77 protein-coding genes are annotated in these 87,620 nt (G+C 73.7%); 33 read left to right on the forward strand and 44 right to left on the reverse strand.

Annotated elements, in window-relative coordinates; genetic code table 11:
• The 5 genes from IE321_RS10845 to IE321_RS10865 form a co-directional block, all read left to right on the forward strand.
• The coding region (locus IE321_RS10845; RefSeq protein WP_190222643.1) for a CobD/CbiB family cobalamin biosynthesis protein at window positions 1-777 on the forward strand (777 nt) is incomplete at its 5' end.
• On the forward strand, window positions 774-2,282 hold the full coding sequence (locus IE321_RS10850) for a cobyric acid synthase (RefSeq protein WP_043219482.1): 1,509 nt from the start codon (window positions 774-776) through the stop codon (window positions 2,280-2,282). The genes IE321_RS10845 and IE321_RS10850, both read left to right, overlap by 4 nt.
• A 181-nt stretch (window positions 2,283-2,463) precedes the next feature.
• Complete coding sequence (locus IE321_RS10855; RefSeq protein ID WP_190222644.1) at window positions 2,464-4,503, forward strand: putative cobaltochelatase; 2,040 nt, start codon at window positions 2,464-2,466, stop codon at window positions 4,501-4,503.
• The gene (gene cobO / locus IE321_RS10860) at window positions 4,503-5,111 is read left to right on the forward strand and encodes a cob(I)yrinic acid a,c-diamide adenosyltransferase (RefSeq protein WP_043219477.1); all 609 of its coding nucleotides are present in this window, start codon (window positions 4,503-4,505) and stop codon (window positions 5,109-5,111) included. The genes IE321_RS10855 and cobO overlap by 1 nt, the downstream gene beginning before the upstream one ends.
• The gene (locus IE321_RS10865) at window positions 5,105-6,445 is read left to right on the forward strand and encodes a cobyrinic acid a,c-diamide synthase CobB (protein ID WP_190222645.1); all 1,341 of its coding nucleotides are present in this window, start codon (window positions 5,105-5,107) and stop codon (window positions 6,443-6,445) included. The genes cobO and IE321_RS10865 overlap by 7 nt, the downstream gene beginning before the upstream one ends.
• A gap of 2 nt (window positions 6,446-6,447) precedes the next feature.
• Here the strand turns inward: IE321_RS10865 and IE321_RS10870 are convergent, their stop codons facing one another.
• Window positions 6,448-7,176: a ZIP family metal transporter gene (locus IE321_RS10870; RefSeq protein WP_043219474.1), complete on the reverse strand. Its 729-nt coding sequence runs from the start codon at window positions 7,174-7,176 to the stop codon at window positions 6,448-6,450.
• Window positions 7,177-7,197: 21 nt separating this feature from the next.
• Here IE321_RS10870 and cobC point away from each other — a divergent pair, with 21 nt between their 5' ends.
• A complete protein-coding gene (gene cobC / locus IE321_RS10875; RefSeq protein WP_226651706.1) occupies window positions 7,198-8,850 on the forward strand; it encodes an Rv2231c family histidinol phosphate aminotransferase CobC in 1,653 nt (550 codons plus the stop codon).
• A 91-nt stretch (window positions 8,851-8,941) separates the two neighbouring features.
• Here the strand turns inward: cobC and IE321_RS10880 are convergent, their stop codons facing one another.
• Window positions 8,942-9,952, reverse strand: coding sequence for an SCO1860 family LAETG-anchored protein (locus IE321_RS10880; RefSeq protein ID WP_190222646.1), 1,011 nt, complete (start codon window positions 9,950-9,952; stop codon window positions 8,942-8,944).
• A gap of 319 nt (window positions 9,953-10,271) precedes the next feature.
• Complete coding sequence (locus IE321_RS10885; RefSeq protein WP_190222647.1) at window positions 10,272-10,991, reverse strand: siderophore-interacting protein; 720 nt, start codon at window positions 10,989-10,991, stop codon at window positions 10,272-10,274.
• Between the two features lie 103 nt (window positions 10,992-11,094).
• Between IE321_RS10885 and IE321_RS10890 the strand changes: the two genes are divergently transcribed.
• Together IE321_RS10890 and IE321_RS10895 are read left to right on the forward strand one after the other, a co-directional pair.
• The gene (locus tag IE321_RS10890) at window positions 11,095-13,170 is read left to right on the forward strand and encodes a penicillin acylase family protein (RefSeq protein ID WP_229916370.1); all 2,076 of its coding nucleotides are present in this window, start codon (window positions 11,095-11,097) and stop codon (window positions 13,168-13,170) included.
• Complete coding sequence (locus IE321_RS10895) at window positions 13,167-13,733, forward strand: GNAT family N-acetyltransferase (RefSeq protein WP_190222649.1); 567 nt, start codon at window positions 13,167-13,169, stop codon at window positions 13,731-13,733. Before IE321_RS10890 ends, IE321_RS10895 begins: the two co-directional genes overlap by 4 nt.
• A gap of 8 nt (window positions 13,734-13,741) precedes the next feature.
• On the opposite strand, the gene IE321_RS10900 is transcribed toward IE321_RS10895, so the two are convergent.
• The gene (locus IE321_RS10900) at window positions 13,742-14,827 is read right to left on the reverse strand and encodes an amidohydrolase family protein (protein WP_190222650.1); all 1,086 of its coding nucleotides are present in this window, start codon (window positions 14,825-14,827) and stop codon (window positions 13,742-13,744) included.
• An 86-nt stretch (window positions 14,828-14,913) separates the two neighbouring features.
• Here IE321_RS10900 and IE321_RS10905 point away from each other — a divergent pair, with 86 nt between their 5' ends.
• Window positions 14,914-16,011: a pyridoxal-phosphate-dependent aminotransferase family protein gene (locus tag IE321_RS10905; protein ID WP_043219634.1), complete on the forward strand. Its 1,098-nt coding sequence runs from the start codon at window positions 14,914-14,916 to the stop codon at window positions 16,009-16,011.
• Between the two features lie 87 nt (window positions 16,012-16,098).
• Here the strand turns inward: IE321_RS10905 and IE321_RS10910 are convergent, their stop codons facing one another.
• Complete coding sequence (locus IE321_RS10910; RefSeq protein ID WP_043219463.1) at window positions 16,099-17,166, reverse strand: alkene reductase; 1,068 nt, start codon at window positions 17,164-17,166, stop codon at window positions 16,099-16,101.
• 136 nt (window positions 17,167-17,302) lie between these two features.
• Here IE321_RS10910 and IE321_RS10915 point away from each other — a divergent pair, with 136 nt between their 5' ends.
• Window positions 17,303-17,818, forward strand: coding sequence for a MarR family winged helix-turn-helix transcriptional regulator (locus tag IE321_RS10915; RefSeq protein ID WP_043219461.1), 516 nt, complete (start codon window positions 17,303-17,305; stop codon window positions 17,816-17,818).
• 4 nt (window positions 17,819-17,822) lie between these two features.
• Here the strand turns inward: IE321_RS10915 and IE321_RS10920 are convergent, their stop codons facing one another.
• From IE321_RS10920 to IE321_RS10930, 3 genes are all read right to left on the reverse strand, one after another.
• A complete protein-coding gene (locus tag IE321_RS10920) occupies window positions 17,823-18,881 on the reverse strand; it encodes an aminotransferase class V-fold PLP-dependent enzyme (protein ID WP_190222651.1) in 1,059 nt (352 codons plus the stop codon).
• 93 nt (window positions 18,882-18,974) lie between these two features.
• Window positions 18,975-19,685: a DsbA family oxidoreductase gene (locus tag IE321_RS10925; RefSeq protein WP_190222652.1), complete on the reverse strand. Its 711-nt coding sequence runs from the start codon at window positions 19,683-19,685 to the stop codon at window positions 18,975-18,977.
• A gap of 68 nt (window positions 19,686-19,753) precedes the next feature.
• Window positions 19,754-21,232 carry an aldehyde dehydrogenase (NADP(+)) gene (locus IE321_RS10930; RefSeq protein WP_043219630.1) on the reverse strand — a complete coding sequence of 493 codons (1,479 nt, stop codon included), beginning with the start codon at window positions 21,230-21,232 and terminating at the stop codon, window positions 19,754-19,756.
• Window positions 21,233-21,354: 122 nt separating this feature from the next.
• On the opposite strand from IE321_RS10930, the gene IE321_RS10935 reads away from it, so the two are divergent.
• From IE321_RS10935 to IE321_RS10965, 7 genes are all read left to right on the forward strand, one after another.
• Complete coding sequence (locus tag IE321_RS10935) at window positions 21,355-22,125, forward strand: IclR family transcriptional regulator (protein WP_190222653.1); 771 nt, start codon at window positions 21,355-21,357, stop codon at window positions 22,123-22,125.
• Between the two features lie 98 nt (window positions 22,126-22,223).
• A complete protein-coding gene (locus tag IE321_RS10940; RefSeq protein ID WP_190222654.1) occupies window positions 22,224-23,672 on the forward strand; it encodes a peptidoglycan D,D-transpeptidase FtsI family protein in 1,449 nt (482 codons plus the stop codon).
• Window positions 23,673-23,818: 146 nt separating this feature from the next.
• Window positions 23,819-24,205 carry a hypothetical protein gene (locus IE321_RS10945; RefSeq protein ID WP_190222684.1) on the forward strand — a complete coding sequence of 129 codons (387 nt, stop codon included), beginning with the start codon at window positions 23,819-23,821 and terminating at the stop codon, window positions 24,203-24,205.
• A 50-nt stretch (window positions 24,206-24,255) separates the two neighbouring features.
• Window positions 24,256-25,467, forward strand: a complete 1,212-nt coding sequence (locus tag IE321_RS10950; protein ID WP_190222655.1) for an MFS transporter — start codon at window positions 24,256-24,258, stop codon at window positions 25,465-25,467.
• Window positions 25,468-25,989: 522 nt separating this feature from the next.
• On the forward strand, window positions 25,990-27,993 hold the full coding sequence (locus IE321_RS10955; RefSeq protein WP_226651703.1) for a SpoIIE family protein phosphatase: 2,004 nt from the start codon (window positions 25,990-25,992) through the stop codon (window positions 27,991-27,993).
• Entirely contained in the window at window positions 27,990-30,776 is a 2,787-nt protein-coding gene (locus IE321_RS10960; RefSeq protein ID WP_226651702.1) for a SpoIIE family protein phosphatase, read from the forward strand. Before IE321_RS10955 ends, IE321_RS10960 begins: the two co-directional genes overlap by 4 nt.
• Before the next feature lie 79 nt (window positions 30,777-30,855).
• On the forward strand, window positions 30,856-32,058 hold the full coding sequence (locus IE321_RS10965; protein WP_043219447.1) for an amidohydrolase: 1,203 nt from the start codon (window positions 30,856-30,858) through the stop codon (window positions 32,056-32,058).
• A gap of 65 nt (window positions 32,059-32,123) precedes the next feature.
• On the opposite strand, the gene IE321_RS10970 is transcribed toward IE321_RS10965, so the two are convergent.
• Complete coding sequence (locus IE321_RS10970; RefSeq protein ID WP_190222656.1) at window positions 32,124-33,272, reverse strand: hypothetical protein; 1,149 nt, start codon at window positions 33,270-33,272, stop codon at window positions 32,124-32,126.
• A gap of 211 nt (window positions 33,273-33,483) precedes the next feature.
• Between IE321_RS10970 and IE321_RS10975 the strand changes: the two genes are divergently transcribed.
• Window positions 33,484-34,305, forward strand: coding sequence for an NAD-dependent epimerase/dehydratase family protein (locus IE321_RS10975; protein WP_190222657.1), 822 nt, complete (start codon window positions 33,484-33,486; stop codon window positions 34,303-34,305).
• A 229-nt stretch (window positions 34,306-34,534) separates the two neighbouring features.
• Here IE321_RS10975 and IE321_RS10980 read toward each other — a convergent pair whose 3' ends face one another.
• Window positions 34,535-35,509 (reverse strand): AraC family transcriptional regulator, encoded by a 975-nt coding sequence (locus IE321_RS10980; RefSeq protein WP_226651700.1) that lies wholly within the window; start codon window positions 35,507-35,509, stop codon window positions 34,535-34,537.
• 54 nt (window positions 35,510-35,563) lie between these two features.
• Between IE321_RS10980 and IE321_RS10985 the strand changes: the two genes are divergently transcribed.
• A complete protein-coding gene (locus IE321_RS10985; protein ID WP_043219624.1) occupies window positions 35,564-35,803 on the forward strand; it encodes a hypothetical protein in 240 nt (79 codons plus the stop codon).
• A gap of 45 nt (window positions 35,804-35,848) precedes the next feature.
• Window positions 35,849-37,096, forward strand: coding sequence for a TerD family protein (locus tag IE321_RS10990; RefSeq protein WP_190222689.1), 1,248 nt, complete (start codon window positions 35,849-35,851; stop codon window positions 37,094-37,096).
• A gap of 19 nt (window positions 37,097-37,115) precedes the next feature.
• Here IE321_RS10990 and IE321_RS10995 read toward each other — a convergent pair whose 3' ends face one another.
• From IE321_RS10995 to IE321_RS11010, 4 genes are all read right to left on the reverse strand, one after another.
• A complete protein-coding gene (locus IE321_RS10995; RefSeq protein WP_043219436.1) occupies window positions 37,116-38,132 on the reverse strand; it encodes a 1-aminocyclopropane-1-carboxylate deaminase in 1,017 nt (338 codons plus the stop codon).
• Window positions 38,133-38,213: 81 nt separating this feature from the next.
• Complete coding sequence (locus tag IE321_RS11000) at window positions 38,214-38,909, reverse strand: GntR family transcriptional regulator (RefSeq protein ID WP_043219433.1); 696 nt, start codon at window positions 38,907-38,909, stop codon at window positions 38,214-38,216.
• Window positions 38,910-39,037: 128 nt separating this feature from the next.
• Entirely contained in the window at window positions 39,038-40,483 is a 1,446-nt protein-coding gene (locus IE321_RS11005; protein ID WP_190222658.1) for an alkaline phosphatase PhoX, read from the reverse strand.
• Window positions 40,484-40,631: 148 nt separating this feature from the next.
• Window positions 40,632-42,080 carry a hypothetical protein gene (locus IE321_RS11010; RefSeq protein ID WP_190222659.1) on the reverse strand — a complete coding sequence of 483 codons (1,449 nt, stop codon included), beginning with the start codon at window positions 42,078-42,080 and terminating at the stop codon, window positions 40,632-40,634.
• A 255-nt stretch (window positions 42,081-42,335) separates the two neighbouring features.
• Between IE321_RS11010 and IE321_RS11015 the strand changes: the two genes are divergently transcribed.
• Window positions 42,336-44,174, forward strand: a complete 1,839-nt coding sequence (locus IE321_RS11015) for a DUF8508 domain-containing protein (protein WP_190222660.1) — start codon at window positions 42,336-42,338, stop codon at window positions 44,172-44,174.
• A 12-nt stretch (window positions 44,175-44,186) separates the two neighbouring features.
• Here IE321_RS11015 and IE321_RS11020 read toward each other — a convergent pair whose 3' ends face one another.
• A complete protein-coding gene (locus IE321_RS11020) occupies window positions 44,187-44,906 on the reverse strand; it encodes an antibiotic biosynthesis monooxygenase (protein WP_190222661.1) in 720 nt (239 codons plus the stop codon).
• Window positions 44,907-45,020: 114 nt separating this feature from the next.
• On the opposite strand from IE321_RS11020, the gene IE321_RS11025 reads away from it, so the two are divergent.
• Together IE321_RS11025 and dapA are read left to right on the forward strand one after the other, a co-directional pair.
• A complete protein-coding gene (locus tag IE321_RS11025; protein WP_190222662.1) occupies window positions 45,021-45,464 on the forward strand; it encodes a GNAT family N-acetyltransferase in 444 nt (147 codons plus the stop codon).
• Between the two features lie 83 nt (window positions 45,465-45,547).
• On the forward strand, window positions 45,548-46,432 hold the full coding sequence (gene dapA, locus IE321_RS11030) for a 4-hydroxy-tetrahydrodipicolinate synthase (protein ID WP_190222663.1): 885 nt from the start codon (window positions 45,548-45,550) through the stop codon (window positions 46,430-46,432).
• On the opposite strand, the gene IE321_RS11035 is transcribed toward dapA, so the two are convergent.
• The gene (locus tag IE321_RS11035; RefSeq protein WP_190222664.1) at window positions 46,411-46,629 is read right to left on the reverse strand and encodes a hypothetical protein; all 219 of its coding nucleotides are present in this window, start codon (window positions 46,627-46,629) and stop codon (window positions 46,411-46,413) included. The genes dapA and IE321_RS11035 overlap by 22 nt on opposite strands.
• A 200-nt stretch (window positions 46,630-46,829) precedes the next feature.
• Here IE321_RS11035 and IE321_RS11040 point away from each other — a divergent pair, with 200 nt between their 5' ends.
• A complete protein-coding gene (locus IE321_RS11040; RefSeq protein ID WP_190222665.1) occupies window positions 46,830-48,068 on the forward strand; it encodes a PQQ-like beta-propeller repeat protein in 1,239 nt (412 codons plus the stop codon).
• A 27-nt stretch (window positions 48,069-48,095) separates the two neighbouring features.
• On the opposite strand, the gene dapD is transcribed toward IE321_RS11040, so the two are convergent.
• The 3 genes from dapD to IE321_RS11055 are packed head-to-tail and all read right to left on the reverse strand — an operon-like array spanning window position 48,096 to window position 50,031.
• Complete coding sequence (dapD, locus tag IE321_RS11045) at window positions 48,096-49,082, reverse strand: 2,3,4,5-tetrahydropyridine-2,6-dicarboxylate N-succinyltransferase (RefSeq protein WP_043219417.1); 987 nt, start codon at window positions 49,080-49,082, stop codon at window positions 48,096-48,098.
• A 44-nt stretch (window positions 49,083-49,126) separates the two neighbouring features.
• On the reverse strand, window positions 49,127-49,711 hold the full coding sequence (locus IE321_RS11050; protein ID WP_190222666.1) for a TetR/AcrR family transcriptional regulator: 585 nt from the start codon (window positions 49,709-49,711) through the stop codon (window positions 49,127-49,129).
• Window positions 49,711-50,031, reverse strand: a complete 321-nt coding sequence (locus IE321_RS11055; RefSeq protein ID WP_190222667.1) for a DMT family transporter — start codon at window positions 50,029-50,031, stop codon at window positions 49,711-49,713. The genes IE321_RS11050 and IE321_RS11055 overlap by 1 nt, the downstream gene beginning before the upstream one ends.
• A 62-nt stretch (window positions 50,032-50,093) precedes the next feature.
• Between IE321_RS11055 and IE321_RS11060 the strand changes: the two genes are divergently transcribed.
• Entirely contained in the window at window positions 50,094-51,155 is a 1,062-nt protein-coding gene (locus IE321_RS11060) for a DUF7847 domain-containing protein (RefSeq protein ID WP_190222668.1), read from the forward strand.
• 62 nt (window positions 51,156-51,217) lie between these two features.
• Here IE321_RS11060 and IE321_RS11065 read toward each other — a convergent pair whose 3' ends face one another.
• From IE321_RS11065 to IE321_RS11105, 9 genes are all read right to left on the reverse strand, one after another.
• Window positions 51,218-51,556 (reverse strand): metal-sulfur cluster assembly factor, encoded by a 339-nt coding sequence (locus IE321_RS11065; protein ID WP_043219410.1) that lies wholly within the window; start codon window positions 51,554-51,556, stop codon window positions 51,218-51,220.
• Window positions 51,553-52,026: a Fe-S cluster assembly sulfur transfer protein SufU gene (gene sufU, locus IE321_RS11070; protein ID WP_043219407.1), complete on the reverse strand. Its 474-nt coding sequence runs from the start codon at window positions 52,024-52,026 to the stop codon at window positions 51,553-51,555. The genes IE321_RS11065 and sufU overlap by 4 nt, the downstream gene beginning before the upstream one ends.
• Window positions 52,027-52,038: 12 nt before the next feature.
• Entirely contained in the window at window positions 52,039-53,307 is a 1,269-nt protein-coding gene (locus IE321_RS11075) for a cysteine desulfurase (RefSeq protein ID WP_043219406.1), read from the reverse strand.
• The gene (gene sufC, locus IE321_RS11080; protein ID WP_043219405.1) at window positions 53,304-54,068 is read right to left on the reverse strand and encodes a Fe-S cluster assembly ATPase SufC; all 765 of its coding nucleotides are present in this window, start codon (window positions 54,066-54,068) and stop codon (window positions 53,304-53,306) included. Before sufC ends, IE321_RS11075 begins: the two co-directional genes overlap by 4 nt.
• A 7-nt stretch (window positions 54,069-54,075) precedes the next feature.
• A complete protein-coding gene (locus IE321_RS11085) occupies window positions 54,076-54,393 on the reverse strand; it encodes a bifunctional 3-phenylpropionate/cinnamic acid dioxygenase ferredoxin subunit (protein ID WP_043219404.1) in 318 nt (105 codons plus the stop codon).
• Window positions 54,393-55,574 carry a Fe-S cluster assembly protein SufD gene (sufD, locus tag IE321_RS11090; RefSeq protein ID WP_043219402.1) on the reverse strand — a complete coding sequence of 394 codons (1,182 nt, stop codon included), beginning with the start codon at window positions 55,572-55,574 and terminating at the stop codon, window positions 54,393-54,395. Before sufD ends, IE321_RS11085 begins: the two co-directional genes overlap by 1 nt.
• Before the next feature lie 65 nt (window positions 55,575-55,639).
• Window positions 55,640-57,055, reverse strand: coding sequence for a Fe-S cluster assembly protein SufB (sufB, locus tag IE321_RS11095; protein WP_190222669.1), 1,416 nt, complete (start codon window positions 57,053-57,055; stop codon window positions 55,640-55,642).
• On the reverse strand, window positions 57,052-57,777 hold the full coding sequence (locus IE321_RS11100; RefSeq protein WP_190222670.1) for a helix-turn-helix transcriptional regulator: 726 nt from the start codon (window positions 57,775-57,777) through the stop codon (window positions 57,052-57,054). Before IE321_RS11100 ends, sufB begins: the two co-directional genes overlap by 4 nt.
• Before the next feature lie 103 nt (window positions 57,778-57,880).
• Window positions 57,881-58,690, reverse strand: a complete 810-nt coding sequence (locus IE321_RS11105) for a DUF72 domain-containing protein (RefSeq protein ID WP_190222671.1) — start codon at window positions 58,688-58,690, stop codon at window positions 57,881-57,883.
• A gap of 102 nt (window positions 58,691-58,792) precedes the next feature.
• On the opposite strand from IE321_RS11105, the gene IE321_RS11110 reads away from it, so the two are divergent.
• The 3 genes from IE321_RS11110 to IE321_RS11120 all read left to right on the forward strand — a co-directional run bounded on the left by IE321_RS11110 (window position 58,793) and on the right by IE321_RS11120 (window position 61,531).
• Window positions 58,793-59,728, forward strand: a complete 936-nt coding sequence (locus tag IE321_RS11110; RefSeq protein ID WP_043219397.1) for an ABC transporter ATP-binding protein — start codon at window positions 58,793-58,795, stop codon at window positions 59,726-59,728.
• Window positions 59,725-60,489: an ABC transporter permease gene (locus tag IE321_RS11115; RefSeq protein WP_043219395.1), complete on the forward strand. Its 765-nt coding sequence runs from the start codon at window positions 59,725-59,727 to the stop codon at window positions 60,487-60,489. Before IE321_RS11110 ends, IE321_RS11115 begins: the two co-directional genes overlap by 4 nt.
• A gap of 73 nt (window positions 60,490-60,562) precedes the next feature.
• On the forward strand, window positions 60,563-61,531 hold the full coding sequence (locus IE321_RS11120; RefSeq protein ID WP_226651912.1) for a COX15/CtaA family protein: 969 nt from the start codon (window positions 60,563-60,565) through the stop codon (window positions 61,529-61,531).
• A 37-nt stretch (window positions 61,532-61,568) separates the two neighbouring features.
• Here the strand turns inward: IE321_RS11120 and IE321_RS11125 are convergent, their stop codons facing one another.
• The 3 genes from IE321_RS11125 to IE321_RS11135 form a co-directional block, all read right to left on the reverse strand.
• The gene (locus IE321_RS11125; protein WP_190222673.1) at window positions 61,569-62,648 is read right to left on the reverse strand and encodes an amidohydrolase family protein; all 1,080 of its coding nucleotides are present in this window, start codon (window positions 62,646-62,648) and stop codon (window positions 61,569-61,571) included.
• A 92-nt stretch (window positions 62,649-62,740) separates the two neighbouring features.
• Complete coding sequence (locus IE321_RS11130) at window positions 62,741-63,085, reverse strand: hypothetical protein (protein ID WP_190222674.1); 345 nt, start codon at window positions 63,083-63,085, stop codon at window positions 62,741-62,743.
• Window positions 63,086-63,378: 293 nt separating this feature from the next.
• Window positions 63,379-64,332, reverse strand: coding sequence for a heme o synthase (locus IE321_RS11135; protein ID WP_190222690.1), 954 nt, complete (start codon window positions 64,330-64,332; stop codon window positions 63,379-63,381).
• 366 nt (window positions 64,333-64,698) lie between these two features.
• Here IE321_RS11135 and tkt point away from each other — a divergent pair, with 366 nt between their 5' ends.
• The 5 genes from tkt to pgl are packed head-to-tail and all read left to right on the forward strand — an operon-like array spanning window position 64,699 to window position 71,324.
• Window positions 64,699-66,786, forward strand: a complete 2,088-nt coding sequence (tkt, locus tag IE321_RS11140) for a transketolase (RefSeq protein WP_190222675.1) — start codon at window positions 64,699-64,701, stop codon at window positions 66,784-66,786.
• Window positions 66,787-66,821: 35 nt separating this feature from the next.
• On the forward strand, window positions 66,822-67,940 hold the full coding sequence (tal, locus tag IE321_RS11145; protein WP_190222676.1) for a transaldolase: 1,119 nt from the start codon (window positions 66,822-66,824) through the stop codon (window positions 67,938-67,940).
• A 5-nt stretch (window positions 67,941-67,945) separates the two neighbouring features.
• A complete protein-coding gene (gene zwf / locus IE321_RS11150) occupies window positions 67,946-69,478 on the forward strand; it encodes a glucose-6-phosphate dehydrogenase (protein ID WP_190222677.1) in 1,533 nt (510 codons plus the stop codon).
• Complete coding sequence (gene opcA, locus IE321_RS11155; protein WP_190222678.1) at window positions 69,475-70,545, forward strand: glucose-6-phosphate dehydrogenase assembly protein OpcA; 1,071 nt, start codon at window positions 69,475-69,477, stop codon at window positions 70,543-70,545. Before zwf ends, opcA begins: the two co-directional genes overlap by 4 nt.
• A complete protein-coding gene (gene pgl / locus IE321_RS11160; RefSeq protein ID WP_043219378.1) occupies window positions 70,542-71,324 on the forward strand; it encodes a 6-phosphogluconolactonase in 783 nt (260 codons plus the stop codon). Before opcA ends, pgl begins: the two co-directional genes overlap by 4 nt.
• 22 nt (window positions 71,325-71,346) lie before the next feature.
• Here pgl and IE321_RS11165 read toward each other — a convergent pair whose 3' ends face one another.
• From IE321_RS11165 to uvrC, 13 genes are all read right to left on the reverse strand, one after another.
• Complete coding sequence (locus IE321_RS11165) at window positions 71,347-72,882, reverse strand: PH domain-containing protein (protein ID WP_190222679.1); 1,536 nt, start codon at window positions 72,880-72,882, stop codon at window positions 71,347-71,349.
• Window positions 72,879-73,379, reverse strand: coding sequence for a PH domain-containing protein (locus IE321_RS11170; RefSeq protein WP_190222680.1), 501 nt, complete (start codon window positions 73,377-73,379; stop codon window positions 72,879-72,881). The genes IE321_RS11165 and IE321_RS11170 overlap by 4 nt, the downstream gene beginning before the upstream one ends.
• Window positions 73,380-73,382: 3 nt before the next feature.
• Entirely contained in the window at window positions 73,383-75,047 is a 1,665-nt protein-coding gene (gene pgi, locus IE321_RS11175; RefSeq protein ID WP_372470228.1) for a glucose-6-phosphate isomerase, read from the reverse strand.
• Window positions 75,048-75,201: 154 nt separating this feature from the next.
• Window positions 75,202-75,537, reverse strand: coding sequence for an RNA polymerase-binding protein RbpA (locus IE321_RS11180; RefSeq protein WP_003957010.1), 336 nt, complete (start codon window positions 75,535-75,537; stop codon window positions 75,202-75,204).
• A gap of 77 nt (window positions 75,538-75,614) precedes the next feature.
• Window positions 75,615-75,845: a preprotein translocase subunit SecG gene (gene secG / locus IE321_RS11185; RefSeq protein ID WP_017238647.1), complete on the reverse strand. Its 231-nt coding sequence runs from the start codon at window positions 75,843-75,845 to the stop codon at window positions 75,615-75,617.
• A gap of 106 nt (window positions 75,846-75,951) precedes the next feature.
• On the reverse strand, window positions 75,952-76,728 hold the full coding sequence (gene tpiA, locus IE321_RS11190; RefSeq protein WP_043219371.1) for a triose-phosphate isomerase: 777 nt from the start codon (window positions 76,726-76,728) through the stop codon (window positions 75,952-75,954).
• Between the two features lie 7 nt (window positions 76,729-76,735).
• Window positions 76,736-77,947: a phosphoglycerate kinase gene (locus IE321_RS11195; RefSeq protein ID WP_043219369.1), complete on the reverse strand. Its 1,212-nt coding sequence runs from the start codon at window positions 77,945-77,947 to the stop codon at window positions 76,736-76,738.
• Between the two features lie 116 nt (window positions 77,948-78,063).
• Window positions 78,064-79,074: a type I glyceraldehyde-3-phosphate dehydrogenase gene (gene gap / locus IE321_RS11200; RefSeq protein ID WP_043219368.1), complete on the reverse strand. Its 1,011-nt coding sequence runs from the start codon at window positions 79,072-79,074 to the stop codon at window positions 78,064-78,066.
• Between the two features lie 223 nt (window positions 79,075-79,297).
• Window positions 79,298-82,252 carry a M14 family metallopeptidase gene (locus IE321_RS11205; RefSeq protein ID WP_190222681.1) on the reverse strand — a complete coding sequence of 985 codons (2,955 nt, stop codon included), beginning with the start codon at window positions 82,250-82,252 and terminating at the stop codon, window positions 79,298-79,300.
• Window positions 82,253-82,474: 222 nt separating this feature from the next.
• The gene (whiA, locus tag IE321_RS11210; RefSeq protein ID WP_043219364.1) at window positions 82,475-83,464 is read right to left on the reverse strand and encodes a DNA-binding protein WhiA; all 990 of its coding nucleotides are present in this window, start codon (window positions 83,462-83,464) and stop codon (window positions 82,475-82,477) included.
• The gene (locus IE321_RS11215; RefSeq protein WP_043219362.1) at window positions 83,455-84,495 is read right to left on the reverse strand and encodes a gluconeogenesis factor YvcK family protein; all 1,041 of its coding nucleotides are present in this window, start codon (window positions 84,493-84,495) and stop codon (window positions 83,455-83,457) included. The genes whiA and IE321_RS11215 overlap by 10 nt, the downstream gene beginning before the upstream one ends.
• Window positions 84,492-85,472 (reverse strand): RNase adapter RapZ, encoded by a 981-nt coding sequence (gene rapZ / locus IE321_RS11220; protein ID WP_079021787.1) that lies wholly within the window; start codon window positions 85,470-85,472, stop codon window positions 84,492-84,494. Before rapZ ends, IE321_RS11215 begins: the two co-directional genes overlap by 4 nt.
• Window positions 85,469-87,451, reverse strand: coding sequence for an excinuclease ABC subunit UvrC (gene uvrC, locus IE321_RS11225; protein ID WP_190222682.1), 1,983 nt, complete (start codon window positions 87,449-87,451; stop codon window positions 85,469-85,471). The genes rapZ and uvrC overlap by 4 nt, the downstream gene beginning before the upstream one ends.
• Window positions 87,452-87,620: the final 169 nt, after the last annotated feature.

The following is an 87,620-nucleotide window of genomic DNA, read 5'->3' on the forward strand; positions in this document are numbered from 1 at the left end:
GCCGGCCCCACCGCCGAGGCGCTCGCCGCCCGCGCGGTCCGGGACAGCCGCGCCGCCTCCGCCGCGCTAACCGCCGCCGCCGTGTGGGCCGTCGTCGGCGGTACGACCCTGGGCCGCGAGGCCCGGGCCATCGGCGGGGCGCTCGCCGCCGGCGACCTGGAGGTCGCCCGGGAGCGGATGCCGCACCTCGTGGGGCGCGACCCGGAGGCCCTGGACGGGCCCGCGATGGCCCGCGCGGTCGTCGAGTCCGTCGCCGAGAACACCTCCGACGCCGTCGTCGGCGCCCTCGTCTGGGGCGCCGTCGCGGGCGTGCCGGGGCTGCTCGGCTTCCGCGCCGTCAACACCCTGGACGCCATGGTCGGCCACCGGTCCCCCCGCTACCGGCGCTACGGCTGGGCCTCCGCCCGCCTCGACGACCTGGCCGGCTGGCCGGGCGCCCGGCTCGCCGCCGCCCTCGCCGCCGTGGCCGGCGCCCCGGACGGGGACCCGCGCGGGGCCGTACGGGCCTGGCGGGCGGACGCCGGCAAGCACCCCAGCCCCAATGCCGGACCGGTCGAGGCGGCGTTCGCGGGCGCCCTCGGGGTACGGCTCGGGGGGACGCTCTCGTACGGCGGGCGGGTCGAGCACCGGCCCGTCCTCAACGGCGGCGGGCGGCCCGTCGAGGTCGCCGACATCGACCGGGCCGTCCGGCTCTCCCGCCGGGTGACCTGGCTGACCCTGGCCGCCTGTGTGGGCGGCCGGATCCTGACGGACACGGTGAAGCGGAGGACGAAGTGAGAGGTGGGGGGCTGCTCGTCGCCGGGACGACCTCGGACGCGGGCAAGAGCGTCGTCACGGCGGGCATCTGCCGCTGGCTGGTCCGGCAGGGCGTCAAGGTGGCGCCGTTCAAGGGGCAGAACATGTCCCTCAACTCCTTCGTCACCCGCGAGGGCGCGGAGATCGGCCGCGCGCAGGCCATGCAGGCGCAGGCCGCCCGCGTCGAGCCGACCGCGCTGATGAACCCGGTCCTGCTCAAGCCGGGCGGCGACCGGTCCAGCCAGGTCGTCCTCATGGGCAAGCCGGTCGGCGAGATGAGCGCCCGCGGCTACCACGGCGGGCGCCAGCAGACCCTCTTCGAGCCGGTGCTCGCCTGCCTGGAGGAGCTGCGGGCCACCCACGACGCGGTGATCTGCGAGGGCGCGGGCAGCCCCGCCGAGATCAACCTGCGGCGCACCGACATCGTCAACATGGGCATCGCGCGGGCCGCGCGGCTGCCGGTCGTCGTCGTCGGCGACATCGACCGGGGCGGGGTCTTCGCCCAGTTCTTCGGCACCACCGCGCTGCTCGCGCCCGAGGACCAGGAGCTGATCGCCGGCTATCTGGTGAACAAGTTCCGCGGTGACGTGACGCTGCTCGAACCCGGGCTCGACATGCTGCACGGGCTCACCGGGCGCCGGACCTTCGGCGTGCTGCCGTACGCGCACGGGCTCGGCATCGACGAGGAGGACGGCCTGCGGGTCTCGCTGCGGGGCACCGTGCGCGAGTCCGTCGTCGCGCCGCCGCTCGGCGCCGACGTGCTGCGGGTCGCGGTCTGCGCCGTCCCCCTCATGTCGAACTTCACCGACGTGGACGCGCTGGCCGCCGAGCCGGGCGTGATCGTGCGGTTCGTGGACCGGCCGGAGGAGCTGGCCGACGCGGACCTGGTCGTCGTGCCCGGCACCCGCGGCACGGTCAAGGCCCTGGCGTGGCTGCGCGAGCGCGGCCTCGCCGACGCGCTCGCCCGGCGGGCCGCCGAGGGGCGTCCCGTGCTGGGGATCTGCGGCGGCTTCCAGGTGCTCGGCGAGCACATCGAGGACGAGGTCGAGTCGAGGGCGGGCGCCGTCGAGGCCCTGGGGCTGCTGCCCGTACGGGTCCGGTTCGCGCGCGAGAAGACCCTCGCCCGGCCGGTCGGCGAGGCTCTCGGGGAACGGGTCGAGGGGTACGAGATCCACCACGGCGTCGCGGACGTGCGCGGCGGGGAGCCGTTCCTGGACGGGTGCCGGGTCGGCGCCGTCTGGGGCACCCACTGGCACGGCTCCCTGGAGAGCGACGGCTTCCGGCGGGCCTTCCTCCGGGAGGTCGCGGCGGCCGCCGGACGGGCCTTCGTCCCGGCCCCGGACACGTCCTTCGGCACCTTGCGCGAGGAGCAGCTGGACCGCCTCGGCGACCTCATCGAGGAGCACGCCGACACGGACGCGCTGCTGCGGCTCGTCGAGGAGGGGGCCCCGAAGGGGCTGCCGTTCGTACCGCCGGGCGCGCCGTGAACGGCACGCGGGGCGGGGGCGCGGCGCGGGCGCGCCGCGCGTCGGCGACGCCCGGTCTCCGGCCGGGCCGGGGTTCTCACCCGCACCACCCGTGCGGCTCGGCGACTCCCCCGCGGGTGGCCCCCGCGGGCGGTCGCCCGCCGTCGGCGGCCGTCAGTCAACTTCTGGAGAGGAACACGCGATGAGCACCCGGTATCCGTTCACCGCCGTCGTCGGGATGGACGATCTGCGGCTCGCCCTGCTGCTCAACGCCGTGTCGCCGGCCGTGGGCGGGGTGCTCGTGCGCGGCGAGAAGGGGACCGCCAAGTCCACCGCCGTGCGGGCGCTCGCCGAGCTGCTGCCCCAGGTGGCCGTGGTCGCCGGGTGCAGGTTCAGCTGTGATCCCGTCTCGCCCGATCCCGGGTGCCCGGACGGGCCGCACGGGGACGGGGGCGCGGACGCGCGGCCCGCGCGGATGGTCGAGCTGCCCGTGGGCGCCTCCGAGGACCGGCTGGTCGGGTCGCTCGACATCGAGAAGGCGCTCGCCGACGGCGTGAAGGCCTTCGAGCCCGGGCTGCTGGCCGCCGCCCACCGGGGGATCCTCTACGTCGACGAGGTCAACCTGCTGAGCGACCACCTGATCGACCATCTCCTCGACGCCGCCGCCATGGGCGCCTCGCACGTCGAGCGCGAGGGCGTCTCCGTGCGGCACGCGGCGCGGTTCCTGCTCGTCGGGACGATGAACCCCGAGGAGGGGGAGCTGCGGCCGCAGCTGCTCGACCGCTTCGGGCTGACCGTGGAGGTGGCCGCCTCGCGGGTGCCCGAGGAGCGGGTCGAGGTGGTGCGGCGCAGGCTCGCGTTCGAGGACGATCCGGCCGGGTTCGCCGGGCGGTGGGCCGGCGAGGAGGCCGCGCTGCGGGAGCGGATCGTCGCCGCGCGGGAGCTGCTGCCGAAGGTGGCCCTCGGGGACGCCGTGCTGCTCCAGATCGCCGCCACCTGCGCCGCGTTCGAGGTCGACGGCATGCGCGCCGACATCGTCATGGCCCGGACCGCGACCGCGCTCGCCGCCTGGGCGGGGCGGGAGGAGGTCACGAGCGAGGACGTGCGGCGGGCCGCGCTGCTCGCGCTCCCGCACCGGCGGCGGCGCAACCCCTTCGACGCGCCGGGGATGGACGAGGACAAGCTCGACGAGACCCTGGAGCGGTTCAAGGGGGACGAGCCCGAGGACGACCCGGACCCGGGGCCGGACGGACCGGGGGACGGCGGGCCCGGTGGCGGCGGCGGGGTGCCGCCGCAGGGCGGTGAGGGGCCCGCGCCCGAGACCGACGGCGTACCGGAACAGGCGCCCGCCCAGACGCCCGAGCCCGAGCACGCGCCCCGGGGCGCGGCCGGTGAGCGGGCCGCCGTGAAGGCCGGCGAGCCGTTCCGTACGAAGACGCTCAGCGTGCCCGGGCTCGGCGAGGGCGCCGCCGGGCGGCGTTCGCGGGCCCGGACCCAGAACGGCCGGACCACCGGGGCGACCCGCCCCCGGGGCACGCTGACCAAGCTGCACCTGTCGGCGACCGTACGGGCCGCCGCCCCGCACCAGCGGGCGCGCGGGCGGTCCGGTGCGGGCCTCGTGGTGCGCCGGGACGATCTGCGGCAGGCGGTGCGGGAGGGGCGCGAGGGGAACCTGGTGCTGTTCGTCGTGGACGCCTCCGGGTCGATGGCGGCGCGCAGGCGGATGGGCGCCGTGAAGGGCGCCGTGCTGTCGCTGCTGCTCGACGCCTACCAGCGGCGGGACAAGGTGGGTCTGGTGACCTTCCGGGGGCGGGCCGCCGAGCTGGCGCTGCCGCCGACGTCCTCCGTGGACGCGGCCGCCGCCCGCCTGGAGGAGCTGCCGACCGGAGGGCGCACGCCACTGTCCGCCGGGCTCCTGAAGGCGCGCGACGTGCTGCGGGTGGAGCGGCTGCGGGACCCCTCGCGACGGCCGCTGCTGGTGGTCGTGACCGACGGGCGGGCCACCGGCGGCGGTCCCGACCCGGTGGGGCTGGCCGCGCGGGCCGCGCGGCTGCACGCCGCCGACGGCACGGCGAGCGTCGTCGTGGACTGCGAGGCGGGCCCGGTGCGGCTCGGTCTGGCCGGGGACCTCGCCCGTCATCTGGGCGGCACCGCCGTCACCCTGGACGAACTGCGGGCCGACGCGATCGCCGGGCTCGTACGAGAAGCGCAAGTCAACCGCTCTGTCAGGAGGGCCGCTTAATGCCGCAGGGACAGCCGACCGTCGTGCCCGACGACGGCCTCACGACCCGTCAGCGCCGCAACCGGGCGCTGGTGATGGTGCACACGGGCGTCGGCAAGGGGAAGTCGACGGCCGCCTTCGGGATGGCGCTGCGCGCCTGGAACCAGGGCTGGCCGATCGGGGTGTTCCAGTTCGTGAAGTCCGCCAAGTGGAAGGTCGGCGAGGAGAACGCCCTCAAGGCGCTCGGCGAGACCGGCAAGGGCGGCACGGTCACCTGGAACAAGATGGGCGAGGGCTGGTCCTGGATCCAGCGCGAGGTCGCCGAGGGCGAGCAGTCGCACGAGGACAAGGCGCGCGAGGGCTGGGAGCAGGTCAAGCGGGACCTGGCCGAGGAGCGGTACAAGTTCTACGTCCTCGACGAGTTCGCGTACCTCCTCCACTGGGGCTGGATCGACGTGAAGGAGGTCGTCGAGGTGCTGCGGGACCGTCCCGGCCACCAGCACGTCGTCATCACCGGGCGGAACGCGCCGCAGGAGCTGGTCGACTTCGCCGACCTCGTCACCGACATGTCCAAGGTCAAGCACCCGATGGACGCCGGTCAGAAGGGCCAGCGGGGCATCGAGTGGTAGCACGTCTCGTCATCGCGGCGCCGTCGTCGGGCGCGGGCAAGACCACGGTGGCGACCGGCCTGATGGCCGCGTTCGCCTCCCGCGGCCTGTCCGTCTCCCCGCACAAGGTGGGGCCCGACTACATCGACCCGGGCTACCACGCGCTCGCCACCGGCCGCCCGGGCCGCAACCTCGACGCGTACATGTGCGGGACGGAGCTGGTCGCCCCGCTCTTCGCGCACGGATCGCGCGGCTGCGACCTGGCCGTGGTCGAGGGCGTGATGGGGCTGTACGACGGCGCCGCGGGCCAGGGCGAACTGGCCTCCACCGCGCAGGTCGCCAAGCTGCTGCGGGCGCCGGTGGTGCTGGTCGTCGACGCGTCCTCGCAGTCGCGGTCGGTGGCCGCCCTGGTGCACGGCTTCGCCTCCTGGGACCCCCAGGTGCGGCTCGGCGGGGTGATCCTCAACAAGGTCGCGAGCGACCGGCACGAGGAGCTGCTGCGGGAGGCGCTGGAGGAGTCCGGGGTGCCGGTGCTGGGGGTGCTGCGGCGGGCGCCCGCCGTGGCGACGCCCTCGCGGCACCTGGGGCTGATCCCGGTCGCCGAGCGGCAGGCGCAGGCCGTCGACGCGGTGGCCGCGCAGGCGGAGCAGGTGCGGAACGGCTGCGACCTGGAGGGGCTGCTGGCCCTCGCCCGGTCGGCGCCGCCGCTGGACGCCGAGGCGCGGGCGCCGCCCGCCGCGCCGCCCGCGACGGGGCGGCGGCCGGTGGTCGCGGTCGCCGGCGGGTCCGCGTTCACCTTCTCGTACGCCGAGCACGGGGAGCTGCTGCGGGCCGCCGGGGCCGAGGTCGTCACCTTCGACCCGCTGCGGGACGAGTCGCTGCCCGAGGGCACGTCCGGTCTGGTCATAGGCGGCGGGTTCCCCGAGATGTACGCGGCCGAACTGGCCGCCAACGAGCCGCTGCGGAAGGCGGTGGCCGGGCTCGCGGCGTCCGGGGCGCCGGTCGCCGCCGAGTGCGCCGGGCTGCTGTACCTGGCGCGGTCGCTGGACGGGACCCCGATGTGCGGGGTGCTGGACGCGGACGCGCGGATGTCGGAGCGGCTGACCCTCGGGTACCGGGACGCGGTGGCGGTGAACGACAGCGTCCTCGCGCCCTCCGGGACGCGGATGCGCGGGCACGAGTTCCACCGGACGGTGATCGAGCCGGGCGCCGGTCCGCTCGCCGCCTGGGGGCTGCGACAGCCGGAGCGGAGGGTGGAGGGCTTCGTGCGGGGCGGGGTGCACGCCAGCTACGTGCACACGCACTGGGCGGGCGCCCCCGGCGTCGCCGCGCGGTTCGTCGGGCACTGCGGGTGAGCTCAGCCGCCCGAGAGGCCCACCACGAGCCAGATGAAGCCGACGCCCGCGACCGTGCAGAGCAGGGTGGAGCGGGCGGGGTGTTCGTGGTGGGCCTCGGGGAGGATCTCGGCGGCGGCCAGGTAGAGCAGGGCGCCGCCGAAGAAGCCGAGATAGGCGCCGAGGAGTTCCTCCGGAAGGGTGAGGAACGTGGCGAGGGCGGCGCCGGCGATCGGCGCGAGCGCGTCGGCGAAGAGCATGGCGAGGGCCTTCCGGCGCTCGTTCCCGTACAGGCTGGTGAGCGTGTACGTGTTGAAGCCGTCCGCGAAGTCGTGGGTGACGACGGCGAGCGCGACCGTGGCCCCCATGCCGCCGCCGACCTGGAAGGCGGCGCCGAGCGCGATGCCGTCCATGAGGCTGTGCAGCACCATGGCGCCGGCCGCCACGAGCCCGACCTGAGGGGTGCGCTCCCCCGCCTCGGCGCCGTGTGCCGCGCGGCGGGTGGCGAGGAGCCGCTCCACCACGTGGGCGAAGAGGAAGCCGCCGACGAAGAGCAGCAGGGCCTCGGGGACGCCGAAGACCTCGGTCCCGGCCGCCTCCAGCGCCTCGGGCAGCAGGTCGAGTCCGACGACGCCGAGCATCAGTCCGCCGGCGAGGCCGAGGACGAGGTGCCGGCGGTCGGTGACGCGCTGCGCGACCCAGCCGCCGAAGAGCGTCATCAGGAACGCGCCGAGCGCGACGACTACAGCCATGGCCCCTTGCTATCGGATCGGGTGCCGGGTGTGCACATCGGCGTCGGGGCCCGGTCGGGCACCCCGGCGGAGGAGATCCTGGTCCTGGTCCGGTCGGCGCTGGCCGAGCTGTCGGGGCCGGCGGGACCGGCAGGGGCTGGGCACGCCCGCGGGGGCGGGGCGGACCCGGGGGCGGCCGGGCCGTCGGGGCGCGTGCGGGTGGCCGGGCTCGCCACGCTGGACGCGCGGGTGGCGGAGCCGGGGATCGTGGCGGTGGCGGCGCGGCTCGGGGTGCCGGTGACGGGGTTCCCGGCGGAGGAGCTGGCCGGGGTGGCCGTGCCGCATCCGTCCCGGGTGGCGGAGGCGGCGACGGGGACGGCGTCGGTGGCGGAGGCGGCGGCGCTGCGGGCGGCGGGGCCGGGGGCGGTGCTGCTGGTGCCGAAGCGGAAGGGGCGTCGCGCGACCTGCGCGATAGCCGGTTTCGTACTGATTCATCCGGACAAAGCAGGCTGTTGTCCGGACGAAGTGACGTCCGTCGCACGGTTGTTGCCCTTGACGTGCGGGTACATCGCTGGCGAGCCTGACTCACCCCACATCCCCACCCCCCACACGACGGCGGACATGGACACCCACACGGACGGCCCCCACACGGGCAGCCACGCCCACGACCTGCGTCATCACGGTGACGCCGAGGTCCGGGACGAGAAACTCGTCGACCTCGCGGTCAATGTCCGGACGGCCACCCCGCCGGACTGGCTGCGGGAGCGCATCGCGCATTCCCTCACCTCGCTGGCCGCCTACCCCGACGGACGCTCGGCCCGCGCGGCGGTGGCCGAGCGGCACGACCTGCCGCCGGGGCGGGTGCTGCTGACCTCGGGCGCGGCGGAGGCGTTCGTGCTGCTCGCGCGGGCGCTGCCGGTGCGCCGGCCGGTGGTGGTGCATCCGCAGTTCACCGAGCCGGAGGCGGCGCTGCGGGACGCCGGGCACGAGGTGGGCCGGGTCCTGCTGCGCGAGGAGGACGGCTTCCGGCTGGATCCGGCGGCGGTGCCCGAGGACGCGGACCTGGTGGTGATCGGGAACCCGACCAACCCGACCTCGGTGCTGCATCCGGCGGAGACGATCGCGGCGCTGGCGCGGCCGGGGCGGTACCTGGTCGTGGACGAGGCGTTCATGGACGCGGTGCCGGGCGAGCGGGAGGCGCTGGCCGGGCGGACGGACGTGCCGGGTCTGGTGGTGCTGCGGAGCCTGACGAAGACCTGGGGCCTGGCGGGGCTGCGCATCGGCTATGTGCTCGCGGAGCCGGAGACGGTGGCCCTGCTGGAGCGGGCGCAGCCGCTGTGGCCGGTGTCGACGCCGGCACTGGTGGCGGCGGAGGCGTGCATGACGCGGGCCGCGCTGGCGGAGGCGGAGCACGCCGCGCACCGGATCGGGACGGAGCGGGCGCACCTGCTGGCGGGGCTGGCGGAGTTCGACGAGGTGCGGACGGTGGAGGCGGCCGAGGGGCCGTTCGTGCTGATCCGGATCGAGGGGGCGGACGGGGTCCGGGAGCGGCTGCGGCTGCTGGGGTTCGCGGCGCGGCGCGGGGACACCTTCCCGGGTCTCGACCGGCATTGGCTGCGGCTCGCGGTCCGGGACCGGGCGACGACGAATCGTTTCCTCCAGGCGTTGGACCAGGCACTGCTGCTGGGCGGCTGAGCGGGGCGGCGCGGGCCGGGCGGTGTCGTCACACCGTCCGGCCCGGGCCGGTTCCCCCTGCGTCCCCCGACGCGGTGTCCCCCTCGGGCGGTCAGCCCCGGGCGCGGGAGCGGGTCAGGGCGACGGCGCCGCCGCCGGCCAGGACGAGGGCGAGGGCGCCGCCCGCGATGTACGGGGTGGCGGAGCTGCCGCCGGTCTCGGCGAGGTTCTGCGTCGGGGTGGATCCGCCGTTGTTGGTCTTGATCCCGCCGTCGCCCTTGGGCTCGGTGGGCTGCGGCGAGGGCTGCTCGGACGGCTGCTCGGTGGGCTCCTGGGTGGGCTGCTCGGTGGGCTTCTCGGTGGGCTTCTCCGTCGGCTTCTCGGTCGGGGCCGGGCCGTCGGGCGTCTCGCAGGTGGCCTGGGCGAGGGTGACGGTGCCCTTGACCTTGGCGACGCCGAGGTTGAGCGGGTTGACCTCCACGTTCAGCTCCAGGGCCGTGGCGGCGGCGGTGCGGCTGGTGGTGTTGGTGCGGGAGAGGTCCAGCGTGACGCGGCCGACGGCGGGCACGTCGAGTTCGGTGCGGCCGCCGGCGGTGAGCGTGACCTTCTTGCCGAGGGCGCGGACGTACCCGAGGACGTTGGAGTCGGCGACCGGCTTCTTCCCGGCCTCGCAGACGGCCTTGGAGGTGACCTTCTCGACCTCGACGATGGCGAGGGAGGGCAGGCCGGGCACGTGGACGCGGGCCTTGGCGAGGTTGACGTACCCCTCGGCCCTGCGCTCGTCGACGGTGGCGGTCGAGGTGGCGACGTCGGCGGTGAGGATGTCGATGGGCTTGCCGCCCTCCGCGCCCTGCACCTTCACGCTGAGCGCGGTCTCGCTCTCGCTCTCGGGCGCCGTGACCTCGTTGAGGCTCGCGCGGACCGGGATCTTCACGGTCTCGCCGAGGAGGGAGACGTCGAGTCCGGCGCGCAGCACGACGGCGCCGGCGCGGCCTTCGCGGTGCTCTCCGTCGGTCGCCTGCGCGGCGGGGGCCGCGAGGAGCACGGGGCCGACGACCAGGGCGGCGACGGCCGCGGCGGCGGCGGTGCGGCGGACGGGCGCGCGGAAGGTGTTGCTGTTCAAGATGGTGGAACCCCCACAGAAGACATGGCGTCGCCGGCCGCTCACCACGGGGACGGTGGGTCTGCGCGGCGGCGGCGACTTGAGACACCGGAATCTTTACGCACGGAGAGTGAACCGACAGTCGCCTGACGTGAGTTCACTCCAAAGGGGGGTTTCCGTGTTCATATTCGATTTAATTCGACACAACCGTTCCCCGTCGCCCCGCGTGTTACCTCCGTAGGGGTGCGTCAGGGTCGCGCGCGGGCCCGCACGGACGAAGAAAACGATCCGCGCCCCCGAGGGGTCACGGATCGTCAACGTCACGCCGGGGCGGAACGGTTCAGCTCGGGCGCCAGTAACCGAGCGCGTGCACGCGCTCCTTGGGCAGCCCCAGCTCCTTGCGGGCGTAGGAGGCGAGCGCACGGGTGGTCGCGGTGTCGCAGGCGATCCACACGTACGCCTCCGGACCGGCGAGCGCGGGGAGTTCGTCCCGCACCCGCTGGACGAGGGCGGCGCCGGCCCGCTGCCGGGGCACCCGGCGCAGCTCGTGGCGGTCCGGGTCGGTGCGGAAGGGCAGTTCCTCGTCGGAGGCGTGCTGGGTCTCGAACCAGATGGTGGCCGGGAGGTCCGGGTGGGCGTCGAGCAGCGAGTTCACGGCCGGCAGCGAGGCCGGGTCGCCGATGACCAGCAGCCGCTCGGGCCGGGGTTCGGGGGTCTCGAAGCCGGTGCCCTGGAGGGTGGCGTCGACGGTGTCGCCGGGGGCGCAGTCGCGGGCCCAGTGGCTGGCGGGGCCGTCGTGGAGGGCGAACTCCAGGCTGAAGGTGCCGGCCTCCGGGTCGGGGTCGACCAGGGTGTAGCCGCGCTGGTGCGGCTTGCCCGCGTTCTCGAACCAGATCCGGACCCACATCGTCGGGTGGACCCCGGCGGCGGCGAGCAGCCCGCCGTCCGTGAAGTGGACCCTCCGGTAGTCCTCGGTGACCCGCTCGGCCCCCGTGACGGTGAACGTGAAGTCCTTGGCGCCCATCAGCTTGAGAACGGCACCCTGCCATCCGTGCCCCACCGCGTGCTCCTCCCCCGGACCCATGGGTTACTTTGGGTCGGCGATTAATTTAGGCCAGCCTAACCTAACGACATCTGGAAGCACACGGACGGGATCGGATCGGGTGAGCATCGAGGTCTACCGGGACGCGTACGGCGTCCCCCATCTGCGCGCCGCCGACCCGGCGGAACTGGCCTTCGCGCAGGGCCGGGTCACCGCGCGGGACCGCGCCTGGCAGCTGGAGGTCGAGCGCCACCGGGCTCAGGGCACCACCGCCGCCTTCCTCGGCGCGGCCGAGGCCGGCTGGGACGTCTTCGTCCGCCGGGCCCGGCTCGCCGACACCGCGCGCCGCTGCCTGGCCCGCCTGGAGGAGCACGACCCGGAGACCGCCGACTGGGTGCGGGCCTACGTGGACGGGGTGAACGACGGCCTGGCCGAAGGCGCCCGCCGCGCCCCCGAGTTCGCCGCCACCGGGCTCGCCGCCGGCCGCTGGGAGGCGTGGACGCCGCTGGCCGTCTGGCTCTCCACCCACATCCTCTTCGCCGGGTTCCCGACCAAGCTGTGGCGCGAGCGGGTGGCGACCGGGCTGGGCGAGGAGTGGACCGAGCTGTTCGCCGCCGACGGGCCCGCCACGGCCGGCTCCAACGGCTGGCTGGTGACCGGCGAGCGGACCGCGAGCGGCTCCGCCCTGGTGGCCGGCGACCCGCACCGGTTCATCGAGGCGCCGGGCGTCTACCAGCAGATCCGGCTCTCCTGCCCGCGGTACGACGTCGTCGGCCTCGCCGTGCCGGGCGTGCCCGGGCTCGCCCACTTCGGGCACACCGGGCACGTCGCGTGGGCCATCACCAACGCGATGGCCGACTACCAGGACCTCTACCGCGAGCGGCTGCGGCGCGCCGCGGACGGCGGCGTGGAGGCGTACGGCCCCGACGGCTGGCGCCCGGCCGCCGCGCACACCGAGACGGTCGAGGTCTCCGGCGGCGAGCCGGTGACGGTCGAGGTGGTCGAGACCGCCCGCGGCCCGGTCGTCACGGGCGACGGACCGGAGGGGACCGGCGCCGAGTGGGAGGGGCTGAGCCTGCGGTACGTGCCCCGGGTCACCGGCCTGCTGGGCTTCGAGGTCCTGCCGCGGCTGCTCGCCGCCCGCACCGTCGACGAGGTCGACACGGCCCTCGACGGCTGGGTGGAGCCGGTGAACGTGGTGCTGGCCGCCGACACGGACGGCGGGCTGCTGCACCGGGTCGCCGGCCACGTGCCCGTCCGCGACCGGGCCAACTCCCTGCGGCCCGTGCCGGCCTGGGAGCCGGTCCACGCCTGGGCGGCGGAGCCGGCGCCGCTGCCCCGCGCCGCCGTGACCGACGGATACGCGGTGATGGCCAACGCCCGGGGCCTCGCCGCCCCGCTCGGCGTCGAGTTCGCGCCCCCGCACCGCGCCGACCGGATCGCCGCGCTGCTGGACGGCTCCGCCGCCTGGACGCCCGAGGCGACCGCCGCCGTCCACCGCGACACCGACAACCGCGCGGCGGCCCGGCTGCTCGCCGCCGGCGAGGCCGCCGGGGACCTCTCCCCCGCCGCCGCGGACGTCCGGGAGCGGCTGCTCGCCTGGGACCGGCGGATGGCGGCCGACAGCCTCGACGCCGGGCTCTTCGCCGCCGTGCGGGGCGCGGTGGTGCGCGGCCTCGCCGGGCACGAGGCCTTCGCCGGGCTGCGCGGGCCCGCCCCGTACCCCGAGGTGTTCCAGCCCTGGCTGTACCTCGGCCCGCGGGTCGGCCTCGCCCTGGAGACGCTGCTGGTCACCGGCCCGGTGCCGGCCGCCGACGTGCGCCGGATCGTCGCCGGGGCGCTGGAGGAGACCGGCGCGGGCGATCCGCCCGCCGCCTGGGGCGCCACCCACCGGCTCGCGCCCTGGCAGGCGCTCCCCGACCCCGACGACGACCGCTGGCCGGAACTCGGCGGCGACCACGACTGCGTGCTCTCCACCTCCAGCGCCCCCGGCTACACCGACCGCGGCGCCCGGGCCTCCGCCGCCCGGTACGTGTGGGATCTCGCAGACCGCGAACGCAGCGGCTGGATCGTGCCGTTCGGCGCCTCCGGGGTGGCCGGGGACCCGCACCACGAAGACCAACTCCCCCTGTGGCTGCGGGGCGACCTCGCCCCCGTCACCACCGACTGGAACCGCCTCACCAAGGAGCAGGGATGACCACCCCCGTACACGTCCAGACCGTCGAGGGCCTCGGCACCGTCGTCGTCCGGCCCATCGCCCCGGACGCGGACGCCCCGCTCATCCACGCCTGGGTCAACGAGGAGCGGGCGCGCTTCTGGGGCATGAACGGCACCACCGTCGAGCAGGTCCGGGACGTCTACGCGCACCTGGACTCGCTCACCACCCACCACGGCTTCATGGTGGAGCTCGACGGCGAGCCGGTCGCGATCTTCCAGACGTACGAGCCCGAGGCCGACCGGGTCGGCGAGTGCTACGAGGTGGAGGAGGGCGACATCGGCTGCCACCTCTTCGTCGCCCCCAGCACCGCCCCGTCCCACGGCTTCACCGCCGGGCTGCTCACCTCGCTCGTCGCCTACTGCCACCGCGACCACACCCGGATCGTGGTGGAGCCGGACGCGGCGAACGAGAAGGCCGTCGCCCGCATGGCGCGGGCCGGCTTCGAGCTCGGCCCGGAGGTCGTCCTCCCCGAGGTCGACCTGCCGGAGGTCTTCATCCCGGAGAAGAAGGCCCGGCTGGCCTTCCTGCGCCGGGCCGTCTGACCTCGGCCTCAGGCGCGGATCCGGCCGCCGACCACGACCCGCCGCGGCGCCGCGAGAACGCGGACGTCCGCGCGCGGGTCCTCGTCGTAGACCACCAGGTCGGCGGGGGCGCCCTCCTCCAGGGCGGGGCGGCCCAGCCAGGCCCTCGCCCCCCAGGTGGTGGCCGAGAGGGCGTCGAGCGCAGGGATGCCGGCCTTCGTCAGCTCCTCGACCTCCTCGGCGACCAGGCCGTGGGCGAGGGAGCCGCCCGCGTCGGTGCCGACGAAGACCGGCACCCCGGCGTCGTAGGCGGCGCGGACGGTGTCGTACCGGCGCGCGTGCAGCCGGCGCATGTGGGCCGACCAGCGCGGGAACTTCGCCTCGCCGCCGTCCGCGAGGTGCGGGAAGGTCGCGATGTTGACCAGTGTCGGCACGATGGCCACTCCGCGCTCCGCGAAGAGCGGGATGGTCTCCTCGGTCAGGCCCGTCGCGTGCTCGATACAGTCGATGCCCGCCTCGACGAGGTCGCGCAGCGAGTCCTCGGCGAAGCAGTGCGCGGTGACCCGGGCGCCCAGCCGGTGCGCCTCGGCGATCGCCGCCTCCACCTCGGGGCGCGGCCAGGACGGGGTGAGGTCGCCGACCTCGCGGTCGATCCAGTCGCCGACCAGCTTGACCCAGCCGTCGCCGCGCCGGGCCTCCCGGCCCACGTACTCCACCAGGTCGGCGGGCTCGATCTCGTGGGCGTAGTTGCGGATGTAGCGGCGGGTGCGGGCGATGTGCCGGCCGGCCCGGATGATCGTCGGCAGGTCGTCGCGGTCGTCGATCCAGCGGGTGTCGGAGGGCGAGCCGGCGTCCCGGATCAGCAGGGTGCCGGCGTCCCGGTCGGTGAGGGCCTGCTTCTCGGCGGTGGCCTCGTCCACCGGCCCGTGCCGGTCCAGGCCGACGTGGCAGTGCGCGTCGACCAGGCCGGGCAGCGCCCACCCCGACACCGTCACGGCCTCGCCGGCGGGCCGCCGGAAGGTGATCCGCCCGTCCACGCACCAGAGTTCGTCCCGCACGTCCTCGGGGCCGACGAGCACCCGCCCCTTCACGTGCACCACCTCGTGATCGCTCATGGCTGCACTGTACGAGGGCCCGCCGGAGCGGGGGGCGTACGCTGGCCGGGCCCGTACCACCGACCCGAGAAGGCACCACCGTGACCGTGACACACCCGCTGCTGGACCTGGCCCCGATGACCGCCGCGCACTTCGCGTCCATCGAGCGGCGGGTCGCCGCGCTGCTCTCCACCGAGCAGGACGTGGTGATCACCCAGGGCGAGGCGCTGCTGCCGCTCGAAGGGTGCATCCGCAGCGGGGCGCGGGCCGGTTCGACCGCGCTGAACGTCGTCACCGGTCCGTACGGGCAGACCTTCGGCAACTGGCTGCGCGACTGCGGGGCCACCGTGATCGACCTCGCCGTCCCCTTCCACACGGCGGTCACCGCCGGGCAGGTGGAGCGGGCGCTGGCCGAGCACCCGGAGATCGACTTCGTCTCGCTGGTGCACGCCGAGGCGGCCACCGGCAACACCAACCCGGTCGCGGAGATCGGCGAGGTCGTCCGCGCCCACGGCGCGCTCTTCTACCTGGACGCGGTTGCCTCGATCGGCGCCGAGCCGGTGCTGCCGGACGCCTGGGGCGTCGACATGTGCATCATCGGCGCGCAGAAGGCGATGGGCGGCCCGGCGGGCGTCTCGGCGGTGTCGGTGAGCGAGCGGGCCTGGGAGCGGTTCGCCGCCAACCCGGCCGCGCCGCGCCGTTCCTACCTCTCCCTCCTCGACTGGAAGGAGCGCTGGATCGACGGCGGCCGCAAGGCGCTCCTGCACGCCCCGGCGCAGCTGGAGATGCTGGCCCTGGAGGCGTGCGTGGAGCGGATCGAGGCCGAGGGCCTGGACGCGCTGATGGGCCGGCACGCCTCGGCGGCGGCGGCGACCCGGGCGGGCGCGCTGGCGCTGGGCGGCGGTCTGGAGCCGTACGTGCGGGAGGCCGGGGACGCGGCGCCGGTGGCGACGACGCTGCGGGTCCCGGCGGAGCTGGACGCCTCCGACCTGGTGTCGAAGGCGCTCGCCGCCGACCCGTCGCTGCCGCTGATCGCGGGCGGCGGGGCGCTGGCGAAGGAGATGATCCGGGTGAACCACTACGGGGCGGACGCGACCCCGAACGCCGTGCAGTCGTCGCTGGCCGCGCTGGGCGCGGTGCTCGGCGAGACGGGCCGGACGGTGGACCTGGAGGGCGCGCGCCGGGCGGTCACCGCGGCCTGGTAGGCGGTACGCGACGGAGGGGCGGGATCCGGTGGACCGGGTTCCGCCCCTCCGCCGCGTCCGGGGCCGGCGGGAAGGGGCCGGCGGGTCCTAGAGCGACGGGTAGTCGACGTAGCCGCGGTGGTCGCCGCCGTACATGGTGGCGGCGTCGAGCGGGTTGTAGGGGCCGTCGGCGCGCAGCCGGGCGGGCAGGTCGGGGTTGGCGATGAAGAGCCGACCGAAGGCGAGGAGGTCGGTGGTGCCGTCCTCGATCAGGGCGAGGTCGGCGGCGCCGGTGGGGCCCTCGCCGGACGGGTTGAGGATGAAGGTGCCGGCGAAGCGCTTGCGCAGCTCGTGGACGAGGGGGCGGCGCTCGGGGGCGGTCTCCAGGACGTGGAGGTAGGCGATGCCGACGGGCTCGATCGCGGCGAGGAGGGCGGTGTAGAGCTCCTCGGTGTCGGTCTCGGCGATGTCGTTGAGGGTGTTGGCCGGGGAGATGCGCAGGCCGGTGCGGTCGGGGCCGATCTCGGCGGCGACGGCGCGGACGACCTCGACGGCGAAGCGGACGCGGTTCTCGACGGAGCCGCCCCACTCGTCGGTGCGGTGGTTGGAGCCGGAGGCGAGGAACTGCTGGATCAGGTAGCCGTTGGCGCCGTGGATCTCGACGCCGTCGAAGCCGGCCTCGACGGCGTTGCGGGCGGCGGCGGCGAAGCCGGCGACCGCCTCGCGCACCTGGTCGCCGGTGAGGGCGCGCGGGGTGACGAAGTCCTTGGGGCCCTCGTGGGTGTAGACCTGCCCGGCGGCGGCCACGGCGGAGGGGCCGACGGGGTGGAGGCCGTCGTCGAGGAGGTCGGGGTGGCCGATCCGGCCGGAGTGCATGAGCTGGGCGAAGATCCGGCCGCCGCGCTCGTGGACGGCGTCGGTGACCTTGCGCCAGGCGGCGATCTGCTCGCGGCTGTGCAGGCCGGGGGTGTCGGGGTAGCCCTGGCCCTCGGGGACGGGCTGGACGCCCTCGGTGATGATCAGGCCGGCGGAGGCGCGCTGGGCGTAGTACTCGACGACGGCGTCGGTGGGGGTGCGGTCGGCGCCGTGGGCCCGGCTGCGGGTCATGGGGGCCATGGCGATGCGGTTGGCGAGCCGGGTGCCGGCGAGGTCGACGGGGTCGAAGGCGGTGGTCATGGCGGTTCCCTCACAGAATTTATGTGGTCGGCCAAGTATGTGGTCGGGTCGCCACTGTAACCCATTCCTTGGCCAGCCAAGCAATATTCGGGGTCACGGTAACCTGGAGGGTGAAGCGCCGCCCCGAGGAGCCCCGATGACCGCAGCCGATCCCGCCTGTGCCGACCCCGCGCTGCCGTCCGCCGCGCGCGGGGGCCCGGTCGGCCACACCCTGGCCCGGGTCTCCCGGGCCCATCGCTTCGCCATGGGGCGGCGGCTGCGGGCGCTCGGCCTCTACCCGGGCCAGGAGCTGATGATGATGCGGCTCTGGGACTGCGGGGCGGCCCGCCAGTCGGAGCTGATCCGGTTCCTCGGCCTGGACCCGTCGACGGTGACGAAGATGCTCCAGCGGCTCGAACAGTGCGGCTGGGTGCGCCGCCGCCCGGACCCCGCCGACCGGCGGGCGGTGCTCGTCGAGGCGACGGAGCGGGGGCAGGCGCTGCGGGCCGGCGTCGAGGACGCCTGGTCCGACCTGGAGGAGAGCTCGCTCGCCGGCCTGGACCCGGCCGAGCGGACGGAACTCGCCCGCCTCCTCGGGGTCCTGGCGGAGAACCTGCGCGCGGAGGCGGACGAGGCGGGCGAGGAGGGCGACTGCCCGGCGCCGGGCTGCTGACGCCTCAGCCGGCCAGCACGTCCAGCGCGCGGTCGACGTCCGCCGCCGTGTTGTACAGGTGGAAGGAGGCCCGCAGGTTCCCGGCGCGGTCCGACAGCAGCACGTCCGCGGCGCGCAGGGCGTCCGCCCGGTGGCCGAGCCCCGGCACGGCGACGACCGTGGAGTCGTCCATGACCGGCTCGTGCCCGAGGGAGAGCAGCCCGGACCGGAAGCGGGCGGCGAGCCCCTTGTCGTGGGCCTCGATCCGCTCGATGCCGATCTCCTCCAGGAGGGCGAGCGAGCGGGCCGCGCCGTGGTACGACAGGAAGGCGGCCGGCTCGTCGAACCGACGGGCGGAGCGGGCGAGTTCGCGCACCGGGCCGTAGCTGTTGGCCCACAGCTCCTCGCCGGTGACCCAGCCCGCGTGGATCGGCAGCAGGCTGTCCTGGGCCTCCTCGGTGACCGTGAGGAAGGACGCGCCGCGCGGGCAGAGCAGGTACTTGTAGGCACCGGCGACGGTGTAGTCCCACTCCCCCGCCGACAGCGGCAGCCAGCCCGCGGACTGGGTGGCGTCGAGCAGGGTGCGGGCCCCGTGGGCCGCGGCGGCGGCCCGCACGGCGGCGAGGTCGGCGGTGCGGCCGTCCGCCGACTGCACGGCGGAGAAGGCGACCAGCGCGGTCTCCGGGCCGACGGAGTCGGCGAGCCGCTCCAGCGGCACGAACCGGGTCTTGAGGTCGCCGCGGACCGTGAAGGGCGTGAGGACGGAGGAGAAGTCGCCCTCGGGGAAGAGGATCTCGGCGCCGGAGGGCATCGACTGGGCGATCATCCCGCAGTGCACGGCGACCGAGCTGCCGACCGCGACTCGCTCGGGCGCGACCGAGGCGAGCCGGGCGAAGGCGGCCCGGGCCTCGGCCACGACGTCGAAGCTGCCCGCGCCGTCCGCGCGCCCGTCCGCGGTCTCCTCGGCGAGGAGGGTGACCGCCTCGACGGTGCGGCGCGGCAGCAGACCGCAGGCGGAGGTGTTCAGGTAGGTCCGCCGGGGGGCGAACTCGGCGCCGCCGAGCGGCTGATCGAGGGAGTCCATGCCCCCAGCCTGGGCTCCCCCCGACCACCCGTCAATGGCGGCCGATCATGGGGGAGCCCCCAAGTGGCGCTTATCCGCGCAGCTCAGGAGGGGTCAGCCGCGCGGCGGGACCTCGCAGCCGTCCGGGCCGCACGCCTCGGCGTCGGCGGCGCCGACGGGCTGGAGGGCGCGGCCCTGCCACGCCTGCTCCAGGGCCTGGGTGAAGACCTCGGCGGGCTGTCCGCCGGAGACGCCGTAGCGGCGGTCGAGGACGAAGAACGGCACGCCGTTGGCGCCGAGTTCGGACGCCTCGCGCTCGTCGGCCCGCACCGCGTCGGCGTAGGCGGTCTCGTCGGCGAGGACGCCGCGGACCTCGGCCTCGTCGAGCCCGGCCTCCACGGCGAGGGCCACCAGGGTCTCGGCGTCGAAGACGGACCGCTCCTCGGCGAAGTTCGCCCGGTAGGCGAGGTCGAGCAGCTCGTTCTGCCGGCCGCGCTCCTTGGCCAGGTGCAGCAGCCGGTGGATGTCGAAGGTGTTGCCGTGGTCGCGGCCGTCGGCGAGGTACTCCAGGCCCTCGGCGTGCGCGTTGGACGCCACGTGCGCCTCCATGGCCCGGGCCTCGTCCAGCGTCCGCCCGTACTTCTTCGCCAGCATCTCCAGGACGGGCCCGGTGTCGCCCTTGGCACGGTGCGGGTCGAGCTCGAAGGACCGGTGCACGACCTCGACGTCGTCGCGGTGCGCGAAGGCGGCCAGTCCCTTCTCGAAGCGGGCCTTGCCGATGTAGCACCAGGGGCAGGCGATGTCCGACCAGATCTCGACGCGCATGGGTTTCCTTCACTCCGGGGGGCGGGCTGTCCTGGGTGCAACACCGCCCCCGGCGGATTTCATTCCGTTTACGCCCGCGGGGCGTCGCGCAGCTCCGGCGGGAGGAGGTGCTGGGGCGTGGACTGGTAGGTGACCGGGCGGAGCCAGCGCTCGATGGCGGTGGCGCCGACCGAGGTGGAGGTGGAGGTGGTGGCCGGGTAGGGGCCGCCGTGGTGCTGGGCGGCGGCGACGGCGACGCCGGTGGGCCAGCCGCCGACGAGGACGCGGCCCGCGAGCGGGGTGAGCGCGGCCAGCAGGCCGGGGGCGGCCGGGTCGTCGTCGGCGCAGTGCAGGGTGGCGGTGAGGTTGCCGGGCAGCCGGCCCAGGACGGCGCCGACCTGCGCCTCGTCGGTGTAGCGGGCGACGACGGTGACGGGGCCGAAGCATTCCTCCAGGAGGAGCTCGTGGCCGCCGTCGGCGAGCCGGGCCGCGTCGACGGTGAGGACGCCGGCGGTGACGGTGTGCTCGTCGGCCGCGCCGGGGACGACGGGCGCCTCGACGCCGTCGAGGGCGGCCCGCGCGGTGACGCCCTCGACGAAGGCGGCCCGCATCCGGTGGTCGAGCAGGACGGCGGGGCCGGCCTGGGCGACGCCCTCGGTGAGGGCGGCGAGGAAGCGGTCGCCGTCGGCCCCGGCCGGGGCGAGGACGAAGCCCGGCTTGGTGCAGAACTGTCCCGCGCCCAGGGTCATGGAGCCGGCCAGGCCCGCGCCGGTCTCCTCGGCCCGCTCGGCGACCGCGCCGGGGGTGATCACGACCGGGTTGAGGGAGCCGAGCTCGCCGTGGAAGGGGATCGGTACGGGGCGGGCGGCGGCGGCGTCGAAGAGCGCCCGGCCGCCGCGCACGGAGCCGGTGAAGCCGGCCGCGGCGACCAGCGGGTGGCGGACCAGCTCGACGCCCGCGTCGAAGCCGTGCACCAGCACCACGACGTCCTCGGGCAGCCCGGCCTTGGCGGCGGCGCGGCGCAGCAGGCCGGCGGCCAGCTCGGAGGTGGCCGGGTGGTCGGGGTGGGCCTTGACGACGACGGGGCAGCCGGCCGCCAGCGCGCTGGCGGTGTCGCCGCCGGGCACGGAGAAGGCGAGCGGGAAGTTGCTGGCCGCGTAGACGGCGACGACGCCGAGCGGGATCTTCCAGCGGCGCAGGTCCGGGCGGGGCGGCACGGCCGTCGGGTCGGGCAGGTCGACGCGCACGTCGAGGTAGCCGCCGTCCTCGACGACCTCGGCGAAGGCGCGCAGCTGGGCGCTGGTGCGGGCGAGCTCGCCGGTGAGCCGGGGGGCGCCGAGGGCGGTCTCGGCGTCGGCGGTGGCGACGACCTCTTCTGCGGAGGCGTCGAGGAGGTCGGCGGCGGCCCTGAGGAAGGCGGCCCGGACCGCGCGGTCGGCGAGGGACTCCCGGGTGGCGTGGGCGGCCCGGACCGCGCGGTCGACGTCGGCGGCCGTGGCCTCTGTCGCGACCTGCTCGCGCCGCTTCCCCGACCGGGGGTCCACACTCCACACTGCTGCTGCCGACACCGCCACACCCCTGTTCACTATGATGAACGCCGTTCTTGTGCATGAACGCTTCGGGGTGGACTCTATTGACGCCACGGGCGTTCCCACAAGGTCGTCCGGAAGTCAGGGAGAAGGGCGGGGTCATGGCGGGTGCCGACGCGAACGGTGCGCAGGTGAAGTCCGCGGTGCGGACGGTGGAGCTGCTGGAGTTCTTCGCCGGACGGCCGGGGATGCACACCCTGGCGGCCGTCCAGGAGGCCGTGGGCTACCCCAAGTCGAGCCTGTACATGCTGCTGCGCACCCTGGTCGAGCTGGGCTGGGTGGAGACCGACGCCACCGGCACGCGCTACGGCATCGGGGTGCGGGCCCTGCTGGTGGGGACCTCGTACATCGACGGCGACGAGGTCGTGGCGGCCTCCCGGGTCACCCTGGACCGGCTCTCGGACGACACCACCGAGACCGTCCACCTCGCGCGCCTCGACGGCACCAGCGTGGTCTACCTCGCGACCCGGCAGTCCCAGCACCACCTGCGGCCCTTCACCCGGGTCGGGCGACGCCTCCCGGCGCACTCGACCGCGCTGGGGAAGGCCCTGCTCGCCACCCACGACGACGAGCAGGTGCGGGAGCTGCTGCCGAAGGTGCTGCCGTCGGTGACCGAGCACACGATCACCGACCGGGAGCGGCTGATCGAGGAGCTGGCGGGGGTCCGCGAGGCGGGCTACGCGGTGGACCGCGAGGAGAACACCCTGGGGCTGCGCTGCTTCGCGGTGGCGATCCCCTACCGGACCCCGGCCCGGGACGCGCTGAGCTGCTCGGTGCCGGCCGCCCGGCTGACCCCGGGCCACGAGCAGCTGATCAAGGACGCCCTCTTCGACGCGCGCGACCGGCTGACGCTGGCGACCCGGCGGCTGTGAGGCGGGTCACGGACCGGATGCGTGCCGGATGAACGTTTCCTGAGAATCCGGCCACAAGCGGAACGCCTCCCGCCGCCCCGTTCGTCCCTCCAGGTGCCATGAACAAGACCATCAGGCGCACCTCGGTCTTCGTGCTGCTCCTCGTGCTGGCCCTGCTGGGCCGGGCCACCTGGGTGCAGGCGTACGAGAGCAAGGCGCTCGCGAACGACAGCAAGAACCGGCGGAAGACCATCGCGCAGTACGCGCAGCCGCTCGGGAACATCGTCGTGGCCGGTTCGCCGGTCACCGGCTCGAAGCGCACCGAGAGCGGTGATCTCGACTACGCGCGCACCTACACGGAGGGCGAGCTGTACGCGGCGGTCACCGGCTACAGCTCGCAGGCGTACGGCGCCACCCAGCTGGAGGGCATCTACTCCGGGATCCTGGACGGCACCGACGACCGGCTCAAGAACCCGGTGGACGCGGTCACCCGCGCGCAGCAGGAACCGGGCACGGTCGTCACCACCATCGACCCGGCCGTGCAGAAGGCCGGCTTCGAGGCGCTCGGCGACACGAAGGGCGCGGCGGTCGCGATCGACCCGGTGTCCGGCCGGATCCTCGGCATGGTCTCCACGCCCTCCTACGACCCGTCGGCGATCGCCGGGACCACGGACGGCGACGCCTGGAAGCGGCTCACGGAGGACCCGGACAAGCCGCTGGTCAACCGGGCGCTGCGGCAGCCGCTGCCGCCCGGCTCCACCTTCAAGCTGGTCGTCGCGGCCGCCGCCCTGGAGGACGGGCTGTACCCCTCGGTGGACGCCCGGACCCAGAGCCCCGACCCGTACACCCTGCCGGGCACCCGGACCGTGCTGCCGAACGAGAACGCCTCGGCGCCCTGCGAGAACGCCACGATCCGCACCGCGCTGCGCTACTCCTGCAACAACGTCTTCGGCAAGATGGCCGCCGACCTGGGGCAGGACAAGGTGCGGGCGATGGCGGAGAAGTTCGGCTTCAACGACGACGAGCTGGACGTGCCCGTCCGGGCCTACCCGAGCGTCTACCCGTCCGGGATGGACCGGGCGCAGACCGCGCTGACCGGCATCGGGCAGTTCGACGTCACCGCCACCCCGCTCCAGATGGCGATGGTCTCGGCGGTGATCGCCAACGACGGACAGCTCGCCGCCCCGCACATGGTCTCCGAGGTGGTCGACGCCGACGGCGACGCCCTGGAGACCCACGACGACGGCGACACCACCCGGGTCGTCTCCGCCGCCACCGCCGAGCAGCTGCGCAGCGCGATGGTGACGGTGGTGGAGGAGGGCACGGGCACCAACGCGGCGGTCCCCGGGGCCGAGGTCGGCGGCAAGACGGGCACCGCGCAGCACGGCGAGAACAACAGCAAGACGCCGTACGCCTGGTTCACCTCCTACGCGAAGGACGCGTCGACCGGGAAGCAGGTGGCGGTGGCCGTGCTGATCGAGGACTCGGGGGCGGCCCGCTCCGAGGTCAGCGGCAACGGGCTGGCCGCGCCGGTGGCGCAGAAGATGATGGCGGCCGCCCTGAAGTGACGTCCGTGGGGGCCGGATTGGCCCCCACGGGCTTCCGCGCGATATGCAGGATCACGCTCGAACACCAGAGCGCCCCCTGAAGTGTCGATCTTGCTCCGCGGAGGACCGTCGTGCGTCGCCTGCCCCGTTCGCTGTCCGGCTGGACCATGGCGGTCTTCGGCCTCCTCGCCGCCGCCCTCGGGGTGGTGGGCCTGGTCGCCCCCGACGCCCTCCTCACGGTGATGGGCTTCGAGCCGGTGCCCGACGGAGGGCGCGCGGAGGGCGACCACACCCTGGTCTTCCTCACCGCCTCCTCGATGGCCGCGCTCAACATGGGCGTCTACTACGTCCTCGCCGCGCTCGCCGACTGGCGGGCCTTCTTCCGCTGGACGGTCCCCTTCCGCCTCCTCACCTTCGCGGTCTTCACCCTCGCGGTCCTTACCGGCCGGGCCCCCTCCGGCTTCCTCGGAGTCGGCCTGTGGGAGGGGCTCGGTGCCCTGGTCACGGGGGCGGCGCTGTGGTACGAGCGGAAGCGGTCCGCCGCGCACGCCTAGGGCAGGTGCCCGATCCGCCGGGGCCGCCTCAGACGTCAGAGTCTCCCTCCATGCGCTGGTATCTGACAGGTGTGGTCGTGTCCGGGTTCGGGACGACGGCGATGTGGCTGGTCTCCGGGATCTGGGTCAAGTCGCTGACGGGTTCGGACGGTCTCGCGGCCCTCACCGCCTTCGCCCTCTGGGCCCCCGCCCTCCTCGGGCCGCTCCTCGGCACGCTCGCCGACCGGGTGCGCCGCCGCCCGCTGCTGATCGTCCTCGACCTCGCGGCGGCCGCCGTGCTGCCGGCCCTGCTCTGGGTGACCTCGGCCGACCGGGTGTGGCTGCTCTTCGCCGTCCTCGTGCTGTACGGCGCGCAGGGCGCCGTCCACGACGCGGCCGAGCAGGCCCTGCTCGCGACCGGCTTCGCCAAGGAGCGGCTGGGCTCGGTCAACGGCTGGCGGATGACGGCCGGCGAGTCGATGAAACTGATCGCCCCGCTGGTCGCGGCGGGCCTCTTCGCCCGCTACGGCGGCGGCCCGGTGGCCCTCCTGGACGCGGCGACCTTCGCGCTGGCCGCGGCGGCGTTCGCCGCCATGCGGGTGCGGGAGGAGCGGCCCGCGCCGGCCGCGCGCGAGCGGGGCGCGTGGCGGCGCGAGACCGACGAGGGCGTCCGGCTGATCGCCGCCTCGCCGGTGCTGCGGCCGCTGGTCGCCGCCGGGGCCTTCACCATGTTGCTCGCCGGGGTGAACGGCGCGGCGGTGTACGCGGTGGTGGACCAGGGGCTGGGCCGGCCGCCCGCGTACGCCGGGGTGCTCTACGCGGTGCAGGGCGCCGGTTCGGTGCTCGCCGGCCTGACCACCGGGCCGCTGCTGCGCCGGATCCCCGAGCGGCTGCTCGCCGCCGCCGGACTGGCCCTCTTCGCCGCGGCGGCCGGGGTACGGGCGCTGCCGTACGAGGCGACGGCGCTGGCGGCGAGCGCGGTGATCGGCCTCGGCATGCCGTGGGTGCTGGTGGCGGCGATGACCGCGGTCCAGCGGGAGGCCCCGGCGGAGGCGGTCGGCCGGATCGCGGCGACCGCGAACACCGCGCTGTTCGTGCCGAACGCGGTGGCCCTGGCGGCGGGCGCGGCCCTGGTCACGACCGTGGACGTGACGGTGCTGCTTCCGGGGCTCGCGGTGGCGGGCCGGGCCTGGGCGGCGGGCACGGCCTCGGCCCCGCCGGCCGCGCGGGCCGGGAACGCGCCGGAGGAGGCCCCGGCGGAGCCGGGACGGACGCGCTCGTAGTGCGTCCCCGGGGGCGGCCGGGGAGCATGGAAGGGGCGGCGGGCTCGGCGGGAGGAGGGCAGGGTGACGGCCGGTTCCTTCCCGGAGACGGGCACGGGGACGGAGGAGGGCCACACCGGCATGCCCGGCGACCCTCCGACGGCACCGGTCGGCCCGGAGCGGACGGGCGGCCCGGAGCGGACGCACGGTACGGACCCGGCACGCGGTACGGAGCGGGCTGACGGTACGGACCCGGCGCACGGTACGGAGCGGACGGGCGGCCCGGAGCGGGCACACGGTACGGACCCGGCGCACGGTACGGACGGGGCGGACGTACCCGGTGGACCGGGTGGACCGGAGCGGGCGGGCGGTACGGGCCCGGCGCGCGGGTCTGACGCGCCGGCCGGGCCGGACGCGCCGGGTGCTCCCGGCGGTGGCTCCCCCGCGCACTCCCCTCCCCCTTCGTCCTCGCCCTCCCCCTCTCCTCACGGCTCCGGTTCCCGGCTCCCGGGGAGCGCGTTCGACGGGGAGGGGCTGCTCGACGTGATCGGCGTGGCCGCCGTCGTGGTGGACGCGGCCGGGCGGATCGTGCTGTGGAGCCCGCAGGCCGAGACGCTCTTCGGGTACCGGGCCGACGAGGCCCTCGGCGAGTACGTGGCCCGGCTGATCGTCGGCGAGGAGCACCGGGCCGAGGCGATGCGGCTCTTCGGCGAGGTGCTCGGACGCGGCACCACCTGGGCCGGCACCTTCCCCGTACGGCACAAGGACGGGTCGACCCGCGAGGTGGAGTTCCGCAACATGCGGCTCACCGACGACCTGGGCGACCTGTACGCGCTGGGCATCGCCGCCGACCGGACCACCGTGGCCCGGGTGGAGACCGAGCTGGCGCTCTCCGACCGGCTGGTCGACCAGTCCCCCATCGGCATCGCGGTCCTCGACACCGAGCTGCGCTACACCCTGGTCAACCCGGCCCTCGAACGGTTCAACGGGCTGCCGGCCGCCCGGCACCTGGGGCGCCGCCCCTCCGAGGTGCTGCCGGGCGTGGACGCGAGCGCCCTGGAGGCGGCGGCGCTGCGGGTCCTGGAGACCGGGGCCCCGCTGCTCGGCCTCCTGGCGATGGGCACCACGCCGGCCGATCCGGGCGGCGGCGAGCACGCCTGGTCGGTGTCCTTCTACCGCCTGGAGGCGACCGGCGGCCGGGTCCTCGGGGTGGCGGCCTGGGTGGTCGACGTGACCGAGCGGTACCGGGCGGACGCGGAGGCCGACCGGTCCCGGCGCCGGCTGGCCCTGATCGCCGACGCCTCCGCCCGGGTCGGCACCACCCTGGAGGTGGAGCGGACGGCGGACGAGCTGGCGTCGGTGGTGGTGCCGGCCCTCGCCGACGTGGCCGCCGTCGACGTCCTCGACTCGGTCCTCGCGCTGCGCCGGCCGGGCGCCCCCGAGCAGGGCCCGGCGCTCTTCCGGGCGCTGGCGGTCAAGGCCGGGCACGAGACGGAGGCGCTGCCCGCCGCCGACCCGCCCGGCTCGGTGGCGCTCTACGGCGCGGACCGGCTGGTCACCCGCTGCGTGCACACCGGCCGGCCGGTCCTGGTGTCCCGGGTCGGCCCCGACGACCTGCCGCGGATCGCGCGCGGCCCCGAGGCGGCCCGGCAGCTGGCGCGGGCCGGGGTGCACTCGTACCTGGCGGTGCCGCTGATCGCGCGCGGCGAGGTGCTCGGTGCGCTCGACCTGAAACGGGACCGGCACAACCCGCTGCCGTTCGACCGGGACGACATGCTGCTCGCCGTGGAGCTGGCGGCGCGGGCCGCGGTGAGCATCGACAACGCACGCTGGTACCAGAGCGTGCGGAACTCGGCCGTCACCCTCCAGCGCAGTCTGCTGCCGGGCGATCCGCCCGCCCGCCCCGGCCTGGACGCGGCGGCCCGCTACCAGCCGGCCCAGGCGTCCAGCGAGGTCGGCGGCGACTGGTACGACGTGATCGCGCTGCCCGACGACAAGACGGCCCTGGTGGTGGGGGACGTGATGGGCAGCGGCATCGAGGCGGCGGCGACCATGGGCCGACTGCGGACCGCCACCCGCGCCTTCGCCGACCTGGACCTCTCCCCCGGCCAGGTGCTGCGCCACCTGGACCGGATCACGGTCGGCCTGGAGCAGTCCATCGCCACCTGCCTCTTCGCCGTGCACGACCCGCAGCGGCACCGCTGCCGGATCTCGAACGCCGGCCACCTGCCGCCGGTCCGGCTCCCGGTCGACGGCCCGGCCGCCCTGGTCGACGTCTCCACGGGGGTGCCGCTCGGCGTCGGCGGGGGCACCTTCCGCACCGCGCGGGTGCCCTTCCTGCCCGGCGACCGGCTGGTGCTGTACACCGACGGACTGATCGAGACCCGCGACGCCCCCATCGACGAACGGCTCGCGCTGCTCGTCGCCCTCGTCGAGGAGACCCGCGAGCTGTCCCTGGAGGAGAGCTGCGACCGGCTGCTGCGGCAGCTGCGCCGCCCCGGCGCCCCGGACGACGTGGCGCTGCTCATCGCCCGGAGCACGGCGTGACGTCCCGCCGGGACACCCCGCGGGACGGGCACGGCTCCGGGCTGCGCAGCCTCGCCGGGCAGGTGTTCGCGCTGGAGGCGCTGGTCGCGCTGCTGGTGATCGTGGCGGCCGTCCTGGTCACCTTCCAGCAGGCCCGGCAGGACGTGCTGCGGGACGCCGAGGTGCGGTCGCTGGCGGTCGCGGAGGCCTTCGCGAAGGCGCCCGGCGTGGACACGGCGCTGACCTCGCCGGACCCGACGGCGGCGCTCCAGAAACGGGCGGAGCAGACCCGGGTGGCGACCGGGGTGGACTTCGTCGCGGTGCTCGGCACGGACGGGGTGCGGTACACCGACTCGGAGTCCGGGCTGATCGGCGAGAAGGCGACCGGCGACCTGTCCCGGGCTGCGGTGGACGGCGAGTCGTACACGGAGACCTTCCGGGGCGCGCCGAACGACGCGGTGCGGGCCGTGGTGCCGGTGGTGGACGACGGGGGACGGATCGTCGGCATGGTGTCGAGCGGCATCGAGGTGCAGTCGCTGAGCGACGCGGTCCAGGGCCGGCTGGCGGTGCTGCTGGCCGCGGGCGGCGGCGCCCTGCTGCTCGCGGTGGGCGGCGCGGCGCTGGTGGCGCGGCGGCTGCGGCGGCAGACGCACGGCCTGGGGCCGACCGAGATGACCCGGATGAAGGAGCACCACGAGGCGGTGCTGCACGCGGTCCGCGAGGGCGTGCTGATCATCGGCGCGGACAAGCGGCTGCTGCTCGCCAACGACGAGGCGCGGCGGCTGCTGGGCCTGTCGGCGGACGCCGAGCGGCGGCCGGTCTCCGAGCTCGGACTCGATCCCCGCACCGTGGAGCTCCTGGAGTCCGGGCGGACCGCCACGGACGAGGTGCACCGGGCCGGGGACCGGCTGCTCGCGGTCAGCGTGCGGCCGACCACCCCGGACGGTTCGGGCACGGGCAGCGTGATGACGATGCGGGACACCACGGAGCTGGCCGCGCTGTCCGGGCGGGCGGCGGTGGCGCGGGGCCGGCTCCAGCTGCTGTACGAGGCGGGGGTGCGGATCGGGACGACCCTGGAGGTGGTCCGGACGGCGGAGGAGCTGGCCGAAGTGGCGGTGCCGGGCTTCGCGGACTTCGCGACGGTGGAGTTGCTGGAGCCGGTGCTGCGGGGCGAGGAGCCGCCGCAGGACGCGACGCTGTCGGAGATGCTCCGGACGGCGCTGAGCGGGGTGCGGGCGGAGCAGCCGCTCCAGTCGGTCGGCGAGGTGATCCGCTTCCACGTGCCGAGCACGCCGATGGCGACGGCGCTGGCCGAGGGGCACGCGGTGGTGCAGGCGGAGCTGGCGGCGGCGGACGGGTGGCGGGCGCAGGATCCGGAGGGCGCGGCCGGGGCGCTGGCGTACGGGATGCACTCGCTGGTGACGGTGCCGCTGCTGGCCCGGGACGTGGTGCTCGGGATGGCGAACTTCTGGCGGTCGGACACGGCGGAGCCGTTCGGGGAGGAGGACCGGGAGTTCGCGGAGGAGCTGGCGGCGCGGGCGGCGGTGGCGATCGACAACGCCCGGCGGTTCACCCGGGAGCACGCGATGGCGGTGACGCTCCAGCGGAGCCTGCTGCCCCGGGTGCTGCCCGAGCAGAACGCGGTGGAGGTGTCGTACCGCTATCTGCCGGCGAAGGCGGGGGTCGGCGGCGACTGGTTCGACGTGATCCCGCTGCCGGGGGCGCGGGTGGCGCTGGTGGTGGGGGACGTGGTGGGGCACGGTCTGCACGCGGCGGCGACGATGGGGCGGCTGCGGACGGCGGTGCACAACTTCTCGACGCTCGACGTGCCGCCCGACGAGATCCTGGGCCATCTCGACGAGCTGACCGGGCGGATCGACGAGGAGGGGGAGCCGGCGGCGGGCGGCGAGGGCGGCCAGGGGCGGCGGGAGGAGAGCATCACGGGCGCGACCTGCCTGTACGCGATCTACGACCCGGCGTCCGGGGTGTGCACGGTGGCGAGCGCCGGGCATCCGGGGCCCGCGGTGGTGGACGCGGAGGGGCGGGTGGAGTTCCCGCCGCTGGCGCCGGGGCTGCCGCTGGGTCTCGGGCTGGGGGACGTGCCCTTCGAGTCGACGGAGCTGCGGCTGGCGGAGGGCAGCAAGCTGGTGCTCTTCACGGACGGTCTGCTGGAGGACCACGGGCGGGACCTGGGGACGGGGCTGCGGCTGCTGCGCGGTGCGCTGGAGCGCCCGGACCGGAGCCCCGAGCAGATCTGCGCGGACGTGCTCGCCAGCCTGTTGTCGCCGGCGCCCCGGGACGACATCGCGCTGCTGGTGGCGCGGACCCGGCGGCTGCCGGCGGACCGGATCGCCGAGTGGGAGGTGGCGAGGGACCCGGCGGCGGTGTCGCCGGTGCGGAACGCGGCGGCGGCCAAGCTCACCGAGTGGGGTCTGGAGGAGGCCGCGTTCGCGGTGGAGCTGATCCTCAGCGAGCTGGTCACCAACGCGGTGCGGTACGGGGCGGATCCGGTGCGGGTGCGGCTGCTCCACGACCGGACGCTGGTGTGCGAGGTGTCGGACGGCAGCAGCACCTCGCCGCACCTGCGGCACGCGGCGGAGACGGACGAGGGCGGCCGGGGGCTGTATCTGGTGGCGCGGTTCGCGGAGCGCTGGGGCACCCGGTACGGGCGGCGGGGGAAGACGATCTGGGCGGAGCTGCGGGTGGGGCCGAACGGCGGGGACGGCGGCCCCGGTGTCGCCGGTCCGGGGCCCGCGCCGACGGCGGCGCTCGATCTGGACGCGCTGGAGAAGCTGGCCTGGTGAGGGGCGGGGCACCGTCGGGCCCAGCGGACGACCCACATGGTATACCAAAAGGGTTCCGTCAGAGTCCGAAGGAGACCCCGTGAGCCCCACGCCCCGCACCGCGACCCTCTTCCACGACGTACGGCCGCTCGGCGGCCCCGCGGGCGACCTGATCGCCGTCGACGGGGTGCTCGTCGCCGAGGTCCCCGAGGGCGCGTCCGTCGAGCGGGTCGACGGCGGCGGGCGGCTCGCCCTGCCGACCCTGGTCGACGCCCACATCCATCCGGACAAGACCTCCTGGGGCGAGCCCTGGTACCGCCGCCGCCCGGCCGGCGGCATCGCCGAGTACGTCGCCGGGGACGTGGACCTGGCCCGCTCGCTGCCCACCCCGGTGGGCGAGCGGGCGCTGCGCCTGATGTCGCACGCGGCGGCGCTGGGCACCCGCGCGATGCGGGCCCACGCGGACGTGGCCCCGGCCTACGGCCTGGCCGGCGTCGAGGCCGTCGCGCGGGCCGCCGCGAAGCTGGCCGGGATCGTCGACGTCGAGCTCGTGGCCTTCCCGCAGCACGGCGTGGTCCGCGAGCCGGGCGCGGCGGAGCTGCTCGCCGAGGCCGCGGCGAGCGGTCTGGTCAGCCACATCGGCGGCATCGACCCGACCGGCTTCGACGCCACCGGCGGCCGGGACGGCGACCAGCTGGGCCTGGTCTTCGGCCTCGCCGAGAAGCACGGCCTGGGGCTCGACATCCACCTCCACGACCGGGGCGAGCCGGGCCTCGCGGTGATCCGGGACATCGCCGCCCGCACCCGCGCGGCCGGCCTGCGCGGCCGGGTGGCGGTGGCGCACGCCTTCGCCGTGGCCGGGCTGGCCGGCCGGGAGCTGGACGAACTGGCCGACCTGCTCGCGGAGTCCGGGGTCGCGCTGACCACGGTCGCCCTGGGCGAGACGACGATCCTGCCGTTCCGCCGGCTCGCCGAGCGCGGGGTGACGGTCGGCCTCGGCTCGGACGGCGTCCGGGACAGCTGGAGCCCGTACGGCGACGCCGACATGCTGCACCGCGCCTGGCTGGCCGGCTGGGCCCTCGACGCCCGGCTCGACGAGGAGCTGGAGGCGTGCTTCGCGATCGCCGCCGACGGCGGCGCCGCGCTGATGGGCCTGCCCGCGGCCGACCTGCGCCCGGGCTCCCCGGCCGACTTCATGCTGGTCGAGGGCGAGTGCCTGCCGCAGGTCGTGGTGGACCTGCCGCGCCGGGACCTGGTGGTCCGGGCGGGCCGGGTGGTCGCCCGGGACGGCCGTCTGGTCTGAGCCGTACGGGGCCCGCGGAAGGCCCCGCCCCGCCCGCGCGTCCGAGCTCCCCGGGCCCGGCCCCGTCAGAGCGCGGACAGGGCGGTGCGGACCGCCGCCAGGTCGGCGTCGGAGGCCAGGCCCGCGTGGTAGAGCCGGAGTTCGGTGGCGCCGTCGGCGAGGGCGCGGCGGGCGACCTCGGCGAGCCGGCCGGCGGCGCCGCCCATGCCGCCGACGACGGAGAGGTTGGCCGCGAGGGCGGCGCCGGACGGCGGGGTGTCGGCGAAGGCGGCGAGCCGGTCGGGCCGGGCCACCAGGCCGTCGGCCCGGCCGAGGACGTGCGCGGGATCGGTGCCCGCGTCGGCGCCGCAGCGGTACGGGTCCGGGTCGGCGTGCAGCAGGATCCGGAAGCCGGGCGGGGCGGCGGCCCGCACGGCCCCGACCGCGGCCTCCTGGAAGGAGCGGGCGGTCCGGGCGCGCCAGGCGAGCGCGGGCGCCTCCAGCGCGCCGAGGTCCCCGGCGGGGCCGGTGCCGGCCCAGACCGGCGCGAGGACAGCGCGGACGGCGGCGGCGAGCGCGGCCTGGTCGCCGCCCCCGTCCGCGTACCCCTGCCGGCAGTGCGGGCAGAAGCAGAGCGACAGCAGCAGCCGGTCGCGCTCACCGAGCGGGACGCCGCCGGTCTTGTCGTGGGCGTGCAGGTGGGCGTAGCCGTACCAGCCGCAGGACTCCAGCTCGGTGCCGGCGGCGCCGGGGCGGACGGCGGCCTCGGCGGCGAGGTCCACCAGGAGGGCGCGGACCTCGGGGTGGGCGATGCAGGGGGCCCACGGGTAGCGGTCGCCGTGGGCGTTGACGACGGAGGTGTCCGGATGCTCGGCGCCGAGCCGGGAGTTGTGGGCGAGGACGACCCAGCTGTGCACGTCGAGGCCGGCGCCGTCGAGCGCCTCGGCGGCCCGCGCCCAGGCGTCGCCGGGGGCCCAGTCGCCCGCCGGGTACTGGGCGAGCCGGCGGCCCGCCCAGCGGCCCGGGTCCGGCGGGTAGAGCACGGCGGCGTGCTCGGCGGTGACGACCCGTCGGCCGGGGTGGCGGGGGCTGAGCGCGCGGGTGGAGTGGTAGGCGGCGGCGAGGGTGACCTGCCGGACGCCGAGCCCGGCGAGGAGCGCGGGGGCGGCGGGGTCGCCGTCGACGTCCCAGGGGTAGAGGAAGGCTCCCGTACGGGGGCGGGCGGGGGTGGTCACGGGCGCTCCCGGGAGTACGCGTCGCACAGGTCCTGGCCGTTCACATCCATGAACGACGCCCGAACGCTAGCCCTCCCCCACGGCCCCGGTCAAGACCGAAGCACCCGGTGGAACCGCGCCTTGACGGCCTCTCCGACCCCTCCCTAGCGTGTCCACGTCCGTGAATGGCCGCCGACCGGCGGCGCGCGCCCCAGCCGAGGAGTACCCCCCGATGCCCGCACCCCGCACCCTCCTGCTCACCGGTGCCGCCGGCGGCGTCGGCACCCTCATGCGGGAGCTGCTCCCCGCCCACGGCTACGCGCTCCGCCCGCTCGACGTCGTCCCCGTGCCCGGCGCGCCGGACGCGGTCGTCGCCGACCTCGCCGACCGCGCGGCGCTGCGCGAGGCGGTCCGCGGCGTGGACGCGATCGTGCACCTCGCCGGCATATCCCTGGAGGCCGACTTCGACGCGATCGTCACGGCCAACGTCACCGGCCTGCACCACCTCTACGAGGCGGCCCGCGAGGAGGGCGTCCGCCGGGTCGTCTTCGCCTCCAGCAACCACGCCGTCGGCTTCACCCCCCGCCCGCGCGCCGGAGAACCGCCGGTGCCGGTCACCACCCCGCACCGCCCCGACACCTTCTACGGCCTCTCCAAGTGCTTCGGCGAGGACCTGGCGCAGCTCTACTGGGACCGGCACGGCATCGAGACCGTCTCGGTCCGCATCGGCTCCTGCTTCCCGGAGCCCACCTCGGTCCGGATGCTCTCCCTCTGGCTGAGCCCCGCCGACTGCGCCCGGCTGCTGCACGCGGCGCTCACCGCGGAGTCCGTCGGCCACACCGTGGTGTACGGCTCCTCCGCCAACACCCGTGAGTGGTGGGACCTGTCGACCGCGCGCGCCCTCGGCTACGACCCGCGCGACGACTCGGAGGCGTTCGCGGAGAAGCTGCTCGCCGAGCAGGGGGTCCCGGCCGAGGGCGCCCCCGACGACCTCTACCTGGGCGGCGGTTTCACCACTCCCACCCCGCCCCGCTGGCCGCACCCTGCCGCGTGAGCCGGGGCCGCGAGGGCCGGCGCTGCCGGGGCCGGTCGGGGACGGAGCGGACGTCCGCGGGCCCGGCCGGTGATACGGGGGAGCCGGCCGGGCCCGGTTCGACGGCGCGCGCTGGCAGCGCCGGACGCCCCCACCGTAGGCCGCCACCAAGATCACCGCGAGCCGCGTAACGCGGCGTCTGTCCGGAATGCGCGGTCGACGGGGGCACGGCGGGGCGCACCGGCCCGCCTCAGGGCGAGGTCCGCAGCGTCCGGGACGGGGACTCGCCGAACTTCTCGCGGTAGTGCGCGGCGAAACGCCCCTGGTGCGCGAAGCCCCACCGCCAGGCGACCTCGCTCACGCTCACCTCGTCCGGCTCCGCCGCCCGCAGCTCCTCGCGGACCCGTTCGAGCCGGACCTCCCGGACGTACGCCATCGGCGACATCCCGACGTACTCCCGGAAGGACTCCTGGAGCCGGCGGACGCTCACGCGCGCGTGGGCCGCGAGTTCGGAGGTGGTGAAGGGGTGCTCGGGGCGCTCCCGGACCGCGTCCATGGCCCGCTTGACCGGCGCCGGGCGGCGCGGCCCGCCGGGGTGGGCCAGCTCGTCCCGCCAGGGGTGCTCGGCGGCCAGCAGCAGCCCGTTGAGCAGCGCCTCCTGGAGCGGACGGGCGACCAGTTCGTGGTGGGCGAGGCCCTCCCCGGCGAGCGCCTCGGCGGCGACCCGGCGGGCGAACCGCACCCAGCTGAGCCCGGGCCCCCGCGAGATGTCCAGGCGGGGCCGGAAGGCGAGGCCGCCCTGCGGCGGGCGGCCGAGCAGGCTCTCCAGCCGGTCGCGCAGCTCGGCCGCGCCGACCTTGACGGAGAGGATCCGCCCGTCGCCGCTCCACCGGTCGAGGAAGGTGTCCCCCGCGGGGTCGAGGAGCAGCGCCTCGCGGGCGGAGGCGTACGCGGCGGGGCCGCGGCCCTGGCGCATCTCCATGGTGCCGCTGAGCGGCGCGTTGACGTGGTAGGCGCCGAGTTCGCCGAAGCTCATCCGGACGTCGGCCCCGCAGCTCAGGTCGCCGATGACGAGCGGCCCGAACTCGACGATGTCGAAGCGGGCCGCGAAGGATCGGTGCGCGTCCACGACGTCCATCCGGCTCGCGTAGTAGCGCGCGTCGAGTTCCTGACGCGCCTCGTCGACGTCCCCGGTCGTAAAAGAGCTCCCACCCACAGCACCCACGATGCGAAAGATAATTCATATGACGGACCCGTCCGGAAACGGAAGGATGCGGGCATGCCACGACCTCAGGGATTCGCGTATCTGGAGCTTCGCGACGGCTCCGTCGTCCTCACCCACCACGGACGGCCCGCCGGGGTGCTGCGCGGCGACCGGGCGGCGAAGTTCCTGGCCGAGGTGGTGACCGGCGACGCCCAGCTGGTGATGGCCCGCTGGACCGGGGCGTACCGTTTCGGCAACGAGCGGCAGGCCCGGAACCACCCGCGTAATCAAGGTGGCCGAACCCGTCGCGGGTAAGGGAACGGCAAAGGGACCCGGATCGTTGAGCCTGGCATGACCGCAATGACCCCCGGCTCGAACCTTCCTCTCACCGCCCCCCGCGTGGCGGTGGACGTCGCCGCCCCCGTGCGGCTCGACGTCTCGGGCCTGCTGCTCGGCGCCGACGGCAAGGTGCGCTCGGACGACGACTTCATCTTCTACAACCAGCCCGCGGGCCCCGGTGTCACCTACCGCTCCGGCGGCGGCACCGCGCCGGACGCGATCCTGGTGGACACCGGCGCCCTGCCCGCCGGCATCGAGAGGATCGTGGTCACGGCCAGCCCCGACGCCGCCGGCCAGACCTTCCAGGGCATCGAGCCCACCGCGACCGTCCGCGAAGCCGACAGCGGCGCGGTCATCGCGACCTTCACCCCGCCGCAGCTGGCCACCGAGACGGCCCTGGTCGTCGTCGAGATCTACCAGCGCAACGGCGCCTGGAAGGTCCGCGCCGTCGGCCAGGGGTACGCGAACGGCCTGGCCGGCATCGCGACCGACTTCGGCGTGAGCGTGGAGGAGGAGCCCGCCGCCCCGGCCGCCGTCGCTCCCCCGGCCCCCGCCGCCCCGCCGGCGCCGCCCGCGCAGCCCCCGCTGGTGACGCCCCCGGGTGCGGACGACCCGCGCTTCGCCTTCGGCGCCCCGGCCGCCCCCGCGCCCGTCCCGCCGGCCCCCGCCGCGGCCCCTGCCCCGGGCACCGGAAAGATCAACCTCGACAAGGGCCGGGTCAGCCTCCAGAAGAACCAGACGGTCTCGCTGGTCAAGGGCGGCCGGCCGCTGCTCTCCCAGGTGAAGATGGGCCTCGGCTGGGAGCCCGCGTACCGGGGCAAGGACATCGACCTGGACGCCTCGGTCATCGCCTTCGGCCCCCAGCGCAACCACCTGGACAGCTGCTACTTCGGCAAGCTGAACATCCTCGGCGGATCGATCCGGCACTCGGGCGACAACCTGACGGGCGAGGGCGGGGGCGACGACGAGGTCATCACCGTGGACCTCGGCCGGCTGCCGGCCGACGCCACCGGCCTGGTCTTCACCGTGAACTCCTTCTCGGGACAGAAGTTCACCGAGGTCGCCAAGGCGTACTGCCGGCTGCTCGACGCGGCGACCGGCGAGGAGCTGGTGCGCTTCGACCTGACCTCCGCCGAGCCGCAGACCGGCGTGATGATGGCCAAGCTCATCAAGCAGTTCTCCGGCGAGTGGGAGATGACCGCGATGGGCGAGTTCGTGAAGTCCCGGACCGTCCGGGGCATGGTGAAGCCGGCCGCCCAGGGGCTCTGAGCGGGCCGGCCTCCCCCGGTCAGAACAGCGCGCTGTAGGCGTTGAGGGCGGGCTGGCCGCCGAGGTGGGCGTAGAGCACGGTGGCGTCGCCGCCGATCTCCCCCCGGTCCACCAGGTCGATCAGCCCGGCCATCGACTTCCCCTCGTAGACGGGGTCGGTGACCATGCCCTCGGTGCGGGCGGCCAGCCGCATCGCGTCGAGGGTGGCCTCGTCCGGGATGCCGTAGACGCCGGCGTGGTAGCGCTCGTCCAGCTCCACGTCGGCGCCGGTCAGCTCCCGCTCGACGCCGATGAGGGCGGCGGTGTTCCGGGCGATCCGGGTGATCTGCTCGTGCGTCGGCCCCGGCTTCGCGGAGGCGTCGATCCCGATGATCCGGCGCGGCCGGCCGCCCTCCTCGGCGAGCGCGGCGAAGCCGGCGACCATACCGGCCTGGGTGGAGCCGGTCACCGAGCAGACCACCACCGTGTCGAAGAAGACGCCCAGCTCCCGCTCCTGCTCGGCCACCTCGTAGGCCCAGTTCGCGAAGCCGAGGCCGCCCAGCGGATGGTCGGAGGCCCCGGCCGGGATCGCGTACGGCTTCCCGCCGCCCTCCTCGACCTCGCGCAGCGCCTGCTCCCAGCTCTCCTTGAAGCCGATCCCGAAGCCCGCGCGCACCAGCCGCACGTCGGCGCCGGCGAGCCGGCTGATCAGGATGTTGCCGACCTTGTCGTAGACGGAGTCGGGCCACTCGACCCAGCTCTCCTGCACCAGCACGCACTTCAGCCCGGCGCGGGCGGCGACGGCGGCCACCTGCCGGGTGTGGTTGGACTGCACGCCGCCGATGGAGACGAGGGTGTCGCAGCCCTGCGCGAGGGCGTCCGCGACCAGGTACTCCAGCTTCCGGGTCTTGTTCCCGCCGTACGCGACACCGGAGTTGCAGTCCTCGCGCTTGGCCCAGAGGGCCGGGCCGCCGAGGTGGTGGGCGAGCCGTTCGAGGGGATGGACCGGGGAGGGTCCGAAGAGGAGCGGATAGCGGTCGAAGTCGGTGATCGGCACGGGCGGCTCTCCCTGGGTGGCGGACGGGACGGCGGGGCGGGTGGTACGGCTCCGAGGGCGGCGGCGCGCCGGCGGCGCGGGTCACGCCTCCGCGGGCGCGGGGATGCCGGTGACCTCGGCGACCTCGGTGGCGTCGTCGGCCAGCTGCTCCAGGGCGGCCCAGATCTCGCTGGTGATCCGCACGGCCTCCTCCGCGTCCCCCGCGGCGCAGGCGTCGATGAGGCGGGCGTGCAGCTCGGCGGAGCCGCAGCTGCCGGAGTCCCCGAAGAGCCGGCGCTCGACGCGGCGGATCAGCGGGGTGTAGCGGTCGATGGTGGCGGCGGCCGCGTGGTTGCCGCTGGCGCCGACGAGGACCTGGTGCAGCTCGTCGTCGGCGGCGAGGGCGGCCTCGACGTCGGAGGCGCGGACGGCGGCGGCGAACCGCTCGTTGGCCTCGCGCATGGCGCGGATGGCCTCGGGGCCGAGCAGCGGCACGGCGGTGCGAGCGGCGAGCTCGTGCATCACCCGCACCACGGAGGCGGCGTCCCGGACGATCCGGGTGACCGGCCGGGTGACCCGGGTGTAGCTCTGCGGTTTGGTCTCGACGAGCCCCTCGACGGTGAGCCGGGCGAGGGCGTCGCGGACCGGCGCGCGGGAGAGGCCGAGCCGGTCGGCGAGGTCGGCGTCCTTCAGGAGGGCGCCGGGGGCGAGGTCGCCGCGCACGATCGCCTCGCGCAGCGACTCGTAGGCCCGGTCGCGCAACAGGGTCCGGCCCACGGGCCGCAGAGCGTCGTCCATGGACTGACAGGTTAGATGTCAGTCCATGGAGCCGACAGGGGATGCGGGAACCTGGCGGGAACCCGACGTGAACCCGACGCGAATCCTCACCGTTCCCCCGCGGGAGGAGGCCGGTCGGGTCCGGGGCGTCAGCGGCGGGGCTGGCGGCGCCAGGGCCCGGTGATCGCCACCATGATGCCCGGCGTCTGGATGCTGGCGTACAGGGTGTCGCCGTCGGGCGAGAAGACGACGCCGGTGAACTCGCTGTCGTTGAGGTCGTTGCGCGCGATCGGGTAGGTGCGGCCCGAGTCGGTGGCGCCGAAGAGGTGCGAGACTCCCTCGCCGTCCTCGGCGATGACGAGCCCGCCGTAGGGCGACACGGTGATGTTGTCCGGGCCGTCGAAGGCGCCGTCCTGCTCGGGCGCGGGGTTCACGCCGAGCAGCACCTTGAGGGTGAGGGTGCGGCGCTTGGGGTCGTAGAACCAGACCTGGCCGTCGTGGGCCGCGCCGGGGCTCTCCTCACGGGCGTACGAGGAGACGACGTAGGTGCCGCCGTCGGCCCACCACATGCCCTCCAGCTTCCGGGCGCGGGTGACCTGGCCGTCGGCGAACTGCTTGCGCACCGGGGTGGTGCGGCCGTCGCGGTCGGGGACGTCGGTCCAGTCCACGCCGAAGACGGTGCCGACGCGGGTGGCGCGGGAGAGGTCGTCGACGAACCGCCCGGCGGAGTCGACGCACTTGGCGGCCTGGAGGACGCCGGCGTCGTCGGCGAGCGGGCGGTACCGGCCGCGGCCGTGCTCGAAGCCCTGCGGCGGGACCCAGCGGAAGAACAGCCCGTTGGGGTTGGAGGCGTCCTCGGTGAGGTAGGCGTGGCCGCGCTTGGGGTCGACGACGACGGCCTCGTGGTCGTAGCGGCCGAAGAACTTGAGGGGCTTCGGGGCGAGGTTGGCCCGGTGGTCGCGGGGGTCGACCTCGAAGACGTACCCGTGGTCCTTGGTCATGCCGTTCTTGCCGGCGAGGTCGGAGTTCTCCTCGCAGGTCAGCCAGGTGCCCCAGGCGGTGCGGCCGCCCGCGCAGTTGGTGGAGGTGCCGGCGATGCCGACCCACTCGGCGACGGTGCCGTCGCGCCGCACCTCGACGACCGTGCAGCCGCCGGCCGCGGCCGGGTCGTAGACGAGGCCCTCGGCGAGCGGGACGGGGTGCTCCCACTTGGAGCGGTCGCCCTTGAGCTCGTGGTTGTACACGATGTACGTCGCGCCGCGCGGGCCGGCGAAGGTGGCGGCGCCGTCGTGGTTGGAGGGGGTGAACTCGCCGCTCTCCAGGCGGGTGACGCCGGTGCGGGTGATCACCCGGTAGGAGAAGCCCTCGGGCAGGGCGAGTATGCCGTCGGGGTCGGCGACGAGCGGGCCGTAGCCGAGGCGGTCGTGGCCGTGCCCGTGACCGTCGTGGCCGTGACCGTCGTGGCCGGGACCGCCATGGGCGCGCTCGTCGCTCGCGAGGGCCTCGGGAGCGGTGGCGAGGACACCGACGGCGCCGGTGAGGGCGAAGCCGGCGACGGCGGACTTCTGGGTGAACTCTCTGCGGTTGAGCGCCATGGTGAGCGGTTTCTCCCCTGCTGGTGGCCGAATGTCGCCCCACCCTCGCGCGCCCGCGGGAACGGCGGCTGAACACCGACGGAACGGCCGCGGAGCGCCTGCCCCCGGTCCGGGGGTGGCGCGCCGCGGCCGCCGGGGAGGAGGGGGGTCAGGCCGAGCCGACGCGCGAGCGGGCCTTGAAGGCGGCCTTGCGGGCCTCCTTGGCGGACGTCTTGTCCGGGTGGAGCCGTCCCATCGCGTCGAGGACGTCGGCGGTGGCCGGGTGCTCGACCCGCCAGGCGGTCTCCAGGAAGCCGGTGTGGCGGCTCGTCAGCCCCTCGATGAGCTCCTGGAGTTCCGTCAGGTCGCCGGCGGTGTCGAGCTGGGCGGCGATGGTGTCCACGGCGAGCCAGAAGATCATGGACTCCGGCGGGGCGGGCACGTCCGCGGCGCCGCGCTCGGCGAGCCAGACGCGGGCGAGGCCGCCGAGCTCGGGGTGGTCGAGGACCGCGCGGACCACCGGCTCGGCCTCGGGCCCGACGAGGGCGAGGGCCTGCTGGCAGTGGAGGCGGCGGAGCGGGGACTCGGGGTCGGAGCCGCGGGCGGCGGCGAGGAGTTCGGCGGCGGCGGGCACCGTCTCGCGGCCGGCCAGCCACGCCTCCGTCTCGGCGCGGGCGGCGGCCTCGGGGTAGCCGGTGAGCCCGGCGAGGAGGGCGTCGGCGTCCTTCTCGGCGAGGTCGCCGACGGCGGGCGCGTCGACGCCCGCCTCGACCATGCGGGTGCGGACGCCGAAGAGGCCGAGCGGGGTGAGCCGGACCATGCCGTAACGGCTGACGTCCTCGTCGTCGACGGGCTCCGCGGGCTCCTCGCCCTCCTCGGCCATCAGGGCCTCGTCGACGGGCTGGTACGCGACCAGGCCGATGGGCTCCAGGAGCCGGAACTGCTCGTCGAGCCGCATCATCGCGTCGGAGACCTGCTCCAGGACGTCGTCGGTGGGCTCGCCCATGTCGTCGGGGACGACCATGGAGGCGGCGAGCGCGGGCAGCGGCACGGGGCCGTCGCCGGGGCCGCCCTCGCTGACGGTCAGCAGGTAGAGGTTGCCGAGGACGCCCTCCAGGAACTCGGCCTCCGCCTCGGGGTCCCAGTCGAGGGTGTCGAGGTCGAGGCCGCCGTCCTCGTCGAGGAGCGGCTCCAGGTCGTCGAGGACCGGGGCGACGGCGTCGGCGAAGACCGCCTCGAAGGCGTCGAGCCAGAGGGCGAGCACCTCCCGGGGCGCGCCGCCGGTGACGACGGCGAGGTTCTCGCCGGGGGCGGCGGTGCCGGGGCTGTCGTCGTCGGCGCCGTCCTCGACGTCGACGAGGCCGGTGTCGACGGCGAGCCGCCAGGCGTCGCCCGCCCAGTACTCGGCGTCCTCGTCGTCGCCGAGGCCGAGGACGGCGGCGGCGTCGGGCAGCTGCTCGTCGACGAGTTCGCCGCCCGCGCCGACCCGGGTGTCGGGTCCGGCCCAGCGGGCGAGGCGCACGGCGTGGGCGAGGAGCGGGGCGGCCAGGGCTTCCCGAGCCAGCTCCGCGTCCGAGGGGAGCCGGACGGGGGGAAGGGTGGGGTGCTCCGCAGCCATGTGGGGGATCTCCTCGACGCGTGCGTGGATCGGCGTGGATCGCGGTGTGGATGTCGGACGTCCGGCCGGTGGGGACCGGCGGCGGCCGGCGGGACCGGCGCACTCAGCGTAGACGCATCCGGGGCGCCGCCCGCCGGTTCACGGGCCCGTCAGCCTTCGTACACCCGTCGACCCTTGACAAGTGGTGGGCTCTCACAAGAGATTGACGCGCGTAGATGTCTCTGCCCTTCCTCCAAGCACCCTCGGAGCCTCCTGATGTCTTCCTCCATACCGAGAACCGCCGCCGTCTCCGCGGTGGTCGCGGCCGCCCTCGCGGCCGGACTGCTCGCCGGCTCGCAGAGCGCCGCGGCCGAGGACAGCGCCGCGGTCCGCATCCACGACGTCCAGGGCACGACGCGGGTCTCGCCGCTGGCCGGCAAGCAGGTCACCGGGGTGACGGGCGTCGTCACCGGCGTCCGGACCTACGGCTCCTCGCGCGGCTTCTGGATGCAGGACCCGCAGGGCGACGAGAACCCGGCGACCAGCGAGGGCCTGTTCGTCTTCACCAGCTCCAACCCGACGGTCGCGGTCGGCGACGCGGTCAGCGTCGACGGCACGGTCACCGAGTACGTCCCCGGCGGCCTGAACTCCGGCAACCAGTCGCTGACCCAGCTGTCCCGGCCCAAGGTCACCGTGGTCTCGCAGGGCAACGCGCTGCCCGCCCCGGTCACCATCGCCCCCTGGTCGGTGCCGGACGCGTACGCCCCCGCGGGCGACCCGGCGAACGGCGGCTCGATCAACGGGCTGACCCTGGAGCCCGGCACGTACGCCCTGGACTACTACGAGTCGCTGGAGGGCACCAACGTCCGCGTGGGCTCCTCGCGGGTGGTCGGCGCCACCGACCCATACTCCGAGCTGTGGGTCACGGTGAAGCCGTGGGAGAACGACAACGAGCGCGGCGGCACGGTCTACGGCTCGTACGACTCCCAGAACACCGGCCGGCTCCAGATCCAGTCGCTGATCCCGCTCGCCCAGCAGCCCTTCCCGAAGGCGAACGTGGGCGACTGGCTGACCGGCACCACCGAGGGGCCGCTCGACTTCAACCAGTTCGGCGGCTACACGCTGACCGCCCGCACCCTCGGCACCCTCCGGGACCGGGGTCTGGAGCGCGAGGTCACCGACAAGCAGCACAAGAACGAGCTGGCCGTGGCCACGTACAACGTGGAGAACCTCGACCCGACCGACCCGCAGGAGAAGTTCGACGCGCTCGCGAAGGCGGTCGTCGAGAACCTCGCCTCGCCGGACGTCCTCGCCCTGGAGGAGATCCAGGACGACAACGGCGCCAAGAACGACGGCACGGTCTCGGCCGGCCAGACGGTGAAGAAGTTCACGGACGCGATCGTGGCGGCCGGCGGCCCGGCGTACGAGTGGCGCTCGGTCGACCCGGAGAACAACAAGGACGGCGGCGAGCCCGGCGGCAACATCCGTCAGGTCTTCCTCTTCAACCCCGAGCGGGTCTCCTTCGTGGACCGCCCGGGCGGCGACGCGACCACCGCGACCGGTGTCACGGGCACCAAGGGCCGCGCCGCGCTCACCCTCTCCCCCGGCCGGATCGACCCGGCGAACGCCGCCTGGGAGGCCAGCCGCAAGCCGCTCGCGGGCGAGTTCACCTTCCGCGGCCGCACGGTCTTCGTCATCGCCAACCACTTCGGCTCGAAGGGCGGCGACGAGTCGATCGTCTCCCACCACCAGCCGCCGAACCGTTCCTCCGAGGCCAAGCGCCTCCTCCAGGCGCAGGCCGTCAACGCCTTCGTGAAGGAGATCATCGCGGTCGACAAGCAGGCGGACGTCCTCGTCGTCGGCGACATCAACGACTTCGAGTTCTCCGGCACGACCGAGGCGCTGACCGACGGCGGCGCCCTCCACCCGGCCGTGACGTCGCTGCCCCGCTCGGAGCGCTACTCGTACGTCTACCAGGGCAACAGCCAGGTCCTCGACCAGATCCTGACCAGCCCCGGCGTGCACCACTTCGAGTACGACAGCGTGCACATCAACGCCGAGTTCGCCGACCAGGACAGCGACCACGACCCGCAGGTCCTGCGCTTCCGCCCGTGACCCGGTAGCCCCCTACACGCCCGCGCTCAGGCTGAGCGCGGGCGTGTAGCGCTTCACCCGGCCGCCCACGAGCCTCGGGTCGTGCTGGACCCGCCGCCACGCCTCGCTCAGCGGGGCGTCGTCCGCGAGCCAGTCCGCGTGGGCCCGCTCGCTCTCCCACTCTGCGTAGTTCAGGACCCGGTCGCCCTCGACGGACAGGTGGAACCGGCCGCTGATCCCACCGGACGCCGGCCGGGTCGCCGCGTCCTCCTCCAGGGCGGCGAAAACGTGGTCCACCCACTCCTCCCGCTGCCCCGCCCCGCCCGCGGCCGCGTCGAAGTCCGCCTCGACGATCACGACGACCCCGGGCAGCTCCCCCGTGGCCGTCGCACGGCGGGCGGTGGAGCGGTGGACCGCCCCGTAGCGGCGGAGCTCCACCCGCTCGATGCCGGGCACGGCGGCGTCGATCTCGGCGTTCCGGTCGTCGCGGTAGGTCCGGACGAAGGCGTCGTAGGCGTCCTGCTCGGTCCACTGCGAGTAGTGCAGCAGGGTGTCCCCGTCGGTCCCCGCGAGCACGCTGTACGACAGCAGGCCGAGGTCGGGCCACTCCCTGCTCTCCCAGGCCTTCCGGATGGCCTCGACGGCGGCGCGCTGGCGCTCGGGGGTGCCGACCCGCCAGGTGCTGACGAGGACGGCGCCGACGCCGGGGCGGTCGAGGTCGGGACGGGCATCGGGGTGCGCGACGGCGTTCATGGGAGCTCTCCTCGGATCGGTTCGGACGACTCGACTGATCGGTTCGGACGGCTCGACCCTCCTCCCTCAACCTTGCTTGAGGTCAAGGACCTTCCCCGTGGGAGACTTCGCGCCATGATCCTTCGCCCCGCCACCCGCGCCGAACTCCCCGCCGTCCTCGCCCTGCTCGCCGACGAGGACCGGGTGGTGGACCCCGCCCCGGCCCTCGTCACGGAGGCGTACGAGCGGGCCTTCGCGGACATCGAGGCCGACCCGCGCAACGAGATGCTGGTCCTGGTGGACGACGACCTCGTCCTGGGCTGTCTCCAGGCCACCTACATCCCGGGGCTCGGCAAGGGCGGCGCCGAGCGGGCGCTGATCGAGGCGGTCCGGATCCGGGCCGACCGGCGCGGCGGCGGACTCGGCCGGGAGCTGATGGAGCGGGCCGCCGCCCGGGCGAAGGAGCGCGGCTGCGCCCTCGTCCAGCTGACCAGCGACAAGGAGCGCGCCGACGCCCACCGCTTCTACGCCTCGCTCGGCTACGCCCGCAGCCACGAGGGCTTCAAGCTCCCCCTGTGACCGCCTCTTCTCAGCCGAACTGAACGTTCCGGCCAAGCAGATCTAAGTGGACCTTCACGGTCCGCCGCGCCCAGACTTCCCGTATGACCACTCACCGCCCTTTCGGCCGCGCGCTCTGCGCGATGATCACCCCCTTCACCGACTCCGGCGCGCTCGACCTCGACGCCGCCGGGAAGCTGGCCGCCCGGCTGGTCGGGGAGGGCTGTGACGGCCTGGTCCTCAACGGCACCACCGGGGAGTCCCCGACCACCTCGGACGCCGAGAAGGCGGCGCTGGTCCGGGCGGTCCGGGAGGCGGTCGGCCCGGCCCCGTCGCTCGTCGCGGGCGTGGGCACCGCCGACACCCGGCACACCGCGGAGCTGGCGCGCCAGGCGGAGGAGGCCGGGGCCGACGGCCTGCTCGTGGTCACCCCGTACTACAGCCGCCCGCCGCAGGACGCGGTCGCCGCGCACTTCCTCAAGGTCGCGGACGCCACCGGGCTCCCCGTGATGGTCTACGACATCCCCGGCCGCACCGGCACCCGCGTCGAGCCCGACACCATGCGCCGGCTCGCCGAACACCCGCGGATCACGGCCGTGAAGGACTGCTCGTACGACCTGCTGACGGCGGCCCGGCTGATCGCCGAGACCCCGCTCGCCTACTACTCCGGCAGCGAGGAGCTGAACCTGCCGCTGTACGCGGTCGGCGGTGCCGGCTACGTCAGCACGGTGGCGAACGTGGCCCCCCGTGCGCTGCGCGCGGTCCTCGACGCCTTCGACGCGGGCGACACCGCGCGGGCGGCCCGCCTCCACGCCCGGCTGCTGCCGCTCACCGAGGCGATGATGGCCGCCGGCCTGCCCGGCACGGTGACGGTCAAGGCGCTGCTCGGCGGCCCGGTGCGCGAACCGCTGCGGCCCGCCGGCCGGGAGGCGGCCGACGGGCTGCGCGGGCTGTACGAGGCGCTGCCTCAGGCGGAGTCGGTGGTGTAGGTCCTGCCGAGGATGGCGGCGTGCTCCAGGACGTCCTCCAGTGGATCGTCGATCTGACCGGTGTGCAGGGTGAGACTGGGCCCGTTGGTGACCGTGGGGCCGTTGTGGGTGTGTGTCTCGTCCGCCCGGGCGGCCCCCGCCGGCAGCAGCACCGCCGCCGCGGTGAGCACCCCGGCGACCATCGGCTTCGTCCTCATGTCGACTCCTCGCCTCTTCTCTCGCGGGAGCACCGCGCTCCCCCCTGACAACGCTCCGTGACCGGAAGGGTTGCCGTGTCGTCACGAGCTTCACGGTCCTGTCCCCGTCGTGTCCCGGAACCGGATGGACCCCGGCCGGGTCGCTAGGCTCCCCGCCGTCGAACGGACACACGGATCACACGAGAGATGGGGGCGGACGGATGACGCTGCACGAGGGGCGCGCGGTCTCCCGGAGAACGGTGCTGCGCCGGACCGGCGCGGGACTCGGACTCGCGGCGCTCGGGGCGGGCGCCTGGGGTTGCGGACCGGTCGAGGACCCCGGCGCGGCCGGCCCGTCCGCCTCCTCAGCGCCCTCCGCGCCGGAGGGCACGCCGTCGGGAGGCGCCTTCACCACCCCGCCGCCCGGCACCGCCCCGGGCCCGCTGTGGCAGCGGCCGACCGCCAAGGGCACCCTCGGCATGGACGCGCTCGCGGTCGCGGGCGACGTCGTGCTCGTCTCCGGCGACCCGCTGGTCGGCCGGGACGTGGCCACCGGCGAGGAGCGCTGGCGGCGCGAGGAGGCCGCCGTGCCGGGCGCGAAGATGCTGGTGCGCGGCGGCACCCTCTACCTGGCGAGCGCGCAGTACGACGGGGACGTCGTCGGGCTCGACCCGGCGACGGGCCGGGAGACCTGGCGCAGCCGGCTCGGCCGGCGCTTCTCCCAGCCGCGGACGATCGCCGCCGACGAGCGGCGGGTCTACGTCCTCGCGGGCATCCTGGAGAAGGACTTCAGCGTCAAGAGGAACGTCATCGCCGCGATCGACACCTCGACGGGCAAGGTGGCGTGGCAGGAGCTGCGCGACGCGGGCACCGAGGAGTACGGCATCACCGCCGAGGCCACCGGGCGGTACCTCGCCTACACCGACTTCCGCGAGAACGTGACGGTCCGCGACACGGCGACCGGCCGTCAGCTGTGGACGAAGAAGATCGGCCGCTCCAACAGCGGGCGCCTCGCGGTCCACGAGGAGCTGGTGATCGTCGCCGACGCGGGGCGGCTGCGCGCCTTCGCGCTGGCCGACGGGGCGGAGCGCTGGTCGCTGGCGTCCGAGGAGTACACCCGCTTCCACGGGGTCGGCGTCCTCGACGGGGTGCTCTACGCTTCCGACTCCGGGCACGTGCTGCGGGCGGTCGACGCGGCGACGGGCAAGGAGGGTTGGCGCACGGAGTCGCTGCTGGACGTGGCCTACGCCGGGCAGTTCGCCAAGGTGGGCGGCACCCTGTACGCCGCGACCGAGCTGGACGACAAGGGCGGGATCCTCGCCTTCGACGCGCGCAACGGAAAGCTGCGCTGGCGGTACAACGACGGCACCAAGGCGCTGGCCCAGTGGTACGTCGCGGCGGCGGGCACGCGCCTGATGGCGCTCCACGGGGAGCGGCTCACCGCCCTCCCGGCCGTCTGAGCCGGGCCGGGAGAGCGGGACGCACGGTCAGTTGTGGCTGTGCAGGATGTCGTTGAGGCCGTTCCAGACCGCGTTGTTCGGGCGGGCCTCGACGGCGCCGGTGACCGAGTTGCGGCGGAAGAGGATGTTCGAGTTGCCGGAGAGGTCGCGCGCCTTGACGACCTGGCCGTCGGGCAGGGTGACCCGGGTGCCGGCGGTGACGTACAGGCCGGCCTCGACGACGCACTCGTCGCCGAGCGCGATGCCGACGCCCGCCTCGGCGCCGACGAGGCAGCGCTCGCCGATGGAGATGACGACGTTGCCGCCGCCGGAGAGGGTGCCCATGGTGGAGGCGCCGCCGCCGATGTCGGAGCCGTCGCCGACGACGACGCCGGCGGAGATGCGGCCCTCGACCATGGAGGTGCCCAGCGTGCCGGCGTTGAAGTTGACGAAGCCCTCGTGCATGACGGTGGTGCCGGCGGCGAGGTGGGCGCCGAGGCGGACCCGGTCGGCGTCGGCGATGCGGACGCCGGTGGGCACGACGTAGTCGGTCATGCGGGGGAACTTGTCGATCGAGGTCACCTGGAGGTGCAGGCCCTCGGCGCGGGCGTTGAGGCGGACCCGCTCGATGTCGTCGACGGCGACCGGGCCGAGCGAGGTCCAGGCGACGTTGGCGAGCAGGCCGAAGACGCCGTCCAGGCTCTGGCCGTGCGGCTTCACCAGCCGGTGGCTGAGCAGGTGGAGGCGGAGGTAGGCGTCGTGGGCGTCGGCCGGCTTCTCGTCGAGGGAGGAGATGACGGTGCGGACGGCGACCACCTCGACGCCGCGGCGGGCGTCCACGCCGAGGGCCTTGGCGGCGCCCTCGCCGAGGGCGTTCACCGCCTCGTCCGGGGAGAGCCGCGTGGTGCCGGCCGGGCCGGGCTCTTCGGTGAGCTCGGGGGCGGGGAACCAGGTGTCGAGGACGGTGCCGTCACCGGCGATGGTGGCGAGGCCGGCGGCGACGGCGCCGGTGGTGCGAGGAGCAGTGGTGGTCATGACGGAAAACCTAACGGGCGAGGCGGCGCCCGGGCCAACCGGTCTCAGGGGCCGGTCGGACCGGCCGGAGCATCCGACGAGCCCCCGGCCTGCTCTTTCGGGCCTTCGTTCAGGATCCGGGCGAGCATCTCGCGCGCGTACGCCTCGTCGTACGGCGCGCCGGTGAGCAGCACCTGGAGGCCGATCCCGTCCATCAGGGCGACCAGGGCGCGGGCGGTGCTCCGGCCGGTGTGCGGGGCGAGGGCGGTGACGACCTCCTCGGTCCACGCGGCGGCGACCGGCCGGAGCGCGGGCCGGCGCAGGGCGGCGAGGTAGAGCTCGTACTCCAGCTCCACCTGGCTGCGCTCGCCGCCGAGCCACTCCCCCAGGAGCCGGGCGAGCGCGTCGGCGCCGGGCAGGGGGCGGTTCCGCAGCTCCTCGGCGAAGCCCGCGTTCACCCGGTGCAGGGCGGCGACGAGCAGCTCGTCGAGGGAGGAGAAGTGGTATGTGGTGGAGCCGAGCGGCACGTCGGCCTCGGCGGCGACCGTGCGGTGGCTGAGCCCGCCGATCCCGTCCCGCCGCACCACCCGCAGGGCGGCGTCGACCAGCCGCTCGCGCCGCTCGGGGTCGTACCGCCGGGCCCGCGCCATCAGTGCGCCCCGCCCAGGTTGAGCACGGCGACGCCGAGGACGATGAGGAGGATGCCGGCGATCTTGGCGAGGCTCAGCGTCTCCCCGAGGAAGAGGATCCCGATGCCGGCGACGGCCGCCGTGCCGACCCCGGACCAGATCGCGTAGGCGGTGCCGACCTGGAGGGTCTTGAGGGCCTGGGCGAGCAGGGCGAAGGCGACGAGGTAGCCGGCGCCGGTGATCAGCGAGGGCCAGAGCCTGCTGAAGCCCTCGCTGTACTTCATCGAGGTGGTGGCGATGATCTCGGCCGCGATGGCCCCGGCGAGCAGTCCGTAACCCATGCGCCGAGGGTACCCGGCGATGCGTACGGGTGTACACAACGGCTGCCGTTACCGTATCGCCCATGACTTATGCCCCTGGGCCGTACGGGTACGGCTACGCTCCGGTGCCGCCCCCGCCCAAGCCCGGCGTGATACCCCTGGCGCCCCTCGACCTGAACCACGTCCTGGGGGGCGCCTTCGCCGCGTACCGCCGCAACTGGAAGGTGCTGCTCGGCATCACCCTGGTCTCCTACGCGCTGGCCGCCCTGCTGATCGCCGGGGTCGGCACGGCCGCCTGGACCGGTCTCTCCGACCGGTGGGAGCACACCTCCACCGCCGAGGACGTCGCCCTCTCGGACCTCACGCCGCTCTTCACCGCCCTCGGCATCATCTGGCTGGCCTGCTCGGTGGGGCTGCTGCTGGCGACCGGCCTGCTGCACGCCGCCGTCGCGGTCGTGGTCCAGGAGGCGGTGCTCGGCCGCCGGCCGGGCTTCGGGACGGTGTGGCGCCGGGCGTGGTCCCGGCTCGGCGCGGTGCTCGGCTCGGTCCTGCTGTCGGCCGTGGCCGCCGTCGTGCCCGCCCTGCTCTTCATGATCGGCCTCTTCCTCATGCTGGCCGCGATGCTCGCGAGCATCGGGTCCGACGACGGTGCCGACGGCGCCGGATGGGCCCTCACCGGCCTGCTCTTCTTCCTCCTCGCCCTCGCGGCGTCACCGCTGGCCCTCTGGCTCTGGGTGAAGTTCAGCCTCGCCCCGACGGCCGCCGTCGTCGAGTCGGCCGGCACCCTGACCGCCCTGCGCCGGTCCGCGCAGCTGGTCCGCGGCGCCTGGTGGCGGATCTTCGGCTACACGCTGGTGATGATGCTGATCGTCGGCGGCGTCACCTTCGTGATGCAGATGGTCGTCTCCCTGACGACACAGGCGTCCCTCTTCGCCGCCCCGCTCGCCCAGCACGCCACCCCCGGCACGGTCTTCTTCTCGATGGGCACCGCCGCGGTGGTCTCCACGCTGCTCATGCTGGGGACCCAGGCCGTCCTGGGCCCCCTCCAGCCCCTGACCTCCGGGCTGCTCTACGTGGACCAGCGCATCCGCCGGGAGAACCTGGCCCCGGTCCTGGCCGAGGCCGCGGCCGCCCCGCACGCCTGACCTGACATACGAGGAGAGGCCCCCGGCGCGATGCCGGGGGCCTCTCCTCGTACGGTGACGGCTCAGACGTTGAAGCCGAGCGCGCGCAGCTGCTCGCGGCCGTCGTCGGTGATCTTGTCCGGGCCCCACGGGGGCATCCAGACCCAGTTGATCCGCAGCTCGTTGACGATGCCGTCGGTGGCCGAGCGGGCCTGGTCCTCGATGACGTCCGTCAGCGGACAGGCCGCCGAGGTCAGCGTCATGTCCAGCGTCGCGACGTTGGAGTCGTCGATGTGGATCCCGTAGATCAGGCCGAGGTTGACGACGTCGATGCCCAGCTCGGGGTCGACGACGTCGTACAGCGCCTCGCGGACTTCTTCCTCGGAGGCCGGCTTCATGGTGGCCTCGATGTTCTCGGTCATGCCGACTTCCTCACAGACTTCTGGTCGTCTCCGCCCAGGGCCTGGGCGGTCGCGTCCTTCCACGCCATCCAGCTGAGCAGCGCGCACTTCACCCGGGCCGGGTACTTGGAGACGCCGGCGAACGCGACCGCGTCCTCCAGGATCTCCTCCATGGCGTCATCCGGTTCGAGCTGGCCCTTGGACTGCATCAGCTCCAGGAAGGTGCCCTGGATCTTCTGCGCCTCGGCCAGCTCCTTGCCGACGAGCAGCTCGTTGAGGACGGAGGCCGACGCCTGGCTGATGGAGCAGCCCTGGCCCTCGTACGAGACGTCCTCGATGCGGTCGCCGTCGTACTTCACGCGCAGCGTGATCTCGTCGCCGCACGTCGGGTTGACGTGGTGCACCTCGGCGTCGCCGTCCCGCAAGCCCCGCCCGTGCGGGTGCTTGTAGTGGTCCAGGATGACGTCCTGGTACATCGAATCCAGCTTCACAGCTCTGCCGCCCTATCCGAAGAAGTTACGGACGTGCTCCAGCCCCTCGACGAGGGCGTCGACCTCGGCCGGAGTGGAGTACAGGTAGAACGACGCCCGCGTGGTCGCAGGAATTCCGTACCGCAGGCAGACCGGCCGCGCGCAGTGGTGGCCGACCCGGACCGCGATGCCCTGCTCGTCGAGGACCTGGCCCACGTCGTGCGGGTGGATGTCGCCGAGCGTGAAGGAGATCGCCGCGCCGCGGTCCTCGGCCGTGGTGGGGCCGATGATCCGCAGGTCCGGCACCTCCTGGAGGCGACGGACGGCGTACTCGGTGATCGCGTGCTCGTGGCGCGCGATGTTCTCCATGCCGATCGCCGACAGGTAGTCCACGGCCGCGCCGAGGCCGACGGCCTGGGCGATCGGGGGCGTACCCGCCTCGAACTTGTGCGGGGCCGGCGCGTAGGTGGAGGAGTGCATCGAGACGGTCTCGATCATCTCGCCGCCGCCGAGGAAGGGCGGCAGGTCCTCCAGGAGCTCCTGCCGTCCCCACAGCACGCCGATGCCGGTCGGGCCGCACATCTTGTGGCCGGTGAAGGCCACGAAGTCGGCCTGGAGCGCCTGCACGTCCAGGACCTGGTGCGGGGCCGCCTGCGAGGCGTCGATGCAGACGAGCGCACCGACCTCCTGGGCGCGCCGGACGATGGTCTCGACCGGGTTCTGGGTGCCGAGCAGGTTGGAGACCAGCGTGAAGGAGACGATCTTCGTCTTCTCCGTGATGACCTCTTCGATGTTCGACAGGTCGAGACGGCCGTCGTCGGTGAGGCCGAACCACTTCAGCTTCGCGCCGGTGCGCTGCGAGAGCAGCTGCCACGGGACGATGTTGGAGTGGTGCTCCATCTCCGTGATGGCGATCTCGGTCTCGTGGTCCACCCGGTAGGGGTCCTCGGCCCAGCCCAGCATGTTGGCCACGAGGTTGAGCGACTCGGAGGCGTTCTTGGTGAAGATCACCTCATTGCGGCTCGGCGCGTTGATGAAGGCGGCGACCTTGTCGCGGGCGCCCTCGTACAGCGCGGTGGCCTCCTCGGCGACCGTGTAGACGCCGCGGTGGACGTTGGCGTTGTGACGCTCGTAGTAGGCGTTGAGCGCGTCGAGGACCTGCCGCGGCTTCTGCGAGGTGGCCGCGGAGTCCAGGTACACGATCTTCTTGCCGTCGTGGACCGTGCGATCCAGGAGCGGGAAGTCCTTGCGGATCGCCTCGGTGTCGAGGAGGCCGGTCAGCCCCTGATGGGCGGAAGTCACGCGGATGCGCCACCCTTCACGTACTTGTCGTAGCCCTCGTTCTCCAGCTGGTCGGCGAGCTCGGCGCCGCCGGACTCGACGATGCGGCCGTTCGCGAACACGTGCACGAAGTCGGGCTTGATGTAGCGCAGGATGCGCGTGTAGTGGGTGATGAGGAGGGTGCCGACCTCGCCCGTCTCGCGGACGCGGTTGACGCCCTCGGAGACGATGCGCAGGGCGTCGACGTCGAGGCCGGAGTCGGTCTCGTCGAGGATCGCGATCCTCGGCTTGAGGAGCTCCAGCTGGAGGATCTCGTGGCGCTTCTTCTCGCCGCCGGAGAAGCCCTCGTTCACGTTGCGCTCGGCGAAGGCCGGGTCCATGGAGAGCTTCTCCATGGCCTCGCGGACCTCCTTGACCCAGGTGCGCAGCTTGGGGGCCTCGCCGCGGATGGCGGTGGCGGAGGTGCGCAGGAAGTTGGAGACCGAGACGCCGGGAACCTCGACCGGGTACTGCATGGCGAGGAAGACGCCGGCGCGGGCGCGCTCGTCGACGGACATCTCCAGGACGTCCTCGCCGTCGAGGGTGACGGTGCCGCCGGTGACCGTGTACTTGGGGTGGCCCGCCAGGGAGTACGCCAGGGTCGACTTGCCGGAGCCGTTGGGGCCCATGACCGCGTGGGTCTCACCCTGCTTGATGGTCAGGTCGACGCCCTTGAGGATCTCGCGGGGGCCGTTCTCCGCATCGACGGAGACGTGCAGGTCGTGGATTTCGAGCGTTGCCATGGGTGACTCAGGACTCCTGGGTGACGGAGACGAGCACATCGTCCCCTTCGATCTTTACGGGGTACACGGGGACGGGGCGCGTCGCGGGAAGGCCGGACGGCTTGCCGGTGCGGAGGTCGAAGCTGGAGCCGTGCAGCCAGCACTCGATGGCGCAGTCCTCGACCTCGCCCTCCGAGAGGGAGACGTTCGCGTGCGAGCAGATGTCGTTGATCGCGAACACCTCGCCCTCGGTGTGGACGACCGACACCGGCGTGCCGTCGACCTCGACCCGCTTCGGGGTGTCGGCCTCCAGCTCGCTCAGCGAGCAGACACGGACGAAGGCCATCAGACGGAAGCCTCCAGCTCGGCCTCGACCTTGGCGATGAGGCGCTCCTCGACGTCCGGCAGACCGATCTGCTGGACCAGCTCGGCGAAGAAGCCGCGGACGACGAGGCGGCGGGCCTCGGTCTCCGGGATGCCGCGGGCCATCAGGTAGAAGAGCTGCTCGTCGTCGAAGCGGCCGGTGGCGGAGGCGTGGCCGGCGCCGGCGATCTCGCCGGTCTCGATCTCCAGGTTCGGCACCGAGTCGACCCGGGCGCCGTCGGTGAGGACGAGGTTCCGGTTGAGCTCGTAGGTGTCGGTGCCCTCGGCGGCGGCCTGGATGAGGACGTCGCCGATCCAGACCGCGTGCGCGTCCTGGCCCTGCAGCGCGCCCTTGTAGGCCACGTTGGAGGTGCAGTGCGGGGTGTTGTGGTCGACCAGGAGGCGGTGCTCCTGGTGCTGGCCCGCGTCGGTGAAGTACAGGCCGAAGAGCTCGGCCGAGCCGCCGGGGGCGGAGTAGCTCACGCGCGGGTGGAGGCGGACGACGTCGCCGCCGAAGGTGACGACGACCGACTTGAAGGAGGCGTCCCGGCCGAGCAGCGCGTTGTGCTGCGCGACGTGGACGGCGTCCTTGTCCCAGTCCTGGACGGAGACGACGGTGAGCTTGGCGCCGTCGCCGAGCACGAAGTCGACGTTGGCGGCGAGCACCGCGTCACCGGTGTGGTCGATGACGACGACGGCCTCGGCGAAGGCTCCGAGCTCGATCACCTGGTGGCCGAAGGCGACGCCGCCCTGGCCGTGCACGGCGACGCGGATCGGCTCGGCGAGGACGGCCTCCTTGGCGACGGTGACGACCGACGCCTTCTCGAAGGAGGAGTACGCCTGGGCGGCGACGCGGTCGACGGGCTTGCCGGCCTTGCGCAGGCGCTCGTCGTCGCGGCCGACGGTCTCCACGGTGACGCCCTCGGGGGCCTCGATCTCGACCCGGACGCCCTCGCCGGTCGCGACGGCGGTGCCGTCGTGCAGACCGCGCAGACGGGCGAGCGGGGTGAAGCGCCACTCCTCCTCGCGGCCGTGCGGGACGGGGAAGTCCGCGACGTCGAAGGACGGCGGGGCGCTCATGCGGGTGGCGACGGTGGACTCGGCGGCCACCGCGATCGAGCCCGCGGTGGTGGAGCCCGCGGGGATGTTCTGAGCCTCAGCCATGGCTGTCGTGTTGCTCTCTTCCTGCGTAAGAAATCAGTCGCTGCGGTACGGAGGGGCGGGAGGCGTCAGCCGACCGCGCCTTCCATCTGCAGCTCGATCAGCCGGTTCAGCTCCAGCGCGTACTCCATCGGCAGCTCCTTGGCGATCGGCTCGACGAAGCCGCGGACGATCATCGCCATGGCCTCCTGCTCGGTCAGGCCGCGCTGCATCAGGTAGAAGAGCTGGTCCTCGGAGACCTTGGAGACGGTGGCCTCGTGGCCCATGGTCACGTCGTCCTCGCGCACGTCCACGTAGGGGTACGTGTCGGAGCGGGAGATCGTGTCGACGAGCAGGGCGTCGCAGAGCACGTTGGACTTGGCGCCGGGGGCGCCCTCGCCGATCTCGATGAGGCCGCGGTAGGAGGTGCGGCCGCCGCCGCGCGCCACCGACTTGGAGACGATGGACGACGAGGTGTTCGGGGCCATGTGGACCATCTTGGCGCCGGCGTCCTGGTGCTGGCCCTCGCCCGCGAAGGCGATGGAGAGCGTCTCGCCCTTGGCGTGCTCGCCCATCAGGTAGACGGCCGGGTACTTCATGGTGACCTTGGAGCCGATGTTGCCGTCGACCCACTCCATGGTGGCGCCCTCGTAGGCGACGGCGCGCTTGGTCACCAGGTTGTAGACGTTGTTCGACCAGTTCTGGATCGTCGTGTAGCGGCAGCGGCCGCCCTTCTTCACGATGATCTCGACGACCGCGGAGTGCAGCGAGTCGGAGGAGTAGATCGGGGCGGTGCAGCCCTCGACGTAGTGGACGTAGGCGTCCTCGTCGACGATGATCAGCGTCCGCTCGAACTGGCCCATGTTCTCCGTGTTGATACGGAAGTAGGCCTGGAGCGGGATCTCGACGTGCACGCCCTTCGGCACGTAGATGAACGATCCGCCGGACCACACGGCCGTGTTCAGCGAGGCGAACTTGTTGTCGCCGACCGGGATGACGGTGCCGAAGTACTCCTTGAAGAGCTCCTCGTGCTCCTTCAGCGCGGTGTCGGTGTCGACGAAGATGACGCCCTGCTCCTCCAGGTCCTCGCGGATCTGGTGGTAGACGACCTCGGACTCGTACTGGGCCGCGACACCGGCGACGAGGCGCTGCTTCTCCGCCTCCGGGATGCCGAGCTTGTCGTACGTGTTCTTGATGTCCTCCGGCAGGTCCTCCCAGGACTCGGCCTGCTTCTCGGTGGACCGCACGAAGTACTTGATGTTGTCGAAGTCGATCCCGCCGAGGTCGGAGCCCCAGGTCGGCATGGGCTTCTTGCCGAAGAGCTTCAGGCCCTTGAGCCGGAGCTTCAGCATCCACTCGGGCTCGTTCTTCTTCGAGGAGATGTCGCGGACGACGTCCTCGTTCAGACCGCGCTTGGCGGTGGCGCCGGCGGTGTCGGAGTCGGCCCAGCCGTACTCGTACCGACCCAGGCCCTCAAGCTCGGGGTGGCTGATCTCGGTGGTCATTCGGGCTTCCTCCCGGCCGTACTTGCGGATGCTGTCTCAGTGGTCTGCGGGGTGCTGTGCGGGATGAACGTGGTGCAGACGCCGTCGCCGTGGGCGATGGTGGCCAGGCGCTGGACGTGCGTTCCCAGGAGGCGGGAGAAGAATTCCGTCTCCGCCTCGCACAGCTGGGGGTACTGCTCGGCGACGTGGGCGACCGGGCAGTGGTGCTGGCAGAGCTGCTCGCCGACCGGCGCGTTGCGCGCAGTCGCAGCGTACCCGTCCGCCGTCAGGGCCTTGGCCAGCGCCTCGGCCCGCCGTTCGGGCTCGACCGATTCGACGGCCTCCCGGTAGGGCTCGGCCTGGGCCTCGATCCGGTCGCGGGCGAAGGCGGCCACGGCCGCCTCCCCTCCGGCGTTGCGCTCGATCCAGCGGAGCGCCTCGACGGCGAGGGAGTCGTACGACTGGTCGAAGGCGTCCCGGCCGCAGTCGGTGAGGGCGAACACCTTGGCGGGGCGGCCGCGGGTGCGGGCGCCGTAGACGCGCTTCTCGCGTGCCTCCACGACCTGCTCGGCGACGAGCGCGTCGAGGTGCCGGCGGACGGCGGCCTGAGTGAGGCCCAGCCGCTCGGCGAGGTCGGCGACGGTGGACGGCCCGTGATCCAGGATGGAGCGCGCGACCCGGTTGCGGGTGGACCGCTCACCGGTCGCGAGTTCCTCCGAGGGAGCCGCGCCAAGGTTTTTCACAACGCCATTGTTGCGTAATTAATCAGGCAGTGACAAGCCGCGTCCGAAGAGGTGACGATGGCGTGCATCACTCAGGTAAGGCTTACCTGACCTGCGGAAACGATCATTCGTGGGATGAATCGAAGCCGTCCTGACCAGCCGGTTCCCCCTCCTCGGGGATCGCGGCGGGCACGGCCACCGGCCGCCCGGCCTCGCTCATCAGGTCCCGGAGAACGGCCGCGTCACGGGGTGCCTCGACCCCCGGGTCGTTGTTGAAGTAGACGTACGCGTCCGCCCCCGCCGGACGGCCCTCGACCAGCCGCCCCACCCAGCTCTCCAGCGCCTGCCGGCCGTACGCCGGCCACGGCCGGGCCCGGCCCTCGTGCAGCCGCAGATAGCCCCAGTCCGCCGTCCGCCACAGCGGGGTCACCGGCCTGGACCCCCGGTCCGCCCAGCACAGCGCGGCCCCCCGCTCCGCGAGCACCGCCTCGGTCCGGTCCGTCCACCAGGAGGCGTGCCGCGGCTCGACGGCCACCCGCACCCCCGCCGGGAAACAGGCGAGGACCGCGTCGAGCAGCCCCGTGTCGGCCCGCAGCGACGGCGGGAACTGGAGCAGCACCGGCCCCAGCCGGTCCCCCAGCTCCCCCGCCCTCCCCATCAGCTCCGCCACCAGCTCCTCCGGCTCCCGCAGCCGCTTGTCGTGCGTCAGCCGGCGGGGCGCCTTGACCGCCATGACGAAGCCCCCGGGCGTCCGCCTCCGCCAGGCGGCGAAGGTCGACCGTTCCGGCAGCCGGTAGAACGAGCCGTTGTTCTCCACGGTGGCGAACCGGCGCGCGTACTCCTCCAGCCAGAGCCGCTGCGGCACGCCCTCCGGGTAGAAGGTGCCCCGCCAGTCCCGGTACTGCCACCCCGAGGTGCCCACGAAGACCGTCATGGGGGGCGCCTGCCCCGTCCGCGGCCGCCCATCCGGCGCCGCCCGGCCCCTCCCCCGGGGCCGCGGCCCGACCCGTCCCGGCGGGTCCTTAGACTTCCGGGCATGGAAAACGAGTCCGTCGACACCGCCGTCCGCGTCCGCGGCCTGGTCAAGCGGTACGGCACGAAAACCGCCGTCGACGGCCTCGACCTCGACGTGCGGACCGGCACCGTCACCGCCGTCCTCGGCCCCAACGGCGCCGGCAAGACCACCACGATCGAGACCTGCGAGGGCTACCGGAAGCCGGACGCCGGCACCGTCCGCGTCCTCGGCCTCGACCCGCGCGCCGACGCCGCCGCCCTGCGCCCCCGCGTCGGCGTGATGCTCCAGTCCGGCGGCGTCTACTCCGGCGCCCGCGCCGACGAGATGCTCCGCCACATGGCGAAGCTGCACGCCCACCCGCTCGACGTCGACGCCCTGATCGAGCGCCTCGGCCTCGGCTCCTGCGGCCGTACGACCTACCGGCGGCTCTCCGGCGGCCAGCAGCAGCGGCTCGCCCTCGCCATGGCCGTCGTCGGCCGCCCCGAACTCGTCTTCCTCGACGAACCCACCGCCGGCCTCGACCCGCAGGCCCGCCGCGCCACCTGGGACCTCGTCCGCGAGCTGCGCGCCGACGGCGTCACCGTCGTCCTCACCACCCACTTCATGCAGGAGGCCGAGGAGCTCGCCGACGACGTCGCCATCGTCGACGGCGGCCGGGTCGCCGCCCAGGGCAGCCCCGAACGGCTCTGCCGCGGCGGCGCCGAGAACACCCTCCGCTTCACCGGCCGCGCCGGCCTCGACCTCGGCTCGCTGCTCAAGGCGCTCCCGGACGGCACCCAGGCCGCCGAGCCGCTCCCCGGCACGTACCGCATCACCGGCACCGTCGACCCCCAGCTGCTCGCCACCGTCACCACCTGGTGCGCCCAGCACGGCGTGATGCCCGACCGCATCTCGGTCGAACGCCACACCCTCGAAGACGTCTTCCTCGAACTGACCGGCAAGGAGCTGCGCGCATGAGCGCCGGTACGTACGCGCCGAAGCCGGGGGCCGCCCCCGTCGGACGGATGATCGCGGCGCAGACCGCCCTGGAGACCCGGATGCTGCTCCGCAACGGCGAGCAGCTCCTCCTCACGGTGATCATCCCCTCCCTCCTGCTGGTGCTGTTCTCGACCGTCGACGTCGTCGACACGGGCGAGGGGAAGGCCGTGGACTTCCTCGCCCCCGGCGTCCTCGCGCTCGCCGTGATGTCCACCGCCTTCACCGGCCAGGCCATCGCCACCGGCTTCGAGCGCCGCTACGGCGTCCTCAAGCGGCTGGGCGCCTCCCCGCTGCCCCGCCGGGCCCTGATGACCGCCAAGACGCTCGCCGTCCTGGTCACCGAGGTCCTCCAGATCGTCCTGCTGACCGCCATCGCGTTCGGCCTGGGCTGGTCCCCGCACGGCAACCCGCTCGCCGTACTGCTCCTCCTGGTCCTCGGCACCGCGGCCTTCTCCGGGCTCGGGCTCCTCATGGCCGGCACGCTCAAGGCCGAGGCCACCCTCGCCGCCGCCAACCTGGTCTTCCTGCTGCTCCTGGTCGGCGGCGGGGTGATCGTCCCGCTGGAGAAGTTCGGCGCGGCCGGGGACGTCCTCGCGCTGCTGCCGATCTCGGCCCTCTCCGACGGCCTCAGGGACGTCCTGCGGGACGGCGCGGGCATGCCGTGGGCGGACGCCGGGATCCTCGCCGTCTGGGCCGTCCTGGGCCTCGGCGCGGCCGCGAAGCTCTTCCGCTGGGAGTAGCGGAGGGGACTCAGAGGGTGACGTTTCCCGACAAGCCACCCCTCGTGAAAGCGTGCACAAGCCCGCGCCTACGATAGGGCCCGTGCAGACCCCCCTCGCCTTCATCGCCCAGCGCTGGACGCCGTCCCCCCGGATCCTCCGGCGCGCCGCGCTCTCCGCCGTCGTGATGAGCGTGCTCATCATCGTCACGGGTGGCGCGGTCCGGCTGACCGGTTCCGGTCTCGGCTGCGACACCTGGCCCAAGTGCACGGACGACAGCCTGATCGTGACGCCCGAGCAGGGCTACCGCGGGCTGATCGAGTTCGGCAACCGGATGCTGACCTACGTCCTGTCGGCCGCCGTCGGCTGGGCGATCGTCGCCGCCCGCTCGACCAAGCCGTGGCGCCGCGGCCTCACCCGCTGGGGCTGGGCGCAGTTCTGGATCGTGATGAGCAACGCCGTCATCGGCGGCATCACCGTCTGGATGGGCCTCAACCCGTGGACCGTGGCCGGTCACTTCCTGGCCGCCAACGCGCTGCTGACCGTCGCCGTGATCACCTGGCACCGGACCGGCGAGGGCGACACCGCCCCGCGTCCGCGCGTGCCGGGGCCGGTACGGAAGCTGTCCTGGGCGATCACGATCGTCTCGGGCCTGCTGATCGTGCTGGGCACCACGGTGACCGGCGCCGGCAAGCACGCGGGCGACAGCAGCGACGTGCCCCGCATGCCGTGGGACTGGACGAACGCCGCCCACCTCCACGCCGTCGCCGCCTGGGCCGTCTGCGCCCTCGCCGTCGCCATGTGGCTGGTCCTGCGCGTCGTCGACGCCCCGGACGACACCCGCGCCCGCGCCCGCGACCTGCTGGTCGTGGTCCTCGCACAGGGCGCCATCGGTTACGTCCAGTACTTCACCGGCGTCCCCGAGCTCCTCGTCGCCGCCCACATGCTCGGCTCCTCGCTGATGTGGATCGCGGTGCTCCGCCTGGCCCTGAGCCTGCGCGAGCGACCGCTGCCGACGGCGGAGATCCCGGCCCAGGCGGACCCGGAGCTGGCCTCGGCCTGACGCTTCCCCGCACCCCCGACGCGGGTCCACCGGCCGCTCACCCCAGCCGGTAGACCCGCGTCGCGTTGTCCGCGGCGATCATCGAGGCGACCCGCTGGGCGTCGGTGCGCGACCAGGCGCCGTCCAGGACCCAGGCGCCCAGCACCCGGCCGAGGGCGGCCCGGAAGGCGCTGGCGGCGACCACGTGCAGTTCGGGCAGGCCGCAGGCGCCGCTGGAGTAGAGCAGCTTGCCGAAGGGGGCCAGCTCCAGGACCTCGGCGAGGACGTCCGCCGCCCGTGCCCCGGTGTGCGCCAGGGCGGCGCCCAGGTCCGCGTAGACGTGCGGGAAGACCCCGGCCATCCGGGCCGCCGTCCGGTGGTGCGGCGAGCCGTGCAGCAGGACGAGGTCGGCGCCGAGCCCTGCGGTGGCGGCGGCGAAGCCGCGCAGGGCGGCCGGGTCGCGGTCCCCGGTGTGCAGCTGGAGCGGGCGGCCCGCGCCCACCGCGATCCGCAGCAGGCGGCGCAGCAGCACCGGCGAGTCGAGGGGCCCGCCGACGGGCCGGCCGGCGAGCCAGCGGCCGGCGGCGCGGCGGGTCTCGGCGCGCCCGGGGGCCTCCGGGTCGGCGCCGAGGACGCAGCGCGGGGCGGAGACCGAGGAGAAGGCCACGGAGCGCACGGCGGCGTCCTGGACGGCCTCGGTGAGGTTGGCGAGGAAGCCGTCGACGGTGCCGGAGGTGTCGGCGACCTGCTCGGCTAGGGGTTCCAGGCGGACGATCTCGTGGGCGCGGGCGGCGCCGGCGGCGGCCAGTTCGGCGGGCCCGGTGAGGTCGCCGGGAAGGCCGGTGTCGACGAGGTAGGTGGCGATGCCGGCGGCCCGCAGCAGCCGGCGGCCGGTCTCGGCGACGCCGAGCTCGCGGCGCCGGGCGAGGTAGCGGGCGGGCGGGCAGTGCGCTTCGAGACCGAGCAGCGGCGGGCACCAGCGCCGTACGGCGAAGCCCGTCTGGGTGTCGAAGAAGGTCGTGCCGGAGGCCGGCAGGACGGCGGCCGGGCCGAGGTGGGCCTCGAAGGTGCCGAGGCCCAGCTCCGTCCGGAGCACCCCGTGGCAGTACTGGTCCACCAGGCGCGGCGTGTCGATCATCTCGGGGGGCTCCCTGCGTGGGCGTGTCTCCACACGTCCTAACGGGTGAGCCCCTCGCGAGGTTGTTGCCTGCGGCCGGGCCGTCGGCGGGTTCAGGCGTTGGCGGCCCCGCCGAGCTGGATGCCGGCCATCCGGGTCCACTCGTACGGGCCGGTGACGACCTTGGCGGCGAACTCGCCGTCGAACTCGTCGTGCAGGGTCAGCTCGGCCTTCTCGGCGGCCTGCCGCGCGATCGCGTGGGTGGGGGCCACCAGGTCGCCCCAGCCGCCGTCCTCGCCGACGAGGACGATCCGGGTGCCGGCCTGGCCGATGTGGGCGAGCTGGCCCTCGACGCCGCCGTGCTCCTTGCCGAAGGCGCGGATCTCCTTGGCCAGCTTGGCCGCCTTGCGCTCGGCGCGCGGGGAGACGGCCGTGGTGTCTTCCGTGGTGTCTGCCATGGCAAGGATGCTACCGAGCGGTAGATCGACTGGCGACGGCCGGGCCGCGTGGGACAGCCCACACGACCCGGCCGTCGGAGCCGGTGCGCCTAGGGCCTGTCTGACCATTGGCGTCGGATCAGGCCGGGGCGTCCGGTGCGTGCGATCGGCGTGCGGCCGGGGCGCCCTCGGATGGGGTCTCCCCTGCTCGAGCGAAGCCGAGAGCTCGGGGAAGGAGCTACTTGGGCGTTTCGGCCGTGCGGCGAGCGTGCGTGCCGGACGGGCCGGACCCGACGGGAATGGTCAGACAAGCCCTAGCGGAGGAAGGGGTCCACCGCGACCGCCACGAAGAGCAGCGAGACGTAGGTGATGGACCAGTGGAAGAGGCGCATCTCCTTGAGCTTGGCGCCGGTGACCTCGGCCTTGGCGCGGTTCAGCAGGCCGTGCGCCTCCCACAGCCACCAGCCGCCGGTGGCGAGGGCGACGGAGGTGTAGAACCAGCCGGTGTAGCCCAGCGGGGTGAGCAGCAGCGAGACCGCCACCATGACCCAGCTGTAGAGGACGATCTGCTTGGCGACGACCTTGTTGGAGGCGACCACGGGCAGCATCGGCACGCCCACGCGCGCGTAGTCCTCCTTCACCTTCATCGACAGCGGCCAGTAGTGCGGCGGCGTCCAGAAGAAGATGACCATGAAGAGGACGACGGCGGCCCAGGACATCGAGTTCGTGACCGCGGACCAGCCGATGAGGACCGGCAGGCAGCCGGCGATGCCGCCCCAGACGATGTTCTGCGCGGTGCGCCGCTTCAGGATCATCGTGTAGACGACCACGTAGAAGAGGAGCGCGCCGAGCGAGAGCCAGGCGGAGAGCCAGTTGACGAGCAGGCCGAACCAGAGGGTGGAGACGACGGCGAGGGTGATGCCGAAGACCAGGCCCTCGCGCGGCGAGACCATGCCGGTGACCAGCGGGCGCTGCGCGGTGCGGTCCATCAGCGCGTCGATGTCGCGGTCGATGTACATGTTCAGCGCGTTGGCGCCGCCGGCCGACAGGTAGCCGCCGAAGCAGGTGGCGAGCACCAGCCACAGGTCCGGCACGCCCTGCTCGGCGAGGAACATCACCGGAACGGTGGTGATGAGGAGCAGTTCGATGATCCGCGGCTTGGTCAGCGCCACGAATGCCTTGACGCGGGCCCCGAACGGCCGATGGCCCCCCGGGCTGGGAGTCAAGACGACCCCTGCGGGTCGGGACTCGACGGCCGTCACGCACACCCCTGACAGAGAAATTCCCAGCAAGTTCCCCGGATAAAGACGGGGTGAAACTTGCGCGTACCACGCCACTGTAGACGTTGCCCAGACGCCGATCTTCGCGGGGGTGGGGTCGTGTTGGCGGGGCTCACTCCCGGGCGCGCCCCGCCGCTCGTGGCGGGCCCGCGTCCCTCCCCGTATCAAGGGACGGACACCCTTCGGCGCGCCGTTCGGGAGGCGAAGCGCCACGGCCACCGGCACTCTTGCTCTGTCCGCTCATTTGAGGGGCATGGACACGAAAAGAGGGGGCTTTTTCGGGGGTAGGCTCGACAACGCCGGTACACCCTCAGTCACCGGCTACAGACATGTGGAGAGGAGCCCTGACCCAGGGTGAGCACTAAGCCGACCACCACAGACCTCCAGTGGACCGAATTGGACCAGCGGGCCGTCGACACCGCCCGCATCCTGGCCGCGGACGCCGTACAGAAGGTCGGCAACGGCCATCCCGGTACGGCGATGAGCCTCGCGCCGGCCGCGTACACCCTCTTCCAGAAGGTGATGCGCCACGACCCGTCCGACCCCCAGTGGGTCGGGCGCGACCGGTTCGTGCTCTCCGCGGGCCACTCCTCCCTGACCCTGTACACCCAGCTGTACCTGGGTGGCTTCGGTCTGGAGCTGGACGACCTCAAGGCGTTCCGCACCTGGGGCTCGAAGACCCCGGGTCACCCGGAGTACGGCCACACGGCCGGCGTCGAGACCACCACCGGCCCGCTGGGCCAGGGTGTCGCGAACGCGGTGGGCATGGCGATGGCCGCCCGCTACGAGCGCGGTCTCTTCGACCCGGAGGCGGCCCCCGGCACCTCCCCCTTCGACCACAACGTCTACGTGATCGCCGGTGACGGCTGCCTCCAGGAGGGCATCTCCTCCGAGGCGTCCTCGCTCGCGGGCCACCAGAAGCTCGGCAATCTGATCCTGCTGTGGGACGACAACCACATCTCGATCGAGGGCGACACCGAGACCGCCGTCTCCGAGGACACGCTGAAGCGGTACGAGGCGTACGGCTGGCACGTGCAGCGCGTGGAGCCGCAGGAGAACGGCGACCTGGACCCGGCCGGGCTGTACGCGGCGATCCGCGCGGCCGAGGCCGAGACCGGGCGCCCGTCCTTCATCGCGATGCGCTCGATCATCGCCTGGCCCGCGCCGAACGCGCAGAACACCGAGGCCGCGCACGGCTCGGCGCTCGGCGACGAGGAGGTCGCGGCCACCAAGCGCGTCCTGGGCTTCGACCCGGAACGGACCTTCGAGGTCACCGACGAGGTCATCGGCCACACCCGCGCGCTGGGCGACCGCGGCGCCGAGGCCCGCGCCGCCTGGGAGAAGCAGCTCGCCGAGTGGCGTGCGGCCAACCCCGAGCGCGCCGCCGAGTTCGACCGGATCCAGGCGAACGAGCTGCCGGCCGGCTGGGAGGAGAAGCTCCCGGTCTTCGAGGCGGGCAAGAGCGTCGCCACCCGTGCCGCCTCGGGCAAGGTGCTCCAGGCGCTGGGCGAGGTCGTCCCCGAGCTGTGGGGCGGCTCGGCCGACCTCGCGGGCTCGAACAACACGACGATCGACAAGGCGTCGTCCTTCCTCCCCGAGGGCAACCCGCTGCCCGAGGCCCACCCGTACGGCCGCACGATCCACTTCGGCATCCGCGAGCACGCCATGGCCGCGGAGATGAACGGCATCGCGCTGCACGGCAACACCCGCATCTACGGCGGCACCTTCCTGGTCTTCTCGGACTACATGCGCAACGCGGTGCGCCTGTCGGCCCTGATGCACGTGCCGGTCACCTACGTGTGGACGCACGACTCGATCGGCCTCGGCGAGGACGGCCCGACCCACCAGCCGGTGGAGCACCTGGCCTCGCTGCGCGCCATCCCGGGGCTGAACGTGGTCCGCCCGGCCGACGCCAACGAGACGGCGATCGCCTGGCGCGAGATCATGAAGCGGCACACCCGCGAGTACCTGAAGGGCGCGCCGCACGGTCTGGCGCTGACCCGGCAGGGCGTGCCGACCTACGCGCCGAACGAGGACGCGGCCAAGGGCGGCTACGTGCTGTTCGACGCCGAGGGCGGCACCGCGCAGGTCGTGATCATCGCGACCGGCTCCGAGGTGCACCTGGCCGTCGAGGCCCGTGAGGCGCTCCAGGCGGAGGGCGTCCCGACCCGGGTCGTCTCGATGCCGTCCGTGGAGTGGTTCGAGGAGCAGGACCAGGCGTACAAGGACTCCGTCCTGCCGCCGTCGGTGAAGGCGCGCGTCGCGGTCGAGGCCGGTGTCGGCCTGACGTGGCACAAGTACGTCGGCGACGCGGGCCGGATCGTCTCGCTGGAGCACTTCGGTGCCTCGGCCGACGCCAAGGTCCTCTTCCGTGAGTTCGGTTTCACGCCGGAGGCCGTGGCCGCCGCCGCCCGGGAATCGATCGCCGCCGCCGCGCGCTGACGCGGATACGTACGACTTTTGGAGATGCAACTCTCATGACAGACGCTCTCAAGCGCCTCTCCGACGAAGGCGTCGCGATCTGGCTGGACGACCTGTCGCGCAAGCGCATCACGTCCGGCAACCTGGCCGAGCTGATCGACCAGTCGCACGTGGTCGGTGTCACCACCAACCCGTCGATCTTCCAGAAGGCGATCACCTCGGGTGACGGTTACGAGCAGCAGCTCGCCGACCTGGCCGCCCGCAAGGTGACCGTGGACGAGGCCATCCGCATGATCACGACGGCGGACGTCCGCGACGCCGCCGACATCCTGCGCCCGGTCTTCGACGCGACCGACGGCCAGGACGGCCGGGTGTCGATCGAGGTCGACCCCCGTCTGGCCCACGAGACGGTCGCCACCATCGCCGAGGCCAAGCAGCTGGCCTGGCTGGTGGACCGCCCCAACACCCTCATCAAGATCCCGGCCACCAAGGCGGGCCTGCCGGCGATCACCGAGGTCATCGGCCTCGGCATCAGCGTCAACGTGACGCTGATCTTCTCGCTGGAGCGCTACCGCGCGGTCATGGACGCCTACCTGGCGGGTCTGGAGAAGGCCCGCGAGCGCGGCCTCGACCTCTCCGAGATCCACTCGGTGGCCTCCTTCTTCGTCTCCCGCGTGGACACGGAGATCGACAAGCGCCTGGACGGCATCGGTACCGACGAGGCCGAGGCGCTCAAGGGCAAGGCCGCGCTGGCCAACGCCCGGCTGGCCTACGAGGCGTACGAGGAGGTCTTCTCCTCCGAGCGCTGGGCCGCCCTGGACAAGGCGCAGGCCAACAAGCAGCGTCCGCTGTGGGCCTCGACCGGCGTCAAGGACCCGGCGTACAAGGACACGCTGTACGTCGTGGACCTGGTCGCCCCCGGCACGGTGAACACCATGCCGGAGGCCACCATGGAGGCCACCGCCGACCACGGCGAGGTCACCGGTGACACCATCCGCGGGACGTACGAGCAGTCCCGCGCCGAGCTGGCGGCCGTCGAGAAGCTGGGCATCAGCTACGACGACGTGGTCCAGCTCCTGGAGGACGAGGGCGTCGAGAAGTTCGAGGCGTCCTGGAACGACCTGCTCAGCTCGACCGAGGCGGAGCTCGCGCGCCGCGTCCCTTCGGAGGCCTGACCACTTTGAGCACCGTCCACGGAGCCAACCCGCTCCGTGACGCCGCAGACCGACGGCTCCCGCGCATCGCGGGGCCGTCGGGCCTGGTCATCTTCGGCGTCACGGGCGATTTGTCCCGTAAGAAGCTGATGCCCGCCGTCTACGACCTGGCCAACCGCGGCCTGCTGCCGCCGGGCTTCTCGCTCGTCGGCTTCGCCCGTCGGGAGTGGCAGGACGAGGACTTCGCGCAGGAGGTCCACGACGCGGTCAAGCAGCACGCCCGCACCCCCTTCCGCGAGGAGGTCTGGCAGCAGCTCATCCAGGGGATGCGCTTCGTCCAGGGCGACTTCGACAGCGACGAGGCGTTCGAGCAGCTCAAGGACACCATCGAGGAGCTGGACAAGGCGCAGGGCACCGGGGGCAACTTCGCCTTCTACCTGTCCGTGCCGCCGAAGTTCTTCCCGCTCGTCGTCCAGCAGCTGAAGAAGCACGGCCTGGCCGACCAGAAGAACGGCTCCTGGCGCCGCGCCGTCATCGAGAAGCCCTTCGGCCACGACCTGACCTCCGCCAAGGAGCTCAACGAGGTCGTCCACGAGGTCTTCCCGCCCGAGGCGGTCTTCCGCATCGACCACTACCTCGGCAAGGAGACCGTCCAGAACATCCTGGCGCTCCGCTTCGCCAACACCCTCTTCGAGCCGATCTGGAACCGGTCGTACGTCGACCACGTGCAGATCACCATGGCCGAGGACATCGGCATCGGCGGCCGCGCCGGCTACTACGACGGCATCGGCGCCGCCCGTGACGTCATCCAGAACCACCTGCTCCAGCTGCTCGCGCTGACCGCGATGGAGGAGCCCGCCTCCTTCGACGCCGACGCGCTCGCCGCCGAGAAGACCAAGGTGCTGGGCGCCGTCCGGCTGCCCAAGGACCTGGCGAAGACCACCGTCCGCGGACAGTACGCGGCCGGCTGGCAGGGCGGCGCCAAGGCCGTCGGCTACCTCCAGGAAGAGGGCATCGACCCCCAGTCGAAGACCGACACCTACGCGGCGGTCAAGCTGGAGATCGACAACCGCCGCTGGGCGGGCGTCCCCTTCTACCTGCGCACCGGCAAGCGCCTCGGCCGCCGGGTCACCGAGATCGCGGTGGTCTTCCAGCGCGCCCCGCACTCCCCCTTCGACCACACGTCGACGGAGGAGCTGGGCCGCAACGCCATCGTCATCCGGGTCCAGCCGGACGAGGGCGTCACCGTCCGCTTCGGTTCCAAGGTGCCGGGCACCCAGATGGAGATCCGGGACGTGTCGATGGACTTCGCCTACGGCGAGTCCTTCACCGAGTCCAGCCCCGAGGCGTACGAGCGGCTCATCCTGGACGTCCTGCTGGGCGACTCCAACCTCTTCCCGCGCGTGGAGGAGGTCGAGCTGTCCTGGAAGATCCTCGACCCGATCGAGCAGTACTGGGACAAGCACGGCAAGCCCGCCCAGTACGAGTCCGGGACCTGGGGTCCCGTCGAGGCGGACGAGATGCTCGCACGAGACGGCAGGAGCTGGCGCCGGCCATGAAGACCGACCTGACGGACACCACGTCCTCCAAGATCAACAAGGCGCTGGTGCTCGGGCGGCGGGCTATCGGCACCCCGGCCGTCGGCATGGTGCTCACCCTCGTGATCGTCACCGACGAGGAGAACGCCTACGACGCGCTGAAGGCGGCCAACGAGGCGTCCCGCGAGCACCCCTCGCGGACCCTCGTGGTGATCAAGCGGGTCTCGCGCTCGCCGCGGGACCGCGCCAACACCCGGCTCGACGCCGAGGTCCGCCTCGGCGCCGACGCCGGTTCCGGCGAGACGGTGGTCCTCCGGCTGTACGGCGAGGTCGTCGACCAGGCCCAGTCGGTGGTGCTGCCGCTGCTCCTCCCGGACGCCCCCGTCGTCGTCTGGTGGCCGGTGAACGCGCCGACCGACCCGGCGAACGACCCGCTGGGCGCCCTCGCCCAGCGCCGGGTGACCGACACGTACGCCGCCGAGCAGCCCATCGAGGAGCTGACCGCGCGCGCGGACACCTACACCCCCGGCGACACGGACCTGTCGTGGACCCGGATCACCCCGTGGCGCTCGATGCTGGCCGCCGCGCTCGACCAGGTCCACTGCAAGGTGACCTCGGCCGACGTGGAGGGCGAGGAGTTCAACCCCAGCGTCGAACTGCTCGCGATGTGGCTGGCCGAGCGGCTGAAGGTGCCGGTGCGGCGCTCGAAGTCGGCGGGGCCCGGCCTCACCTCCGTACGGCTGGAGACCAGCGCCGGACCGATCGTGCTCGACCGGCCCGACGGCTCGCTCGCGACCCTCTCCATAGAGGGGCAGCCGGACCGCGCGGTGGCGCTCAAGCGGCGCGAGACGGCCGAGCTGATCGCCGAGGAGCTGCGCCGGCTCGACCCGGACGACACCTACGCGGCCTCGCTGCGGTTCGGCCTGGAGCGGCTCGACGAGGAGGCGGCCATCACCGCCCCCGCGCCGGAGGCGCCCGCCCCGGACGTCACGGCCGCCGAGCCGGAGGCCGCTCCCGAGGCCGCCGGGGAGCCCGCGAAGAAGGCTCCCGCCAAGAAGGCCCCGGCGAAGAAGGCGGCGGCCAAGTGAGCACTCCGCAGCTGGTGGTCCACCGGGACAAGGAGCTGATGGCCGAGGCCGCCGCGGCCCGGCTGATCACCCGGATCGTGGACGCGCAGTCCTCCCGCGGCGCGGCCTCGGTCGTGCTGACGGGCGGCCGCAACGGCAACGGGCTGCTCGCCGCGCTCGGCACGGCCCCCGCCCGGGACGCGATCGACTGGTCGCGGCTCGACCTGTGGTGGGGCGACGAGCGGTTCCTGCCCGAGGGCGACCCCGAGCGGAACGTCACCCAGGCCCGCGCGGCGCTGCTCGACCGGGTCCCGCTGGACCCGGCCCGGGTGCACGCCATGCCGGCCTCCGACGGGCCGTACGGCGACGACGCGGACGCCGCCGCGGCGGGCTACGCGGCCGAACTGGCCGCCGCGGCCGCCCCGGAGGACCGCGCCGGCGTGCCCGCCTTCGACGTGCTGATGCTGGGCGTCGGCCCGGACACCCACGTGGCCTCGCTCTTCCCGGAGCTGCCCGCGGTCCGGGAGACCGAGCGGACGGTCGTCGGCGTGCACGGCGCGCCCAAGCCGCCGCCCACCCGGATCTCCCTGACCCTCCCGGCGATCCGGGCGGCGAAGGAGGTCTGGCTGCTCGCGGCGGGCGAGGACAAGGCGAAGGCGGCGGCCCTCGCGCTGTCCGGCGCGGGCGAGGTGCAGGCCCCCGCGGCCGGCGCCCGCGGCCGCTCGCGCACGCTGTGGCTGATGGACGCGGCGGCGGCCTCGGAGCTGCCGCGGAGCCTGTATCCGCCGGCCTCGGCCTGATCCCCCCGTACGGAGGCCCGGTTCACCTCGCGGTGGACCGGGCCTCCGGCGTTCCGGCGCGGACCAGGAAGGGCGTGAGCAGCCCCGGGACGGCCTCGTCGGCGAGGGCGAGGCCCTGGTCCTCGCCCGCGTCCAGGACGTCGTAGGCGCCCTCTCCGGCGGCCGTGGTGGCGGTGAGGGTGAGGATCCCGGCGCGGCGCTGGAAGTACGACTGCTTGACCGTCCAGCCGATGATCCCGGTCCGCTGGAGGGCGACGGTGGCCCGGCGCACGGAGCCCGAACGGGTCACCAGATAGCCGCCGCTGACGGTGTGCCCGAGGGAGCGGTACGCGTCCCGGGCGAGGAGCACGGCGAGCGGGGCGAGGACGACGGTCCAGCCGGCCGCCACGTACAGCAGCACCGGCGTGAGGAGCGCCCCCAGGAGGGCGAGGACGGCGGCGGGGAGCAGGACGGCGGCGAGCGCCCATCGGAGCCTGCGGGCGCGGGCGGCACGGGGGTGGGCGGTGAGCGGGGCGGAGGTGGGCGGCTCGGTCTCGCGCAGGACCTCGGCGGCGACCCGGTCGGCGACGGCCCGGGGCGCGGCCGGCAGCAGCGTCTTGAGGTCGGTGTGCTTCTCGTCGTCGTCCTCGGCGAGCCCGGTGGCGACGGCGTCGACCCGGGCGGCGCCGAGGAGCCGGACGCCGAGGGGTTCGACGAGCTCGACGCCGCGCAGCCGGCGCTCCTCCAGGGTGACCGAGCGGGCGGTGAACAGGCCCCTGCGGACCCGGAGGGTGCCGCCGGGCTCGCGCTCCAGCCGGTGGTTCCACCACATCTCGATCCACAGGCCGAGGGCGCCGACGGCGCCGGCGGCGGTGGCGAGGAGGAGGAGATCGACGATCATCCAGGGCAGCGAGACCTCCTGGAAGCGGTCCCCTATCCAGTCGATGACCTCGGCCTGGGCGCCGAACCACTCGCTGACCTGCAGGACGGCCCCCGCGGCGGCGCCGCCGAGGGCGGGGGCGACGAAGGAGACCGGGGCGTAGCGGATCCAGCGGGGGTCGAGGACGGCGAGGGTGCCGTCGTGGGCGGGATCGGCCCCGGTGGCGGCGGGGCGGGCGAGGAGCTCGCGGCGGAGCCGTTCGCCCTCGGCGCGGGTGACGAGTTCGAGTTCGAGGGTGGACTCGCCGCCGCCGGTGGACTCGCCGGTGCCGATGCGGACCTTGACGAGGCCGGGGACCCGCTGGAGCGGGTTGGCCGTGAGGTCGACGGTGCGGATCCGGTCGCGGGCCAGGGAGCGGCGCTTGAGGAGGAGCAGGCCGGTGTGGAGGTCGACCCGGTCGGGGCCGACGCGGTAGCGGGTGCGGCGGCAGCGGACCCAGTCGGCGGCGGTGCCGCCGCCGACGAGGAGGACGGCGCCGGCGAGGACCCAGGCCACGGCCTGCCACAGCGGCCGGCCGCCGGCCAGTCCGGCGGCGATCGGCACCCCGGCGCCGGCGGCGACCCCGCAGAACACGGCGGCGGTGACGAGGAGGGTGCGCGGGTCGAGCCGCCGCCACTCCCCCTCGGGCCCGGCGGTCACGTGGCGTCCCCGGGGGTGGCCCGGGTGAGCGCGGTGAGCCGTTCGGCGAGGTCGGCGGCGAGTTCGTGGTCGAGCCCCTCGACCCGCAGCGCGCCCTTGGAGGAGGCGGTGGTGACGGTGACGGTGGCCAGGCCGAAGAGCTGTTCCAGCGGGCCGCGTACGGTGTCCACGGTCTGGATCCGGGACATGGGGGCGATCCGCCACTCCTGCCACAGGGCTCCGGTGCGGACGTACACGGCCTCGTCGGTCACCTCCCAGCGGTGCACCCGGAACCACCAGGCGGGGAAGAACGCGGTGCAGGCGACCCCGAGCGCGACCAGGACGACGGCCGTGCCGAGCAGCCAGGTCCGGGCCGGTTCGATCAGCAGGCCCAGCACGGCCAGGACGGCGGCCGGGAGGCCGGCGGCGAGGAGGCACTGGGCGCTCCACCAGCCGACGGCCCTGCGGTCCACCGCGTTCCTGGGCGGCCGCAGCCGCACCGCGTTCTCCCCCGCCATCGGTCAGCTCCTGCCGCGCAGGGCGCGGTAGGCGGCGACGAGGGCCGCGGTGGAGCCGTCGAGGCCGTCGGTGTCGCCGTCACCGGTCAGGGCGGGCTCGATCCGCTTGGCGAGGACCTTGCCCAGCTCGACGCCCCACTGGTCGAAGGAGTCGATGTTCCAGACCGCGCCCTGGACGAAGACCTTGTGCTCGTAGAGCGCCACCAGCTGGCCGAGCACCGAGGGGGTGAGGGCGTCGGCGAGGAGGGTGGTGGTGGGGTGGTTGCCCTGGAAGGTCTTGTGCGGGACGAGCTCCTCCGGCACGCCCTCGGCCCGTACCTCCTCGGGCGTCTTGCCGAAGGCGAGGGCCTGGGTCTGCGCGAAGAAGTTGGCCATCAGCAGGTCGTGCTGGGGGACCAGGCCGGGCAGCAGGTCGTCGACGGGCCGGGCGAAGCCGATGAAGTCGGCGGGGATGAGCTTGGTGCCCTGGTGGATCAACTGGTAGTAGGCGTGCTGCCCGTTGGTGCCGGGGGTGCCCCAGACGACCGGGCCGGTCTGCCAGTCGACCGGCTCGCCCTGGCGGTCCACGGACTTGCCGTTGGACTCCATGTCGAGCTGCTGGAGGTAGGCGGTGAACTTGGACAGGTAGTGGGAGTACGGCAGGACGGCGTGCGACTGGGCGTCGAAGAAGCCGCCGTACCAGACGCCGAGGAGGCCGAGGAGGAGCGGCGCGTTCTCCTCGGGCGGGGCGGTGCGGAAGTGCTCGTCGACGAGGTGGAAGCCGTCGAGCATGGCGCGGAAGTGGTCCGGCCCGATGGCGATCATCAGGGACAGGCCGATGGCGGAGTCGTACGAGTAGCGGCCGCCGACCCAGTCCCAGAACTCGAACATGTTCGCCGTGTCGATGCCGAACTCCTCGACCCGCTCGGCGTTGGTCGACAGCGCCACGAAGTGCTTCGCGACGGCCTCCTGGCCGGCCCCGAGACCGCTGAGCAGCCAGTCGCGGGCGGAGGTGGCGTTGGTGACCGTCTCGATGGTGGTGAAGGTCTTCGAGGCGACGATGAAGAGGGTCTCGGCCGGGTCGAGGTCGCGGACGGCCTCGTGGAGGTCGGCGCCGTCGACGTTGGAGACGAAACGGAACGTCAGGTCCCGCTGGGTGTAGGCGCGCAGCGCCTCGTAGGCCATGGCGGGGCCGAGGTCGGAGCCGCCGATGCCGATGTTGACGATGTTCCTGATCGGCCTGCCGGTGTGGCCGGTCCAGGCACCGGAGCGGACCTGGTCGGCGAAGCCGGCCATCTTGTCGAGGACGGCGTGGACCTCGGGGACGACGTTCTCGCCGTCGACCTCGATCACGGCCCCGCGGGGGGCGCGCAGCGCGGTGTGGAGGACGGCCCGGTCCTCGGTGGTGTTGATCTTCTCGCCGCGGAACATGGCGTCGCGCAGTCCGGCGACGTCGGTGGCGGCGGCCAGCTCGCGCAGCAGCTCCAGCGTCTCGTCGGTGACGAGCTGCTTGGAGTAGTCCAGGTGGAGGTCGCCGACCCGCAGGGTGTAGCGGGTGCCTCGCTCCGGGTCGGCCGCGAACAGCTCGCGCAGATGGGTGCCGCCCAGCTGCTCCCGGTGCTTGCCGAGGGCCGCCCACTCCGGCAGCCGGTTGAGCCTGATGCGTCCTTCAGTGGTCATTTCGGACATCGCCCACTTCTTCTCTCACGTTTCTGCCCCGCTGCTCCTCCAACCTAATTGATCGCGCGGGGCGATCCGCGCCATCGGACCCGGACACGACGAAGGGCCCTGTGCGCGAAGCTGGTTCGCGTACGGGGCCCTTCGGCTGCTGTTCGTCCGGTGTTCAGATCTCGCCCCGGAGCTTGGCGAGCGCTTCGGCGAGGATGGCCTCGCCGTCGGCGTCGCTGCGGCGCTCCCGCACGTAGGCGAGGTGCGTCTTGTACGGCTCGGTGCGCGGGGGGTCCGGTGGGTTGTCCCGGTCCTGACCGGCCGGGAAGCCGCAGCGCGGGCAGTCCCAGGTGTCCGGGACCTGCGCGTCGCTCGCGAAACTCGGCTGGGTCTCGTGCCCGTTCGAGCACCAGAAGGAGATGCGGAGGCGCGGCGCCGACTCGCCCCGCTCGGCCTCCCCCATCGGCCCCGCTCCGACCCGGCTTCCCCGGATCGCGTTGCCACTTGCCACGGTCGTAACTCCCTGCGTGATGGTGCTCGAAGATGCCCCAGTCTACGGAAGGCCCAACGCGCGTCCAGTGTGCGGAGTTACCCGTCCAGCTTCATGAGCAGACCAAGCACCACAATGCAGGCGAACCAGAGCAGTCCGACCACGACCGTGATCCGGTCGAGGTTGCGCTCGGCGACCGAGGAGCCGCCGACGGAGGACTGCATGCCGCCACCGAACATGTCGGAGAGGCCGCCGCCCTTCCCCTTGTGCATCAGCACCAGCAGCATCAGCAGGCCGCTGAAGACGATCAGGGCGATCGAGAACCCCATAACCACGGCGGGACCAACTTCCTCGGAGCTTGGAAAAGGGACGGGGGCCGGGCACCTGCCCGACCCCCGCAAGGGTACGACGGATCGCCTCCGCCGCTCTACATCGTCACTGGTCGCGGAAACGGACGATCTTGACGAACTCGTCCGCGTCCAGCGAGGCACCGCCGACCAGGGCGCCGTCGATGTCGGGCTGCGCCATGATCTCGGCGACGTTGCCGCCCTTGACGGAGCCGCCGTACTGGATGCGGATCTTGTCGGCGACGTCCTGCGAGTACAGCTCCGCGAGCTTGCCGCGGATCGCCCCGCAGACCTCCTGGGCGTCGCCGGCGCCGCAGACCTTGCCGGTGCCGATGGCCCACACGGGCTCGTAGGCGACCACGATCGTCTCGGCCTGCTCGGCCGGGACGTCCTTGAGGCCGCCCTCGACCTGGGCGAGGGTGTGCGCGACGGCGTTGCCGGCCTCGCGCACGTCCAGCTCCTCGCCGACGCAGAGGATCGGCGTGATGCCGTGGGCGAAGGCGGCCTTCACCTTGGCGTTGCACAGCTCGTCGGACTCGGCGTGGTACTGCCGGCGCTCGGAGTGGCCGACCGCGACGAAGGCGGTGTTCAGCTTGGCGAGCATGGCGCCGGAGATCTCGCCGGTGTACGCGCCGGACTCGTGGGCCGACAGGTCCTGGGCGCCGTACTTGATCTTCAGCTTGTCGCCGTCGATCAGGGTCTGCACCGAGCGGAGGTCGGTGAAGGGGACGAGGACGGCGACGTCGACGGCGTCGTAGTCCTTGTCGGTGAGGGTGAAGGCGAGCTTCTGGACGTGGGCGATGGCCTCCAGGTGGTTGAGGTTCATCTTCCAGTTGCCCGCCATCAGCGGGGTGCGGGTGGTCATGGGAAGGTCAGTCCTCCAGTGCGACGAGGCCGGGGAGCTGCTTGCCCTCGAGGTATTCGAGGGAGGCGCCGCCACCGGTCGAGATGTGGCCGAAAGCGTTCTCGTCGAAGCCCAGGATCCGGACGGCGGCGGCGGAGTCGCCACCGCCGACCACGGAGAAGGCCGGCGAGTCGACGAGCGCCTGGGCGACGGCCCGGGTGCCCTCGGCGTAGTCGGGGTGCTCGAAGACGCCCATCGGCCCGTTCCAGAAGACGGTGGCCGCGTCGGCGAGCTTCGAGGCGTAGAGCTTGCGGGTCTCCGGACCGATGTCCAGGCCCTCCTGGTCGGCCGGGATGGCGTCCGCGGCGACCGTGGTGGGGTGGGCCGGGGCCTTGGTCTTGAGGTCCGGGAACTCGGTCGAGATCAGGACGTCGACGGGGAGGACGAACTCCACGCCCTTGTCCGCGGCCCGCGCGAGGTACTCCTTGACGGCCGGGATCTGGTCCTCCTGGAGGAGGGAGATGCCGACCTCGTGGCCCTGCGCCTTGAGGAAGGTGTAGGCCATGCCGCCGCCGACGAGGATGCGGTCGGCCTTCTCCAGGAGGTGGTCGATCACGCCGAGCTTGTCGGAGACCTTGGCGCCGCCGAGGACGACCGCGTACGGCCGCCGGACGTCCTCGGTCAGCTTCTTCAGGACGCCGACCTCGGTGGTGATGAGGTAGCCGGCGGCGTGCGGGAGCTTGCCCGGGAGGTCGTAGACCGAGGCGTGCTTGCGGTGCACGGCGCCGAAGCCGTCGCCGACGTAGACGTCGGCGAGGGCGGCCAGCTGTCCGGCGAAGGCGTCGCGCTCGGCGTCGTCCTTCGAGGTCTCGCCGGCGTTGAAGCGCAGGTTCTCGATGACGGCCACCCGGCCGTCGGCCAGGCCCGCGACGGTCGCCCGGGCGGACTCGCCGACGGTGTCGGTGGCGAAGGCCACCTCGGTGCCGAGCAGTTCGCCGAGGCGCGCGGCGGCCGGGGCGAGGGAGAACGCCGGGTCCGGGGCGCCCTTGGGGCGGCCCAGGTGGGAGGCGACCACGACACGGGCGCCGGCGTCGGCGAGCGCCTTGACCGTGGGGACGACGGCGCGGATGCGGCCGTCGTCGGTGATGGTGGTGCCGTCGAGCGGCACGTTGAGATCGGCGCGGACGAACACCCGCTTGCCCTCGACGCCCTCGCCGAGAAGCTCGTCGATCGTCTTCATCTGTTACTGACTCCTTGGTACGCGGTGGAGCACACGAGACAGGGCCCGCGCAGCGCTTCGTCGCGCTGCCCGAGCCCTGCTCACATCGAAAGCCTGCCCTGCTGAACCCTAGTACCTCAGAGCTGGTCGCCGACGAAGGTGGTCAGGTCGACGAGACGGTTGGAGTATCCCCACTCGTTGTCGTACCAGCCGAGGATCTTGACCGAGTTGCCGTCCTGGACCATGGTCAGGGAGGAGTCGAAGGTGCACGACGCCGGGTCGCTGACGATGTCCGAGGAGACGATCGGGTCCTCGGTGTAGAAGAGGATGCCCTTGAGCGGGCCGTCCTCGGCCGCCTTCTTGAACGCGGCGTTGACCTCGTCCTTGGTGACCTCGCGGTCCAGGGTGACGACCAGGTCGGTGGCGGAGCCGGTGGGGACCGGGACGCGCATGGCGATGCCGTCCAGCTTGCCCTTGAGCTGCGGGAGGACCAGGGCGGTGGCCTTCGCGGCACCGGTCGTGGTCGGGATGATGTTCTCCGCGGCGGCGCGGGCGCGGCGCAGGTCCTTGTGCGGGAAGTCCAGGATGCGCTGGTCGTTGGTGTACGCGTGGACCGTCGTCATGAGGCCGCGGACGATGCCGAAGTTCTCGTCGAGGACCTTGGCCATCGGGGCGACACAGTTGGTGGTGCACGACGCGTTGGAGATGACGTCGTGGTTCGCCGGGTCGTACTTGTCCTGGTTGACGCCCATCACGATGGTGATGTCCTCGTCCTTGGCCGGAGCCGAGATGAGGACCTTCTTGGCACCGCCGGCGAGGTGCTTGGCGGCGTCCTCGCGCTTGGTGAAGATGCCGGTGGACTCGATGACGATGTCGACGCCGAGCTCGCCCCACGGGATGTCGGAGGGGTTGCGCTCGGACAGCACCTTGATGGTGTGTCCGTCGACGGTGATGGTGTCGGCGGTGTGGGAGACCTCAGCCTTGAGGCGGCCCAGGATGGTGTCGTACTTCAACAGGTGGGCCGTGGTCGCGGTGTCGCCCAGGTCGTTGACGGCCACGACCTCGATGTCGGCACCTTGCTCAAGAAGCGCGCGGAAGTAGTTGCGACCGATACGGCCAAAGCCGTTGATGCCTACGCGGATCGTCACGAACCGATCTCCTCGTATGAGAACGCCGGGTGAAATGTCACACCGGCGAGATCTTGATTTTTTTGGGATGTCCCCGACCGCTTACGACCCTACCTCTCCGGGCGCCCCCGGGTGACATCGAGCGCAGCCGTTCGAGCCCGGAAAGTGACCGGAAAACGGCCGACGGCCCGTACCTACCAACGGGTACGGGCCGTCTTGGGACCTTTGTCCCCACTACTCTCCGTCAGCGGCGGAGCGCGGTGAGGGCGCGGTCGAGGAGCCGCTGCCGCTCGGCGTCCGAGCCGACGTGCTCCAGGCCGAAGCCGAGGAGGACGGTGTCACGGGTGGTGACGGCGGCGACGGAGTGGAACAGGGCCGGCGCGCGGGCCCAGTCGGCGTCGTTGCCGGGGCTGCCGGCCGGGGCGCCGGGCACGGTCCAGGCGCCCAGCGAGCTCTCGAAGCCCTCGCGTTCGGTGCCGGCCGCGGTGACCAGCCGGACGTCGTCGACGAAGGCGCCGGTCTCGCCGGTGCCGGGGTCGGAGACGTACGAGAGGGAGAGCTCGACCCGCTTGCCCGCGTAGGCGGCGAGGTCGACGGAGGCCTGCCGCCAGCCGTTGGAGGGGCCGGTGAAGGCGTTCCAGGCGCCGGTGGTGCCGGTCGGCGCGCAACCGTTCTCGCCGAGGGTGAGGTAGTGGCCGAGGGCGGGGTGGAGCCTCAGGTAGTAGCCCTCGCCGCAGTCGGCGGGCGGTTCGGCCGAGGTGCCGCCGTTGCGGTCGGGCAGGGTCGTCCAGTCGTCCTGGCCGACGGTGCGGGCCTCGACGACGAGGTTGTCGTAGCCGGGCTCGGTGTCGTAGCTGACCTGGAAGTCGAGCCGGGGCGCGTCGGCGGCGGTGGTGCCGGTGAGGTCGACGGTCCTGGAGAGCCGGGCCCAGGTGTCGTCGGCGTGCCGGACGGCGGCGAAGGAGCTGCCCTCGGCCGGTTCGAAGGGGGTGCGCAGCCCGGGGTAGTCGCCGGCCGGGGCGCTGGAAGCGAACTGGGGGAACTTCTCCGGGTCGAGGGTGTCGGAGGTGACGGTGTAGGCGCCGGCGTTGTCGAGCGGGTTGCCGGCGGCGGCGCCGAGCCCGGTGGGCGGACCGGCGAGGCGGCCGGCGCCGGCGAAGGAGGCCGGGCCGTTCAGCCCGGCCCGGTGATAGGCGCCGAGCCAGTACTGGGCGAAGTCGTTGGACTCGGCCCGGCCGATCCGGGTGAGTCCGCCGGTCTTCTCGCCCGCGTTGAGCAGCTTGCCGCCCTCGTTGAGGTAGGAGCGGACGGCGAGCTGGACGGCCCCGGAGGGGCGCTCCGCGCCGGTGTACCAGACGACGGCGCCGAAGTGGGAGAGGGTGCCGAGGGCGTGCGGGACGCCCTGGGTGGCGACGTCCCAGACGGCCGCCTTCCGGCCGGTCGCGGCGAGCGCCCGCACGTAGGCGGCGGCGTTCGGGGCGGCGCCCGTACCGCCCTCCTCGGCGAGGACGAGGACGTCCCCGCGGGCGCGCTCGGCCACCCGGTAGGTGAAGGGGGCGGTGGCGGTGGACCTGCCGTCGCGGCCCCGGGCGGTGAACCAGACCTCGACGGAGTCGCCGGGCCGGGCGCCCCTGACCTCGCCGCGGTACTGGTCGTAGTACAGGTTGTCCTCGCCGCCGTAGGTCTCGCCGCCGTCCCACGCCTCGACTCCGGCGCGGTGGGTGCGGCCGCCGTTGATCCGGTAGTGGAGGGTCTTGGCGCGCAGCGACTTCCGGGCGGTGACGGCGACCGGCTGCTCCTCGCCGGCGGCGGCGTAGGAGGTGGAGAAGGTGTCGGGGGTGAGGGCCGGGGCCGGGGCGCCGACCGGGGAGACCGGGTCGTCCGGGCGGGCGGCGGACTCGGCGACGGCGAGCGCGAAGGGGATGTTCTTGGCGAACTCGGCCTGGATCAGCTTCTCGTCGTCGGGGAAGGTGAAGACGGAGGCGCAGTCGGCGACCTCCCAGGCGTCGTTCGGGTCGACCCGGGAGGCGGTGGCGCAGGTGGACATCTCCGGGGTGAACATCTGCATGCCGTTGACGTTGGCGGCGTGTCCGTCGGCCTCGCCGTTGGTGATGTACAGCTCGGAGGAGACCTGCGGCCGGTAGCCGGGGACCGCGGACTTCTCGGGGGTGCCGGCGAGCGCCTTGAGCGCGACGTCGTCGGGGGTGTCGGTGGCGACCTGCCAGCCCACGCCGTAGAGCAGCAGCTGGGCGGCGGAGTGGTAGTTGACGCCGTAGGAGAAGCCGATGCGCTTCTGGAAGGCGTCCAGGGCCCGGGTCTCCGGCTCGGACATGGGGCCCTTGCCGCGGAAGGTCTCGTCGGCCGGGTCGGGGGAGGAACCCTCGTCGTCGTAGCCCCACTTGTAGGCGAAGTTGCGGTTGAGGTCGACGCCGTCGCCGGCCCCGACGACGCCGTCGCCGTCGTTGTCGCGGAGGTTCTTGCGCCACTGGCGGTTGGCGGGGTCGGCGTGGGTGAAGTCGTACCCGTCGGGGTTGGCCGAGAGCACGAACCACAGCTCGCTGGAGTCGACGATCCGGGTGATCCGCTCGTCGGTGCCGTAGTTGTCGAGGTAGTGGTGGAGCAGCCGCCTGGTCATCTCCGGGGTGATCCACTCGCGGGCGTGCTGGTTGGAGACGTACAGGGTGGCGGGCTTGCTGCCGTCCCTGGTCTTCCGGGCGTCCTTGCCGACCTTGACGGCGAGGATGTCCTGGCCCTTGAGGGTCTTGCCGAGGGAGACGACCTTGGTGAGGCCGGGGTGGCCGGCGGCGGTGGAGAGGATCTCCTCCTTGAGGCCGCCGGGGCCGCCGTACGGGCGGAAGACGCCGTCGCCGGCGGCGGCCGAGCGCTTCGCGGCGGCCGGGCCCGGGTCGTGCGCGGCGATCGTGACGCCCTGGCCCCGCAGCGCGCCGGCCTGCGCCTCGGTCAGGTAGAGCTCGACGGTGGCGGTGCCGTCCTCGGGCACCCGCTCGGTCAGTTCGTGACCGTCGGCCCCGGCGTCGAGGAGGAGCGGCACCTGCTCCTCGGTGACCGTGGCCCGCCATACGGAGAGGGTGTCGCCGCCCTCCGGGTCCGCCGGCCGCGCCCCGGCGGCGGGTGCCGCCGCGAGCCCGGCGATCAGCAGTGAAGCCGCGGCGATGACCGCCCGCGCCCTTCGTCTCATGAGCCCCCCTTGGTGTGATCCGTCACGAGGAAGAACGGTTGCCAGGCTCATGGGCGCTCATGGGACTGTCAAGGGCGCCTCGCCGCAACGACCCTTGCCCGTAAGGAGGTTGTCGATCGCTCAGAAACGTTTCCGCGCTGCGGAGTTCGAGCTTCCTCCCGGCATACGGGAACGGCCCCCGCCCCGGGAGGGGGCGGGGGCCGCGCGGAGCGGGTGCCGGGCTCAGCCGACCAGGCTCTCGTCCAGCTCCTCCGTCAGGTTCGACTCGGTGCCGGGGACGCCCAGGTCCTGCGCCCGCTTGTCGGCCATGGCGAGCAGCCGGCGGATCCGGCCGGCCACCGCGTCCTTGGTGAGCGGCGGGTCGGCGAGCGCGCCCAGCTCCTCCAGGGACGCCTGCTTGTGCTCCATGCGCAGCCGGCCGGCCGCCGCGAGGTGCTCGGGCACCTCGTCCGCCAGGATCTCCAGGGCGCGCTGCACCCGGGCCCCGGCGGCGACGGCCGCGCGGGCCGAGCGGCGCAGGTTGGCGTCGTCGAAGTTGGCCAGCCGGTTGGCGGTGGCGCGGACCTCGCGGCGCATCCGCCGCTCCTCCCAGGCCAGCACCGACTCGTGCGCGCCGAGCCGGGTCAGCAGGGCGCCGATGGCGTCGCCGTCGCGGACCACGACCCGGTCCACCCCCCGGACCTCGCGGGCCTTGGCCGCGATGGAGAGCCGGCGGGCGGCGCCGACCAGGGCGAGCGCGGCCTCCGGACCGGGGCAGGTGACCTCCAGGGAGGAGGAGCGGCCGGGCTCGGTCAGCGAGCCGTGGGCGAGGAAGGCACCCCGCCAGGCCGCCTCGGCGTCACAGGTGGCGCCGGACACCACCTGCGGCGGGAGGCCCCGGATGGGGCGGCCCCGGCCGTCGACCAGACCCGTCTGGCGGGCCAGCTGGTCGCCGCCCGCCACCACGCGCACCACGAAGCGGGAGCCGCGCCGCAGCCCGCCGGGGGCCATCACGATCAGTTCCGAGCTGTGCCCGAAGATCTCCAGGATGTCCCGCTTGAGCCGCCGGGCCGCCATCGCCGTGTCGAGTTCCGCCTCGATCACGATGCGCCCGCTCACCAGGTGCAGACCGCCCGCGAACCGCAGGATCGACGAGACCTCCGACTTCCTGCAGCAGGTCCGGGTGACGGGAAGCCGGGAGATCTCGTCCTTCACCGCTGCCGTCATCGCCATGGGCCGATCCTTCCATGCATCCGAAAAATACGGTCGTACGCGGCGGCCAAGCGCTCCGGGTCATGCTTCGGAGAGCCGTCGGCACGGGCCACCGGCGCCAGCTCGAGCGCGGCGCCGAGCCGCTTGGCGGCGTCGACGAGGGGTTCCCTGGCTGACACGTCGGGCACGGCGGCCTCGTCGGCCAGCACCACGTCCAGGGCGAGTTTAGGGGCGTGTCGTCCCAAAACCTCCAAATGACGCTGCGGGGAGAAGCCCTCTGTTTCTCCGGGCTGGGGCGCGAGGTTCAGCGAGAGCACCTTGCGGGCCTTCGTCTCGACCAGCGCGTCGAGCAGTTCGGGCACCAGCAGGTGCGGGATCACCGAGGAGAACCAGGAGCCGGGACCGAGGACGACCCAGTCCGCGTCGAGGACCGCCGCGACGGCCTCCGGCACGGCCGGCGGGTCGTTCGGCACCAGGTGGACGGACTGCACCTCGCCCGGGGTGAGCGCCACGGTGGCCTGCCCGCACACGGTGTCCACGTCGTCCGGGCGCTCCGGGTCGTGCCCCCTGACCAGGGCCTGGAGCTCCAGCGGCACCGCGGACATGGGCAGCACCCGGCCCTGGGCGCCGAGCAGCCGGCCGACCAGGTCGAGGGCCTGCACGGGGTCGCCGCCCAGCTGCTCCCAGAGGGCGACGATCAGCAGGTTGCCGACGGCGTGGCCGCCCATCTCGCCCTTGGACCGGAACCGGTGCTGGATGACCCGTGCCCAGGTCTGGCCCCAGTCGTCGTCGCCGCAGAGCGCGGCGAGCGCCTTGCGGAGGTCGCCCGGGGGCAGCACGCCCAGCTCCTCGCGGAGCCGGCCGCTGGAGCCCCCGTCGTCGGCGACGGTGACGACGGCCGTCAGGTCGCCGGTGATCCGCCGCAGGGCGGCGAGGGAGGCGGAGAGGCCCATGCCGCCGCCGAGGGCGACGACCTTCGGCTGGGCGCCGCGCCTGCGGAGCGTCCGCCGCACCGAGAGGGTGGAGGAGGAGCGCCGACGGTACGGCTTCACTCGCGCCCCATGTCGCGGTGGACGACCACCGTCTCCACGCCCTCGGCGGCGATGCGGGCGGCGAGCTTCTCGGCGGTGGCGACGGAGCGGTGCTTGCCGCCGGTGCAGCCGACGGCGATGGTCACGTACCGCTTGCCCTCGCGGCGGTAGCCGGCGGCGATCAGCTGGAGCAGCTCGGTGTAGCGGTCCAGGAACTCCTTGGCGCCGGGCTGGTTGTAGACGTAGTTCGCCACCTCCTCGTTGAGGCCGGTGTACGGGCGCAGCTCGGGGACCCAGTGCGGGTTGGGCAGGAAGCGCATGTCGACGACGAGGTCGGCGTCGACCGGCAGGCCGTACTTGAAGCCGAAGGACATGACGGTGGCCCGCAGCTCGGGCTCCTCGTCGCCGGCGAACTGGGCGTCCATCTTGGCGCGCAGTTCGTGGACGTTGAGGCTGGAGGTGTCGATGACCAGGTCGGCGTCGCCGCGCAGCTCGCGCAGCAGGTCGCGCTCGGCGGCGATGCCGTCGACGATGCGGCCGTCGCCCTGGAGGGGGTGGGGGCGGCGGACCGACTCGAAGCGGCGGACCAGGGCCTCGTCGGAGGACTCCAGGAAGACGATCCGGCGGGTGACCTGCTTGGCGTCGAGGTCGGCGAGGGACTCCCGCAGGGCGTCGAAGAACTGCCGGCCGCGGACGTCGACGACGACCGCGATCCGGGCGACGTTGCCCTGGGAGCGGGCGCCGAGCTCCACCATGGTGGGGATCAGCGCGGGCGGCAGGTTGTCGACGACGAACCAGCCCAGGTCCTCCAGACACTTCGCCGCGGTGGAACGGCCGGCTCCGGACATGCCGGAGATGATCACCAGCTCGGGGATGGCCGCCTCGGCGCCGTTGTCGCCCGCGGTCTCCTTCGTGCCCGTACTCACGTGTCCTGCTCCGTCTTCTCGGTGGTGCCCGTCGTGCGTGTGGTGCCCGTCGCCGGGGTGGCGGTCGGTCATGCGGTGGTGCCCCCGTCGTCTTCCATGATCTCTCCTGTGGCCGTGTTCACGGCGGGTGCGGCGGGGGCCGCCCGGGCCAGGGCCACGGCGACCGCCTCCGCGGTCTTCCGGCCGAAGCCGGGGACCTCACAGATCTGCTCGATTGTCGCCTGCTTCAGCCGCTTGACCGAGCCGAAATGCTTGATCAGGGCCTGTTTGCGCGTGTCGCCGAGGCCGGGGACGGCGTCCAGCGGGCTGCTCCGGAGCCGTTTGGTCCGCTTGGACCGCTGGTAGCGGATGGCGAAATCGTGAGCCGTGTCACGGACCCGCTGGAGCAGGTAGAGGCCCTCGCTGGAGCGGGGCAGCACGACCGGGTCGTCCTCGCCGGGCAGCCAGACCTCCTCCAGGCGCTTGGCGAGGCCGCAGACGGCGACGTCGTCGATGCCGAGCTCGTCCAGGGCCCGGCGGGCGGCGGCGACCTGCGGCTGCCCGCCGTCGACGACGACGAGCTGCGGCGGGTAGGCGAAGCGCTTGGGGCGGCCGTCGTCACCGGCCTCGTCCACGGGGACCTCGCCGTCCTCGCCCCACTCCCCCGTCTTCTCCTTCTCGGCGAGGTAGCGCCGGAAGCGGCGGCCGATCACCTCGTGCATGGAGCGGACGTCGTCCTGGCCCTCGAAGCTCTTGATCTGGAAGCGGCGGTACTCGCTCTTGCGGGGCAGACCGTCCTCGAAGACGACCATGGAGGCGACGACGTCCTCGCCCTGGAGGTGGGAGATGTCGAAGCACTCGATGCGCAGCGGCGCCGACTCCAGGTCCAGGGCCTCGGCGATCTCCTCCAGGGCCCGGGAGCGGGTGGTGAGGTCGCTGGCGCGCTTGGTCTTGTGCAGCACGAGGGCCTGCTGGGCGTTGCGGGCGACGGTCGCCATCAGGTCCTTCTTGTCTCCGCGCTGCGGGATCCGCAGGGAGACCTGGGAGCCGCGGCGGCCGGTGAGCCACTCGGTGACGGCTCCGGCGTCGTCCGGCAGGGCCGGGACCAGGACCTCCTTGGGGACGGCCTCGCCGCTCTCCTCTCCGTACAGCTGCTGGAGGGCGTGCTCGACGAGCCCGGCGGTGTCGACGGCCTCGACCTTGTCGGTGACCCAGCCGCGCTGGCCACGGACGCGTCCGCCGCGGACGTGGAAGATCTGGACGGCGGCCTCCAGCTCGTCCTCGGCGAGGGCGATGAGGTCGGCGTCGGTGGCGTCGGCGAGGACGACGGCGCTCTTCTCCATGGCGCGCCGCAGCGCCTCTATGTCGTCGCGGAGCCGGGCGGCCTTCTCGTACTCCATGTCCTCGGCCGCCACCGTCATCAGCTTCTCCAGACGGCGGATGTACGTGCCGGTGCGGCCGGCCATGAAGTCGCAGAAATCCTCGGCCAGTTCGCGGTGCTCCTGCGGGGTGACCCGGCCGACGCAGGGGGCCGAGCACTTGCCGATGTAGCCGAGCAGGCAGGGCCGGCCGGCGGAGGCGGCGTTGCGGAACACGCCCGCCGAGCAGGTGCGGACCGGGAAGACCCGCAGCATCAGGTCGACGGTCTCGCGGATCGCCCACGCGTGCGCGTACGGCCCGAAGTAGCGCACGCCCTTCTTCTTCTGGCCACGCATGACCTGGACGCGCGGGAACTCCTCGTTCAGCGTGACCGCGAGGTAGGGGTAGCTCTTGTCGTCCCGGTACTTCACGTTGAACCGGGGGTCGTACTCCTTGATCCAGGAGTACTCCAGCTGGAGCGCCTCGACCTCGGTCGAGACGACCGTCCACTCCACGGAGGCGGCCGTGGTCACCATGGTGGCGGTCCGCGGGTGCAGGCTCGCGAGCGGCTGGAAGTAGTTCGCCAGCCGCTGCTTCAGCGACTTCGCCTTCCCGACGTAGATCACCCGCCGGTGCTCGTCCCGGAACTTGTAGACGCCCGGCGTGTCGGGAATCTGCCCCGGCGCGGGGCGGTAGCTGGTGGGGTCGGCCATGCGCCCACCCTACTGGCGCCGACCGACACGGCGGGCGGGCACGCGGCCCCCGGGGGCGGGGTCCCGGCGGCTCCGGAGGAGGTGCCGGTACGGCTCCGGGGGCGGCCGTTCCCGGAGCCGTACGGGCGGGGTGCGCGGCGTACGCCGGTGGCCCGGGCCGCCTCGTGGG

Source organism: Streptomyces hydrogenans, from assembly GCF_014656075.1.
Taxonomy (GTDB): Bacteria; Actinomycetota; Actinomycetes; order Streptomycetales; family Streptomycetaceae; genus Streptomyces; species Streptomyces hydrogenans.

Coding starts and splice junctions, on each gene's coding strand:
- IE321_RS10855 (WP_190222644.1), top strand. CDS start 2,464: ATGAGCACCCGGTATCCGTTCACCGCCGTCGTCGGGATGGACGATCTG.
- cobO (WP_043219477.1), top strand. CDS start 4,503: ATGCCGCAGGGACAGCCGACCGTCGTGCCCGACGACGGCCTCACGACC.
- IE321_RS10870 (WP_043219474.1), bottom strand. CDS start 7,176: ATGGCTGTAGTCGTCGCGCTCGGCGCGTTCCTGATGACGCTCTTCGGC.
- IE321_RS10895 (WP_190222649.1), top strand. CDS start 13,167: ATGACCACCCCCGTACACGTCCAGACCGTCGAGGGCCTCGGCACCGTC.
- IE321_RS10900 (WP_190222650.1), bottom strand. CDS start 14,827: ATGAGCGATCACGAGGTGGTGCACGTGAAGGGGCGGGTGCTCGTCGGC.
- IE321_RS10910 (WP_043219463.1), bottom strand. CDS start 17,166: ATGACCACCGCCTTCGACCCCGTCGACCTCGCCGGCACCCGGCTCGCC.
- IE321_RS10915 (WP_043219461.1), top strand. CDS start 17,303: ATGACCGCAGCCGATCCCGCCTGTGCCGACCCCGCGCTGCCGTCCGCC.
- IE321_RS10920 (WP_190222651.1), bottom strand. CDS start 18,881: ATGGACTCCCTCGATCAGCCGCTCGGCGGCGCCGAGTTCGCCCCCCGG.
- IE321_RS10925 (WP_190222652.1), bottom strand. CDS start 19,685: ATGCGCGTCGAGATCTGGTCGGACATCGCCTGCCCCTGGTGCTACATC.
- IE321_RS10935 (WP_190222653.1), top strand. CDS start 21,355: ATGGCGGGTGCCGACGCGAACGGTGCGCAGGTGAAGTCCGCGGTGCGG.
- IE321_RS10940 (WP_190222654.1), top strand. CDS start 22,224: ATGAACAAGACCATCAGGCGCACCTCGGTCTTCGTGCTGCTCCTCGTG.
- IE321_RS10945 (WP_190222684.1), top strand. CDS start 23,819: ATGGCGGTCTTCGGCCTCCTCGCCGCCGCCCTCGGGGTGGTGGGCCTG.
- IE321_RS10950 (WP_190222655.1), top strand. CDS start 24,256: ATGCGCTGGTATCTGACAGGTGTGGTCGTGTCCGGGTTCGGGACGACG.
- IE321_RS10975 (WP_190222657.1), top strand. CDS start 33,484: ATGCCCGCACCCCGCACCCTCCTGCTCACCGGTGCCGCCGGCGGCGTC.
- IE321_RS10985 (WP_043219624.1), top strand. CDS start 35,564: ATGCCACGACCTCAGGGATTCGCGTATCTGGAGCTTCGCGACGGCTCC.
- IE321_RS10990 (WP_190222689.1), top strand. CDS start 35,849: ATGACCCCCGGCTCGAACCTTCCTCTCACCGCCCCCCGCGTGGCGGTG.
- IE321_RS11000 (WP_043219433.1), bottom strand. CDS start 38,909: ATGGACGACGCTCTGCGGCCCGTGGGCCGGACCCTGTTGCGCGACCGG.
- IE321_RS11005 (WP_190222658.1), bottom strand. CDS start 40,483: ATGGCGCTCAACCGCAGAGAGTTCACCCAGAAGTCCGCCGTCGCCGGC.
- IE321_RS11010 (WP_190222659.1), bottom strand. CDS start 42,080: ATGGCTGCGGAGCACCCCACCCTTCCCCCCGTCCGGCTCCCCTCGGAC.
- IE321_RS11015 (WP_190222660.1), top strand. CDS start 42,336: ATGTCTTCCTCCATACCGAGAACCGCCGCCGTCTCCGCGGTGGTCGCG.
- IE321_RS11020 (WP_190222661.1), bottom strand. CDS start 44,906: ATGAACGCCGTCGCGCACCCCGATGCCCGTCCCGACCTCGACCGCCCC.
- IE321_RS11025 (WP_190222662.1), top strand. CDS start 45,021: ATGATCCTTCGCCCCGCCACCCGCGCCGAACTCCCCGCCGTCCTCGCC.
- dapA (WP_190222663.1), top strand. CDS start 45,548: ATGACCACTCACCGCCCTTTCGGCCGCGCGCTCTGCGCGATGATCACC.
- IE321_RS11035 (WP_190222664.1), bottom strand. CDS start 46,629: ATGAGGACGAAGCCGATGGTCGCCGGGGTGCTCACCGCGGCGGCGGTG.
- IE321_RS11040 (WP_190222665.1), top strand. CDS start 46,830: ATGACGCTGCACGAGGGGCGCGCGGTCTCCCGGAGAACGGTGCTGCGC.
- dapD (WP_043219417.1), bottom strand. CDS start 49,082: ATGACCACCACTGCTCCTCGCACCACCGGCGCCGTCGCCGCCGGCCTC.
- IE321_RS11050 (WP_190222666.1), bottom strand. CDS start 49,711: ATGGCGCGGGCCCGGCGGTACGACCCCGAGCGGCGCGAGCGGCTGGTC.
- IE321_RS11055 (WP_190222667.1), bottom strand. CDS start 50,031: ATGGGTTACGGACTGCTCGCCGGGGCCATCGCGGCCGAGATCATCGCC.
- IE321_RS11060 (WP_190222668.1), top strand. CDS start 50,094: ATGACTTATGCCCCTGGGCCGTACGGGTACGGCTACGCTCCGGTGCCG.
- IE321_RS11065 (WP_043219410.1), bottom strand. CDS start 51,556: ATGACCGAGAACATCGAGGCCACCATGAAGCCGGCCTCCGAGGAAGAA.
- sufC (WP_043219405.1), bottom strand. CDS start 54,068: ATGGCAACGCTCGAAATCCACGACCTGCACGTCTCCGTCGATGCGGAG.
- IE321_RS11085 (WP_043219404.1), bottom strand. CDS start 54,393: ATGGCCTTCGTCCGTGTCTGCTCGCTGAGCGAGCTGGAGGCCGACACC.
- sufD (WP_043219402.1), bottom strand. CDS start 55,574: ATGGCTGAGGCTCAGAACATCCCCGCGGGCTCCACCACCGCGGGCTCG.
- sufB (WP_190222669.1), bottom strand. CDS start 57,055: ATGACCACCGAGATCAGCCACCCCGAGCTTGAGGGCCTGGGTCGGTAC.
- IE321_RS11105 (WP_190222671.1), bottom strand. CDS start 58,690: ATGACGGTCTTCGTGGGCACCTCGGGGTGGCAGTACCGGGACTGGCGG.
- IE321_RS11110 (WP_043219397.1), top strand. CDS start 58,793: ATGGAAAACGAGTCCGTCGACACCGCCGTCCGCGTCCGCGGCCTGGTC.
- IE321_RS11115 (WP_043219395.1), top strand. CDS start 59,725: ATGAGCGCCGGTACGTACGCGCCGAAGCCGGGGGCCGCCCCCGTCGGA.
- IE321_RS11125 (WP_190222673.1), bottom strand. CDS start 62,648: ATGATCGACACGCCGCGCCTGGTGGACCAGTACTGCCACGGGGTGCTC.
- IE321_RS11130 (WP_190222674.1), bottom strand. CDS start 63,085: ATGGCAGACACCACGGAAGACACCACGGCCGTCTCCCCGCGCGCCGAG.
- tal (WP_190222676.1), top strand. CDS start 66,822: ATGACAGACGCTCTCAAGCGCCTCTCCGACGAAGGCGTCGCGATCTGG.
- opcA (WP_190222678.1), top strand. CDS start 69,475: ATGAAGACCGACCTGACGGACACCACGTCCTCCAAGATCAACAAGGCG.
- IE321_RS11170 (WP_190222680.1), bottom strand. CDS start 73,379: ATGGCGGGGGAGAACGCGGTGCGGCTGCGGCCGCCCAGGAACGCGGTG.
- pgi (WP_372470228.1), bottom strand. CDS start 75,047: ATGTCCGAAATGACCACTGAAGGACGCATCAGGCTCAACCGGCTGCCG.
- secG (WP_017238647.1), bottom strand. CDS start 75,845: ATGGGGTTCTCGATCGCCCTGATCGTCTTCAGCGGCCTGCTGATGCTG.
- tpiA (WP_043219371.1), bottom strand. CDS start 76,728: ATGACCACCCGCACCCCGCTGATGGCGGGCAACTGGAAGATGAACCTC.
- IE321_RS11195 (WP_043219369.1), bottom strand. CDS start 77,947: ATGAAGACGATCGACGAGCTTCTCGGCGAGGGCGTCGAGGGCAAGCGG.
- IE321_RS11205 (WP_190222681.1), bottom strand. CDS start 82,252: ATGAGACGAAGGGCGCGGGCGGTCATCGCCGCGGCTTCACTGCTGATC.
- whiA (WP_043219364.1), bottom strand. CDS start 83,464: ATGGCGATGACGGCAGCGGTGAAGGACGAGATCTCCCGGCTTCCCGTC.
- rapZ (WP_079021787.1), bottom strand. CDS start 85,472: ATGACCGACCGCCACCCCGGCGACGGGCACCACACGCACGACGGGCAC.
- uvrC (WP_190222682.1), bottom strand. CDS start 87,451: ATGGCCGACCCCACCAGCTACCGCCCCGCGCCGGGGCAGATTCCCGAC.